This window comes from Marinobacter flavimaris, assembly GCF_045057155.1.
GTDB lineage: Bacteria > Pseudomonadota > Gammaproteobacteria > Pseudomonadales > Oleiphilaceae > Marinobacter > Marinobacter manganoxydans.
The window spans coordinates 624804-740146 of record NZ_CP171359.1 but is presented as its reverse complement, the minus strand read 5'-3'; the positions used below and the strand labels follow the sequence as shown (position 1 = coordinate 740146).

Below are 115343 nucleotides of genomic sequence, written 5' to 3'. Positions count from 1 at the left end.
TCAAGATCACCCAGTCCAAGTTCTATCGGGTATCCGGCGGCTCCACGCAACACAAAGGGGTTATCCCGGACATCGAGATTCCTTCTCGTATCGACAAGACCCGCATCGGTGAGGACGCCCTGGATCATGCCCTGCCCTGGGACCAGATCGAGGCCGTGCCGCATACACGCTACTTCGATTTCAGCGGCATTATCGATGAGCTTCGCAAGCGGCACGAAGAGCGGTTCTCAACCAACCCTGAGTTCAGCCTGCTGAAGCAGGAGATCGACTTCCTGACCAAACAGCGCGCCACCGACAGCGTCAGCCTCAACCTGGAAGAACGCCGCGCTGAGCACGAACAGATTGAACGCACACGGCTCACGATCGCAAATGCCCGTCGTGAACTGAAAGGCCAGACACCGTTCGAGTCGCTGGAAGACCTTGAAGACTGGCAAGACCAGCAGGCGGCGGACCTGAATTCCACCGATGAGGAGCTGGATTTCGTGATACGGGAAGGTGGACATATCATGGCCGACATGCTGGACCTTGATAACCGCATGGCATCGATCCTGGATCCCCAGCAATTTGCGGCACAGTCTCCGGCCGCCGCAGTGACACGTTGAACAGGCAGCTCCAAGTCTCATGACTGAGCAGGACGCAGGCGGACAGGATAGCCACCAGAAAGCACGGATGTTGCAAGACATGCTACTGGACGCGCTACATGCCATGCGCTCCCTGGAGGAAGTGGAAGGGTTGGAGAAACCGGCGGCTCAGGAACGAACGCCGGAAGGCCTGATCGACCGCCTGGCAAGCCTTACCGGGTCTGCGCTCCGCTTCGGGGTCAAGGCGACGGATACGTCTCTTCGGGTGGGCCGGGCACTGATCAATTCCCAGGATCAGCTGCGGGCAATGCTCACAGCAGGCCAGTCTCTCAAAGACATCCGCGAAGTGGCCGGCCTCACCGTATCTGAAATGAGCGAGGCCCTTAACCTGCGGGACAAGTCCGTCCTGGAGGCTATAGAGAACGGCACCACCACCCTGTCCTTCGAACTGATACTACGTCTGGCAGCCCTCATTGCCAGAAACGATCCCATCCCGTTCATCATGCGCACCACGCGCAACTACAATCCCGAAGTCTGGCAGATTCTGAATGACTGGGGCGTGGCGAGACTGCCCCTGCAATTTGAGCGGGAGCGGGAGTTTATCAACATCTTCCGCCGGCATGATGACGCTCGCACGCTCTCGGATGAAGGTTTCCAGAAAGTGCTGGAGTTCACCCGTCAAAGCTTTGAAATGTCCCTGCACTTTATTGAGGAGCAGGAACGGCAGGTGGCCGAACTCAGGGCCACCTACGAGGAAAAGCACCCCGACGTGAAAAGGTCACCTGACAAGCCTGCCGCCAAAAAGAAGCAGCCGGAGCGCACCCCACCGTCAACCAAATAACGCCTGCATACCGGTTATATTCGGGTTATGCACCACGCCCTTTTCAGTAACGATCGCGTCGATCAGGCTTGCCGGTGTCACGTCAAAGACCGGATTGAATGCGTTGATGCCTTCCGGCGCCAACCCGATACCGCGTATCTCCCGGATCTCAATGCCGTCGCGCTCCTCAATGGCCACATCTGCCCCTGACGCCGTGGCCATGTCCACCGTGCTTGAAGGCGCGACCACCATGAAGCCCACTTTGTGATGGCGGGCCAGAACCGCCAGGCTGTAGGTGCCGATCTTGTTGACCACATCACCATTGGCAGTTATTCGATCCGCGCCGACGATCACCCAGCGTACGTCTTTCCGGGCCATGATGGCGGCAGCGGCACCATCGGCATTCAACGTGACGGGAATGCCGTCGCGTGAAAGTTCCCAGGCCGTCAACCGGCCACCCTGAAGCCAGGGGCGAGTCTCGTCGGCATAGACGTCTGCCAGCAGCTTTTCCTCATGGAGACGACGAACAACGCCCAGTGCCGTACCGTAGCCCCCGGTGGCCAATGCACCGGTATTGCAATGGGTCAGCACCGAAAACGGTGCCTCTGCTCCGATAAACTCAAGGGCATGGTCCGCCATGGCAAAGTTGGCGGCCAGGTCTTCCTCATGTATGGCCCGGGCCTCCGAGGCCAGGCGTTTTACCGCTTCGTCCAGCGAATGGCACGCGTGGAAAATCCTTTCCATGCGCTGCAGCGCCCAGAACAGGTTTACTGCGGTCGGACGTGAAGCTGCAAGCTCGCGAATGGCCTGTTTGATTTCGGCCTTCCAGTCCCCGCCACCGGCATGTCTGGCCGCAAGGGCCACCCCGTAGGCTGCACTGATGCCGATTGCAGGAGCGCCCCGAACCACCATATCCCGGATACTCTGCGCTACACCGGCAGCGCCTTCCAGCGTTATCCAGTGCTCCTCTCCCGGCAGCAGGCGTTGATCCAGCAGCTCAAGACTGCTGCCGTGCCAGCGAATCGCAACGGTGCCAATGGCCCGTTCTTGGGAGGGTTTCGGGGTTGTTGTCATAGAAGACTGCTCCGGTTTTTCAGCGCTGAAAACTGCCAGTATAACGGTTATACTTCCGGGCTACATTTTCAAGGTGTGGAAGCTCCGCGCCATGCGCTGTAAGGCAGGATAAATGACGGCAGACACTATCACCGCAGCCGATATTCGCATCAACGCGCGCTGGCTGATCCCGATTGAGCCGGCAGGCACGGTACTTGAGCATTATGCAGTGATTATCCAGGGTGACCGCCTTGCCGCAGTCATTCCCCAGGAACAGGCGGACAGATCGTTCAGAACCCGGGAAACCGTTGATCTTCCGAACCACGTCGTCATGCCCGGCCTGATCAACATGCACGGCCACGCGGCCATGAGCCTGTTCAGGGGCATGGCAGACGATCTTCCGCTGATGACCTGGCTGAATGACCATATCTGGCCGGCCGAAGGTCGCTTTATCAGCGAGCAGTTCATTGCCGATGGCACCCAACTGGCCATGGCCGAGATGCTGCGTACGGGAACCACCACGTTTTCTGACATGTATTTCTTCCCGGAAATTGCGGCTCAGATGGCGCACGATACGGGCATTCGTGCGCAAGTCTGTTTTCCGCTGCTCGACTTCCCGACGCCGTGGGGTGCCGGACCCGAGGAATACCTGAGCAAGGGCGCCGACTTTATCGACAGCTGGAAAAACGATTGCTACATCATGCCGGCCATTGGCCCCCATGCACCCTACACTGTGTCCGACGGCCCGATGATTGAAGCCGTCCGGCTCTCCGAAAAGACCGGCGCAGCCATCCAGATCCACCTGCACGAAACGGCATTCGAAGTGGCCGAGGCTACTGAAAAGCTGGGTCAACGGCCGACAGCCCGGCTGGCGGATCTCGGCCTGCTCCGCCCAGAGACCCAGTGCGTCCATATGACCCAGATCGATGCCAGCGATATCAGCTTGCTTAAACAAACGGGCGCCCATGTTATCCACTGCCCGGAATCGAATCTGAAGCTGGCCAGCGGCCTTTGTCCGGTGCAGGAACTCCTCGATAGCGGGATCAACGTTGCCATAGGCACCGACGGCGCCGCCAGCAACAACGACCTCGATCTGTTCGGGGAACTTCGGACTGCCGCCATGATGGCCAAAGTAGTGGCCAATGATGCCTCGGCGCTGTCGGCGCACAAGGCCCTACAGATGGCCACCATCAACGGGGCAAGGGCTCTGGGGCGGGACCATGAACTGGGTTCTCTGGCCGAGGGCAAGCTGGCGGACATCATTGCCATTGACCTGAGCGACCCGTTTTTGCAGCCGGTCTACGACCCGGCTTCGCACCTCGTATACAGCAACCATGGTCGATCAGTAAGCCACAGCTGGATTAACGGCGTACCACAAGTACAGGATGGCCGGCTTACCCGCATTGACGTTGCCGATCTCATGCTTCGAGTTGAGGACTGGGCCGGGCGAATCCGCACAAAGGCTGACTAACTGATTTCCTATTGATTCACCAGGCAGAACCAACCATGACAAACCAGAACGTAGACCGGAACGAGATCGCCAAATTCGAGGCCCTTGCCAGCCGCTGGTGGGATCCCTCGAGCGAATTCAAGCCACTGCATGATATTAATCCCCTGCGGCTGAACTACATCGACGAGCGGGTTTCCCTGGCCGGAAAGCGCGCTCTGGATGTCGGCTGCGGTGGTGGCTTGCTGTCGGAGGGCATGGCCCAGCGAGGCGCCCACGTTACCGGTATCGACATGGGCGAGGCTCCGCTGGCCGTCGCGCGGCTGCATGGCATGGAGAGCGGCGTGAATGTGGATTATCGCCAGATCACCATCGAGGAACTGGCCGAGGACAGCGAACACGCGGGCCAGTACGACGTGGTCACCTGCCTGGAAATGCTTGAGCATGTACCGGACCCCGCATCGGTGGTGAGGTCCTGTGCCGCCATGCTGAAACCGGGCGGCCATCTGTTTGTATCAACCATCAACCGGAACCCGAAATCGTTTCTTTTTGCGATTGTGGGGGCGGAGTACGTGCTCAGGTTGCTACCCAAAGGCACCCACGAATGGAAGAAATTTATCCGGCCATCGGAAATGTCCGACCATCTTCGCCACGCAGGGCTGGAAGTCCGTGAGCTTACGGGGATGACCTATAACCCCGTCACCAAGGTATACAAGCTAGGACGGGACGTGGACGTCAACTATCTGATGCATGCCAGAGATATTCGTGAAGCCTGAAACCACGCATCGAGCCTCCACGGTCCTGTTTGATCTGGATGGAACGCTGATTGACACCGCACCGGACTTTATCCGGTGCCTTAATCAGTTACGGGAACAGCACGGGCTCGCCGCCCTTCCACACGAGCATATCCGACGCTCGGTCTCGAACGGCGCGCGCGCCATGATCCGGGTCGGCTTCGGCCTGGAACCGGAACATCCGGAATACCTGGAAAAACACACCGCGTTCCTCGACCTCTACGAGGCGGGCGTGGCAGTGGAGACCAGCCTGTTCGAGGGCATGGACGAGCTTCTCAAAGCCCTCGAGGAGCAAGGTATTCCCTGGGGCATTGTGACCAATAAGCCTGCCAGGTTCGCGGTTCCACTGATCGAGGCCCTTAACCTGGCTGACCGTTGCGCGGCTCTGGTTTGCCCCGATCACGTTGCCCAGCGCAAACCTCATCCGGAGGCCCTCTTTCTGGCCTGCCAGCAGATCGGCGCCGATCCCGCCACCGGCATTTATGTGGGCGACCACGAACGGGACATCGAAGCCGGGCGTAACGCAGGCATGAAAACCATCGCCGTCCGCTACGGTTACATTGAGGAGCCGGAAGCCATTGACCTGTGGCAAGCGGACCTCATCGCCGACACCGTCACGGATCTGGCAAAGCTGTTACAATAGCGCATCAAATTTAGGATCCGGTGTTCAGCCGGTAACAGCCTGACACGGAGACAGGTTATGCATGATTACCAAGCACCCGCCGATCTTCTGAAAGACCGCATCGTAATGGTGACGGGTGCCGGCAGCGGCATTGGCCGGGCTGCAGCGAAGGCCTACGCCGCCCACGGCGCCACCGTGGTACTGGTAGGTCGCACGGTCAGCAAACTCGAAACGGTTTACGATGAAATTGAGGCAGCGGGCCACCCCAAGCCTGCCATCGTGCCCATGAACTTCGAGGGCGCCGCGGTGAAAGACTACGAAGAATTGGCTATGACCCTGGAAGATAACTTCGGGCAGCTGGATGGTTTGCTGCACAACGCGGCAATTCTGGGCGACCGCAGTCCTGTGGAGCTTTATGACCCGGAAACCTGGAACAAGGTCATGCACGTGAACGCAACGGCGCCTTTCCTGCTAAGCCGGGCAATGATTCCCCTGCTTCGCAAATCCGACGACGCCTCGGTGATCTTCACCTCCTCTGGTGTCGGCCGCAAGGCAAAAGCCTACTGGGGCGCCTATGCCGTCTCCAAGTTTGCCGTAGAGGGCCTGAGCCAGTTGCTGTCCGAAGAGCTGGACGACGAGCGTCACAATGTCCGGGTAAACAGTCTGAACCCCGGCGCGACCCGTACCAACATGAGAGCCCACGCCTATCCGGCGGAGAATCCACAGCAAAATCCGGCACCAGAGGACCTGATGCCGATTTACCTGTACCTCATGGGCAAGGACAGCCAGGGCGTCAACGGCCAGAAACTGGACGCACAACCGAAATAATGGAACTGCTTTTTTACACAACCTCTCAGTGCCACCTGTGTGAACTGGCCGAAGCCCTGCTTGTAAGCACGCCCATGCCGGAGCCGATCCCGGTAGACGTGGTGGACATTGCCCAGTCCGAAGAACTGGTAGAACGCTACGGTACCCGGATACCGGTGCTCCGACGCAACGATACCGGTGTGGAACTGGACTGGCCTTTTACCAGGGATGACTTACTTACATTCCTGCAATGAGGATTGCCTGACATGTTGATGGTTATTTCCCCTGCCAAAACGCTGGATTACGAGAGTCCGCTGGCGACCAGTACCTATACTCAGCCGGAATTCCTTGAGGATGCCTGCGAGCTGGTCGACCAGCTTAAAACGCTGGAGCCGCACCAGATCAGCAATCTGATGAGCATCAGCGACAAGCTTGGGCAGCTGAACGCCGAGCGCTTCCAGAACTGGCACACACCGTTTACCCCCGAGAATGCCCGGCAGGCTGTGCTGGCTTTCAAAGGTGACGTGTACACCGGCCTGGACGCCGAGAGCTTCAGTGAACAGGACTTCGACTTTGCCCAACAGCATCTGCGCATGCTTTCCGGTCTGTATGGCGTCCTGAAACCGCTGGACCTGATGCAGCCCTACCGCCTGGAAATGGGTACCCGGTTCGAGAATAACCGTGGCAAGGATCTGTATGCCTTCTGGGGCAGCAAGATCACAGAGGAGATCAACCGGCTGCTTGCGGATGACGACGGCGTGCTGGTCAACCTCGCCTCCAACGAGTATTTCAAAAGCGTAAAGAAGAAAGACCTTGAAGGCCGGCTGATTACCCCCCAATTCAAGGACTGGAAGAATGGTCAGTACAAGATGATCAGCTTTTATGCCAAGAAAGCCCGGGGGCTGATGTGTCGGTTTGCCATTCAGAACCGCATTACCCAGGCCGACGACCTCAAGGGATTCAACCTCGAAGGCTATTACTTCAGCGAAGACCAATCCGATAAGAACAACTGGGTTTTCCTGCGGGATGAACAGTAATCCACGTTGAAATCGGAGTCAGCAATGAACGAAGCAATGTTTTCCCAGATCGCCATGCTGGTGTTTCTGACCGGCCTGATTGTCTGGATGGGTGTCATCGTCTGGGATCTGGCCAAGAAATCCCAGGCCGGCAAGTTCGGCACCATCGCACTGTTTACGGTGCTGGGCGCCGGCGTTGTGGGCTTTATCGTTAAAACCGTACTCGTAGAGATCATGCAAATATGAAAGACAAGGACCAGCCCTGATGTGGTTTCGCAACGCCCGCGTATTCCGATTTACCAAACCCTTTGATATCTCTGCCGAAGAGCTGGAAGACAAGCTCCAGGCCGATGCCTTCAAGCCCTGCGGACCTCAGGAAACCAGCCGCCAGGGCTGGGTTCCGCCCCTGGGCAAGCATGGCGAACAGCTGGTTCACAGTGCCAACGGCTATCACCTGATTGCCCTGCGCAAGGAGGAAAAGATTCTTCCCGGCCCGGTGGTGAAAGAAGCGGTTGAGGAGAAGGCCGAAGCCATCGAGTTCGAGCAGGGCCGGAAGGTCCGGCGCAAAGAAAAGGACGAAATCAAGGAACAGGTAATGCTGGAGATGCTGCCCCAGGCCTTCTCCAAGAACCGCCGCTCCTTTGCCTACCTCGCCCCCCAGGACGGTGTTCTGGTGGTGGACGCGGGTTCCGCCAAGCAGGCGGAAGATCTGGCCTCGACTCTGCGCAAGAGCCTCGGATCGCTGCCGGTTCGTCCACCCGCGGTGGAACAGGCACCTGCTTTCACCTTTACCGGTTGGCTGAACGAATCCATCGACCTGCCTGGCAAGGTGGTTCTGGGCACTGAATGCGAACTCAAGGATCCGTCTGAAGATGGCGGCGTGGTTCGCTGCAAAGGCCTGGACCTGAAAGCCGATGAAATCCGCAACCATCTGGATGCGGGCATGCAGGTGACCAAGCTGTCCCTGACCTGGGACGACAACGTCTCCTTTGTGCTGGATGAAGAACTGGGCATCCGTCGCCTCAAGTTCGGCGAAACACTTCAGGATCAACTGGACGATGTCGACGTGGACGACCACGCTGCCAAGTTTGATGCGGCTTTCACGCTCATGACCCTTGAGCTGTCCCGGCTGATTCCAGGGCTCCTGGAAGCGCTCGGCGGCGAAGATCGCTCTGCGATTGTCGAAGAGTAGTGCCGTAAATCCGGGTCAGATACCCGCTTTATCTGACCCGGCCTCCCTTGCGCTCTTCAGTGGGCGCTCTTTCCCAGCCGCTCTCTCTGCCAGTCTTTTTCCGGTTCGTTCAGGACCAGCCGCAGATCCATCACTTCCTCTTCGGTATTGAACTTGATTTCAAAGCCCAGATGTTCCGCCAGCTGCAACATGGGACGATTATCCGGCAGCACATTGCCCACCATTTCCACGGTACCCCTGGCCCGACAGTAATCGATCATCTTTTGCATCAGGGCAACGCCGAGGCCTTCGCCCTTCATTTTATCGTGCACCATGACCGCGAACTCGCATTGCAGGTTATCGGCATCGGTCCAGGTGCGCACGGTTCCGAGGGTTTCCTCGCCTTCCCCGTCTTCCCTGGGCGCGTTGGCAATAAAAACCATCTCCCGGTCGTAATCGATTTGCACCATCTGGGCTACGTCTTCGCGAGAGAAATGCTTGCGATACTGGAAGAACCGGTAACGAATGGATTCCGGCGACTGCAACTCATGGAACGCCCGGTGGGCAGGCTCATCTTCCGCCAGTACCGGTCGAATGATGACCCGGCGCCCGGATTTGGGCAAAACAATCCATTCCTCCAGTTCCCGCGGGTAAGGCTGAATAATCGGCCGCCCCGGCTTGTCGGCCAGATTGATGGCAATATTGACAGCCACGGCCCCCTGCTCGTTGAACAGCAAGGGCGAGATCTCAAGCCCCTTGATTTCCGGAATGTCGATAACGATCTGTGAGAGGGTGACCAGGGTCTCGGACACCGCGCGGATATCCTCCTCCGGCTTCAGGCTGTGTTCTTTCAGCAGCTTGTACATGTAGGTACGGCGCAGAAGCTCACGGGCCAACACCATGTTCAATGGCGGCAGTGCGATCTGACGATCGGTCATCACGTTGATCTGGGCGCCAGCTGCACCACAAACCACCAGGGGCCCAAACAATGCGTCCCGGGTAATGCCGACACTGAACTCGATCCCACCCACGTGCTGGTAGGAACGCTGAACCGCAAACCCTAGAAATCCACTTTCCGGGAAATGGCTCTTGTACTCCTCCATCAGGTAGCGGCACGAATCCATGATGGCCGCCTCGCTGTTCAGTTTCTGGACCGTACCCTTGTACCGACGCTGGGTCGGACTCAGGTCCAGAAAAGGATGGCACGCCTGCTCGTGAATGATGGTAATGTCGATGGGGCGCCGCTCAACCGCAAACACCTCCAGCACCTCTTCCATATCGTCGCAGTACATGGTTTCGATGGTGCTGATCCCGTAGTCCCGCACCAGGTCCCGCGCTTCCCGGTTCGACAGGTGATACCGACCTGCTCGAAGGGCCCTGTTGACCACATGACGGGTGTGGGTGCGGTCTGCAAAGTGGTCGGTAAAGGATTCCGGCGTTTCCGTAAGCAGCCGCTGAACCCGCTGGTGACGAACATGCTGCATGAATGCCATCACGGCTTTTTCGGGATTGAAGAACGACGGCAGCCCGGCCCGGTAAAACTCTTCCCGAGCATCCATGACCGTACTCTGGCCGAGCCAGCAGGTGAACACATTCAGACGTGTGCCCTTGGACGCCTGCACAACCGCGTCCGCAATCTGGAGGCTGTCCTCCGTCAGACTCGGGGCATACATCACCAGAACGTTTGCCACTTCCGGATCCTTTGCCAGGATCTTGATGGCCTGGCCGTAAAGTTCCGGCGAGGCATCGTAGTTAAGGTCAATGGGGTTTTTGCGGGTCCAGTAAGGTGGCAGCAGCTCGGCCAGGTTCTCAATGCTGGAATTCGACAGCTCTGCCAGTTCACCACCAAGATCCGCCAACCGGTCCACGGCCAACACCCCGGGGCCGACCCCATTGGCCATGATCGCCAGGGTTTCGCGGCGCAAGGGACGCATCCGCGTCAATGTCTCGAGCGCATCAAACATCTGGCCAAGGCCATCCACCCGGAGCACACCTGCCCTCTGAAGCATGGCGTCGTAAATCGGATCGCTGCGTTTCAGGCCATCAGGGAGGTCGTGGGGAAACCACTCCGACTCCGGCACCCGACCGGACTTCACCGCAATCACCGGCTTGGTGCGGGACGCCACCCGCACCGCCGACATGAAGCGGCGGGCATTGGGAATGTTTTCGATGTGCAGGAGAATCGCACGGGTCTGTGTATCCTGCGCCAGGTAGTCGATCAGGTCGTCGTGATCGATATCCATGCCATCGCCCAGGGTCAGGAAGTAGGAAAACCCCACACCACGGGCGAATGCCCAGTCGATGACCGAACTGGCGATGGTGCCGGACTGGCCAACGAAGGCAACCCGGCCAGGGATGGCGCCCATATGGGCGTAGGTAGCGTTCAGGCTGCGTGCCGGGACCATCAGGCCAATGGTGTTGGGGCCCAGAACCCGGATTCCGGTCTCCCGGGCCGCTTCACGAACGGAATACATCAGGGGCTGGCCGGTTTTACTGTGAGTACGTGACATGCCACCGGTCATAACGATCGCGGTGCGCACCCCGGCCTCCCCCAGCCGCTTGATGGTCTTGGCCACGGTATCCGGCGGCGTACAGATGATTGCCAGGTCCGGGGAAAATTCCATTTTCGAGACTTTCTTGACGCAGGGCACCCCGTGCACGTTGTCGTAATCGTTCTGGTTAACCACCAGTAACCGGCCGGGATAACCGCCCCCCATCAGGTTCCGCAACACCATACCGCCAAGGTTGTCTGCCCGCTCCGACGCACCGATCACCGCAATGGACGCGGGATTAAACAGGCTCTCCAGATACCGGGTGCTCAAGCTGACTCTCCTTTGTATGCGGCCGGCAGACCGTTGGGAAATAAATGTAATAAAACAGGTTACTTATGAGTGTAACTCTTATCTTAGGCCTTGATACCCCGATGTGAAATGACTATCGCCGTTATAAGACCAAAGAAACACGGCATCGTGCAGTTTTCCCTGATAAGCTTGAAGAAAATATAAGCATATCGAAGGCAGTCCGAGACGTATGACCACGGCATTCTTTTCCCACGATGACTTCATGAAACACAACATGGGGCCGGAACATCCGGAAAGCCCTGAGCGGCTGGCGGCCATCATCAGCTACCTTGCTGATACTGGCCTGGACCAGAAGCTGGACTGGGTGCGGCCGGAAGAAATCACCCGTGATCAGCTTCTGATGGTGCATCCGGAAAAATATCTCCATCAACTGGACCTGATGCAACCGACCCGCGGCCGCGTGTTTACCGACCCGGACACGGCCATGATGCCCGACACCCTTCGAGCCGCTCGTCTGGCAGCTGGTGCCAATATCCAGGCCGTGGATATGGTCATGAGCAGCCAGGTTACTAACGCGTTTGTGTGTGCCCGGCCGCCCGGGCACCATGCCGAGCGGGCGAAATCCATGGGGTTCTGTTTTTACAACAACGTTGCCCTGGCCGCCATGCGCGCCCTCACCTTTCATCATTTGGAGCGGGTCGCGATCATCGATTTCGACGTGCACCAGGGCAATGGCACCGTAGACATTGTCAGTGGCGACGAGCGTATCCTGATGTGCTCAAGCTTCCAGCATCCCTTCTATCCGCACTCCCACGTGCACCGGCAGGCCGACAACATCGTGAATATTCCGATTGAGGCAAACTGTTCGTCTGAAGAGTACCGGAAGCAGGTGGAGGCGGGATGGCTGAAGCGCCTGAATGAATTCAAACCGCAGTTGATCCTGATTTCGGCGGGTTTTGATGCCCACCGGCTGGATCCGATGGCAGAACTGAATCTGGATACGGAAGATTATCGCTGGCTAACAGAAATGATTGTGAGTGTCGCCAGTGAGCACAGCAATGACCGGATCATTTCAACCCTGGAAGGCGGTTACCACCTGCGGGCCCTGGCGGAAAGCGTCAATGCCCACCTGGAAGTTCTGGATTCGGTTTACTGACGCCAATCAGCCCCTGGGTTCGCCGCCATAGCCGTTGGCCTGTTGCAGTTCCGGGCGGTCACCGGCCCGTTGCAGGCGGATATTGGTGCGGCGGTTATCGGCGGGCCGGTTGGATACCGGGTACTGGTCGCCGTGAGCCCGAACGGTAATCATGTTTTCATCAATACCGCTCGCCTTGAGGTAGTCGGCTACTACATTGGCGCGATCTTCGGAAAGCGCACGGTTGTCGATCCGGCTTCCAATACTGTCACTATGGCCATCCACGAAAATCCGCTCGACCGTGGAATCTGCATTCACATAGGCCACGATGTTATCCAGTAGTTGCCTGTCGGCATCGGACAATTGCGTGCTGCCGCTGGCAAAGGGCACCCTCGAGCGCTGGATCTGATCAAAGTTTACCGGCAGAAGATTGGACGTACAGCGCTGATAACGCTGGTACTCGCCGGCGAAGTTGATGTTGGAGACCTGAACCCGCACCGGGCGGCCATCAAACCACGATTCCCTGGTTACCGTCGGGCGCATCCCGTCCAGAAGTCCATGGGCGACCACGAACGCCTGACGGGTATCCAGCGAGACCTGACGGCGATCATCCGAGACATTGACCGTTCCCAGGGGCTTCGGCGCCACACCCGGACGCCAGGCCGGTGCCTCGACCACAAGGCTGCCGCGCCCTGGTCGCATCAATGCGGAATCAGACTCCAGGAAAAAGCTGAGACTTTCACCGGCGCGATGATTGAACACCGCCCGACCGTAGCCGGGAACTTCGTGCACCAGCCGGCATTCAAATACCGACTCGGCGAGATACCACTGGCTGTTCTCGATTCCGGCGCCATAGCTGGCAGCCTGCGCGGTTGCCGGCAGAAGCACCACGGGCAACGTGGCAACCAGCAGAGTATTCAGGAGTTGTCCGGGGCGAAATCCCATAGAGCTAGCCATCAGTGTCCGGAGTTAGCAGAGTCAGACTGTTTAACGGCCTGAGCCGGAAGTTCTTTAGCCACCAACCGGAAAACAATCACCCGCGCCTTCTGGTATAATTCGCCAAATTTTTTCGGCTCCCAGAGAACCGGGCACAAGCTCGCCCCGCCAAAGGTATTTCGGACAAACGCCATGACAGACAAGCTCACGCTCACACGCCCCGACGACTGGCACCTTCACGTACGGGACGGCGACATTCTCAACGACGTGGTACCGGCTACGGCCGCCTGCTTCGCTCGCGCCATCATCATGCCTAACCTGGTACCGCCAGTTACCACCGCAGCCGATGCCACAGCCTACCGGGAACGCATTCTGGCGGCTGCCAATGGCACCGAGTTCGAGCCGTTGATGACGCTGTATCTGACCGAGAGCATGACGGCGCAGACCATCCGGGATGCCAGGGCTGCCGGCGTTGTGGCTGCCAAGCTTTACCCCGCCGGAGCAACGACCAATTCCGACTCCGGCGTGAAGGATATCCGCAACATCTACCCGGTTCTGGAAGCCATGGCCAATTGTGGCATGCTGCTGCTGGTACACGGCGAGGTAACCGATGCCGATATCGACATTTTTGACCGGGAAAAGGTATTTCTGGAGCGTGTCCTGGCACCCACTCTCGAGGCTTTCCCGAACCTGAAGGTTGTACTGGAACATATCACCACGGCCGATTCCGCAGAATTTGTCCGGCAGCACGCCGGTGACAACCTCGGTGCGACTCTGACGCCCCAGCACCTGATGTACAACCGCAACCACATGCTGGTAGGCGGCATTCGACCGCATCTCTATTGCCTGCCAATCCTGAAGCGTAACCGCCATCAACAGGCGCTCAGGGACGCGGTGGCCAGCGGCGACAAACGCTTTTTCCTGGGCACGGATTCCGCCCCCCATTCAAAGGATCGCAAAGAGGCAGCCTGCGGTTGCGCTGGCTGTTACTCGGCCTACGGCGCAATCGGTCTGTATGCGGACATTTTCGAAGAGCTTGGCATCCTGGATAAACTTGAAGCATTCGCCAGTTTCAACGGGCCGGATTTCTATGGCCTACCGCGGAATACCGATACCATCACCCTGATTCGTGACCCCTGGACCATGCCGGCAGAGCTGCCGCTGGCTGACGGAACCATCGTGCCCCTCAAGGCTGGTGAAACCGTTCACTGGAAACTGGCGTAAACCTGACTCATTCCTTCTCACACACGGCCAAGACCGGAGCTTGAGTGACTGACGAAAACAAACCACCGCATCCCATGTCCCGCCGCTTTCGCGGGTTTCTGCCTGTTGTAGTCGACGTGGAAACCGCTGGCTTCAATCCCGAGCGGGACGCCCTGCTGGAAGTGGCGGCAGTGATACTGACCATGGACGACGATGGCTGGGTGCGGCGCGCTGAAACCCACGTTCAGCAGATCGATCCTTTCGAAGGCGCGAATCTGGAGCAGTCCGCGCTTGATTTCACGGGTATTGATCCGTGGAATCCGGAGCGAGAAGCGGTACCCGAGCGGGAAGGACTCAGCGAGATCTTCAGCCCCATTCGCAAGGCGGTGAAGAACCACGATTGCAAGCGAGCCGTCCTGGTGGGCCACAATGCCACCTTTGACCATAACTTCATCTTTGCAGCCGCGCTGCGGGCCGACATCCGTCGTAACCCGTTCCATCCTTTCTCAACCTTCGATACCGCCACGCTGGCCGGCCTGGCCTATGGCCACACGGTTCTGGCCCAGGCCTGCAAACTCGCGGGCATTCCGTTCAGCAACAAGGAAGCCCATTCCGCCGCCTATGACGCGGAAAAAACCGCAGACCTGTTCTGTGGCATTGTGAATCGCTGGAAAGAACTGGGCGGCTTTCCGCCTCCGGTGATCCCCGAAGAGACCGAATAACCGCCATAAAAAAACCCGCCGCAGCGGGTTTTTTTCTGTGTGCCAGGCCTAAGTGTTGAAGGCACGCCTCATACTCAGCTGACTTTAAAGCGGGACAGAGAATCCCTGAGCTGATGAGACAACTCCGCCAAGTCACCACTGGCTTCGGAGATCTGGACCATGGCCTGTTTGGTCTCCAAGGACTTTTCAGCAATTGTGGATACGTTGCGCGTTACTTCTTCGGCCGTGGCTGATTGCTCTTCGGAAGCCGTAGCAATCTGCTCCGCCATACCGGACATCCGGGCAACCTCTTCCACTGCCTCGCGAAGCCGCAATACAACGGCTCCTGCCCGCTCGGAAATACCACTGGCCTGGCGCTGGGACGCTTCTTCAACCTTGAAGATCACTTCTTTCAGGTCTGACACCATCTTGAGCATGGAGCCGTATACGCCCGTGGCATTGTCACTGTCGGACGAATCAATGACCAGGTTACCTGCAGCTACCTGTTCCGCCAGTGCCTGCAATTCGGACGGGTCTTTGCCGAGGGGTTTCATGATCCGCACTGCGGTCCAGACCGCCACGGCCGCCACAGCCAGGAGCACAATAGCAATGGCTATCGCCGCCAGCGTCCACATTTCACGCACCGGCGCCAAGGCCTCGTCTTCGCTAATCTCCGCCACCAGCGCCCAGTTCAGCCCGCCTACGGTAACTGGCCTGTGGGCGGAAAACACTGGCTCGCCACGGTAGGACGTAACCACGCCTTCACCGGAATTTCCGGCCAGGGCCTCATCCACCGATGTCGAACTAATGCGTCCATTCTCCGGGTCGGCAAAGGAAGCGACAACACTGCGGTTTTCCGGATCCAGGTAGGAGTCTGACCGCATCAGGTTATCCGGCCCCACCAGATAGGCATCCCCGGTTTCGCCCATGCCATCTCGTTCCATCATGATGTTGTTCAGGCTGTCGATGGGGAACTGGAAGGCCAGCACGGCCAGCCGCTCATCTTTTTCGGAATATATGGGGGTTGCCACAAATCCGGCGGGCGCACCGTAGGACGGTACATACCGAGTAAAATCAACAAAAGTCGGAGCAGTATCCTGTCCGTCAGACATCGCCTGACGATAAGCTGCCGCCAGGCCAGAATCCGCGTAAGGACCGTCTTTCAGGGAGGTAGCAAAATCCACCTCTTTGGCTACGGAATAGATAACATGGCCTGTATCGGCATCAATCAGATAAATATCGTAGTAGCCGAACGCCTCCTGAAACTCCTTGAACGAGGTGTGCCACTGTTTGTGAAGCGTGTTATAAAACTGCGCGATATGGACGTCAGCCGATACCAATTCGTCTTTCTGCCCCACAGGATTCGGGTTGTCCACGATGTAACCCATCTGCAGAGCCAGGCTGTTTTTGCTGAGGGATGCAACGAAGTCCGAGGCTGAACGTCCGTTAGCACCACCATTTTGCTGCAAGGGTGGCAAAAAATTCTGCTGATAATAAGCCTCGACGTTTTCTCGTAAGGTCGACTGCTCCTCTTGTACCAGTTTTTCATAATTCTGGAATGCCAAACCAAACCCCTGGGCCGCCGTTCGGGTCCCGCGATTATTGGCCATGGCTTTCAGCTGCCGGGCAATAGTGCTGAGATAATCTTCAACACTATGCTGCTTATTGGTAGCCGCAATAGAGAGTTGTTGCAACGCCTGTTCCGTCAGGCTCTGTCGGGCAATTTCGGCGTTAAAAAACGAGATGGCAATGACGGGAAGCAGGCCAACCAGCAGCAAAGTCAGCAAAAGACGTTTCTTGAGAGTCATCAATAGCCCTTCTTTTATATTGTTCTTATGTTAACCATCGGCTATCGGCTGGTTTTCTTTAGCCCAGAACACTTTATAAAAGAGGCGAATCTCGTTTAACCCATTAATATGGGAGGGGAAATAACTCCCCCTCCCACTCGATTCGGGGGCAACTGCGTTACCAGTAGATGCCCCGCATGATGGCGGCGAAAGCCACCTGCTCGCTGGACACCTTCGGCTTCTCCCCGGAACGGCTACCAGCGGCGGCCGGTGAATCCGGGAACATCCGGTAACCGGTGTTCATGACGATCTCGGCCATCTTGGGCGCCAGGGCATGAAGCACTTGGGCAGAGATACCCAAACGGGTAGCGATTCGCTTCGGCCGGTAGACGATGGCATCAGCAACCATGGTTGCAGCCTCGTCCGGCGTTAGCGTGGGGACAGAATCGTAGATCTTTGTTGGCGCAATCATCGGCGTTTTCACCAGAGGCATGTTAATGGTGGTGAACGTGACATTGCGATCCGACCATTCCGAAGCGGCGCAGCGGCTGAAGGCATCCAGCGCGGATTTGGAAGCCACGTAAGCCGAGAACCTGGGAGCGTTGGTCAACACACCGATGGACGAGATGTTGACCACGTGACCGCGGCGATTCTCAAGCATCTTGGGCGCAAAGCCCATGATCAGACGAACGGAACCAAAGTAGTTCAGTTGCATGGTGCGCTCGAAATCGTGGAAGCGGTCGAACGACAGATCCAGTGAACGGCGAATCGAGCGCCCGGCGTTGTTGACCAGCACGTCGACCTGGCCATGGTTATCCAACACGGTCTTCACGAACTCGTCGCAGGCATCCATATCGGAAAAATCGCAGGGATAGGCGTGTACGCTTGCGCCCCGGGACTCCAACTCTGCGGCCACCTCTTTCAGGCGCTCGAGTTTGCGGGCACCGATCACGAGGATCGCGCCGGCGTCTGCCAGTTTCTGGGCAGTTGCAAGGCCAATACCGGACGTAGCACCGGTCACCACGCAGACGCGACCTTCAACCGTGCCCTTGAGCGTGCGGTCCTTGAACAGGTCCGGATCCAGATTGCGCTCCCAGTAATCCCAGATCACCGGCGCGTAGTCCGGCAGGCGGGGCACTTCAATGCCGGTGCCTTTCAGAACGCGCTCGGTTTCGCGGGCGTCAAAACGGGTCGGGTAATTGATGAACGACATCACGGATGGCGGAATGCCCATGTCATCAAGAATGGCCGACGTCAGACGCTTCACCGGTGGCAGGTTCTTCAAGCTCTGGCGAATGAATGGCGGAATAAAGCCGAACATGCGGGAATCGATCCGCATCCCCATCCGGGGTGCGTGACCAGCCTCGCTGAAGATGTTGAGAATTTCGCCAACCTTGTACGGATCGGTATCCACCAGGTGGAAGCACTTGCCGTCTTCACCCTCAAGGTGAGCAATGTGATCCATGGCGTTAACCACGAAATCCACCGGCACAATGTTCAGACGCCCACCCTCGACACCAATGGTCGGGACCCACTGGGGCAACGCGTGGCGGATTTTCTGAATCATCTTGAAGAAATAGTAGGGGCCATCCACCTTGTCCATTTCACCGGTAGCGGTATGCCCAATCACCATGCCCGGGCGGTAGATGCGGAAGGGAACCTTGCATTCCTCACGAACGACCTTTTCAGATTCGTGCTTGGTCCGCAGGTACGGATGATCCAGCTTCTCGGCTTCCTCGAACATGTCTTCGCGGAAGATTCCCTTGAACAGACCGGCAGCCGCAATGGAAGAAACGTGATGGAAGTGTTTGGCGCCCATCGCTTCTGCAGCATTCACCGCAGCGCGGGTGCCCTCGATATTGGTCGCCTGCTGGGCTTCTTCATCTGCGCCCATATCGTACACGGCGGCGAGGTGAAAAAAGTGGTCGATTTTCCCTTTCAGGGCTTTCATCGTCTTGGCGTCGATGCCCAAATTCTTGCTGGTCAGGTCGCCTATGACGGCCTTCACCTGGGTTTCATCCGCGCCCCAGCGCTCACGCAATTTGTCCAGCTTGTCCTGGGATTGTTCACGCACCAGTACGTGGACAGTGCCACCACGTGCCAGAAGCTTCTCCACCAGGAAACGGCCAATAAATCCGGTGCCACCCGTCAGGAAATAATTCATCAATCTTCCACCCTGCCTGTTGCTCTGTTGTTGTCTATCCATGCCGGCACCCATACGACTAAAGTCTTAGAGTTTTCAGGAAACGCCGGCATTGTACTTAATTGCAACCTTCATGTATCGAACTTTTTTAGAGCTTTTACTCTGTAAGCCTTTGTTTTGTATAGAGCTATTACTCTAAATTTCTGACCCGACAAGCGGGACATGCCTGTCCGGTTCGTCGACACAATGTTTTTGAGACTAGCACAGAAATTGCCCCGTGCATGCTCAATTTCCGGATTACCACAATGCAATGAAAGCGCCCGCCAGCAATGACATAATCGGGAACTTATCGCGCCTTTTGGCATCTCTTGTTTTCACAGGAACACCGACCTTCGGAACCCCTACTATGCAGAAAGACAATCCCAACGCGGAACGCTACATTTCGATTGCCCGGGCCTGCCTGAAGGCCATCAACGACACAGCCGATAACGCTGGTTCACGGGAAGAGAAAATTCAGGCGGTCTACGAGGCCATCGACAAGGCCTTCCAGGCCGAGTTCGCCGATTATCGCCAGTCCGTCGCCATCATGGCCACGGTTCTTGAGCGTATTGCCTCGGGCCAGCTGGACAGTGAGAAAGCCGCAGACCTGGCACGTAAAACACTTGACCAGCAGCCTGAAAGCACCCGCAACGCGCTGATGCACTGATTCGCAAACCTCTTCTCCGGATCCCAGAGGGCCTATGAACACACGTACCGTCAGGAAGAACTCCATGCAGAACCCGATCTCACGCCTGTTTTCCCTGCTCATACTTTTGCTGTTCAGTACCCTTGCTCTTTCTGCGCAGATTCCGGAGAAGAGCCCCAATGACGACAACCAATACCGGTTTATCGAACTGGACAACGGCCTGAAGGTCATTCTGGTGTCTGATGAGGATGCAGACAAAGCAGCGGCCTCAATGAACGTTGCTGTTGGTAGCGGAGATGATCCGGCGGAGCGCGAAGGCCTCTCCCACTTCCTCGAGCACATGCTGTTCCTTGGGACCGAGAAATACCCCGATCCTGGCGAGTACCAGCAGTTCATCAAGAGCCACGGTGGCCAGCACAACGCCTTCACCGCGTTCCAGGACACGAACTACTTCTTCGATGTTCAGGCCGAATTTCTGGAACCGGCACTGGATCGGTTCGCCCAGCAATTTTCCGCGCCCTTATTTACCGCCGAACTGGTGGATCGTGAGCGCAACGCTGTGCACTCGGAGTTCAGCGCCAAACAGAAAGACGATGGTCGACGCTTCTATTCCGTCAAGAAGGCCGTTAGCAATCCGGATCACGCCTTCAGTCACTTTGCCGTCGGAAACCTGAGCACCCTTGAGAATACGGAAGCAAATCCCCTTCGGCCGGACCTGATCGAGTTCTGGAAGCAGCATTACTCCTCGAACATCATGAGCCTGGCGGTTTACGGGCCCCAAACCCTGGACGAGCTGGAATCCATGGTGCGAGGGCGGTTCGATGCCATTGAAAACCGCAACCTTGAGACCAAGCGTCACGTCGCCAGCCTGTACCGCTCAGATGAGCTGCCAGCCAAGGTCACAGCAGAAGCACTGAAGGACGTTCGAAGCCTGTCGCTCACGTTCCCTATTCCGTCCCAGGAAGCGAACTACCGCACCAAACCCGCCAGCTACGTGGCCAACCTGCTCGGCCACGAGGGCCCAGGCAGCCTGTTCGACGTTCTGAAACGGGCCGGTCTGGCGGAAAGCCTTTCCGCAGGTCTGGGCATGGATACCGGCGAGAACGCCACCCTCGAAATCAGCATTTCCCTGACACCGGAAGGACTGGCTCGCCATGAGGACATCCTGCCGCTGGTATTCGATTACATCGAGAAGATTCGCCAGAAAGGTATCAGCGAGCAGCGTTTCCTGGAAATGCAGAACCTGGCTCGCATCGATTTTCGATTCCGCGAACAGGGTAACCCCCTGCACGAAGCCATGCGCCTTTCTCGTTACCTCCAGGACTATCCCGCCGAAGACGTTTTGCGGGCGCCCTGGCTGGTTGAGCGCTTCGCGCCGGAACAGTACCGCGACATTCTGGACAGGCTGACGCCGGACAACCTCCTTACTTTTGTTCTGGCACCGGAGCCTGAACTTGAAAATCCGAACCGAACCGACTGGTACGAAGCGGCGTGGGCCCGAAAACCACTCGACCCGGCAACACTGAGGACCCAGTTCCTGCCAGAACTCGCTGCCCAGCTGCGCCTGCCGCCGGAGAATCCATTTGTGCCGGAAGATCTGGCGATGGTGCCCGGAAAAACCATGGCGCAGCCGACACAACTGGCAACCATCGAGGGAATGGATGTCTGGTTTGCCCGGGATACCCGGTTTGATACCCCGAAAGCCAACGTGTTTGTGGGCCTTCGTACGCCTGCCACCCGAGCGTCGGCACGCAGCTACGTGCTCACTCAGCTGCTGGTGGACGCTATCAATGCCAATCTGAACGCCTGGGCTTACTCCGCCAGTCTTGCGGGCCTGGATTACAGCGTCTATCCGCATCTCAGGGGTATCACGGTCCGGGTCGGCGGTTACGACGACAAACTCCATACCCTGATGAACCGGATTCTGCTCCAGGTGGCTGCACCGGAACTGACCGAACAACGTTTCGAGATCGCGCGGCAGCAGCTGATTGACGGCCTGCAGAACAAGGCCAAGGATCGCCCCGTCGAACAGACCTCTGAGTTTATCCAGACGTCCCTCATCGAAGGCGCCTGGCCCACCGACGCCAAGCTGAGAGCCGCCCGGGAAGTTAGCTTCGAGGAACTGCAGTCCTTCTCTGAAGCCCTGGTGTCACAGGTTGACCCGGTTATGATGGCGCACGGAAACCTCACCGAGGCCTCGACTCTTAACCTCGCGCGGCAAATTGACGCCATTGTTCTGGGCAACAGCGAGCTGGTCCGGGTAGCACGAAGCCAGGTGCGCCAGCTGCCAGATAATGAAACCCTCGTCTCCATCGACGTGGACCATCCAGACACGGGCTATACCCTATACATGCAGGGAGACAACACCAGCTTTGAGGAACGGGCCCGATTCCGGCTGCTGGCCCAGATTATCAGCAGCCCGTTCTACGAAGAGATCCGAACCACCCGCCAGATGGGCTACATCGTTTACGCAACGCCTTTTGAAATGCTTGAAACACCGGCCTTGGGGTTTGTTGTGCAGTCACCTTCCGCTTCCCCGGCAGAGATTGACCAGGCGGTTCAGAAATTCTCCAACAGCTTTGAGGAAACCCTCTCCGCTTTGACAGCGGAACGCCTTGATCGGGAGAAACAGGCCGTTATCAGCAAGCTACTCGAGCGGGACCGGCAACTCGGCGAGATTTCCAGCCGCTACTGGCGTGAGATTGATCGGGGCATGGACACGTTTGATTCCCGCCAGCAGTTGGCCAACGCGATCAAGCAGGTCGGGAAACCACAATTGCTGGAAACCTTCAGAAAGGCCGTGCTGGAGCGCAAGCAGGCATTAGAAGTGGTTACAGGTGGGAATGGCCTGGAGGCAAACCGGGCGCTTGGCAGGCTCACCGAGCTGCCGCCGGTGCCCGCCAGCTAGAGTCCTCAAAGAGTGCGCAGAAAGCGCGCCCAGTCTTCGGGCTCGTCGACATCCCAACGGGGCTCCAGCAAACAATAGCTGAGCCCCGATGCTTTCAGGCGCTTACAGGTCTGGGCCAGAACCTCCGGCGTGCCCCAGGCAATGTCATCCAACATTCCCTCAGCCACTCGGGAGGCTCCAATCAAGACATAGCCGCCATCGTCTGAGGGCCCAAGCACAACGTCGTAGTCTTTCAGGAGCGCGACGGCGTTACGGGCGTAATCCGGATCGACCGAGGGGCAATCACTGCCCACCACCAATGCCCGGTCATAATCCTGAAGAGACAGGCTCAACGCTCGATACATCCGTTGGCCCAGCGTGCTGCCCTCCTGAACGCCTTGCATCAGGCCGGCGGCATCAAGCTCTTCAATGATAGAGGCCGCCTCGCCGGGCCGGTCATCCACCGGTCTATCCCACCAGAATTCCACCGGATAGCCGGTCGCACACAGGTTATCCAGCACAGCCAGCGTGAGCCGAACATGGGCTTCGAGAGCCCCGACCGCACCCAATTCGGGCATCAACCGGGTTTTAACCCGTCCGGCTTCCGGCCATTTGGCAAACTGGAGAAAAACCGCCGCAGGCGGATTACTTTGAGGCATTGCGCACATCCGATCGGTAAATTTGGGCCAGGGACTCCGGCGATTCACCACGCCAATACCGCCAGCGCAGCTGCCACATCAGAAAAATCGTTCGCCAGGCACCGTATTTCTGCCAACGGCGGCTATCGGTAACGACTGGCTCTTTTATACAGAAAGGATGGGACACCAGGCAAAGACGGCGTGAGAATTCGACATCTTCCATGAGCGGCATCGGGTGAAAACCACCCAGGGCGTCGAAAACATCCCGCCGTACGAACATGGCCTGATCACCGGTGCAGATGCCTGACAGGCGCGAGCGCTGGTTAATGAACCAGGCAATAACCCGGAAAAGCAGCCGCTCACCACTCAGCCGCACATCGAACCGCCCCCAGGCGCGACGGGAATGGACGAAACTTGCGAGATGCTCCAGAGCTTCTTCCGGCAGGCGCGTATCTGCGTGCAGAAACAACAGTAGATCGCCCTTTGCAACTGCCGCGCCGGCGTTCATCTGAAGCGCCCGGCCCTTCTCTGACACAACCACCCTGTCGCAAAGTGGCCGGGCCAGCTCAACGGTTCGATCGGTACTGCCACCATCAACGACAACCACCTCATGCCCCCGGTTACGGATCGGTTGCAGGGCGCGCAGGGTGTCGGTTACACCTGCCGCTTCCATCCACACGGGAACAATCACGCTTAGCGAGAAAGGATCTGGCAAAACACACTCCGTGACATTCTCTGAAACCGGACCGAACCTTGAGCCTCAGGTCTTAGCCCGCTATCATACCGCCCTTCTCGCGATAATGCCCCCGTAGCTCATCTGGATAGAGCGTCCCCCTCCTAAGGGGAAGGTAGCAGGTTCGAGTCCTGCCGGGGGTACCACCTCTCTTAACCCCGATTCTCGGTCCGTGATATTCAACCTGGCTCCAGGCGAGCTAAACTGCCCCTCCTTACCGACATCAGGACTTCTCAATGGCCCGCTTTACCGAAATCGGAACCGCAATGATCCCCGGCAAGGGAACCCGATTACGTCTTTTGCAACGCAATGATGAATTTTCCATCAAAATTGCCGGCACCACCGGAGAATTGATGAACAGCCGGATCCACGGCTCGGAGGATGCTCTTGCCACCCTGGCGTGCGAACGGATTGCCGATCAGCCTGCTCCCCGGGTTCTTATCGGCGGCCTGGGCATGGGGTTCACGCTGGCAGCAGCGCTGGCCGCTCTGGGCGACGATGCGCAGGTGACGGTAGCCGAGCTGGTTCCCGAAGTAGAAGCCTGGAATCGCGGGCCGCTGGGCTCTGCGGCGGGCAACCCGCTGAACGACCCGAGAGCGCAGGTTCACATTGGTGATGTGGCCGAATTACTCAGAAACAGCGACGGCGAATGGGATGCCATCCTTCTCGATGTCGACAACGGCCCGGAAGGCCTCACCCGCAAAGAAAACAACTGGATCTACTCACCGGATGGCATTGCGGCCGCCCAGAACGCCCTGCGACCTGATGGCATCCTTGCCTACTGGTCTGCCGGCCAGGAGCATTCCTTCACAGAGAGGCTGCGACGGGCAGGATTTTCTGTTGAGCCCGTTACTGTGAGGGCCTTGCGACCCGGCAAGGGTGCCCGCCACGTTATCTGGCTGGCGTGGTAATCATTCATCGGCTCTACCGGAATCTGTCCTGGCTCAATTTGAGATTATTCTTTTGTTATATACTTATTCCAAAGCCAAGAAGCCCGGGAGAGATTCAATGACCAAACCGACCATCACAACAGCCTTGCTATGCTCCTTGCTTTCCATGCCACTTCTCGCGCAACCCCAAGCAGATAGCCCGAAAGCAATGGTTGCCGAAGCACGTTCCCTGGTGAAAAGCTTCGGCGGCTCACTGAAGCAGGCGCTCCAGGCGGCCATCAAAGAAGGCGGCCTCACAAACGGTATTGGTGTTTGCAAGACTGTGGCACCGGAAATCGCCAGCAACAACAGCAGCGGCGGCTGGGTCATCAGTCGGACCAGTCTGAAAGTCCGGAACCCGGAAAACACCCCGACCGACTGGCAGGAGATCCAGCTGCTGGCCATGGACAGACAGCCGGTAAAGAACGGAAAACCGGTGGAGGTCTGGCAGGTCTCCGAAGCGTCCGGACAGCCGGCGTTCCAATATATGAGCGCCATCCCGACACAGAAACTTTGCCTTGGCTGTCACGGTAAGTCCATCGCCCCGGAGGTGAAGGCAAAACTGGCTGAACTCTATCCTGAAGACAAGGCGACCGGCTTCTCCGAGGGCGATTTGCGGGGCGCGTTCGTTGTTACGCGGGATGTTCCAGTAAACTGATGGCACTAGCCATTTCTTCAGCGATTGAGAACAGGTATGTCACTGAACTACAGAATCATTCCGGTCACGCCTTTCCAGCAGAACTGCTCACTGATCTGGTGCGAAAAGACGCGCCGGGCAGCCGTAGTCGATCCGGGCGGGGATCTGGAGAAGATTCGCGCCGCTGTGGCTGAGGAAGGCGTGACGGTCGAGAAAATTCTGCTTACCCATGCCCACATTGACCATGCCGGCGGAACTGCGGAGCTGTCCAAAGAGCTGGGTATTCCCATTGAGGGGCCGCAGAAGGAAGACAATTTCTGGATTGTTGGCCTGCCCCAGCAGGCGCAGATGTTCGGGTTTCCGGCCCCGGAAGTTTTCACCCCGGATCGCTGGCTGGAAGATGGGCAGCAGGTCACGGTGGGCAACCAGACTCTGGAGGTCCTTCACTGCCCCGGCCACACACCGGGGCATGTGGTTTTTTATCATAAGGAATCCGGTCTGGCGCTTGTGGGTGACGTGCTGTTCCATGGCTCCATCGGACGCACGGATTTTCCAAAGGGCGACCACGCAACACTGATTCGCTCTATCAGGGAACAGCTGTTCCCGCTCGGCGACGAGGTTGCGTTCATTCCCGGACACGGTCCGATGTCCACCTTTGGCCGGGAGCGAGCCACCAACCCCTTTGTTTCCGACCATCGGGGCTGAGCCTGTCGCCAGACCCACGCCGCCGTTCTAAAGGCGGCTTTCCTGATTCAGCCGGAACTGTTCGATGGTTTTCCTGAGATTCTCGGCCATGGCCAGAAGGTCTCCGGCAATTCTCGCTGTCTCCTTGGCATCCCCGGAGGTCTGCTCTGCCGAGCGACTGATTTCAATCACGTTGTGATTAATGGATTCGGAGACATCGCTCTGCTCGTTGGCAGCGCTCTCCATTTCCTGATTGAGGTTGGTGATCTCCCGCACAGCAGAGGCAATGGTTTGCAGTTCAGACTCTACGGTCAGAATGGCTGAAACCTGATGCTCTGCCATCTCAGAGGCATGGCGCATGGTGGCCACACAATCGACAACCTCTCCCTTCAGTCCGTTGATGGTGTTCCGGATTTCCTCCGTTGAATCCTGGGTTCTCGACGCCAGCGCACGCACCTCATCGGCCACCACAGAAAAACCGCGCCCCTGCTCTCCGGCACGGGCCGCCTCGATGGCGGCATTGAGCGCCAGCAGGTTGGTCTGGTCAGCGATATTGGAGATTACCTCCAGCATATCCGACATCTGGCTGGTACGTTGATCCAGCTGCTCAATGCGTTTTGCGCCACTCTGGACCTCGGTGTTCAATGCCTCGATGCTTTTTACTGCATTCCGGGCAAGGCTCTCACCCTTGCTCGCTGATTCCGCAGTATCTGCGGATTTTCGGGTGGTATGAATGGCATTTTCCCGGACCTGAACCGCAGATGCGGCCATCTCGGTAGTGGCGCTGGCCACCTGATCTGTGTTGTCACGCTGGGCAAGCACTTCCCTCTCTGTCGTGTCAGCCTTCCCCGCAATGCTTCTGGCCGCCTGTTCAACCTGTTCGGCGTTGTCCATGACGGTATTCATGCTCTCCCGTATCTTCGCCATCATCCGGTTGAACGCCCGGGACACGGAACCGATCTCGTCGTTGCGGGTAACCTCAAGCTCAATGGTCAGGTCAGAATTTCTGGAGATCTCGTCCATGCGGTCGTGGAGTCGCCGCAAACGGGAAAACACCAGTCGACTCAAAGCGGCGGCGGTCAGGAAAAACACCGCAGCAAAGATGGCTACCTGAATACCGCCACTGGTCAGCAGTTGCTGCTGCAAACGGGCATCGCTGTCAGCCATGGAATAGTCCACCCGAATGGCTCCAAGAACGTCTCCCTCACTGGCCTGATGACAGCCAAGACAGTTGACGCCCTGATAGTTCTCCATCGCGATCACGGGCTCGATCAGTGTGTAGACTCGCCCGTCCTCATTGCTGGAATAGGACTCCACCCGCTCACCGGCAAGCGCTTTCTTGTCCAAAGGTTCCCGCTTCTGTTCCGACGCGTTGCCGTTGCCGAAGATCCGGTTCAAATGGTCACTGCGAATCACCCGCACGTCCAGCACGTCTTCAGACGCCATCACCTTTTTCCGAAGCACATCCCGGTTACCGATGGTGCCGGTGACCATCATGGTATTCAGCCCATCGAAATAGGATTTTGCCAGTCCATCCACGTATTTGTGGCTGAACTCTTCAAGATGATCACGCTGTGAGTCTGCACTGTAGATTACGGTAAACACGAGCACCAGGGAGAAGGCAGCCGCCAAAGCGGCAAGTAAGAGAAAGCGGATGGAATACTGTTTTTTCATGGTAACCCGACACAGAGACCGCGCGGCATGCGGCCAGGACGTTGTTTTGACGTTTCGTGATGACAACTAACTGTCGCCAAACTTTATAGATATGCGTCAATTATTTCCTGACCCAGATCAGATCCGGGAAAAGTCGTTTACACATGAAGGAAGGAGGGAGCCCTCAGCCCGGGACTTCATCGAGTTGGCCTGAAAGCTGCAGAGCATGATGACAAGCATTCGTGATTCCCAACGCTGACTGTTCGGAAACCGCACTCCGGTTGACCGAAGGAGGAAACCCATCCATGTCCCTACTGACATCTTTGATCCGGGCGAGCACCCAGTTCCAGCAGGCCATGGAAAGGCGCCAGACGCCTTCAACAGGGCCGGAAGCCGCGCCCGGCAAAGCACAGGCAAAGGCCATGGAAACCGAGCCGACACCTGGCGATGACCGTTTTACACCCTCGGAGAACAACCAGTCTGACCTCTCACGGCTGAAAGCCCGCCGACTGGCCATGACCGACTACAAACAAACTGTGGGGCAGGATCTTGCCTTCGTTCGAGAAACACTGCGGCACAAACTTGCCGAATACAACCTGCACCCGGCAACCGCATTGAACGTGAGCAAAACGGAGAATGGCAGCGTTGCGGTGGAAGGGAAAATCGCAGACAACACACGCATCCAGATTGAAAAAGACCTGAACGTAAACAAAAACTTCAAGGAAGCGTTCAATCGCCTCAGCGTTAACGAGCCAACGCTGCATTTCATGGACAATGCGCTCAAACTGAATCAGGCGTACGGGGTGAATAACCCGCTATTGGACACACTGATCAGCGAGAACCAGCAATTTAACGGCCTGCAGGACCTCGTGCACCGTTACGACACCATGCGCCGCTCAGTGAGTGCCGAGCAAATCGAAGCTGCAGGGAATAGCCGGGCGTACGCCTTTAATCTGAACGCCCGGGCATAAAGGAAAGACGGATCAGGAGAATCAGACCTCGAAAGGCGCCGGATCCCCCTTACCAACACGGGTAACCACCGGAGCCTCGCCGGTAAAGTCCACGACCGTGGTCGCTTCCATACCGCAGAATCCCCCGTCGATAATCAGATCCAGCTCATGCTCCAGGGTTTCCCGGATTTCATAAGGGTCTGTCATCGGATCGGTTTCGCCCGGCAGAATCAGAGTGCTACTCATGATGGGCTCACCAAGCTCGCCCAACAGCTCCTGAACAATGGCATTGTCCGGCACACGGACGCCTACTGACCGGCGTTTGGGATGAAGCAGCCGCCGGGGCACTTCACTGGTGGCATCCAGAATGAAAGTGTAGGGCCCGGGCGTGAAATTCTTCAGCAACCGGTACTGGGTGTTGTCCACCTTGGCATAGACCCCGATGTCCGAAAGATCCCGGCACACCAAGGTGAAGTTGTGCTTGTCATCCAGACGGCGAATCCGCTTGATCCGATCCGCCGCCTGCTTGTCACCCAGGTGACAGCCAATGGCATAGGCTGAATCCGTGGGATACACGATCACCCCGCCACGACGCAGAATATCCACCGCCTGATTGATCAGACGCTTCTGCGGCGTCTCCGGATGAATCTGGAAAAACTGACTCATGAACCCTCTCCCTGTGCGGTCCGCGTCGCCATCGCCGGATCTTTCTTCGACCCGCCCATACAATTCGGAGATTCCGGCGCCGACTGCCCCGTCGCCTCCCATTCTTCCGGTGAGTATAGATGCAACGCCAGCGCATGAACCGGCCCCGCCAGTTCCTCGGCAAGCACCTTGTAAATCGCCTGATGCCGCCGCACCCTCATCTGCCCCTCAAATTCCGGCGACACCAGGGTCACCTTGAAATGAGTTTCAGAATTAGGAGGCACACTGTGCTTGTGGCTCTCGTTCTCCACCTGAAGCACACGCGCATCGAAGGCGTCGTTCAGCTTGGTTTCAATTGCATTCTGGATCTTCATGTTTCGAGACTCCTACAGCTCAACCCTGATGGAAGAGGGCGAATGGCGAACGGTCAGAAGCGGGTGTGGAGATGGCTTTCCCAAAAGTGTGTGTTGCCAAGGATGGCAGCACCAAGCCCCCATGGATGGGTTCACGGCGTCTTTTGGGAAAGCCATCTTCACAGCCGCCTCCACCAACACCCTCAGTCTACTACACATACAGGACACACCCGAGAGCCTTGACACCATAAAGCCAAAGCGCCACATTCCCATCCCGATTCCAAAACACCCAAACCCCATGCACCTGTACATCGCCGAAAAACCAAGTCTCGCCCGCGCCATCGCCGCTGCCCTCCCTGGCCCTCACCAGAAAGGCCAGGGCTGGATACGCTGTGGCACTGGCGAAAATGCTGCCACCGTTAGCTGGTGCATCGGCCACCTGCTGGAACCGGCAGAACCTGCACGCTATAACCCCGCTTGGAAGAAATGGCGCCAGGAAGACCTGCCGATGTTTCCCGACAAATGGGAGGTCATGCCCAAGGACAGTGTTCAGCAACAATTAAAGGTGCTGGAATCGCTGATTCGCCAGGCCAAGACCATTATTCATGCTGGCGACCCGGATCGGGAAGGCCAGCTGCTGGTGGACGAAGTTATCCGCTATTTCGGTGCCAGCGCCCCGGTTCAACGGATACTGATCAACGATTTGACGCCAGCGGCCGTGGCCCGGGCGATCCAGAGCCCCAGGGACAACCGGGAATTCCGTCGGTTATCCCATTCCGCCCTGGCCAGACAACGCGCCGACTGGCTCTATGGCATCAACCTGACCCGATTTTATACCCTCAGTTATCAGCGGCAGGGTGAACAGGGGGTCTATTCCGTTGGCCGGGTACAGACTCCGGTACTTGGCCTTGTGGTTGAACGTGACAATACCATCGAACACTTCCAGCCCAAGCCCTATTACCGCATTGAAGCAAGGTTCAGGGCTCAGGAGGAAGAAGCCGACCAGCAAACCTTCACCGCCCGCTGGCAGCCCAACGAGCAGTTCCAGGATTACCTGGATGAAGAGAACCGCCTGCTCAACCGGGAAGTCGCTGAACAGATTGCCGACAGCGTTCGAAACCGACCCGGCACCATCACCGAGTCCCGCTTTCGGGATCGGTCGGAAGCGCCACCGCTGCCGTTTTCCCTGTCGGCCCTGCAAATTGAAGCAGGCCGGCTATTCCGCATGGGTGCCAAAGACGTCCTGGATACCGCCCAGAATCTTTACGAGCGCCACCAGCTCATCACCTACCCGCGATCAGATTGCCGGTTTTTACCGGAAGGCCACTACAGCCAGCGGGAGCAGGTGATAAGAGCCATTGCCCGAGTGGCACCGGATCTGGAGCAAGCCTGCAACGGCGCAGACCTTGGCCGCAGGACTTCCGCGTGGAACGACAAACAGGTCGACGCCCACCACGCTATTATCCCAACCAGCCGCCCGACGCCGAACGGCAAACTCAGTGACGCGGAAGAAAAAATCTACGGACTGATCAGCCGGTACTATCTGATGCAGTTCGCGCCCGATGCCGTGCACAGGGAGGGTAAGCTAACGGTACGAGTGTCAGAGCACGAATTCCGCGCGACGGAAACGGCCATCCTGGTGCCCGGCTGGAAAACGCTGGAACTGAAACTGCGAGAAGCTCGCAAGGAACCGGAGAAGGCACCGCTTCCCAGACTGGAAAAAGGCGAACCGGTATTCTGCGACGATAGCAACCTCAGCGAGCGCAAAACCCAGCCGCCCCAGCATTTCACCGACGCGACCCTGCTCTCGGCAATGACCAACATTGCCCGATTTGTAACCGATACCGAACTTCGCAAAACCCTACGCGAGACCGATGGCCTGGGCACCGAAGCAACCCGGGCTGCGATCATCGATACCTTATTCAAGCGCGATTACCTGTACCGCGACAGTCGGCATATCCGCGCCACCGACAAAGCCAAGGCGTTGATCAGTGCTTTGCCCGAATCGGTCAGCAAGCCGGATCGCACGGCCGTCTGGGAAGCCAACCTGGAGAGCATTCGCCGTGGCGAGGGCGACCCCAGAAAGTTTCTGGATACCCTCAAAGAGGAGATCCGCGGCTTTCTGGCCAGGCCCCAGGGCCGCCCGACCGTCGACTCGGAGAGCATCGGCACAACCTCGCCAGAGGCACAGCCCCACTGCCCCAAATGTCGCGCCCCGATGCTGGAGCGAGAGGGCAAATTCGGCCGCTTTTTTGCCTGCACCCGCTACCCGGATTGCCGGGGCACCCGACCGCTGGAAGAAGCCACGCCTCAGGATGGCACTGGCCAGAAACCCATTCCATGCCCCCACTGTTTCTCGCCCCTGGTGCGACGAAAAGGGAAAAAAGGCTGGTTCTGGGGCTGCAGTAATTTCCCCGGCTGCCGACAAACACTGGACGACGACAACGGAAAGCCTTCAGTCCGTTTACGCAAGTCTACATAACGATACTGAACGCAGATCCACATTTTGTGATAATTGATTGATATAGCAGAGTAGTCCATTGAAAGCTCTGCTCGATACCAGGCAAGAGAGCGACACTCCGGGAGAGGCTTAATGCGTATTGCTTTGCTTGAAGATGAAACCGAACAGGCACAGCACATCCAGTCAATTCTGTCTGAAAGCGGGCACCACTGCGACAGCTTCCCGACCGGCCAAAATTTCCTGAGCGCGGTTCTGCACCGCAGCTATGACCTCCTGATTCTGGATTGGCAGATTCCGGACATGACCGGCATTGATGTTCTCGAGAGCGTTCGCGCCCAGCTGAACTGGCCGATTCCAGTCGTGTTTCTCACCCAGCGGGACAGCGAGGCAGATATTGTTCGGGCTCTGGATGCCGGCGCCGACGATTACCTGGCCAAGCCGGCCCGTGCGGCGGAATTGGGCGCGCGCATCAATGCTCTGGCGAGACGCTCCAATCCTGACAGCGAAAAGGAAGTGCTTCGCTATGGTCCGTTCGAAATCAACACGCAGCAAAGGGTCATTGCACTCCATGGTGAAGAACTGACGCTGACCGACAAGGATTTCGATCTGACCCTGTTCCTGTTCCAGAACCAGGGCCGGCTGCTGACTCGGGAAATGCTGCTTGAGCGCGTCTGGGGTCTGGCGCGGGATATCAATACCCGTACCGTGGACACGCATATGAGCCGACTGCGCCGTCGTCTCGGCCTGAACCCGGAAAACGGCTTCCGCATCAAGACCATTTACCAGCGGGGCTACCGACTGGAGGCCATGAAGGCGCAGGACCAGGCCTTTGACGTCGACGAACCCGCCAGGGCAGCCAATGACTGACAGCCCGGCTCCGCGATTACCGGCACTGCTGCTGATCCTTTCACTGCTTGCCTGGGCTGCCCCCGCGGCTGCCGAGCTTTCGGTAACGCGCGGTTCAGCCGGGCATTCTGACGTTTCGTCGGCCAACCCGGTGCCCGAGTGGATCTACACCTTGCGGCCGGGAGAAAGCTTTTCGGAAGTGGCCAACGACCTGCTCGCACCCAATTATCCCGCGAGTCGCCTTCTGCAATACAACAAGATTGGCAACGGTGCCATTCTGGGTGCCGGCGACAGTGTGCGAATTCCCCTTGCCTGGCTAAAGCGCCAACCTCAGCCGGCGCGGGCGACATCGGTCACCGGAACCGTACAGCTGATTTCCGGAAATACCGGTCGGAAAACACCCCTGAGTGAAGACGCCCTCATCCGCGTTGGTGATGAAATTCTGTCCGCGTCCGGGACCGCCACCATTGAACTGGCGGACGGCTCGGAAGTAAGGATTTCTCCGAATTCTCGACTCATCTTCAATCGCCTGACCCAATACGGCAAAGCCGGCATGGTCGATACCAGACTCCGACTCGACAGGGGCGAGATCCACACCCGAGTGAAGCCGGTCATGGAGGGAGGCGCACGATTCGAGATTGAAACGCCTTCGGCCGTCGCCGCCGTGAGAGGTACCGCATTTTCACTCCAGACATCGGCAGAGGGCACTCGCCTGCAGGTAACCGAGGGCGACGTTGACTTCGGGGCCCCCGGCAAGACCCGCCGGATCCCTGCGGGTTTCGGAGCCAGCCTGTCCACCACTAACAATGACGGCCTGAGCATTCGCCGCCTACCGCCAGCGCCGGCGCTCGATCCACTGCCACCGAGACTGACCCAACTGCCCACCACCATGACCTGGCAGGAAAGTCGCGCCCCCATGCACCGGGTGGACATCTTCGAAAGCGACACAGGCCGCTGGGTAGAAAGCCGAAAACTGACAGGCAACAGCTTTGATATCGGGCAACTGGATAATGGCAGCTATGAGGTACACCTGGCGGCACTCGATACTCGCGGCACGGCGGGGATGCCACGCGTCGTCCCGCTGGAAGTCGATCTTCAGGCCAGGACTGCCAGCCTGGTTGCTCCGGAAGATGGGGGCACCGTCAACGACGATATGCCCGAGTTTCGCTGGCAGCTTAACGGCGACAATGAAGTGGCTCGGGTAGAGATAGCCGAAGATCAGGATTTCCGGAACCTGATCGCCACCAGCGAGTGGGCACCCGAAACGGCTGCCCTGCCCTCACGCCCGCTTGGGCCCGGCAAGTATTACTGGCGCGTGGTGACCGAAGCAGGCGGCAATTCAGTTGCTACAACGCAGCCGCGGGAGCTGGTGGTCAATGGCAGCCTGCCTCCGGTTCGGATCATCAGCGTGAACTACATCGACAGCCAGGTAAGGGTGTTCTGGGAGAAGGTAGACACGGCGGCAGAATACCGACTGCAACTCTCGGAGGAGCCGGGCTTCAACAATATCATCAAGGAGGCAACACTGCCTGATACCACGGCAGCCTTGCGTCTTATTCCCGGAAGGCGGTATTTTGTGCGCCTGAAAGCTCTTTCTGATGGTCCACTGCAAAGCCGTTGGGGACCAGGGAGGGAATTGTACCTGGAATAATCCGTTGATCGACCGAACCACACAGCAGGGCTCATGAACCGGGATTGGCTGCCAATTAAAACGACCCCCTGGACTCTGGGCCTGATACTGCTGGCACTGCTCCTGCTTATCCAGACAACCGAACTACCTCAACGCCTGGATTACTGGCTGTACGACCAAGCCATCACCTCGAATCCACTGGAAGCCTCGGACGAGGTGGTTCTGGTGACGATCGACGAGCTGAGCCTGAATCGCCTGGGCCGCTGGCCCTGGCCCCGTAATCTGCACGCTGAGCTCATTGCCAAGCTCAACGAGGCAGGCGCAAAAACCATTGTGTTCGATATTCTGTTCGCCGAACCGTCGCCAGACGACCAGCAACTGGCAGAACAGATGCGAAGTCACGGCAACGTTATTCTGCCAGTCTATCTGTCGCCTCCCACCTCCCAGTACCTGTTAAGCGAACAATTGCCGGTTGGAGTGCTGGCTTCAGCGGCCGCCGGTCTGGGCCATGCTCATGTGGAACTGGACAGCGACGGCGTTGCCCGGGGTCTTTATCTGTTTAATGGCCTCGGGAACCAGCTCTGGCCAAGCCTTGCGCTGGCCGCAAGCGGTGTTGGACCACAAAATCCGGAGACCGAGGATACGCCTTCCTATGTCAATATTCGGGATCAATACCGTGCTGTGCCCCTGATCGGTGGTGCCGGCTCTCTCCAGTCGTATTCTTTCTCACAGGTACTCACTCAGCCGGCCGCACCCGAACACTTCAGTGGCAAAACAGTCTTTGTCGGTGCCACAGCCGCCGGTTTTGGCGACATACTGCCCACGCCCTTCTCGGGGCTGAGCCGTCCGATGTCCGGCGTTGAATTCCACGCCAACGTGTTGTCGGCATACATGCAGGGATTGTTGATTAAACCCGCACCGGCGTGGGCGTCTGCCCTGCTGGCCATGACAACCATCCTGATACTCGCCCTCGCCCTGCCACCCATGCGCCCTGCGCGAACCCTTCTCGCCTGCGCGACGGCACTGGCGGGACTGGTCGGAATCTATCTGTTCGTGCTGCTGACGATGCGATGGTGGGTTCCCCTTGCAAACGCACTGCTGGTTCCACTCTTGGCCTTTCCTGTATCCAGCGGCCTTCGACTGGCCATGACCAACCGATTTTTGAACCGGCAACTGGACGAGCTGGCCAGAAGCCCCCAGGTCGCCCTGCCCGCACCCTCGGGAAGGAACCCGACACAACTTCTGGAGCACTTCCAGGCCCTGTTTCGCCCCACAGGGTGGCTTTTGATGGAGGAGAACGACATCCTCTCCGCACGTGGACTGTCACAGAGCGATATTCCGGATGACCTGACTCCGGGGCACTGGTTTCACGACAGCAATCGCAGCTGGATTCAGCTATTGCGAGCCGGCACCCGCTATCACCTGGGCCTGCTGTTACCCAATGATCTCGGGCGCGAGGCCATCCAGCGCTATCTGCGCAGGCTGCACCTTGAGCAAGCCGTACCGGCGGATTCTGCAGCCAGACCCAGTGAAAACATTTCTGCACGAATCGAGCGGGTCCGCATCGCCACGGATCGGTTGAACCACATGCAGCAGTTCATCCGGAGAAGTTTTGAGCGCATGCCCGACGGTATCATCGTGACCGACGAACTGGGGGTCATCCGTTTTGCCAACAGCCACATAGAGGAATGGTTCCGCGAGCCCATGCCGAGCCTGGCCGGCCTTCCCCTGGTAAAACTGCTGGAGGGACACGATCCGCGGGAAACGCCACCCTGGCATGAAACCGTTTCCGACACCCTGACCCTATTACAGAGCCGCACCGTAGACCTCAGGATTCGCGACAAAGATTTCCTGATTCATTTTGCACCGTTTTCGCTACCAGACAGCGACCAGCAAGGCATCATTGCCAATATTTCGGATATTTCGGAATTGCGGGAGCAGCAGCGCCAGCACCGCGAGGCAATCGACTTTATTTCCCATGACGTGCGCTCGCCTCTGGTTTCACAGCTTGCCCTGATCGAACAGTTGAAACGGGATCCCAGCCACATTGAACAGGAACAGCTGGAACAACTGGGGCGGCTGGCCCGGAGAAGCTATCACCTGGCCGAGGAATTCGTGCAGTTGGCCCGGGCGGAACAATTAACGGAAACCCGGTTCTACGAATGCGAATTTCTGGCGATCGTAGAGAACGCCCGTGACAGCGTCAGCGAGCAGGCTGTAGAGAAGCAGATACAACTCCAGTTACAGGGTACCGAGGATTTGTGGCTGAAAGGCAATGCAGAGCTTCTGGAGCGCGCCGTTATCAACCTGCTGACCAATGCCGTTCAATACAGCCCGCGTGGATCAGACGTCAGCATTCAGGTCTTCCGCGCTGGCCATCAGGCCTGTTTGACAATTGCCGATGAAGGTACCGGTATCGATCCGGAGGAACTGCCGCACCTGTTCGACCGTTACCGGCGTCAAAAAAGCACTGAGCTGGCCGGAGTCCACGGAACGGGGCTCGGACTATCCTTCGTCAAGACCGTTGTTGAAAAGCATAGAGGGGAAATTTCGGTGTCGTCGCAACCAGGCGAAGGCTCTGCGTTCACCCTCAAACTCCCGATTGCAGACCCGATGGCCTGAGACTTCATACTCCAGGCCCGGGGTTCTAGTCTCAGGAACGGATGGACTTGCTCACAACATCGGAGGGCTCACTGATCAGCCCGTTGGTATCCTGAACCTGGATGGTGAAATACCAGGTCCCTGCGTCCAGACCACTCACCTCGTAGGACATTTCCGCTTCGGCCTGAGCATTGGTGACAACCACCTCTTCGCTCAGCTCGTCAGCATCCTGACCGTACCGGATCACATATTTGTCGAGCTCACCCATCGGAATGCTCTCGCCGTTAACGCGAGTCAGGGGAGCGCTCCAGCTCAATACTGCGGAGCGCTCGGGAGATGGCTCTTGTCCTCCGGTGCCCCCGGAATCAACTTGACCGCCTGAACCAGCGGAATCTCCAGAATCGCCCGGCGAACCGACGCTAGCACTACCCGATGATCCACCCCCACAGCCTGTGAGAAGTGCTCCAAAAATAAACGCGGCGATCCATGCCTGTGACACTTTGATGACGCGTTTCATATGCATTAAGCACCAATAAATCGTCGACTTTGTTAAATTGTATAAAACGTGGACGATTATCGGTGTGACGGTGGTCATTTTCCTAATTACGAAAATGTCAATTTCCCGTCAGGGATTTGTAATAAAGCGGGGAAGTAATTGATCAGGCGGGAAGTCGCAAGGCGGTGACTGACATAAATGCACAAGTTGCCAGTGCCGCAGAAGAGCAAAGTTCGGTGACGGAACAGGTCAACCAACTTAAAAGCGCGATCGAGTTTTTCAAGCTGAACAAAACCCGTTCCAACAGCAATTATTAATTGGTTATTCTCTTGAAGGGATAAATCTGAAGAAGATATAGGCGTTCGCTGGTGCAAAGTGAAGCAACTCGCTCTAAAGGGGTAGTCCCAAACAAAAGACACCCACGGCAGACCCCCTACCTTGAAATGAGAGGAGACCATATTCAAGTGACAGAGCGTGTCTCTTTGCAAATCAGGTGTTCCCTACAACAACGCCAGCACCAACCCCTCTTCCCAACTGATCAGCACCAGCGTCAGAATGGTTGCCAGAAGGAACGGAAGCAAAGCCCGGAAAATAGCCATCGGGGATGCGCCGGTCATGGCGGAAGAAATATAAAGGCCCGCACCAACCGGTGGTGTAAGCAGGCCAAGAACCAGCGTCAGGCACACCACCACGCCGAACTGGTAGGCGCTAATGCCAAACTGGGCTTCCGCTATGGGCATGAGGATCGGCACGACCAATATCAGTGCGGCAATGCCATCGATCACCATGCCCACCAGCAGCAGGATACCCACGACCAGCATCAGAAACATGAATGGGTCTGTGGTTTGTGCGGCGATCCAGCTGGCCGCACTTTGGGGAATTTTTTCGAAGATGATCACCCAGCCGAATACACCCGCGGCAGCAATCAGCATGATGACCATGCCGGAATTGAAGGCGGTCCTTTTCAGAACGCCAAAAAGGTTTTTGTACTTGAGGTCTCGGTAGACGTATTTTCCAATCACCAGAGCACCCAGTGAGGCCAGCGCGGCTGACTCTGTGGGAGTGGCCAGCCCGGTGAGGATACCGCCGATGATGATCAGCGGAATAAGCGCCGCCGGAATGCCCATCAGGAAATAATGCTTGGCCTGCTGTCGCGTTGGCCAGCTGCCTTTCGGGTACTCATATCTGAGGCCGAGCAGGCTGATCGCGATAAAGAACAGAAAAGACATGACCAGCCCCGGAATGATGCCGGCGATGAACATATCCGCAATCGGAACCTGGGCCAGTACGCCAAACAGCACGAACAGCATGGACGGCGGGATAATGGGCGAGAGCAATCCCCCGGCAGCGGTTATGGCGGCGGCATAAGGCTTTTCGTAACCGTCCTTCTCCATGGCAGGCACCATGGCGCGGGACATCATGGCGATCTGTGAGGCAGCAGAGCCCATAATGGCCGCCATCATCATGTTGGCCACCAGGTTGATGTAAGCCATGCCTCCGCGAAACCCGCCCACCAGGATGCGCGCCAGGTTCACCAGCCGGCTGGTAAGGCCACCTTCATTCATCAATTCGCCGGCAAGCATGAACAGGGGTATCGCCAACAGTCCATAGCTCTGGATGGCGCCGAATAGCTGTTGCAGGTAGGAATCTAGCAGCACGGTATTACCCGAATCGTAGATATACCAGAGCGCCGTCAGCGCCAGGACCAGTGAGATCGGCACCGCAAGAAACAACAAAACGGCGAAGACAACCGCAGTCATGTCATACCCACGCTCTGTTCGGGAGCAGTCTCGGAACTGAGAAGATTGGCTAAACCATGAAGGGTCAAAGTGATCGACAGAATGGGCAGAATCATCCACACCCAGAACTTTTTGATGCCAAGGGTGCTGGTGTTTTCCGCGTACATGAAGTTGAAGGTTTCCGCCTGAAAGTTTTGCAGGTCGAACCCCACCTGATACAACGTGAACGGGTCGTACCAGCGCCAGCTGAGCCAGGCCAGAATACCGCCAAACAGAAGCACCATCAGGTCACTGAATTTCGCCAGTACCGTTCGGGTGCTACCTGTTACATACTCGGTCAGCAGATTGACAGCAACGCTTTCCCGACGTTTTAGCAGCACGGATGTCGCAAAGAAGGTCATCCAGATCATGCAGTAAATCGCCAGTTCATCCACCCAATAGATGGCGTAACCGGCAGACCGGGTAATAATATTCAATAGGATCAGCAGGGTCACCGCACCGGCAAGCGATGCGGCGATGACAGCTTCAATGCGTGCGACAAAATCCGAAACAGCTTTAAGCATGGTGCGTCGCCCGGATTATTGGGCCTTGATGTCCTCGGCGACGTTGCGCAGGATGCCAAGAGACGGGGCTTTCTCAGCCCAGATGTCTTCCCAGGCGGAAATGGCGTCAGCGAATTCACTGCGGTTTGCTTTTTTCACGGTGATATCCAGCTCTCTGAGCTGCTGTTCCTGATCCTTCTCCTGGGCCACAAACTTGTCCATTACGGCATTCAGGTGAGCTTTCATGGTTTCCTGGATGAGCTGTCTGTCTTCGTTGCCCAGGTCACGCCAGACCTTGCCAGATACCACGCCCACCATGGGGAACATCATGTGGTTGGAAATCAGCAGGTGGTCGGCGCGCTCGTAAAACTTGAGCACCAGGATGGAGTCGAAATCCATGTCGATGGCGTCGACCTGGCCATTCGCCAGCGCGTCATACACCGCAGGCAGTGGCAACGGCGTGGGTGCCGCGCCGATGGCGTTGTAGAAATCCCGGATGGGCTCGAACGGGGTAATGCGTAGCTTCTTGCCCTCAAGATCGACAGGACCAGAAACCTCATCCCGGCTGAGCACCTGGCGCATTCCAGCCATGGCATAGCCTACACCTACCAGGCCAACGTTGGCCGGCAGTTGGTCCAGAAGTTTGTTCGCTTCCTCGGAGCGCAACAATTCCGCGGCCTGGTCAATGTTGTCGACCAGATAAGGCGCATATAGCGCGCCGAAATCCGGCACCCGGTTGGAAACTTCAGCAATGGTCAGGAACGCCATATCCAGTGCGCCCGTTTGCAGCTGCTGAACCATCTGCGCCTCGTTACCCAGCTGCCTGGCCGGGAAAACCGTTACCGAATGCTCTCCCCCGGACTGTTCATTCAGATCCTGCCCAAACTCGTTGGCCGCCTTGGTCCAGATGTGGGGCGGTGGCGTTATCAAGCCGAGGCGAAAATCGCGGGCCTCAACGGCGGCACTAGACATAACTGCAAAGGATGCAAACGCGGCAAGCAGGCGTTTCATTGAACTCATCGGAGGCTCCATTTCTGTTGTTTTAGTCATCAAACGATGGTTTCGGAAACTCAGTCCCGAAGCATACCCTAGAACGACGGAGTTTTGGACGGGCGATATGGCTAAACAAGTTCTCAATATCGCAACAAAAAAGGCAGACCAGTACGAAACTGATCTGCCTTTCTAGACTATGGTAGCGGGGGCTGGATGGTTATGAGACCGATGAATTTAACCCACCTTTTTTGTGCCAAAAATGCTTTATGCCTCCTAAATTAGTGTATAAATTGGGTATTAGCCTATCTGAGCCTCTGGAGACTAAATCCATTAATGACAAAAAATCAGAGCCAGAGTTGGCACAAAGACGCGACTACGGATAGCTCCGATTTGACCTTAAGGTTGCCAGGCCCCCATTTCCAGACAATCAAAACTTGGGCGGAACAACATCAAGTTGCCGAAATTTTCGAAGCCATCGCTCTGACCTTTGGCTTCACAGAAAACTTCACCGTCATCGGCAATCTTGCCCGCGAACTTTCCAACAAAGATTCGGTCTCGTTACTTGCTCAGTGGGATGCCAATCCCTATGCGTTTCAGTTGAGAGAACTGTCCTCCGCCTATAACGCTGATATTGATATATCCTCTGCGTTCTCGGGCATGCCTCATGACACATCCCGAGAAAGGACGAAAACCACACTAAGGAGAGCAGGAGCGGACATCAAGAACGAGCATTTCCTCTTAGAGATGATCGTTAATCCGTTGGCGCAATCACGGACCGATGAATTAAATCGACTCCGTCGAGCCCTCCGCCTTTGGCTCATCATGCAGGCAATTGAGAGGACAGTTAAAGACGCCTGCTTCCACGATAGCCAAATACAGCAGGTTGCAAGTGCACTAAGTCTGCCTGGCCAGAACGACAAGTGGGGAGTCATCGACGCCTTACTAACGAGGGCAAAGAGAGCCCTCACTTCTAAGCACTACTCGTATCAACAATTTAATTTGGCGCTGAGATACGCATCCACCCAGTTACTTACGCAGTATTCCGCACCCGACGACCGCAAGAGCCTTCTATTACTCAGATCTGTTCAAAAAGTAAGCGAAGGTCAGCGAAACCCAATAGTAGGTCGCCGAGTAGCTCCGGCCATCAACGCATCCTTTACTGAACTTAAGCGCTCGAATCTCGCTCTCGTACTCGACAGGACAACTGAGACACAACAGGTTTTAGCCTATTCAGAAAGCGATAGCAGCACGGCTGATCCAGACGATCTTGAGCAGCTGATTCTTTTCGATGTTAACCCCCAAGAGACTCCGGAAGAGCAGCAATTATCAGGCCGCAGCGTTGTCATGCAGACGGCAGAGCTCTCTCACTACCTGCCTTGGTCATGGGACAAGCCATTACCTCCTGAAAATCAACTGCTCGAAGACTGGCTAACGCGCAATCGGGAGAATGGCGAGTTCTCAGAGAGGCTTGGCACCGCATTGGTGTGGTTAGCAATCAATTTTGGCCGTTCCTTGGAGTTCGTACTGGAGTTTCAAATCACTGACAGTATGCAAGCGGAGTGGAGCATCTGTCGGGATGCCAGCGCGGCGCATCGAATACTTCCAAAGCGTCACAATTCCTGGTTTCCCCGCCCGCAAGACGAACAACTCATCGAGCCATTTGAGGAATGTCTACGCGTTACCTTGCCAAGCTGGGTACAGGAAATACTTCAGCACGCGACCCAGGGCAATCAGGACGCCCCCTCGTTGCGACGACTGTGGACGCTATTCGGCTCTCAAGATATAAACACCTGGTTCAACCAACATGCTCGTCAAAACTTCCCGAGACTATCCAGCGCGAAACTCGCCAATGCCCAATCGCAAAAAGTATTTGATGCAAAAGGCGATCACTCTCTCGCCCGTTTGATCTCGGCTCACCCACGCTCTGCGCTTCCTGCTGCGTGCGGTTACACCAATTGGGATATCGACGAAGTAAGGAGTGGCTTTTTATCCCATAGAACAGAAGCAGCAGCTCGTACTGAACGAATTAACTTACTTGGGAGTGTGCTGGCCCCACTGGAGTCGTTCCTCATTGAGGTCATACAGCGAGGCACCGAAAAGCTCTTCGCGACGAGGGCCTGCGATGCAATCACCTTTCACAACCACCTCGTAACCTATACGGTTACCGCCCTCTATGCAGCTACCGGATGCCGCCACTTATCGGAACCATTCGAGTCACTGAGTCATTTCTGCTTTGATCCGCCGGCAGTTTTCATCAACGACAAAAACGACGATGGACTCCACTGCGGTCGAATGGTGCCACTTGCACACGGTGCTGTTTCGATAATCAATAGCTATCTTGAGCACCTTCGCAAGCTTTCTGATGCTGTGCGAACTCAACACAAAAGATTGGCTGAACGCATCGAAAACGTGCTGCAAGGAAGGTCTGATCATTTACCCCTTTTCTTCTTACTCGATCATTTCGGGTTTTGGCATCCACTCAACGATCCGATGGTCTCGGAATCAGACTTTTTAGAGTTTGGCCTGCCTAAAAACCTTTTCCGACATCGATTCTCACAGCAACTAGCACGGTACGGCGTTAATCCTGAAGTAATTGACGGTTGGCTGGGACACGCAGAACGCGGCGTGACAACGTATAGCGACCATTCGCCACAATGCTGGAAGCATGATGCTGACGAATATCGGCAAGTTGTCGATGACTGCTTTGACCGACTCGGCTTTTCGGTGTCGTTGCCCACGGCTTCTTATGAACGCATTCAGCTTCATCACCGCCCGGACACAATCAATTACGAGGAACCAAAATATTTTGGTCAGGAAAAACGCCATCGGGAGCGATTGCGTGCGCGCAATGAGGCTCGATCCACAGCCCGGAAGGATCTGGACTTTTTTCTCGCAACCAATCCCCTTCCTGATGGCGAAAAGCTAAACCAGCCTTATGTTGATGATGCCGTCAAACACATGTTGCTGAGAGAAAATGGCCTGCCCCACCCGCGAGCAGCCATTCGAATGGAGGTATTGATCCAGTGGCTAGAAAACGCGGATTCGCAGGCTCGCCGATTCATCCGGCATAGGCTGTCGCGTTTTGGGAATGAACGATCCCTATTTCGCAGCAGCTGTGCGCAGGCGCTGCGCGTTATGCCTGAACTAAAGCTCTGGGCAAGCCAGATTAAACAAGACATTCGACAGAAGCGTTATTCGAAATCCGACGAACTTGCACTCGCGATGGCGTTGCTTGCTATCGAAAAGCGCATTTCTTATCTACAGCTACTGGAGGACCTGGTCAGGGGCAGGAACTATCGGATCATCCAGCACAAACAGCATGTTTACCTTGAGTACAACGAAGCGCTGGAATACGACAACTTTGACCAACCCGTCCAAAGGCATGAAATCGACCATGCCACTGGGCGAATGTTAGCAAGGGGTCTGGGTCTCAAGAGCATGAAAGACCTGAACCAGACACGCTGCCCCAAGCCCCTGATTTCACTATATGCAATCCTAAGAAAAACCAAGCCGCAACATGAAGCCGACCATACACGTGTCACCTTTGCGCATGTGCTTAATCTTTTAAATCACGCAGTCGAGCAAGCGAACCTGGTGGAATTACCAGGCATAGTCGCCGGGGCCCTAAGTGAGAGGAATCCCCCCACAAGCGTCTGCCTATATGACCACCTCAGAATTGTCGAAGGCCTCCGCTACAAAAGCCCTGCAAGTCATTCAACCGAGAACTTTCCAGAACCGGAAACTCCAAACATCATTCCCGCTATGGCCCCCCTGGGCAACTCCAGAGCGTTTTACTCTGAGTCAGCGGTATTTTTGCGCGCATTGCACGACATTTTGAATCAATACACCAAAAGCAAATCTGAGACGATAGCCAGGCAAATCGAAAGACACTGTCGTTCAAATGCCCGCAAGGTCAGCAGCGCGATCTTGATGATTGGCTACTGGGTCGCCTTCCGCATTCTACGAGGAAAAGGAGCACCCAATCGAAAACACAAACCTTATGCTGCAAGCTCTATCAAGCGCTACTTGACAGCGCTGTCGCCTGCGTTTCGAGGCTTAGCCTCAAACACTGACCTTATTAGCATGACCGAGGAAGAGGTCACCGAACTGTGCGCAAGGATGCTGGAGCACCAAGGGCACAAGCAGAAAGATCTCCATTACTTCTCAGCTCGACTCATCGACTTTTTTGACTGGGCTACCGAACACGGCGTGTCAGCTCCGGACTGGGATGAACTGGATATAAGGCGTTCAGGCCGTTCGGTTCGCCCACGGCTGTTTTCCGAAGAAGAATATCATCGGGCTCTGAAAATACTTCTGCACCAGGACCCTGCGGATGCGGATCGTGGCAGGCAAGCAGCGTTTGTCCTTCTGCTCGCATTTCGATTTGGACTCAGGGCACAAGAGGCTTTAGGTCTACTCCGTTCCGATTGGTGCCAATCCGGCCAACTGACTTGGGTGCTGGTACAGAACAATCCGATTCGAGCCTTAAAAAATGCTCAGAACAGCCGACGAGCCGTACCGCTGATGTTTGAGCTGGCTGAGACTGAGCGGATGCTGGTCGAGACAATTCTTACTCAATATACAACTCGCTCTGGGGATATCACCAACAAGCCGATTTTAGGCGCAAACGATAGCACTCTCACCCCTTTTGCCAAATCGATTCCTTCAGATATTGCCAAAGCACTTAAACTCGTCACCGGCAATTCAAGGATGAGCCTGCATCAGGCAAGACACGTGTTTTGCAATGTGTTGACCAGCGCCGTGTTCGGGATTCACACGCCTCTGGCATCACATCTGTCCCCATCTTCTGACGATGAAGTCATCAAAACGATCATGTTGGGAACCAATTCCGGTCTCACAAGACGCGGCGCGATGGCAATTGGGAGGGTGCTAGGACACCAGACGCCACACACGCAGATGCGCTCATATAACCACCTGCTCACCGAGTGGGCGGACGCCCTCACGCCGCTCACCTCCCGCTACAAAGGCACCATCAGAAAAGCGATTCAGATCGTAAGCGCCAATAAATCCGCACCTGTGGCTGGCAACTGAATTTCGCCACACTGATTCCTGCTTTCAAATGAAGGAGGAATCCGATGACCACCCCTGATTTACATCAGTTCTGGCAACAGACGCTATCGGACTGGCAGGCCTCGGGCCTGTCCGGTGCCGCCTACTGCAAACAAGAGTCCCTTGTTTACCACCGGTTTGTCTACTGGCGGCAGAAGCTGACTGGCCGCGAGGAGCCCAGCAAGCCGGTTCAAACTCGATCCGGATTCGCCCGCGTGGCACCGGTTGCGAATGCCGGAGCCGGTCTGACCGTGTCACTGCCCGGCGGCGTATCAATCACCGGCCTGCACGCTGGCAACATTGAGTTGCTGGGCGCGGTGCTGAGGCAGATGTGATGCGTCACCGCTATCTGCGTCCCTCCTGGGATCTGCCGGAGATCTATCTGTACCGAAAGCCGATCGACTTCCGCAAGCAGGCCAACGGCCTAGCCCTGCTGGTGGAACAGGAACTGGGGCACAGCCCGTTCTCTGGAGCGCTTTATGCCTTCACCAACCGGCAGCGGAACAAGATCAAATGCCTGATGTGGGAAGACAACGGCTTTGTGCTCTATTACAAAGCTCTGGCTGAAGAAAAGTTCAAATGGCCAGGACCCGCGGATGACTTGATGTCGCTGACCGGTGAGCAGATCAACTGGCTGCTGGACGGCTACGACATCACGCTGTTGAGAGGCCATAAAACCCTGCATTATGAGAGCGTTGGATAGTGCTTTTAGTAGCACTTTTTTGGTGTGCCAGGACGTTGTTTTTGCTATAATTTCGCCATGAAATCAACGCCTGATAACGCCTCTTCAACTCCCGATTTCAGCGGTCTCTCCACCGCTGAAATGATGTCTGTTATCAGCAATCTGCAAGCACAGCTGGCCGCTAAAGAAGACGCCCTCCAGAACCAACAAGTTCAACTGAAACAGCACGACGAGACCCTCCAGCGTCGCGACAACTATATCGCCATCCTCGAAGAACTGCTGCGTCACAAGAAGATCCAGCAGTTCGCGGCCAGCAGTGAAAAGCAGCCCAACCAGATCCTGCTGTTCGATGAAGCGGAGCTGGAAATCGAGATTGATGAACTGCGCGAGGAGCTGCCCGAGGATGTCGAAGAGGCCGACGCTCCTCGTCGTTCCCGCAAGCGTCGTCAGCGTGGCTTCTCTGATACGCTACTGCGCGAGCGCATTGAACTGACCCTCAGCGACGAAGAGAAAGCCGGTGCCACCAAGACCTTCTTCACCAAGGTGAAAGAAGAGCTTGAATATATCCCGGCCCAACTGAAAGTGCTGGAGTACTGGCAGGAAAAGGCGGTGTTCGAGCAGGACGGCGAAGAACGGATTGTTGCGGCTGCTCGGCCAGCACACCCGCTGGGTAAGTGCATCGCCACCCCATCACTGCTGGCCTGCCTCATTACCTCCAAGTATGCCGACGGCCTGCCGTTGTACCGGCAGGAACAGATGTTCCAGCGCCTGGGGCATGAAGTGAGTCGCACCAGCATGGCTCACTGGATCATCCGGTTGAATGACGTCTTCCAACCGCTGATCAACCTGATGCGGGAAACCCAGAACGGCAGTGATTACCTGCAAGCCGATGAAACCCGGATCCAGGTGCTCAAGGAAGACGGCAAATCGGTCCACTCCGACAAATGGATGTGGGTCACCCGGGGTGGCCCACCGGGACAACCCTCGGTTCTGTTCGAGTACGACCCATCGCGAGGTGGCAAAGTGCCGGTGCGCCTGCTGGATGACTTCCAGGGCATTCTGCAAGCCGATGGCTATTCCGGCTACGGTCAGGTCTGTGCCGCGAACAAGCTGACCCGAATCGGATGTTGGGACCACGCGAGACGTAAGTTCGTGGAAGCGTCCCGGGCTGCGCCGGCCAAAGGCAAAAAGGGCCAGCCCTCAAAAGCGGATGTGGCCCTGAGCCACATCCGCAAACTGTACGCCATTGAAAAGGCCGCCCGAGATCTGAGCGATGAAGAGCGCTATCAGTTACGTCAGGAAAAGAGTCTGCCATTGCTCAACACCTTCAAAGCCTGGCTGGAGAAAAATGCCGCCAAGGTGATGAAAGGCCTGCTCACCCGTAAGGCCATGGATTACACCCTGAACCAGTGGGACTATCTGGTTGGTTACTGCGAACGCGGTGACCTGAACATCAGCAATGCCGGTGCCGAGAACGCTATTCGCCCGTTTGCCCTCGGCAGAAAGGCCTGGCTCTTCGCCGATACCTCACAAGGGGCGAAAGCCAGCGCCACCTGCTATTCGCTCATCGAAACCGCCAAGGCCAATGGCCTGGAGCCTTCCGCTTATATCCACCATGTGCTGGAACGAATTGCTAAGGCCGACACGCTGGAGAAGCTTGAAGCCTTGCTGCCCTGGAATGCCGAGTTGTTGGCTTTGAAAAAAGTGGCTCAATACGATTAGGGCAAGTGGGTCGATTTAACGGCGCTTACTATGGAAGCAGGTTGAAGGGGTGGCGTATCCTGTTGGTTGATCACCGCGACGATCACAACCAACAGAGGAATGATACGCCATGTCCAAGTCTAACCTGCATGCTCTTTCACAACCAGAGGTAGCCGGCAACGATCCCTTGCACGAGTTAATCCGTCAGGGTGCCCGTGATCTGATTGCACAGGCTGTCGAGACGGAGCTGGAGAGCCTGTTGAAGCAGTGCGCAGACGTCAAGACACCGGATGGCCGCCGTGCTGTGGTGCGCAATGGGCACCTTCCCAAACGCACTGTTCAGACCGGCGTCGGCGACGTAGAAGTCCAGGTTCCCAAAGTCCGGGACCGCAGTGGCTCTGGCATTCGCTTCAACAGCCACCTGCTGCCACCCTACCTGAAGCGTGCCCGGAGTCTGGAGGAACTGATTCCCTGGCTCTACCTGCGGGGCGTCTCCTCCGGTGACTTCCAGGAGGCCCTGAGCGCGCTGGTCGGCGAGCAGGCCAACGGGTTGTCGGCGAACACGGTCTCCCGGCTCAAGGCGAAGTGGCTGGATGAGCACAAGGACTGGCAGCGCCGGGACTTGAGCCAGAAACGCTATGTGTACTGGTGGGCCGACGGCGTGTACAGCAACGTCCGGCTGGACGATCGACTCTGTCTGCTGGTAATCATCGGCGTGACTGAGCATGGCCACAAGGAATTGGTGGCTGTCGAGGATGGCCACCGGGAGTCCGAGGCCAGTTGGCGAGAGCTGCTCACGGACTTGCGGGAACGTGGTCTGGAGCCGTCGCCCAGGCTGGCTGTGGGTGACGGCGCACTGGGCTTCTGGAAGGCTCTGAGCAAAGTGTTTCCGGACACCCGGCACCAGCGGTGCTGGGTGCACAAGACGGCCAATGTGCTGGACAAGCTGCCCAAGTCGGTGCAACCGAAGGTGAAGTCAGCCTTGCATGAGATCTACCTGGCAGAGACTCGTGACAGCGCCCACAAGGCGTTTGACAGCGCTTTGCGGCGGTTCCGGGACAAGTACCCGAAGGCCATGGAAAACCTGGAGAAGGACCGGGATGAGCTGCTGGCCTTCTACGATTTCCCGGCGATTCACTGGATTCACTTACGGACCACCAATCCGATTGAATCCACCTTCGCCACAGTACGGCTGAGAACCAAGCGGAGCCGGTCTTGTGGCAATCGCGACACCACGTTATCGATGGTGTTCAAGTTGCTCCAATCCGCCCAGAAACGCTGGAAGCGGATCAAGGGGTTCAACCAACTGAAGCTGGTCGTGGACAACGTGCAGTTTCAGGATGGAATACCGGTGGAGGATCAATCTGACAGGAGCGCTGCCTGATGGTCATACACCAGATTTGACAATAACTCTAATTTGAATCGAAATATGCTTTCAAATATTCGGGGATGAGTCTGTTCTCATCTACCCGGTAGTATGTTGTTTGAGGGCTGAGAATATAATTCTCAAACTCGGTATCTAGTACAGCAGTGAAACCCAAAGACCCTTTATGCGAGATCAGTACATCTCTAGGTTTTGCAAAGCCGATTCTCAGCTTATCCAGCCACTCATCTCCGAGATAATAGCAACGATCGAACAATATCTTGCCTCGTCGAATTACATTGGCCGTTAGGAATGGGATTCCTTCTTTGATAAATTCGCTCACTTTTGGGTGGTCGTTGCCATGGTTCCCATCTTGAACATGTTGGATGATTTCCTGAGCTAGGCAGTCCGAGACGGTCTTTACCTCCCACCCCTTCGGATTGGTAGCCGGATCACCGAACATATCCAGAAACACAGCCCGGAGGAATTCGTCGGCGAGCTGGATGGCTTGCTGGCGTTTGCGGCGGATGGCGTCGGCTTTGTCGAGGATGGTGGCGATGCGTTTTTGTTCAGCTAGCGCTGGCAGTGGGATTTCCAGCCTCGCAACATCTTTCGGGTAAAGGTGTATGCCTTTAACAAGATTTTTAATCTGAAACCTAGCTTGGGGAGAGCTCAACCAATAATTTAAGAATCGCGGGTGTAATTGCTCCTCGTCAGCACGAGCAACCAGCCACTCTCCTGTTGGCAAAGAGTCCACAACACTAGCTTCAGCACGATACTGTTTACTCCCAACATAATCGGAGTTGTGCGCGGCATTTAATACCAAGGTGTCATCAACGCTGATCTTTTTGCTTGAAAATTTCTCTGCAAATTCAGAATCAACAAACGAGCCAAAATCTCCCTTAAAGGCACCATTAACGTCGACGTCCTTTATTTTAAGGACCGGATGCCCGTTATCTCTTTGTTCGGCTTTGGCGGGCGTTTTCCCATTAAACACTGTAGCGACATTAGCCAATTCAACTCTCTGCCAACTCACAGCATCGCCTCCAGCGCATCCAGATCGGCCAGAATTTCACTCTCCAATCCTTTGAGGCGTTGCAGAATCACCTTTGGGTCTTCGTACTCTTCCTCCTCGTAAACCACTTCCTTATAACGGTTGATAGAGAGATCGAACTTGTTCCCAACAATGTCGGAAGCATCTACCACGAACGCTTTTTGGGTCTTGTCACCAAAGGCTTGCTCAATGTCTTCAGCACTGGCGTTGGCTTCCACTAGCCCACGGTATTGCTTCCACTTAGCGATGGCATCCGGAAGATCATTGGAGCCCTCGCCTGTCAGCGGAGTGCGCTTGTCATCCAGGCTGAGGCCATCCGCTTGCAGGTCATAGAACCAAACGCGGTCAGTAGAACCGCCCCTGGTAAAAATCAGGATCGCGGTGCTTACGCCCGCATAGGGTTTGAACACACCACTGGGTAGGCTGACGATGCCTTCGAGCTGGTTGTTTTCGATTAACTCCTTACGCAGCTGCTGGTGGGCTTTGGAAGAGCCAAATAAAACACCGTCGGGCACGATCACCGCCGCTCGGCCGCCAAGTTTGAGAGAACGCAGGATATGCGCCACGAAAAGCAGCTCGGTCTTCTTGGTTTTAACTACCCCCAATACGTCGGGATTGGTATTGGTTTCATCCAGGCTACCCTTGAACGGCGGATTGGCCAGGACGATATCGAAGAACTCTTCCTCCTGTTCCGGATAATGCTCTTTGATGGATTTGTTGAGGCTGTCCTGATAGAGAACGTTGGCGCCGTTCACCCCATGCAGCATCATGTTCATGCTGCTCACCCTGAGCATGGTGGTGTCGAAGTCGAAGCCCCAGAACATCTGTTTGTTGATGTGTCCCCGGTAGGGCTCAAGCAGGTCGCCGGTAAAATGGAGATTACCGTCTTCGTCGGTAAAGGTGCCTGCGTCACTGGAATACTTCTTGTTAAGGTATTCCATAGTCCGCGCCAGGAAACCTGCCGTGCCGCAAGACGGATCGCAGATAACGTCTGTGGGCTGCGGATCAATCAGCTCGATCATCGCATCGATGATATGTCGCGGCGTGCGGAACTGGCCGTTAATACCTGCGGTGGTAAGTTTACTGAGCAGGTGTTCATAGATATCGCCTTTTACGTCGCTCTGGGTGAGCGGCAGGTTGTTGACCATTTCCACGGCGGAGACAAGCACGGACTCATTCTTGATCTCCAGATCCGCATCCTGCATGTACACCCCGATATGCCCCAACGCCTGGATGGCGGTGCCTTCTGTGCCTAACCCCTCTTCTTCTGAGTGCTGACCCAAGCTGGCGAAGTACGGATAGACATTATTCTTGAGGTGCTTATGCAGCTCCTTGCCACTCATGTGGTGGAAGTTTTTCCAGCGAAGGAGCTGGCCATCTGATGTGTCCGGGAATAGGCGGTCGAAGGGTTTGCCCGTGCGGGCCGCCTTGCGTTCAGCTACCTCTTCTTGCATGTCCAGCATGCGGGCGAACATGATGTAGCTGATCTGCTCTATTACGGTCAGGGGGTTGGTGATGCCCCCGGTCCAGAACTTTTCCCAGAGCTTGTCGATGTCGTTACGAAGTTGGCCTGTAAGCATTAAATCGGTTTCTCGTTGGTGACTAGAGGTCTATTGATTGGATGCGACGTCGTCGGTCGCTTCTTCTGGGTTGTCCAGAGCTCGAGAGTCTTCCTCTTCGGGCTCTTCAATGGCTTCAACAATCATTGAGAGCCGTTCTGTCTCGAAATCCCTGTGTGCCGGCTCGATGGCAGGCATGGACTTTGTGACCTTTGCGGAAAGCTTGGTGAAACGCTCAACCTTGCCATAAAGGCCCTGCTTGCCAGCCAGGGCGGTGACGGTATCGTTGTAGTGATTGCTAACGGTGTTGAGTGTGCCGCCGAGCTTATTCAAGCGTTCGGCCACGGTACACACTTGGTTGTAGATATCGCCGGCCTTTTCACTGATTTCACGGGCTTCGGCGTTGCTACGCTCAATCATCCAGAGGTTGGACACGGTTCGCAGAATTGGAATCAGTGTGGTGTGGGACACTAGCACGATGTTCTTCTTGTAGCCGTACTCGAAGAGGTCCTTGTTGCTTTTCAGAGCTTCTATGTACGCCGGTTCAATTGGCATGAACATGAGCACGAAACTGGGGCTGCGCATACCGACAAGATTGGTGTAATCCTTACCGGCCAGATCATCAATGTGGCGACGCACCGCTTTTACGTGTTCCGCCATTGCCAGGTTGTACTCTTCTTCGGTGTCTGCAGATACCGCACGGTCGTATGCCACCAGGGAGACTTTACTGTCGATGATGATGTGCTTTTCATCCGGCAGTTTGATCAGGTAATCGGTCTGCTTCTGCTTGCCCTCATCATCCTTGAAGCTGCTCTGCACTGCGAAGTGAGCATCTTCAATCAAGCCGCTCATTTCCAGGGTTCTGCGCAACTGGGCTTCGCCCCAGGCACCGCGCTGTTGGGAATCCCCTTTCAGAGCAGAAGTCAGGCTCGTCGCTTCCTTGCTCATCTGCAGACCAATATCCAGTACTTTCCGGATTTCGGCATTCAGGTTGCTGTTACCCCGAAGAGACGCATCGTGAACTTCGTTGATGCGCTTCTGGAAGCCTTCAATTTGCTCACGAAAGGGCTTGAGCATGCTGTCGATGCTGCTCTGGCTGGTTTGAGTGAAGGTCTTGCCTTTCTCCTCAAAGATTTTGTTCGCTATGTTCTCGAACTCTTTGGTAAGCGCCTGCTTGGTTTCGCCTAGCTGCTGCATCTGCTCCTGGAAGTGCTCTTCCTTGCGTTCCAGCGTGGTTTTTAGCTCCGTGTGTTCGCTGCTGAGGCTTTGGTAGCGTTCCTGAAGCTCCGAATACCTTTCCTGCTGAGCCGACAGGTTTACCTTGGTTTCTTTCAGCTGTTCTCTCGCGTCTGTGTCTGACGATTCCAGGGCCTTCGCTTTCTTTCCTTCTTCTGCCAGCCTGTCCTTGAGCTGGCTCATCTGCTCTCGCTCCTCTTGGAGGTCCAGCTCTGCACGCCCCAGCCGTTCACGCAGGTCATCTACACGCTCCTGGAGGGCGCGATTGTCTGCCTGGAATGTTTCCAGCTGCCTCTCGGTCGCATGATGGCGTTGGCGAGACTCCTCCAGTTTAGCGTTCACAGAGGTAAACTCTTCTTTCTGGCTTCGCAGCTCGTCAGTTAGACGTTGCTCGTTAGATTGGGCACCGGTCAGCTGCGCTTGCAGTCGGCTTTCTGCCAGATCCTTCTCATGCAGTGATGATTCCAGATCTTTTATCGAATCCTGCAAGCTTTGATTCAAGCCGTCTGCTTGCTCCAGATTTCCTTGCAGCTGTTCCAGCTGGGCAGTGAGCCTGGCAACCTTTCGACTTAGCACCACGGTGGCCATTAAAAAGCCCAGCCCAGCGAGCGCGATGCCTATCAGGCTGGCAATTACGATCAGTTCGTTCGTCCATTGAATAGTCTGCATAGTTATCCCTGTAGTTCCGCGGGCTGAGAATCTGGTTTTAGAAACGGCCTCAGCACATCAATCAGCTCACCCACATCGTCCGGTTTGAAAACGCCGTCGATTCCCTCATGGGATACCGAGGTAAATGGCGCATCGTAGAGAGTTTCGACCACGATGGAGCCGTGCTGTGCAATGTAGTTCTTCAGCAGGTTCATGAATCGTACTTGCTGGGCTGTCAGCGTCGGATGGGCGTGAAGGAACTGTTTGAAATGCTCTTCTACCGCCTGAGGGTCAAGGCCAATGATCTCTCGCACCGTGAGATCTAACTGGTCTGCTGTCCGACCATAGAACTCGTTCAATACATCCAGGCTGACCCCCGGATGCGTCGTAAGAATCGTTGATGTCAGAGTTTGGAGATCCGACTTACCGATTGCCTCGCCGTTGTGGATTTTCTGGAGGATCGGGTTTTCCGAAAGCATCTTGTCCAGAATGCCCTTGAGACGGCGGCGATAGATCATGGCTTCGTTTGCACCGGCTATGTAAACCTCGCGCTCTTGGATCCAAACCTCGCCATCTTTCGTTCTGGTTGTTTGCGTTCCAGCACCCGGATAAACCTTAGGCTTTCGGTACTTCATAATGCCGCGCAGCTCCAGCCGGGCATGCTCCAACTTTTCAATGCTTGGATCTGCCCAGAACGAAGCACTCTTGACGTCTTCGATCACTTTGTCTTTCTGGCGAACGGCCTGGATGTTTACCGCCAGCCTTTCGACTTCCGCAATGAGTGCCGTCTTGCCATCTTCAAAGCAGCTCGCCTTTTCTACCAGACAACGCTCGATGCTTGCCATGAGTTTGTCCAGCGCCGTTGCATGCTTGTCCCGAAGTACGCGACTGGACATAAGAGGCGCGATGGTTTCTGCCAGCAGGTGCTGTGTTCGCGCATCCAGTTTATCCAACAGATCCGTTTGCTGAAGCTGGTGAACCACCCGCAGGTTGCGCCGGACAGCAATGCTCTCATCAGGCAGGTCATTGATGTCTTCCTTGAGAAGGCGCACACCCACGTCGTAACCTGCCGCATGGTTCTGCTTCAGGGCCGCCTGTGCCAGAGTCAGCCGCTCCTCAAAAGTGGTTTGAAGAAGTGACTTGCTGCCGGTGTCTTCGGGCTCTTTGTACTCTTCTTCAAAGAAATCAAAGTTGCCGTAGTGGTCAAAAATTAGAAACTCAGTTTTGTCCTGCCCTGGGCCGAACAGATTCGGCCGAAGGCGGGTACCCCGGCCGATCATCTGCCAGAACTTCACCCAGGATTTAACGCGCTTGGCAAAGACGAGGTTGACGATTTCCGGCACGTCGATACCGGTATCCAGCATGTCTACTGAGATGGTGATACGGAAATCATTATCCGGTTTTTTGAATTCCTTGATCAGGCTATCCACGTGAGGAATGGCGTTGTGGATGACTTTGCACACTTTGGTCCCGTACTGCGGATACATCTTGCAGAACAGCTTCTCGAGGTGTTCTGCATGGTCCTGGCGCTGGGCAAAAATGATCGTTTTTCCAACCAGTGAGCCGGTTTCATCCTTGATGCCATTATCAACCAGGTTTTCCAGGATGACGCGATCAGTCGCCTCACTGAAAATCTTCCGGCCTATGTCTGAGCCAGCGATGGTGGTAGTCCGGGCTTCTTCTTCACCTAGATCTTCTTCGAGCTGCTGTTGTTGGTCCGGATTCAGATCGCCGTAGTGAATGCCCTCACGAAGAAATTCGGTCGTCAGGTCTTTTACCCTGAACGGCACCAGGTAAGGCGGCTCATTGTTGATCGCTGCATCCAGACCGAATTCGAACGTCGGGTCGGTCGTCTCACAATCGAAGATATCAAAGGTGTTACGGCTGATGAACTTGACCGGTGTTGCGGTTAGGCCAACCTGCAGCGCATCGTAGTAATCGAACAAATCCCGATATTTGTTATAGATACTACGGTGGCTCTCGTCGGCAATGATCAGGTCGAAGAACCCCACATCCAGCTGGGCAAACCGATTCATCATGCCGGGATAGGTGGCGATGTATATGCGCGCGGAGTCATCAATCTTGCTAGTCTCACCGATAACACAGCGGGGCTCACTGGGAAGGTTCTGCTTGAACGCATCATCCGCCTGAATTCGAAGCTCTTTTCGGTCACACAGGAACAGCACCCGCTTGGCCCACCCGGTCCGTGTAAGCAGCTCTGCCAGAGCGATCGCAACTCGGGTTTTACCTGTGCCCGTTGCCTGAATGATCAGCGCCTTGCGCCTTTGATTCTGGAAATGGGCGGCAACGGTTTTGATGGCCTCAATCTGATAAGGGCGGTCAGCGATCTTAAGCTCAGGGTTGAAACGCTCAAGTTCTGCGGCGCGGTAGTGGCGCTGGTAAATCAGATATTCCAGACTTTCCTGGCTATAGAATCCATAGACCGGACGGTAGGTATTGTACTGGTGGTCATCCCAGATGAAGGTTTCATAGCCATTGCTGTAGAAGATGACAGGCCGCTGGAACCCCATGTACTCAAAAGAGTTGGCGTATAAACGGGCTTGCTCCCGCCCAGCCTGGAGGTTCACCGTGCCGGATTTCTTCGCCTCGATCAGCGCAAGCGGCTGGCCATTCTCACCCCAAAGTACATAGTCGACATAGCCCTTGCCCGAGGGATTATCGGGGAATTTCACCTCAACTTCCTGGCCAACCTGGGCCGGATTGCCAATATCCCAGCCTGCTTTAACCAACATCGCGTCGATCAGCTGGGAGCGGGTTTTGGCTTCGTTCCATTGAAGAGAGTCAGCCGCCTGCTGGCTTCGTTGTTTACGCGCTTGCTGCTCAGACTCGGCCGGCTGCTTGAACGACTCGGCTTGCTTGGCGCGCTCGCGGTCCAGCTCGACCATCACCCGCTCGAGCTCTTCCTGCTGCCTCTCCATATCTTTCTTATAACTAGAGACGGACTTTTTCAATTGAGCGATGGCGTTGGCTGGATCCGGAATCTCCTTGAGAGGTGGCAGGTTTTCCTTTGGCTCCCCGCCATAGGTAAGCGCCATGTAACCTGCCAGCTGGTGAGCCGTTGAAAGCGACATCTTTGCACTCTGCAAGTCGCCTTCCGCACCGTGGGCTGGATCATTGCCTTGAATCCGCAGAAAATTGAGCTGGTGGATAAGCGATTTATCGACACAGTCGGCGAAGACCGGGTTTTTGGTCAGTTCATAGAACGTGGCCTGCGGAATTCTGGGCAGAGACTCTTCTTTGTAGATTGTCTTGATCATCTCCTCGCCGAAGCTTCGCAGACGCGTCAAGGCGCTTCCGGGGTCGACATGAAGAACGGCCTCAGCCAAACCGCCGAGGTTTGCCAGGACATCGTACTTGGGCCGAAGAAACTCGAAATTGACCGATTTCATAAAGGATACTCTGCTCATGTCAGTCCTTTTGCGAGGACCATGCCATTTTTATTCGATGTCGTATTTTTCGATCCAATTGCTCAACGTCTGCTGGCTTTTCAAGCCGAGAAGTTTTGCAGCCTTCGTTTTATTCTGTGCCGTGTGAGCCATGGCATTCTGAATATAATGCGCAGCCAATTCGCCCATTATTCGATTCAGATCAACGCCTTGACTAACATCCTGATTCAGAAGATCCGGCTCACGCTCTGGCATAGTGAATAGTGCCTGGTGTAATTCCGCACCTGTTATGTTTTCGCCTGAACTCCAGAGCGTTGCCCTTACGAGAGTGGAGCGAAGCTCCCGAACATTGCCTCGCCAGGGGTGTTGAAGAATAACTTTTTTTGCGTCAGCGGAAAGTTTCTTACCGGAGAACGCCGGATCCTGGTCACCCTGAGCTTTGAGCATCATATCTGCAAGTAACGAAAGGTCACCTTCTCGGGCACGAAGAGGCGGCAGGTGCAGAACTCCCACGGCCACACGGTAGAAAAGATCCTCCCGGAAATGACCATCTGCAACCGCTTCCATGAGATTGCGATGTGTGGCAGTGATGATGCGCACATCTACAGGCAGCTCTTTGTCACTACCTACCGAGACTAATCGGCCTTCCTGCAACACACGAAGCAGCCGAACCTGCGATTGTGGCGACAGCTCACCAAACTCATCGAGGAATAAAGTGCCGCCATCAGCCTGTTGGAATACTCCAGAACGATCTGCGACCGCCCCTGTAAAGGCTCCCTTCTTGTGGCCAAAGAGAGTCGAATCAATCAGCTCTTCAGGAATGGCCCCGCAATTCAATGCAATGAACGGTTTCTCGCGACGCGGGCTGGCATTGTGGATGGCACGGGCGAACAATTCCTTCCCCGTGCCTGTCTCGCCATAAATCAGGACTGGCACGTTCCGCTCAGCAAGGATCTGCGCCTGCTGCTTGAGCAGAATCATGCTCGGGTTTTGAGTAACGATGTTGTCGAATGCCGCATTGATCGGGACTCGAGCATCTGTGAGGGCATTCAGCTTGACATCTGAAATTTCGGAAACAGAAGGGACAAATTCAGCGGCAAGCTCGAAGGGTATCTCTACCCTCTCTACTCCACTCTCTCGTGAGGACTGATAGAAAACAGCTGGATATCTGGTTTTGCCAAGCAGTATCCAGACCGCTTGCATAGCAGGTGTGCCAGGGCTCAACAGAATCGATAGCTCGGTTTCAGTGGTCGACAGTTCTTTCAGGAGGGGCTCTACACACAGATATATTTCACCGAAACTGACCGGTGAGCTGAGCTTGGCTTCAGTGGCTTTGATAGGTATGTCGACTTGTTGCTGCAACCATGAGAGGTATGGCTCGACCTCAGTTTGAGGATAGGAATACAACAGATGAGCCGAATCAAATTCAGCGGTTTTTAGCGTCGACAAGATCGGACCCGATGACTCGCCGGCTATCGCTTTTAGGTCGTTGCCTCCGATCCAACTTACCAGTTTTTTTTGCACTCGACGCCCCGTCCATGGTTACAACAATTACTCTTCAACAGCCTGAGAGTCTAGCTTTCAGTGGGCAGTCTGTCTGTTGCAACTCCTAACTAACCCACCAATTTCTCAGTATTTTATATCTGCCTTTTCGAGCCATTAAAATACATCCAAAGCAAGTTACTGCTCACAGCTATTCCAAATCCATCAACGCTTTGGTCAGATACGTCTGAAGAGCGTTGGACAAGGTGCTAATATCAACATCTTCACGGTTCCTCTGCCGCTTCCATACCTCATTCCGAAGCCATAGTGCGACGGCATCGAAGTTGTCTCGCGCCCTTTGCTGTTTTAGCAGCCAGACCAGGTCTCGCCCTTGCGAAATATTGTTCAAACGAATTAAAACTTCCGCCACTTCGGCGATATCTCTCTGAGTCTCGAAGCTAAGAGATGATTTAGGCATTTTCAGATTCCTCCAAGTCTTCTGAACGCGAGCCAATCAGGCGCTCGAAGGCGCTGCCGTCCATACGGGTCACATTCGGAATAAAACGCGAGTAAACCTTGAACAACATTTCAGTAGAGGAATGGCCCAACACTCGAGCCACCCATTCAGGATTCTCTCCGGATGCCAACAACAACGTGGCTGCGGTATGCCGTGTCTGATAAGGCCGACGCTTTTTCAAGTTCAGAGCGTGAAGTAAGGGGTACCATACGCGCTTGGTGACATTATTGTGATCAAGTGGCTCACCAAGGCGATTACAGAATACGAACTTGCTCAGCTTGCCAGTTGCCGCATGCTGAGCCTTGAGTGCCTCGTAAACCGGACCAAACATCGGGATTTCCCGCTGGGAGCCATCGGTTTTGGTGTACTCGGTCTTACCATTGATCAGCGTCTCGCGAACCAGAATCTCGCGCTTCTCAAAGTCCACGTGCTCCCACTTCAAGCCATCGATCTCGCCAGTGCGCATGCCGGTGGAGTTATGGTGATTTCTGGTGTATGGAAGCAGGTTGAAGGGGTGGCGTATCCTGTTGGTTGATCACCGCGACGATCACAACCAACAGAGGAATGATACGCCATGTCCAAGTCTAACCTGCATGCTCTTTCACAACCAGAGGTAGCCGGCAACGATCCCTTGCACGAGTTAATCCGTCAGGGTGCCCGTGATCTGATTGCACAGGCTGTCGAGACGGAGCTGGAGAGCCTGTTGAAGCAGTGCGCAGACGTCAAGACACCGGATGGCCGCCGTGCTGTGGTGCGCAATGGGCACCTTCCCAAACGCACTGTTCAGACCGGCGTCGGCGACGTAGAAGTCCAGGTTCCCAAAGTCCGGGACCGCAGTGGCTCTGGCATTCGCTTCAACAGCCACCTGCTGCCACCCTACCTGAAGCGTGCCCGGAGTCTGGAGGAACTGATTCCCTGGCTCTACCTGCGGGGCGTCTCCTCCGGTGACTTCCAGGAGGCCCTGAGCGCGCTGGTCGGCGAGCAGGCCAACGGGTTGTCGGCGAACACGGTCTCCCGGCTCAAGGCGAAGTGGCTGGATGAGCACAAGGACTGGCAGCGCCGGGACTTGAGCCAGAAACGCTATGTGTACTGGTGGGCCGACGGCGTGTACAGCAACGTCCGGCTGGACGATCGACTCTGTCTGCTGGTAATCATCGGCGTGACTGAGCATGGCCACAAGGAATTGGTGGCTGTCGAGGATGGCCACCGGGAGTCCGAGGCCAGTTGGCGAGAGCTGCTCACGGACTTGCGGGAACGTGGTCTGGAGCCGTCGCCCAGGCTGGCTGTGGGTGACGGCGCACTGGGCTTCTGGAAGGCTCTGAGCAAAGTGTTTCCGGACACCCGGCACCAGCGGTGCTGGGTGCACAAGACGGCCAATGTGCTGGACAAGCTGCCCAAGTCGGTGCAACCGAAGGTGAAGTCAGCCTTGCATGAGATCTACCTGGCAGAGACTCGTGACAGCGCCCACAAGGCGTTTGACAGCGCTTTGCGGCGGTTCCGGGACAAGTACCCGAAGGCCATGGAAAACCTGGAGAAGGACCGGGATGAGCTGCTGGCCTTCTACGATTTCCCGGCGATTCACTGGATTCACTTACGGACCACCAATCCGATTGAATCCACCTTCGCCACAGTACGGCTGAGAACCAAGCGGAGCCGGTCTTGTGGCAATCGCGACACCACGTTATCGATGGTGTTCAAGTTGCTCCAATCCGCCCAGAAACGCTGGAAGCGGATCAAGGGGTTCAACCAACTGAAGCTGGTCGTGGACAACGTGCAGTTTCAGGATGGAATACCGGTGGAGGATCAATCTGACAGGAGCGCTGCCTGATGGTCATACACCAGATTTGACAATAACTCATGCCGGTGTAGAAGCGAACCAGGTAGTAATTCTGATAGTCCTTCCGCACATATTTGGTAATCCGCTCTACCTCATGCAGAGAAAAAGGTTCGATGTTTACCTTCTTCAGCTTCAGCGGTTTGATGTTGCGATACGGGTTCGCAAAGTCGAAGCGCTCGGCGCCTTCGGTCAGAATCATCCGCAGAATCGCCATGTGGCTATTGATGGTCTTGGGAGCCATCTGGATATTGCCCGCCCTACCCTTGCGGCTCGCCAGCTTGTTGCGGGCTGCCAGGATGTTCGCTTTGGTGATTTCTGTCAGACGTTTGTTATTAAATGCCGGCTTGAGAGAGCTCTCAAGAATAGACTCAACATTGCGTAGATGAGAGGCGCGCCATTGAATCTTGTTCTCCTCAAGCCACAGGTCGGCGAAATCCGGGAACAGCGGCGACTGATCGGTTTCCTGCTCCGGATCAGCCATTGCATTGGAAGCCCGACCCGTGCCGGATAGCGCGCCTGCCTTGGCCAGCTTTTTCAAGTTCCTGCTGCCCGGAAAGAATTCAGCGTAATCGAATTCACCTAAAAGGATTTTGGCCTCAACCTTCTGAAGAAGAGCTTCGCATTTTTTACGATTGGCCGGCGTATCTGGCAGCGCGGTCTGTTCCCTGCACCGTAGCCCCTCAAACATAAAATCTAGATAAAGCTTGCCGGTCTCCTTTCGCTCTCTCACCTTACCCATGACATACCGCTCCGCTTGCCATAGGAATTGACAGGTGTTCGTGCTCACGAGCACCGACCAGCATCTCTTTTTCGACTTCTTCCCAGAGGAAAAGAATTTTCCGCCGGCCGAAAGGCTTAATGTAATGCTTGCCCTCCAACAGCACAGTGTCTTTAAGACATTGACGAATTGTCCGGCAGTCGTATTTGATGCGGCCAGCAAGCTCTTCAGTGGTCAGGTAGGTGTAGGAATTTTCCATCGAAATCTTCCTTCTGTTGCGCTACGCTAAATCAACAAAAGACATTCTCCATATCAGAATGCCATCCTAAATGACATTTTAAGCAACAAAAGTACATTTGCAAGCATTTTTTGCCATTCTGGATGACATTTTTTAATTAAGGATGGTCAGAAATGGTTCGATGCCATCTCGCTCGGCTGATGGGCGAGCGAAAAATGAAGATCGTGGACGTAGCCAGAGAGACGGGGCTTAACAGGAATACTGTAACCCTGCTCTACAAAGAAACAGCGCAAAGGATAGACCTGGAAGCTATTGAGAAACTCTGCCGATTATTTGAATGTGAGGTGGGAGACCTGCTCGAGTTGCAAGAAGATCATTGAGCAAATGAGATGGTTAAAGGGCCACTCTCATCGATTCAATGATGTGTTGCCGCAGCTGCTCTCCATCGCTTGACCCGTCGCGGACCAACTACTTCGTTTGCTGTGACCACAAAGCAGACCCTGTCAGATAGGGGCCTGCCCAATCCGCTATTCGAGAACAAAGGCACGCTGAGGTCGCAAAGCGAACATTCAGGTTGGCAATAAAGCTTATGTAACGGGCCGGTTTGGAGAACCAAAGGAGAACCGGCCCCGTTGATTAGAAGCTTCTACGTCCATCTACGCAGACCCTCCGCAACCCCCGGACTTTTCTGACGATGAGCGGTACTGAAACCGGGCCAGGGTAACGACTTCGCACAAACTTGATGCATCCGGCCTAATTTTGGGGCACTTAAAGAATCAATTGCGGTTGGCGAGTAATAGGGAAATCACCCATAAACCACAAAAATGCCCTATAAACAGAAAGTTAAATAATCTCCTTGATTGTTGGCACAAAATTTCCTTAACTAGTTAGCAAGTTACAGAAGCTGGCGAAAACCGTAAGTCTTCAAAAAAATAGCAGCGCTGGAATGGGCGCTAGGGGTATCGAAGCCTGAACATTCGCAATTCGCGAATGCTCAGGCTTTTTTTATGGAATAGAAAGATGTCTGAAACTGTAAAGGTTGGATTACTTGTCTCGTCCAATGGCACATATCAGGACATGGGGCGCAGCACATTAGCTGGTCTTCGAAATGCAATCACGGAAATCAACGAAGATCCCGCTTTCGAGTTCACCATCGTGCCAGAAGAACAGGATCCGCGTGGTGAACTAAATGCGTACGCGGGTTGCTTAGATCGCCTGATCGAAAGCGGTGCTAAACACATTTTCGGAACAACAACATCTGCAAGTCGCAAAGAGATTATTCCAGACTTGGAACGTGCCAATAGGATGCTCTGGTACTCCTGTCCATATGAAGGCTACGAATGCAGCGAAAATGTTCTCTACCTCGGCGGCTGCCCCAACCAGAATCTTCTACCGCTTATGCAACATGCGATTGCCAACTTTGGCGCTAGAGCATGTCTGGTGGGCTCGAATTACGTTTGGGGTTGGGAAAGTAACCGGATCGCCCGCGAGATAGTAGAGACAGCTGCAGGCGAAGTTATTACAGAAAAATACTACCGCTTCGGTGATACGGGGTTCGATACCCTCATTGAAACCATTATTAGAGACCGTCCTGGCTTTGTTTTAAACAACTTGGTCGGTCAGTCCTCATACCACTTCCTCCGCCAGTTAAGCGCAGCTTGCTTAAAGAAAGGCATTCGCATCCCTGTCCTGAGTTGCAATTTTACAGAATCTGAATTGCCACGCATCCAAGGTGCAGACTCCATTCGACTACTGTCTTGCGGTGCTTTTTTTGAAAGCGTCGCTCCCTCTTTCGTTGCGAAACAAAGCGCATTACATGGGAGACAGCCCTTCTCGCACTATTACACCGCTGCCTATATCTCAATGCATCTATTTGCAACGGCACGGCAGAGAGTCGGCCATGACGATCCTGAAGCCATTGCTGACGCTCTGTATCGAATGGAATACCAATCTTTGTTGGGCGATATAAAGATTGCGGAGCACAACAACCACCTTAGCCTGCCCAGCTTTATCGCTGAAGCTAAAGGAAATCGTTTCGAACTCGTTCTTGTTGAAAGCGGCTCGATAGCCGCAGATCCATACCTGGTGCAAAGCAACTTCGACGTGTTCAGGACCCTTGCAGCGCGGAGTAACCAAGGCAACTTTCTGAGGTTAGTCAAATGACACAAGAAAAGCCGTCTTTTCGTATTCGCCGAAAGCTTTTGCTAGTTGATTGTGACGACCGGACGGAGCAAATGCTTACCAAGAGCATCCGGCGTCTTGGAATGGAAGCCATCTCATCAGATTCAGCTGTTCAGACTCTCGAAGAGAACATCCTCGCGGTGATTGTTGAGATTGATGAATTACAGAGCCGAGAAATCCTGAATCAAGCCAGTAAACAGGGGTTACCCGTAATCGCACTTTCGCGCCACGAAACACTGTCACAAATTCAGAGCGCAATTCGGGTGGGCGCAACCGCCATGCTAAATCGGCCGCTAACTCAGAGCTCCGTGTACACCACGCTGATGATGGCCAGTAATTTAAGAGAACAGATAAACGCTTTGAAGGCTGAAAACTCGCGCCAATCCCTCCAAATACAGGCTCGCCCTCAAATCGCCAAAGCGGTCGCAAGGTTAATGACAGACCTGAAAATTGATGAGCATGATGCCTTCGACCGTATTCGCACTTTATCAATGGAACTCAATATCAGTATCGAAACGATCTGCACTGATATCGAGCAGATAGAACCTACCATTGGGATCAGGAACTAATTATGTCTGCTCTCCAATTAATCAAAAAACTCTGTCGGCATAAATCGGTTGCCTTCTCGCTTTTTGTCATTGTCTCCGTCGTCTTTGCATCACTCTTTGCTTCCTGGATTGCACCTTACGATCCGAACAAACAGTTTTTCGAGGGGCTAACAATGGAGGGGGCTCCCCTTCCCCCAAATAGTACCTTTTTATTGGGCACAGACCTTCTGGGGCGAGACCTCTTATCCCGGTTGATTTATGGAGCACAGACCTCGCTTATCATCGGCATTGTCGCCAATGGCATCGCAATTTTGATTGGCACCTTAGTCGGGGTTACCGCCGGTTTTCTCAGGGGGTGGGCTGGGAACGTTTTAATGCGTATGACCGACCTTATGATGGCATTTCCCGCCCTTCTTCTGGCAATTGCTCTTGCAGCCATACTTGAACCTAGCCTTTGGATAGTAGCTCTGGTGATCGCGATGGTTAACTGGGTCCAGGTGGCCAGGGTTATTTACTCAGAAACCATTGCTATTTCTTCCCGAGAATTTATAGCAGTGGAAAGAACGTTGGGCGCCAGCACTCGTCGCATCCTCTTCTCACACCTACTTCCTCACTTACTCCCAACAATCATGGTTTGGGCCACTTTAGGAATATCCACCACGGTATTGCTAGAAGCCACGCTCTCGTTTCTTGGTGTTGGCGTTCAGCCGCCTACTCCAAGCTGGGGCAATATCATCTTCGAGAGTCAGACCTATTTCACCTCTGCCGTTTGGCTGGTGCTCTTCCCAGGAACACTGATTGTCCTGCTTTCGCTAAGTTTCAACCTCGTCGGTGATGCCTTGCGTGATGAGCTGGATCCATCTCTGAAAGGGAGAGACTAATGACTATCTATATTCTCCGACGTCTGGCCTACGCCATTCTGATATTACTTGGCGTATCGTTCATTACTTATCTTCTTCTTTACCTGATCCCGGCGGATCCGGCGCGACAGTTAGCCGGACGAAGTGCCACACCAGAAACGATAGCCAATATCCGAGCGCAATTAGGTTTGGATTTACCCTTCTATCAACAGTATTTCCAATACCTGATGAATCTGCTTCAGGGGGACCTTGGCAGGTCTTACACTCAACGGACAGAAGTCTCGGCATTGATCGGGTCACGACTGTCTGCCAGTTCGCAACTCTTGGTCTGGGGTATTGGGTTTGAACTGCTGATTGGTATCAGCCTGGGTGTTTTGGCTGCATTGAAACGGAATACGGCTCTGGATAGAGGCTTAATGGCGTTCTCGTTCGTGGGAGTATCGTCACCACATTTCATCGCATCGATGCTGTTCCTTTACCTGTTTGCAGTCCACCTGGAGTGGTTCCCACTCGGCGGTTATGGCACAACGCACCACATTCTTTTGCCCGCAATCACACTCGGCATCCTTGGCAGTGGCTGGTACTCACGGATGGTGCGCTCGTCGATGATTGAGGTCTTACAACAAGACTTCATCAGAACGGCCCACTCCAAGGGTCTGACGAGGGTGCGCGTCATTTTCCGCCATGTCCTTCCCAACGCAATTATTCCAGTGATTCCGATGGTCGGTATCGACATTGGCATCTTCATCGGTGGCTTGGTGGTCGTCGAGTCTGTATTCGGCTGGCCCGGACTTGGTCAGCTCGCTTGGCAAGCCATTCAACGTGTCGATATTCCCGTCATTGTTGGAGTCACCATGGTGTCTGCAGTCGTCATCGTCCTTGCAAACCTTATTGCCGATCTGCTGGTTCCCTTAGTCGATCCTCGGATCAACCTTGAGAAGTCGTAAGAGCACTAACCATAAAGAAGCAAAATGATAATCAACGGAGCACGTACTATGACCTTGAAAACTCGTAAAAGCCTCTTCACGAGTGCTATCGCGTCACTCATGTTTGCCGCCTATGTTCAGGCAGCTGAACCCAAGAACGGCGGCGATATCATTGTGACCTATCAAAATGACGTCGCCACACTTGACCCGGCAATTGGTTACGATTGGCAAAACTGGTCCATGATAAAAAGCTTGTTTGACGGCCTGATGGACTACGATCCCGGAACCACCGAACTCAGGTTAGATCTCGCCGAGAGCTACAAGCTGTCCGAAGATGGGAAGACCTATACCTTCAAATTACGCCCAGGGGTTAAATTCCATAATGGCCGCGAAATGAAGGCGGCCGATGTTAAGTATTCTTTGGAACGAACCTCCAACCCAAATACAAAAAGTCCTGGCGCCGGTTTCTTTTCTCCAATCGTCGGCTATGACGCGGTTTCCCAGGGGGAGACCACTGAATTGGAAGGTGTCAAAGTCGTTGACGACTACACCGTATCGATTGAACTGACTGCTCCAAATGCGACCTTCCTGCACGTAATGGGACTGAATTTTGCGTCTATCGTGCCCAAGGAAGAGGTCGAAAAATACGGCGAAGACTTTGGTAAGAATCCGGTAGGCACGGGAGCTTACGAGCTCACAGACTGGACTCTTGGACAAAAGCTCGTATTCGAGAAGAATCCAGAGTATTTCCGCTCGGGCGTTCCTTACATCGACACCATCACCTTCGAAGTCGGCCAAGAACCGTTGGTGGCGTTGCAGCGCCTGGAGCGGGACGAAGTGGACATCGCGGGCGACGGGATTCCCCCAGCGAAATACCTTCAGTTTAAAAATGATCCGCGGTTCCAGGATCTCATGGTCACAGGCGACCAGCTACATACAGGATACCTGACGCTAAATGTCACGATGCCTCCGCTGGACAACCTAAAAGTGCGTAAAGCAATCAATATGGCGATCAACAAAGACCGCATCGTGCGCATCATCAACGGCCGGGCAACACCTGCCAATCAGCCCCTACCGCCAGCGATGCCTGGCTACGACTCGGATTACGAAGGGTATAAATTTGACCCAGAAGGCGCGAAGGCCTTGCTGGCAGAGGCAGGCTTCGCGGACGGTTTCGAAACAGAATTGTTCGTTATGAACACCGATCCTCAGCCACGAATTGCCCAGGCGATGCAGCAGGATCTGGCGAATATCGGCATTACTGCGAACATCAAATCGCTGGCACAAGCCAATGTGATCGCAGCTGGTGGCGTTCAGGATCAGGCTCCAATGGTTTGGTCCGGTGGCATGGCATGGATTGCTGACTTCCCGGATCCTTCAAACTTCTGGGGACCGATCCTTGGCTGTGACGGCGCAGTTCCTGGAGGCTGGAATTGGGCTTGGTATTGCAACGAAGAACTCGATGCTAAAGGTGCAAAAGCAGATGCCATGGCCGCTGCCGATCAACAAGAGGCAAGATCTGAGCTATGGGGTGAAGTATTTACTCAAGCAATGGCGGATGCTCCCTGGGTCCCTATTTTTAACGAGCAGCGGGTCACCGTGCACTCCAAGCGAATGGGCGGTGAAGATGCACTCTACGTCGACCCTGTTCACGTCCCTGTCAACTACGACTATATCTGGGTGAAGTGATGTGTGAGAACAGCCTCGTAAAAACCATTCATGGTCATCACCACCACCATGGATGGGATAACAGCATTGCGCCAGTTGCACGAGTAGCGCCTGGAACCACGCTGGAACTTGAGTGCAAAGACTCCGGCAATGGGTACTTCACTTCTGATTCGACTGTGGAATCGGTTCGTGACATGCCCTTCGACAAAATCAATCCTGTCACCGGGCCTGTCTATGTCGAAGGCGCGGAACCTGGTGACATCCTGAAAATTACGATCGACAGCTTTCGGCCCTCGGGATTTGGCTGGACAGCCAATATTCCCGGGTTCGGCTTGCTGACTGACCAGTTCAAAGACCCAGCACTGGCTCTCTGGAATTACGATACATCAAGCATGGCGCCGGCAATGTTCGGCAAATACGCCAGGGTCCCGCTGAAACCATTTGCCGGAACGATTGGCTTGGCGTTGGCAGAACCTGGCTTACATTCCGTCGTCCCACCCCGTCGGGTCGGAGGTAACCTGGATATCCGCGATCTGAACGCCGGTTCTACGCTGTACCTGCCAGTGGAGGTTGCGGGTGCTCTACTGTCTATCGGAGATACTCACGCGGCCCAAGGGGACGGAGAGATCTGTGGCACTGCAATTGAGAGTGCCATGGACATTACCGTCACTTTGGATCTGATCAAAGATACGCCGCTTGCGATGCCACGATTTACTACGGCAGGCCCAGTAACTCGGCACCTCGACCAAGCGGGCTACGAAGTCTTCACGGGCGTGGGCCCAGACCTTATGCAAGCAGCGCGCGATGCGGTAAGCGGAGCCGTTGAGTGGGTCGCTCGCGAGCACGGCATGCCAGTCGAGCAAGCCTACATGCTGTGTTCCGTGTGTGGAGACCTACGCATAAGTGAAATTGTCGACATGCCTAACTGTGTAGTGTCTTTCTATGTTCCCAAAGTCGTTTTTAACTAGGAGATGACGTGAGTATGACTGTCCCTGATTCGGCACAAGCCGGGAAAACGCTTTTATCGGTTGAAAACCTGAGCATTGAGTTTGGTCAGGGTCAGTCATGTAAGCGAGTCGTTGACGACCTCAGTTTCAATCTGAACAGGTCAGAAACACTTTGTATTGCAGGAGAGTCTGGTAGCGGTAAATCGTTATCAGCACTCGCGATCATGGGGCTTTTGCCCAAAATGGCCCGCACTCCGAGTGGTGCAATTCTTTTTCATAATGAAGAGTTACTCAGCAAGTCTGAGCCGGAAATGCAAAACATCCGGGCCAAACAAATTGGGATGATTTTTCAAGAGCCAATGACATCTTTGAATCCAATCATGCGCATTGGAGATCAGATGATGGAGACCCTCAAGCGGCATCGAATCGCATCCGGTGATGCAGCATGGCAGCACATCCGGTCTATGCTCGACGCCGTTCGGATACCAAAAGTCTCCGAGCGTCTGCGCCAATACCCGCATGAACTTTCCGGCGGGTTACGTCAAAGAGTTATGATAGCGATGGCGATGCTCTGCAGCCCACAGATTCTAATCGCCGATGAACCGACCACAGCCCTCGATGTCACCATCCAGGCCCAGATACTGGAATTGATTCGAGAGCTGCAGAAAGAGTATCAAACAGGCGTACTGATGATTACCCATGACATGGGCGTTGTTGCTGAAATGGCGGACAACGTCGTCGTGATGAATCGCGGTGTTATGGAAGAAACAGCTCCAATCCGAACCCTCTTTTCCAATCCAGCTGCAGCCTATACCAGGCAGCTTCTAGCCGCCGTACCTAGACTGGGGACAGCGCCGCCACTATCGGAGAGGCCGGAACGCCCACCGGTACTTGAAGTGGAAAACCTGAGTGTCCGCTATCCAATGCGGAAGAATTCCTTGTTCGAGCCCCCCAGGGAAGTACACGCTGTCGATCACGTTAACTTTGTACTTCACGAGGGTGAAACCCTTGGTCTGGTTGGGGAAAGCGGTTGCGGAAAATCTACAACCGGGCGAGCGCTCATGAGCATGCTCAACTTTGAAGGCTCGATTAAGGTTCTAGGAAAAGATATCAGGGGCCTAAAAGGAAGCGCCCTGAAGGCGATTCGACAAGACATTCAGATGGTCTTTCAAGACCCCTTCGCCGCTCTCAATCCAAGAAAGACCATTGCCGAGCTTGTGGGAGAACCTTTTCTCATTCACGGTCGTGGCAATTCTGAAGAACGTAAGGAACGCGTAGCCCAATTGCTATCGCAGGTTGGATTACCGGAAGCAGATGTTATGACACGCTACCCACACCAGTTTTCAGGTGGCCAGCGCCAACGAATTTGCATAGCCAGGGCTTTGGCACTGAACCCGAAAATCATCGTTGCGGACGAGCCGGTCTCGGCATTGGATGTGTCTGTGCAGGCACAGGTCCTTGACCTCATGGAAGATCTGCAGAGCCAGTACAATCTGAGCTACTTGTTCATTTCTCACGATATGGCCGTGATTGAGCGCTTATGCCATCGAGTCGCAGTTATGTTTGGTGGAAGAATCGTTGAAATTGGTTCGAGGGATCAAGTCCTGCACAATCCACAGCACCCTTACACACAGCGCTTACTTTCTGCAGTCCCGATTCCTGCCCTGGACAGCAAGAGAGACTTTCGGGCTCTACTGGAAGACAGTAAAGCCCCAGATCCGATTAAACCCAAAGGTTACCAATCTAAACCAAGCCAGTATGGCGAAATTAACCAAGGCCACTGGGTGGCTCTAGAGGCTTAGGATTCCGAAGCGTCACTTTCGCGGATATCGGCAAGAGCGAGGAAATTGCCAATGTCCGCGATGCCTGAATCTACTGCTACAAGTTCTGAATCGTCTTTGAGTTGGACCCCGGATAGCCTCCGCTCGTTCGCACCCCGAAGCAGACCAGCCAACTTATGGCTGGCTAAAGCATGACTAAGACCTTCTGGACGAATATTTGAAATGCAGTTTCGAGAGTCATCCCGCAAACCAGGCTTAGGTTCGAAGGTAAAGTAGACGCCAAGGCTATCAGGAGAACTCAACCCCGGCCTTTCTCCGATCATTAAGACGACCATACGGGCCGCCAACTGGCTTCCTATCTCGTCTCCAATTGCGACCCTCCCTTGGCGAATGATGACAACCGGCGATAGACTCCAGCTCTCCTTTTCAGCCAACGTTATTAAGTTAGCAAGCATCGGCAAGCTGTGGTCACGCACTGCTCTAGCAGATAGTCCATCAGCAATAACAATTGAAAGATCAAACTCAGGAGCCCCCTCTTCCTGGTGCCAATCGCTTAAAGACTTTTTAGTTGCCTCATCCAACTTCCTCCCGAGATCAGGACGCTGAAGGTATTCCTCACGACCGACAGCAGCACTGTTGCCGACAAAGCATCTCAGGCCCTTGTCACGTATCTGATCGGCCAAGCGATCGGCGTCTAGGCCAGAGTGCACGGCATCCCGGGCTCCGGCATGGGCCAACTGGAATTCCAGATGAGCTGATGTTGGCAGACTTGTTCCCGCCCGGCCTAACGCCACACGCGCTGCCGTCAACCGTTTCAAATTATCCCACGGATCAGCTGTCACAACTCCAGATAGAAAACGATTATCTCTATTCATTGGCCCGCCTCCGACGTCGCGGCCAAAACTGCTCTTGAAAAGGGAGCCGGGAGACTCTGACTAGTAGTCAAAGCTCCACCGTCCATTTTCATAATTCCCATGTCATTTAGCCAGCGCTCAAACTCAGGCGCCGGACGCAATCCAAGTACTTTCCTGACATAGAGTGCATCGTGAAAGGAGGTGCTTTGGTAATTCAACATGATATCGTCGGCGCCGGGGATACCCATTATAAAATTGACCCCAGAGGTCCCAAGGAGTGTTAACAAGTTGTCCATATCGTCTTGGTCCGCTTCGGCATGGTTGGTGTAGCAGATGTCGCAACCCATTGGCACACCTAACAGTTTCCCGCAGAAATGATCCTCCAGGCCGGCCCGAATAATTTGCTTACCGTTATAGAGATACTCAGGCCCTATAAATCCAACAACGGTATTAACCAAGAATGGATCATAGTGCCTGGCTACCGCGTATGCTCTTGCTTCACAGGTTTGCTGATCTAAACCATGGTGAGCTCCAGCCGAAAGAGCACTTCCCTGCCCGGTCTCGAAGTACATAACATTGTTGCCGACCGTTCCGCGCTTGAGGCCCATCGCGGCCTCACGCCCTTCCTCCAACAATGACAGCGAAACACCGAAACTACGATTGGCCGCTTCGGTCCCGGCGATAGACTGGAAGACAAGGTCTACAGGTTTGCCCCGGTTAATCAATTCAATAGTGGAAGTGATATGCGTCAGGACACACGTCTGAGTAGGAATACTGTAATTACCAACCACAGAATCCAACATTTCTAACAGTTCGCCGATGGCCGATAGGCTATCCGTCGCTGGATTAATTCCTATCATTGCATCCCCGTTACCGTACATTAGTCCATCCAGAACGCTTGCGGCGATGGCTGATACGCTATCCGTTGGACTATTCGGTTGCAGCCTTGTCGACATTCTGCCCTTCAGTCCCATGGTATTTCGGAACGCCGTTTTGACTCGGATCTTCTGCGTCACAAGCACCAGATCCTGAAGACGCATAATTTTCGACACTGCCGCGGCCATTTCGGGCGTGAGTCCCGCCGATATCGTCTTTAGGTTTTCCTCAGTGCACTCGTCACTCAACAGCCAGTTTCTGAAGTCACCTACTGTCAGATGGCTGACCAAGGCGAAAGCCGAGGCATCGTGGTTGTCGAGAATTAACCTTGAGACCTCATCGGACTCATAGGGTATTACCGCTTCATTCAGGAACGCCTTTAAGGGCAGATCGGCAAGAGCCATCTGCGCCGCAACCCGCTCCGTATCAGAGCATGCAGCAACACCCGCCAGTACATCTCCAGATCGGAGCGGAGTTGCCGCTGCAAGAAGGCATTTCAGGTCTTGAAAATGCCAACGCTCACCACCAGCCAACTGTGCATACCCACCCATTCTTCCTCCGAGGGATTTGCTCCCTGCTCTATTCCATGGCCTCCAGGGATTCAGGCAGAACCTGACCACCGTCAACAACAATTGTCTGCCCTGTCACATAGCCCGCTTCGCGTGAAGCGAGAAACATAGCGGCATTAGCAATATCCTCGGTACTACCCAGCTTTTTGAGTGGGATTGAGGCTGCCATCTGATCCAGATATTCCTGCCCCATATCTTCGAGGCCTTCAGTAATGATGTTTCCCGGCATTACTGCATTTATCGTGATCTGATATTTACCCAGTTCGATGGCCGCTGTGCGAATGAATCCTAGTTGGGCGGACTTGCTGGCGCCGTAATGGGACCAACCGGGAAATCCTGTGATAGGCCCAGTGATGGAGGATGTAACCACAATCCGCCCTGCCTGACTCTTCTTTAATTCAGGCAGACACGTCTGCACGCTGACGAACGTGCCTTTCAGATTGGTGTTCATGACCTCGTCCCATTGGTCGTCCGACATGGACTCAAGACCAGCAGACGGGAAAATGCCCGCATTCGCACACAACACATCTAGTCCACCGTACAACTCAACACAACGGGCAACTGCGGCCTTCATGTCTGTACGACTGCTAACATCCGCACAATAATGGTTCGCTGCCCCCCCGGCCGACACGATCTCTTCAACCGCGGCTGCAGCTGACGCCTCACTTCTAGCAACCACGAGAACCTTTGCACCTGCTGATGCAAAGCCCGAGGCTATACCTTTTCCAATACCCTTACTTGCTCCGGTCACCATGACCGAGAGTCCTTTAAGCGATGTAATCATTTTTCGTCCCTCTTATTTCAATTGCCTGTTCATGAGAAGGCATACCGTATGTTTGTTTGTGCTCAAGTCTTTCTTTTTACTAGCGATTGAGGATCAGAAAGGTAGGCTCGGGCGAGTTCGGCTGTGCCATTCGCGAATTCCACGCCCTGTTCTACTGCCATGTCTGCGGTAGGATGCGACCCGATCCATGCCAGAAGCGTCATCCGCCGCAGCATGATAAATGTCGGTATTTCAGATCTCTCCGCCTGGGAGAGATCAGTGATCTCTGAGTACCCAGAGAGCCATGAAGCGACTAATTCGGGTACATCGGGCCGTGTCTCAATAAAGCTGATGGCTGACGCTAGGTCGTACAAAAACCAACCTGAACCACAGTCATCGAAGTCAATGACTCGGATATCCGTACCGTTTTCCAATAGATTCGCCAAACGCAGATCAGAATGAATCAAACCGTAGCGATCGGAGCCTTTCCCGAATTCCTCAAGCCTCGTCCTGATCGTTTCAGAGGTTTCCTCCAACAACTCCAGAGACTGCTCATCCAAGCCGGGAGCCTCACGCCAATCACCCCAGTTAGGTCTATTGCCCAGACATCCATCGAAGTCCCAGACCAGACGTTCAAAGTAGGCTGGTCGTTGCCAACTCTTAGCGTGTTTATGTAGCCGCGCTGTCAGTCTGCCCAGGTTTCGAAATGCTTCCTCAAGCCGGTCCTCGTCTGGCTCCGTACCCTCAATAAACCCGAACAGGTCTACAAAACGAGTTTCCATCAGATGGTCATCCCCTTCGATCTCTACCACGTACTCGCCACTGGAAGTTGGTATTGCTTGGGGGGTTAGAATTCCGGCCTCCCTTTGGAGCGCAGCCATCCAGTCCAGCTCTGTCCTGACTGCATTTCGAGTGTGATAGCCGGGACGGTGTACGCGCATAACCACTGCCCTGTCGGAGCTGCCCGAATCTACTCGGTACGTGGCGTTCTCTGAGAGGCTAAGCAACTTCAGCCCTGCGCCCTCAGATAGCCCCCATTCTCCAAGAGCTTGCCTGGCAACTTGCTCTAGCAATATCAGCTGGGTTTCTCTGTTGAGCTGATCGAAATGTATTGCCGAATCCATAAATTCACCTTCTTCGAAGCAGAGATCCTGATTACTTTTTGGCTTTTCGGCGACCCAACCAATAGCCACCAAAAAGAACCAAGCCGGCCATCAATGTGGTCAGTGAACCCAGTGCGGGGACCTGCGGCGAGTATCCAGCCACCATTTTTGCGTAAAGCCACACCGGCACGGTTTGCTCTGCACCCGTTGTGAAAGTCGACAGTGGAAAATTGCCCCACGAGAGAAGGAAGGCAAACAACGCTCCTGAAAAAATGCCTGGCCAAAGGATTGGCAATGTCACCTCCGTGAATACCTGCCAGCGGGACGCTCCAAGATCGTATGCAGCTTCTTCCACAGAGGGATCGAAACCGTATACCTGAATGCTAATGACCAACGTGACAATCGGAATGATCCAGACCAAATGAGCAAATACCGCCAGCTGCCAACCAGGGCTGATATCCAGTGCCGAAGACCACAACAGAATGGCCAAGCCGAGCACCGCTTGAGGAAAGAAGATCGGTAGCAAAATCAGTTTTTGATAAAGGCTGCGACCTTTCCATTCATATCGCGCAAATGCCAATGCCCCCGCTATTGCCAGAACAACAGAAACGATCGTGACGACGCCTGCAATCAAGAGTGAGGTCCCCAGGTAGTCTCGAATCTCGATCGAACTGAACACCGACGCGTACCAGTCAAGGGACCAGGCCTTTACGGGGAACATGAAAAAGCGCAATTTGGAAAACGATGCAATAAAAACTGCAACCATCGGAAGATAGATGAATAGCAAAATGACAATCGTCCAGATCCGAATCGCTTTTTCGCTTTTACGATTTCTGAATGCAGTCTCAGTAGCTGACATAACTTAGCTCCTATTTTCGCGACAACAGGTTGTCCAGATTCAGCCGGGACAAGAGGCCAATCACGAGGACCGCAGTGAGTAGGATCAATAGTGTTGAGAGAGCCGAACCCAGAGGCCAGTTCTGTGCGTAGGTAAACGCGGTCTCAATATCATGAGAGATCATGATGATCGACTGGCCTCCGAGTATCTTCGCTTCCGATATGGAGCCAAGCACAAGGACAAACGACAACAAACATCCAATCATGATGCCTGGCATTGCCAGCGGCAGCTCTACCTCTTTAAAAACCTGCCAACGCGTCGCTCCCATATCGAAAGCCGCTTCACGGCATGAATCGGGCACCATTGATATGCCTAATGACATTGGGAATAACATGAAGGGCAAATAAACATACACCATCCCTAGTACCGTCACGGGGGCGTTGTAGAGCATGTCAGGGAGCTCCCACCCAAAGAGCGTTCTGGTTGTGCCGTCCAGAATGCCATGGTTCAGAAGCGTTAATACCCAGCCAAAAAGACGAACGTTTTCTGAAACAAATAGGGGCAGAACCAGCAGTAGCGTGAGGATCATCGAGCGCCTGAAGATTCGCGATAGACCGTAGGCGACAGGCCAACAGATCACGATCAATATCAGTGTCGATAGCAGAGCGAGCCAGACAGACCAGGCGTATGAAATGTAATAACCTTCCTGGAAAATAGTGACAAAGTTCTCTAGGGTCGGTAACTGGTTAAAGGCAAAGGAACGTTCGGGCATAAAGCTGTAAATGACCACCAGCCCAAGCGGACCTATGAATCCCGCCACAAAAATAAATAACGCCGGAAGGCTTAGAAGTGCGCCAGGCTGTTTAAACCAAAGTAAAGTTTTTCGAGCCCTGAGCTTCAAAGCAGGATCCTTGGTTTCCGGCAAACGTTCTGCAGAAGAGTCGGTTACAGGGTATGATTTAGATGGCATGTTCATGTTCAGGATCCTCCTATCTCGCAAGCAGAAAAGCCTGATCGGAATTCCATCCTAAGCGGACGCTTTCTCCAACATTCCATTCATCGCCAATCATCGTCTCAACAAGCAGTGAGCGTTTCTTCACTTTCACTTCATACTGAACTCTCGAACCCAGCACGTACTGGTTTTGCACAGTGCCAGCTATCTCAGTGTCAGCCGCTTCGCCCTCGGCTAAAATTTGAATGCGCTCAGGTCGCACGATGAGAATGCCAGATTCAAGATCAGCGCCTGGAGGTCCGACGTAACTGTCTTGAGTATCTGTATCCAGAAAGCGAGCGTCCTCCTGCCGGGTAACATTGAATTGATTTACTTCACCCATAAACTGGGCGACAAAGCTATTCGCGGGCTTATTGTAGATTTCATCGGGAGTTCCAATCTGTACGATGCGGCCATCACGCATTATTGAAATGCGATCGCTCATGACCATTGCTTCTTCTAGTGAATGGGTGATGTACACAAAAGTCTTTCCGGTTCGCCGCTGAATATCTTTGAGTTCTTTTTCCAGCGTTTTCCGCAATCGATAGTCCAGGGCAGAAAGCGGCTCGTCGAAGAAGAGGATCTCAGGATCGAAAGCTAGTGCTCTTGCCAGAGCAACCCGCTGCTTCTCACCGCCAGAACACTCACTTACCTTTTTTGCGTAATAGGCTTCTGAGAGGTGGAGCTGTTCAAGCAATTCGATTGCTCGGGTTTTCCGGTTGTTCTTCGTTTCTCCGCGGAGCTTCAGGGGAAACTCTATGTTCTCCCCAACAGTTTTATGTGGAAACAACGCCAAGGATTGAAAAACCATGCAGGTTGGGCGGCGATTGGCAGGCACATCGTTAACCCGCTCTCCCGACATCAAAATATCGCCGCGAGATGGCTTATCCATACCAACCAACATCCGGATCATGGTCGTCTTACCACTGCCGGATGGGCCTACGATCGTGAAAAACTCACCTTTTTTTACTTCGAGGTTAATGCGCTCGACCGCTACAAAGTCGCCGAAGTATTTCTCTACATTCCGCAATTCAAGAATGCTTTCAGTCATACCTGCCTCCAATGGATATAGGTATGCTCGGTCCGGCAGCACGCCGGACCGAGCATATCGGGATTACGCCTCGCGACGGGCACGCGTATAGATTTCGAGCATTCGGTCGTAGTCAGGATTCACGTCGTAATCCGCACAGTGCTCTAACTCCCACTCAAGGCTGTCATACTGAATGGCATCCAGCTCCTGCTTAGTGAACGCATCACGTACTTCTTTCATTCCCAACTGAGTTACGGGGTTGTGAGAGCCCTCGGCGAACGCCACTTGTCTAGAAACATCGGGGCGTTGCACATACTCAAGGAAATCTTCGGCCCTCGGCGACAGCTCAGGATTATTAACAACGGAGGTGACTTCGATCCAAACAATGCCACCCTTCCCGTCGATCGGTCCGGATTTCGGCGTAATACCCCTGACGTTTGAAAAGCCATCCATTCGTGCGATTGAGCAGGAGTAAGTGCCGCCCGTGAAGTAGGCATCAATACCACCAGTAATCAGCGCCTGGTTCATCATCAGATGGTCGTCTGAGAGAACCTTCGCGTTTTTGAACAGATACCTTGCAACTCGCTCGAACTCTGTAAATTCGGCTTCGGTGTGCTCTTTGAACGGCGTGAAGCCGGCCGTTATACACATGTGATAAATATTCCAGTTTGCCCAGGTGAGCATTCCGTAACGGCCCTTCATGGAGGGGTCCATGAAGAGGTTGAAGCCCTGATCTTCAGCCATCGAACGTGAAATTTTATCGGTGTTTACTACGAACGACAGCGGTCCGAATCGCTGAGTCATGCCCAACAGTTCTTTCTGATCCAGACTCATCGCCCACTTATAAGGCCAACGAAATTCCTCAAGCATCTGGTCGAAGTAGGGCCGAAAACGCTCTTGGTCCAGCGGTTTGATCAAGCCTTCCGGGTAGAGGATTTCTCTCGCCCAAGGGTTGTTGAGATTTACGAGGTCCCATACTTTATTTTCTCCGGCTCGGAGCTTATTCACTGCATCCGGATCCGAGATAACATTCTGGGCAGAGACCCGTGTATCAAAAGATCGGCGGAAAGGATCCAGAACGTTCGGCGAGTTATACCCCTCCCAAACCAGGATATTAAGCTCACGAGCTCTATCTTTTGACGCAGCCCAACCCATATTTGGCCAGAGCGCCGCTGGAGCTGCGGCCGCGCCCGCCGCCATCCCCATTCCCTTTAGAAAATTACGACGATTGGTCTTTAGCTTCGACATGTGCGATCTCCCAATATTTTTACTTGGCATTTACCATATATTAAACCACTTAAGCTCAAGCATATTTCAGGCCACCACTTAAAAATTTAGATTTAAAAACCTTTATATTATTGTTTTTTATTGATTTTTCGGAAATTCATTAGAACCTAGAAGGGCCCAAATGCACCAGTTTTCTCCGCACCATGACTTGGCATCTACCAACTTTTGCCCCATACTGCGCACAACAAAGCATCAGACTTAATAAATCAGAGCGCTTGAATGCTGTGACGAAAAGAAAGTGGACAAAAAAAGCGCGTTGGCGCGAGATTCGTGAGCAACTGGACCGGCAGCCCGTCGTTCAGATTTCAGAGATGGCTGACTATTTTGATGTTTCGGTTGAAACAGTTCGGCGAGATATTGATTCGATGGCAACAGAAGGGTTGGTTATTCGCACATATGGCGGAGCAGCCAACTCCAGAATCGCGTCCGAACCAACCCTTGAAGAGCGCACTGAGGTCCTTATTGATGAACGCAAGAGGATCAGCCTCGCAGCCCTGCCCCGCATCAGTAATGGTGATGTCTTAATGATGGATGCCAGTGCTACGTGCGTACATTTTGGAAAGCTGTTAGCTAGAGAGCGCACTGATCTGACTGTCATTACAAACAGCTTCTCTGTGGCCCAAGCACTCGCATCCAATTCCACGTTTACAGTGCTGATTCTACCTGGCGTTTTCAATGCCCACGAGAATGCTAATTATGGCGGTTTAACCGTTGAATATTTGCAGAGGTATCAGGCGGACCATTGCTTTTCTAGTTGTGGAGCTCTAACACCCCGCGGACCTACCGAAGTCAACGCGGAAGTGGCCTGCCTCAAACGCGCGATGATTCAGTTGTCGAAACAAACAACTCTACTAATTGATCACTCCAAACTTGGCTCTGGGAAGCTAGAAACAGTCTGCCCCTTGGACCAGATAAGTGAAATTGTATGCGATGCCAACCCAACTGAGGAAGTTCAGCTAGCGTTGCAACGCGCTTCTGTAAAGCTGTGTTTGATTTAGCAAATCGACTTTTTGTTACCTGCATTTAGGAGTCTGAACGTGAAAGGTGTCCGCTCTATTCTTGACCAAAATGCTTTCCGCTTCGACACACAAGAAAGCACGCCAACTAATTTGAGCCGCATGGTTGAGAAGAGGCTGAAAACCGTGGGCCCCACATCGGTGCTCTTTTACCAAGAACCACTGCACATTGTTAGGGGTGAAGGCGTCTGGCTCTACGACGATTCTGGGAACCGGTATCTCGACGTCTACAATAATGTACCTTCCGTTGGGCATTGCCACCAGAAAGTTGTTGACGCGGTATGCCGGCAAATGGCGGAACTGAATATTCATACCCGATACCTTCATGGGGCCATACATGAATACATCGAACGAATACTGGATACAATGCCCTCTAAGCTTAACCGCATGGTAATGACGTGCACTGGCAGCGAAAGCAATGATATGGCACTTCGGCTGGCCAGACACTGGACCAAGAACCATGGAGTGATCGTTACTGAAGCTGCTTACCACGGCAACACCTCTGCTGTAACTGAGATTTCTCCCTCTTCACTTAAAACCAGCGAACCCGCCGATCACGTTTTCGTAATCCCTATCTCAGAAATGCCACAGGCTCCGGACGAGGCAAAGACGTGGTTTCTCAATAAAGTGAGAGAGGGCATTCAAACCCTGAATGATCGCCGCTATGGCTGTGCAGCCCTCATAGTAGATACCATTTTTTCAAGCGACGGAGTAATCGCCGATCCCGCTGGATTTCTCAAACCCTCTGTTGAGTTAATACAGAGCAAAGAAAGCTTGTTCATTGCAGACGAAGTTCAACCCGGCTTCGGCAGGACAGGCGATAACATGTGGGGCTTCGCAAGACATGATGTTGCGCCTGATATCGTCACAATGGGAAAACCAATGGGCAACGGTTATCCAGCAGCGGGCATTGTTGCTAACGACCATTTATTCGCCTCTTTTAATGAAGAGGTGGGCTACTTCAATACATTTGGAGGCTCAACAGCCGCTGTAGCGGCGGGCTCAGCTGTCTTGGACGTCATCGAAGAGGAAAATCTGATAGCCAATTCAAAAGAAGTAGGCCTCTATCTCAAAACCCGTTTAACAGATCTGGCCAATGAATATGAAGAAGTCGGAGCGGTCCGAGGGGCCGGCCTGTTCGTGGGACTAGATTTTATCGACCCAACTTTATCGGGAGCACCAGACCCAGCAAAAGCCTCGAAAGTCATAAATTCACTACGTCAGAATGGCGTCCTCATTGGTGCTGCAGGAAAATATGGGAACACTCTCAAAATTCGGCCTCCATTATGCTTTGAGAACAGCCATGCTGATTTCTTTCTTAATCAAATGCAGCGTGCAATTGAGGAGACTAGGTGATCAAGTTGGTCACGGGGAAGCCTACTTGACAGAGCTCACTAATAAATTTGGAGAGCAAACCACCGCTGCACAATAACCAGCTTCTTACAACTTGCCCCAACCCGCACTAAGTCTTGTTGATAGTGCCGGCCTCAGGCTGCTCCGACACACCTAACATGGCCTTCATGGCAATCAGAGCTGGCTTGGTAGCTGAGACGTGACATTCAGCGTGGTCGCAAAGCGAACGTTCAGATTTCGGAATAACGCCTGGGCTAAGCCGCCGGTACGGAGCGCAGCGTAGTACCGGTCGGCTTGAGCCCCTGGTTAACTGTTGATTCGTTGAAGTTCATAGGTATCGGCCTTGCCCCTATGTGTCAGCGTAGTTGTCGCCTGAATATTTCAGAGGACAACCATGCCCCATTATTCACCGGAACGTAAAGAAGCCATTCTCCAGAAGATGGCCCCACCTCACAGTCTGACTGTTGCCGAGTTGGCCAGCCAGGAAGGCATCAGTACCGCAACCTTGTACAATTGGCGTAAAGCCGCCAGAGGACGAGGTGCCGTTTTGCCATCGAATTCAGCTCATCCAGACAAGTGGAGTAGCGAAGAGAAGTTCCGCATTGTTCTGGAAACCGCCCCGATGACGGAGGCGGAAGTTAGTGAATATTGCCGTAGGAACGGCCTTTACCCGGAACAAATCGAAACCTGGAAAGCCGCCTGCATGGGAGCCAATGCCCTGTCGGATGAACAGGCCAAGCAGAATCGGCAAGCGGCCAGGGCTGAGAAAAAACGAGTCAAAAAACTCGAAGCCGAGTTGCGACGCAAGGAAAAAGCTCTGGCAGAAACGGCTGCACTGCTGACGCTGTCAAAAAAAGCCGAGGCGATCTGGGGCCCCAAAGACGAGGACGAATGACCAGCCTCCCGGATCGCCAGCAGGCGGTTACCCTGATCCAAGAGGCTCAGGGTAACGGAGCCCGGCTGGTCAAGGCCTGCGCCTTGCTGAACCTGAGTATACGCACTTATCAGCGCTGGACGGCAGATAAGGCCGTCAGCGCCGATCAACGACCGGTGGTGCCCAGACCAGCACCCACCAATAAACTCTCGGAGGCGGAGCGTCAGGCCGTGGTCTCACTGTGCAACCAGAAGGAATATCGAAGCTGTCCGCCGGCCTTCATCGTTGCGGATCAACTGGATCAGGGTCGCTACCTGGCCTCGGAATCCACCTTCTATCGGGTTCTGCGGGAGAAGGATCAAGTACACCCCAGAGGTCGGCAAAAAGCGCCCCAGAGCAAGCGCAGGGCAACTACACACAAGGCCACAGAACCGAACCAGCTGTGGTCGTGGGATATCTCATGGCTGCCGGGGCCAGCAAAAGGCACCTGGTTCTACCTGTATCTGATGCTGGACGTATACAGCCGCAAGATCGTCGGTCACGAGGTCTATCACAGTGAGACCGGCGAGCTTGCCAGCGAGTTCATCGAGAAGGCCTACTGGCGTGAACACCTGGCGACGAAGGACAAGCCTCTAGTGCTGCACTCCGACAATGGCAGCCCCATGAAGGCCTCGACCTTCTTGGAGAAACTGTACGATCTGGGTATTACGCCCTCGAACAGTCGCCCCCGGGTCAGTAACGACAATGCCTACTCGGAGTCGTTGTTCAAAACCCTGAAGTTCCGCCCGGGGTTCCCGGTAAACGGCTTCAGAACGATCGAGGAGGCCCGCAAATGGGTACTGGCGTTCGTGCGCTGGTACAACACCGAGCACCGACACAGCGCCTTGAACTACGTAACACCTCAGCAACGCCATACGGGCGAAGCTGATCAGATCCTGGCCCAGCGAAAACAGATTATCGAAGCGGCGAAAGCCGAGAACCCGCGTCGCTGGTCTGGTGATATCCGAAACTTCAGCTTGCCGGAATCAGTCACTCTGAACCCGGAAAAGGCGGCCAATTGTTAAAGAGCTGATGACTTAAACGCGACATCTACGTTGACAGACTCCGTTGCACTCAAATGTGCAATCGCGAAGATAGAAAAGGTAATGATTGCCCCCAGTTCCCTTTTCGATAGGCACCCAATCGGTTGCCTCCAAAACTTCGTCTGCTTCTCCCCGGAGTGAGTAGAACTCTCCCCAATCAGGCGCGAGCTGACCAAACCTACATTGCCCCGCGTACCAGCCTTCGTCGTTTGTTGGACCCAATCGATATTGCGAACATGACCGAAAGACAAGCCGTACACGCTCATTTTCCTCAAAGCCATCATGTGCCCATGGATTTACGGTGAACTCCAACGTCAAATCAGCATCTTCGATACTGATTTTCTCATCCGGAGAATTTGGCTCCGCATTCCATCCTTTATTCAGCTTGACGAATTCAATGGCCATATACAGTTAACGAATGATATGGACTCCCCCTGCTCCCACGGCATCTATGTGCCACATTGAAGGTGTAGTTGCATATTCCGGCCCATCGTGACCGCCCATTCCGTTTGAACGTGACCGCCCGTTCCGGGTGATCGTGACCGCTCATTCCGTTTGAACGTGACCGATTTTGGACGTTTTTCCGGAATCGCTGGTCACGATGCCGGAATCCCCGGTCACGTTCCTCCGGAATCATTGCCAACACGCTGGAATTCTTCAACTTTATCCGGCATACCCCTTCCTTTTTCATCACGAGGAAGGGCGGATGCCGGCAGCGAGGATTTCCATGCGACAGATCATCGAGGTCTTGCGCCTCAAGTACGAAGCGGGCCTGAGCCATGAGCGCATTGCCCGTGCCTGCGGACTCTCCAAGGGCGTGGTCGGCAAGTATGTCAGCCTGGCCACCGCGCAGGGCATCACCTGGCCGTTGCCGGAAGGCACGGACGAGGCACGACTGGAAGCCCAGCTCTTCCCGGCCAAGACACCCCCATCTCGATTTGCTGAGCCCGACTACTTCCAGGTCCACCAGGAACTCAAGACCAAGGGCGTCACCCTGCAATTGCTCTGGGCTGAGTACGTCGAACGCCACGGCGACAAGGCCCGCCGGTACAGTCAGTTCTGCCATCACTACCGGCTCTGGCGCGGCCGGCAGCGGCGCAGCATGCGCCAGGTCCACCGGGCCGGCGAGAAGATCTTTATCGACTACTGCGGTCCCACCGTGCCGGTGGTGGACCGCAGCACCGGCGAGATGCGTAAGGCCCAGGTCTTTGTGGCTGTGCTGGGCGCGTCCAGTTATACCTTCGCCGAGGCCACCTGGAGCCAGAGCCTGCCGGACTGGATCGCCTCCCACCAGCGGATGCTGGCGTTCTACGGTGGTGTGCCGGAACTGCTGGTTCCGGACAATCTCAAGGCAGCGGTCACCAAGGCAGACCGATACACGCCCCAGCTCAACGAGACCTACGCGGAACTGGCAACCCATTACCAGACGGCGGTCTTACCGGCCCGCCCCTACAAGCCCAAGGATAAGGCGAAGGCCGAAGCCGCTGTGCTGCTGGTTGAACGCTGGATCCTGGCCCGGTTGCGTCACCGAACGTTCTTCTCACTGGCCGAACTGAACTCGGCGATTGCAGACCTGCTACCGGCACTGAACCAGCGCCCGTTCCAGGGGCGCTCCGAGAGCCGCCAGAGCCTGTTCGAAGCGCTGGACCGACCTGCACTCAGGCCACTGCCGGCAACGTCCTACGTCTACGCCGAGTGGCGCAAGGCACGACCGGGCATCGACTACCACATCGAGATCGACAAACGCCTGTACAGCGTGCCTCACGCCCTGGTGGGTGTGAAGCTGGATGTTCGGGTGACCGATACGTCCGTTGAGGTCATGCACAAAGGACAACGGGTAGCCCTGCATCCTCGCCACGGCAAGAGCCGCTTCGTGACCCTGACCGAGCACATGCCCAAGTCCCATCAGGCCCATCAGAACTGGTCACCGGGACGGTTCCTGAACTGGGCCAGTGACATCGGTCCCGCCACGCTCGACGTGGTACAGCGACAGCTTAAGGATCGCCCTCATCCGGAGCATGGCTACCGATCATGCCTGGGGCTGTTGAACCTGAGTCGACGTTACAGCCGTGACCGGTTGGAGCAGGCCTGTAGTCGAGCACTAGCTATCAACTCGGCCAGCTACCAGAGCATCAGCTCGATCCTGAAACAGGGGCTGGATCAGCTCCCGTTGCCCCTGGCCGAGGAGGAGTCGGAACTGACAGAGCTGCCAGCACACACCAACGTTCGCGGCCCCCGCTACTACCACTGATCCCGGAGAAACTGATGTTGACTCAAAACACCCTCGACGCCCTGCGCCAACTCAAACTGACCGGCATGTGCGATGCCCTGGAACAGCAGCGGGCACAGCCCGACACCCACGACCTGGCGTTCGAGGAACGCCTGGCCTTACTGATCGACCGGGAGGTGCTGCACCGGGAAAACCGCCGCCTGGAACGGCTGCTGAAGGCGGCCCGGTTGCGGGTCTCGGCCTGCGTGGAAGACATCGATTACCGCCACCCGAGAGGGCTGGAGCGCTCCCGTATGGCGGGGCTGGCCAGCTGTGACTGGATCCGCCAGTCCCTGAACCTGTGCATCACCGGGCCTACCGGTTGCGGCAAGACCTGGCTGGCGTGCGCCCTGGGCAACCAGGCCTGCCGGCAGGGGCTCTCAGTCCGTTATTTGCGGGTACCGCGCCTGTTCGAACAGCTGCGCATCGCCCACGGCGATGGCAGTTACGCCCGCCTGATGAACCAACTGTTGAAAACCGACCTGCTGATCCTGGATGACTGGGGGATGCAGAAGGTCACCGTGCAACAACGACAGGATCTGATGGAAGTGATTGAGGATCGGCACGGAAGAGGCTCAACCCTGATCGCTAGTCAGTTACCAACCGAACACTGGCACGACTACATCGGCTCCGCCACACTCGCAGACGCCATTCTGGACCGGCTTCTGCACGGCGCTCACCGACTCAATCTAAAAGGAGAATCACTAAGAAAAGCCAAGGCACAAAACACGGAATCGGTTGACCCATCGTGACCGCTCAGAGTACAAAACTGACTCCAGCGTGATGGCCGTGTGCAAACCGGTCACGATCCCCGGAATGACCGGTCACGTTCGCCGGAATACGCAGTAGTCAGACTTCAATCAGAAGAGGGGGAGTCCTCATGAATGTTACAACTATTGGCATCGATTTGGCGAAAACTGTGTTCAGTATTCATGGCACCAATCAATACGGCAAGGTCGTGGTCCGCAAACGACTTAATCGTCCTAAACTGCTGGCGTTTTTTGCTCAACTATCGCCGTGTCTGATCGGTATGGAAGCCTGCTCGGGTGCCCACTACTGGGCTCGTGAGTTAACCAGGTTTGGCCACGATGCCCGGATCATCGCACCCCGGTTCGTAGCGCCCTACCGCAAGAGCAGCAAGAACGACGACAACGATGCCGAAGCCATTTGCGAAGCTGTCGGTCGGCCCAACATGCGATTCGTACCGACCAAAACTGTCGATCAGCAAGCGGTGCTTTGCCTGCACCGTATTCGTCGAGGATTGACCAAAGAGCGTACCGCTCAGATCAATCAGATTCGCGGGCTGTTGGCCGAGTTTGGACTGACCGTTCCTCAAGGTCGTTATCAGGCTCGCCATAGAATTCCGGACATCCTGGAAGATGCCGAAAACGGTTTGCCCATGCTGGCCCGTCGTTTACTTAATAACATCAATCAGCGCATCCTCCAGCTCGATGAAGAAATCCTGGCCTATGACCGGGAGATCGAAGCAATGGCACGGCGTGACGAGCGGGCCAAACGGTTAATGGCCATTCCGGGTATTGGGCCACAAACGGCGACGGCTATACTGGCCAGCGCCCCCGATCCCAGGCAGTTCAAAAGTGGAAGGCACTTTGCCGCCTGGCTGGGTCTGGTACCCCGGCAATATTCAACCGGTGGTAAGCCCCGATTGGGCAGAATTACCAAGCGCTGTCAACAACAGTGAGTTTTGACCGATTTTTATCAGTTTAGATTGTCCGGTTTTCATCAGTTTTCAGTGACCGCTTTTTGAGTGTCCGGGTCGTCAGATTCCTCCTGTTGTTGAGTAGTACCGGGAACGAGTCCGGCCTTCCGTTTGTCCTTCAGTCGGTAGCTCTCGCCCTTGATGTTCAGTGTCGTTGAGTGGTGCAGCAGCCGGTCCAGTATTGCGGTGGCGATGACCTGATCTCCGAACACCTCGCCCCAGTCCATAAAGCTCTTGTTGGACGTCAGGATGGTGCAGGCGCGCTCATAACGACGGTTGATCAGCCGGAAGAACAGGCTGGCTTCCTCCCGGGTCATGGGCAGGTAACCGATCTCGTCCAGGATCAGGACCTTCGGGTAAGTCAGTTGTTGTAGCTGACGGTCCAGCCGGTTTTCCTGCCGCGCTTTCATCAGGGTGCTGACCAGGCGGTCCAGAGTCATGAACAGAACGCGATGCCCGGCTTCGGCAGCCTTCACGCCAAGTGCGACAGCCAGGTGGGTTTTACCCACCCCGGGCGGGCCCAGTAACACAACGTTCTCATTGCGCTCCACGAACCCCAGTCCGGACAGGTCCCGGATCAGCTTGCGGTCGATGCTCGGCTGGAAGCTGAAGTCGAATTGCTCCAGGGTTTTGATCCAGGGCAGGCGAGCCTGTTTCAGGCGGGTATCCAGGCCTTTCTGGTGGCGGCCACCCCATTCCTGGGCCAGGGCCTGTTCCAGGAACTCCCGGTAGTTCAGGTCTTTCTTGCTGGCGTGTTCACAGAGACTGTCCAGCGTGGCTTGCAGGTGGTCCATCTTGAGCCGGTCGAGGAGTTGGTCAAGGTTCATTGCAGCACCTCCTCATACACCGCCAGGCTTCGGTGCTGCACCGGCATCACGTCCTGCCACAAGGGACTATGATGGTCCTCAATAGCCTGCCAGCCGTCCTTGCGATCCGTGAGTCGGTGGCGAGCCACTTCCTGGCCACGGATGTCGTAGACGGTCAGTTCATCGTCCAGGCTGATGCGGATCGTGACCTGTTGCCCACAGCACTGGGCGGGCACACTGTACCGATTTCCCCGCACATCGATGTAGGCATCCCAACTAACATGGCGGACATCGTAGTATCGGGTGTCGAAGTCCGTTGCTGGCCTTGCCAGCAGGTGTGGCTTCTCGGCGTCGAACCGCTCCAGCGGTGTTTGCTGGAACTGCCGCAGCAGACGTTGATGGGCACAGGTTGTTAACCAGTGCTCCAGCAACTGATTCAGGTGCGCGTAGCTGTCGAAGCTGCGGTACCGCTGGAAGAAGTGGTGCTTTACGTAGCCCACCATCCGCTCGGTCTTGCCTTTGGTTCTGGGGCGCTGAGGGCGACAGGCTTTGGCAACGAACCCATAATGATTGGCCAGCTCCAGGAAGCCGGTATTGAAGGTGACCTTGCCATCACGGTCATGACGAACCACCGCCGCCTTCTGGTTATCCACCAGAACACTGGCGGGGACGCCATCAAAGTACCGGAAGGCTTGCACCAGGGACTCGTAGGTGTGTTCCGCATCCTGGCGTGGGCCGGCCCAGACGTGAAGGTATCGGGAGTAGCCCAGCACGTTCACCGCGATGTTGGGGTCGTTTGCGGGAGAGGGCGAAATGACACCCGAAGGGTAGCGTCTATTGCAGAAATTCAATTAAAAAGGATGCCCTCAGTAGTTATCTTTTTTAGACATCCAAATGGAATCGGCCATAGGACATAAATGTAAGCCAAATTGATATTCAGCCCCCTCTCTCAATGGTCAACACAGCTCACAAGTATTGTCTGTGAGAAAGGACTCGCCCTCTTAGGTGACTAACAGGTTCCGCATATCAGTGAACGCGGACAATAAAGTCCAACCATTTAGACTCATGCCCCAACCAAAACAGTCTAAAGTCCCGACGGCAACGAAACACCGACGCCGAATTCATAGACGAGTTGACCACCAAAATAAGCAGTTGTGACGATCAGTCCTGCAATCGCCAGCTCGAATACCACTGCACCCCAGCAGAGGCGCCTCGATAGAACGGTGCCTCGCCACCAAATAACTGCGCGTAGCAGCCCCCAAGCCACTAAGACACCTGCTGTAATACTTCCCAACTCCTCATGCCTTTCTAATATTGCAAGGGACGTACCGTTGGCCAGCGCGACATCGAGCGCAAGGTCACCAAAAACAAAAGCGACTGCGGCGGCCAGCCCCGCGCCTAGCCCGAGTCCAGCCGAGATATTAGCAATAGCACCGCGACCATCGAGGGACACACCCCGAGAAACAACGACGAAATCGAACGCCGCCAGCGATAACGCAAAGACGATTGGGAAATGCACAATCAATGGGTGGATTTGTTCAATCGGTAACATTGGGTATAGCTCCTATGAAATAAATGGAATATTTGGTGTGCACGAGTTAGAACCACACTCTAAAGCCGGCAACCAATGCCAGATTGTCAACGTCTCCGCCGTCGGCACGGGTCAGATCAGCCGTGTTGCCATATTGGCGCTTCCAGCTGACGCCGATATAAGGCGCGAATTCTCGACGAACTTCGTAACGTAATCGCAGACCTAGTTGCACATCATTCAACCCGCTACCGACGCCAAATCTAGGTACTGAACTGGCTGCAATATTGGTTTCAAATCGAGGTTGCAGTATGAGGCGTTGCGAGAACAACAGGTCGTAAGTGCCTACTAATCTAGCCGAGACGTCGCCATCCTCGCTGATAAAGAGGGCGGGCTCGACTTCGAATCGATAAGGCGCTAAACCTTGGACGCCCAGCACCGCAAAACTGCGATCCTGATCGGGGCCAGAGCCATACTGTCGGTCATAGCGCAGGCCGACCTGCAAATCCCAAAACGGCGCGATCATTCGGCTATAGAGCGCTTGAAGTTCCAACTCGCCGCCGTTTGCTGATGTTTGGTCGTCACCTTCAAATTTCATCCACAGTTTGTTGGTGTCGGTGCCATACCAGCCCTGCATATCCCAGCGCAACGTATCGGCGCCGTCGTTATCGCGATACTCGAACTGGTCTGCGATGATCATACCCAGCGGTAAGTTGTCTTCAACGGGTTCCGGCCAACCGGATTCCTCCGCAAAAGCAAACGTATGGAGAACAATCAAAAAGCTGCCTAGCACAATTCGAATCGAGGGGGATGTGGTGAGCAATTGATTATCCATTGCGGTTCTCCGATGACACTGCATCATTGGTCACCGACACCACTCGAAACATACCCATGTCCAAGTGATACAACAGGTGGCAGTGGAAGGCCCAGTTGCCGGGGGCATCTGCACTGATCAGCGCGGTCAGCCGCTCACCAGGCTTCACGTTGAGCGTGTGTTTGCGTGGCCGGTATTCACCGGCGCCATTCTCGAGTTCCATCCACATACCGTGCAGGTGAATCGGATGTTCCATCATGGTGTCGTTGACCAGCACCAAGCGCAGGCGTTCGCCATACTTAAAGTGGACAGGACCATCCACTTCAGAAAACTTTTTACCATCGAACGACCACATGTACCGATCCATCACGCCGGTCAGGTGCAATTCTACTTCGCGTTCCGGAGTCCGTTGATCGGGATACGGCGACAGGCTGCGTAAATCGGTGTACACCAACACGCGACGGCCATTGTTCTCCAGTCCGTCACCCGGTTCGCTCAGGCGATTACTCGGAAATTCAGCAACCATTGTGTTGCCTTTACCGTGACGGTCCGGGCCATGCTTTACTGGCGATGATGCTGTTGACATGCCAGTGCCTCTATTGCGTGACATGTCCATACTGTCCATCGTCTGCTTCTTAGCAGGCATTTCACCCGGCATCGCCATAGTCCCATCTTTCATGTTCATCGCAGGCACGCCATCTTTGGGTGCCGACGTCATACCCGGCATGGCCATCGCACCCATGCCCATATCCTTCATTGTGCGCACCGGAGGATTGCCTAGCGGCGGTATTGCTGCCTCGAGCCCTGCTTTGGATGCCAGGGTTCCGCGCGCATAACCGCTGCGGTCCATGGAGGCTGCGAAAATCGTGTATGCCGCCTCGTCGACAGGCTCGACAATGACGTCATAGGTTTCCGCCACGCCAATTCGAAATTCATCAACAGCGACCGGCTGAACATTCTGCCCATCTGCTTGTACCACGGTCATTTTCAGTCCCGGGATGCGGACATCGAAGTAGCTCATCGCAGCGCCATTGATAAACCGCAGGCGTATGCGCTCTCCCGGCCGAAACAAGCCTGTCCAATTGGAATCTGGTGCCATTCCGTTAATTAAATAGGTATAGGTCGCAGCGCTTACGTCGGCGATATCCGTAGGCGCCATCCGCGATCGCGCCCAGACCATGCGTTCTCGAACCGTTTTACCCCAACCGTTTTCTTCAGCATCGTTAAACAACTCGGGAACTGTTCGGCGTTGATAGTTGTAGTAATCGCTTTGCTTCTTCAGTTTCTTCAGAACGCTCATTGGGTTCTCAAACGTCCAGTCAGAAAGCATGACCACATATTCGCGGTCGTATGCAAACGGTTCGGGGGCAATCGGATCAATAATTAACGGCCCATAGTGACCTTGCTGTTCCTGCAATCCAGAATGACTGTGATACCAGTACGTGCCACTTTGCTTTACCGGAAAGGCGTAACGAAACGTCTCACCTGGCTTGATACCCGCATAGCTGACACCGGGGACGCCATCCATTTCATAGGGGAGCAGTAAGCCATGCCAGTGAATGGAAGTGTCTTCATCCAGTTGATTTGTGACCCTAATAACTGCGTCCTGCCCTTCTTTTAGGCGAACAAGCGGACCGGGAATGGAACCACTGATCGTCACCGTATCGCCCATTCGCCCGCCAATATCAAGGGGCTGACGGGTAATATTGAGATCAATCGGGCCGGTTGCTTGTTCGGGGCGTAAGCCTAAGCCTAAGGTTTCTCCGGCAAAAGCCGGGACCAAAGAATTGAGCCCAAGGATTGCACCTGTAGCACCCGCTTGCGTTATAAAGCGGCGTCTTGATTTCGAATACATCGTTTGGTTGTTCATTGTTCGCTCCAACAAATAATCTTGGTTGCTTGCGCGCTATCCCGGCGTAAAAAGCACGCCCTGGCGGAATAACTTAGTTTTGGAAATTGGCACTATCCAGTCAATGACGACGATAGGCCACTGACATCAAAAAGTTGGCAGGCTAATTCAGCAGGCGATCATAACGATGAACTGGCGAATCGACTGTTCTCTGAGGCGGAACATGCTCGCGTGCCGAGTTCGAAGTGACCTGCGCTTGAGGCCATATGGATTCACTGAATTTGAATACAGCGACAAGATTGTCGTCGAGGTCATCGATGCGCGTCGTCGGTTGGAGGGCATCCTGTTGGAGATGCTCTGTGGCATTAACCGCACAATGGGTAAAGCAATGGTCATAAGAACACTCACCATCGCACGGTCCACCATCGACTGAATGATGCGCATGTTCGTCTATCCCTGTGCTTGCATTTGCATAGCACACCCCGACACCCGCGCCTAAGACCAAGGGGAGGACCAGAAACGAAGATATATAAAGGCGGAGGATCGACATGCTTGCCACAATATACTCCCCCGGCGTATTTAACAAGGCCAAGCGACCAGGATTAGAATCATTCAATCTTGGCTGCGCATCAACGGTCACGTGAGAACTCGAGACTGATATCAAGCTGATGGTCGTTGTATACTCCTAAGGAGTATGTCGACCGAGTGATAACACCATGTCCAACCTTGAAAAATCAGATTTGCCCGCCTCTCGAAAAGCGATTTCGAGGCGCCTTAAGCGAATCGAAGGTCAAGTCCGCGGCGTAGATCGAATGCTGGAACAAGGTCGCTACTGTGTCGACATCTTGCAACAAATTCAGGCCACGAAAGCCGCGTTGAAAAAAGTTGAAACCGAACTTCTACGTGATCATGCAAATTCCTGTATTGAAGGTGCACTTAGAGAAGGCTCTTTGGATGAGCAAAGAGATAAGATCGTTGAACTCGTCGATCTGTTTGAACGAGGTCGCTGAGGGTCTGGTACCGAGAAAAAGTGCCTGCGTCTAGGCCGCCTCGCGTGAGCGTTTTACAATCTCAGAGACCGTGTTCTTGCTAATACCGAGATCCCGTGCAATCCATCGATAGCTCTTACCTTGTTCAATGAGGTGAAGCACTTTAGGTGAAAGTTTGTCGGATTTTGGGCGGAAGCCCTTCTTTCGGCCCAGCTTTTTGCCGCGAGCTTTTGCTGCAGCAAGACCGGATTTTACGCGTTCACTAATTAAATCACGTTCAAATTCTGCGATGCCGGATAGAAAGGTTGCCATCATCCGACCATGGGATGTCGATAGATCAAAGGTCATGCCGCTTATGGCGACCACCGAGACTTTCCAGTTTTCCAGGTCGCGGAGCGTGTTGAGCAGGTCGATGGTTGATCGACCCCATCGAGACAATTCTGTCACGACTACCGCATCGATTTCCCGGCGTTGCGCCAAGGCCATAATTTTCTTTCGTTCTGTGCGATCCAATTTCGCACCTGACCCCGTTTCCTTGAAAACTCCAATGACGTCGTAGTTCGCTCGCTTAGCGAATGCTCGAAGATCGCGTGCCTGCCGCGCACACGATTGATCAGCTGTCGACACTCGACAATAAATGGCTACCCGGTGTCCCAATTAAACCTACCTCTCTTCAAGGCTTGCAAAGCCGCATGTTTACTGGCTGGATTGGTGTCCTGTTTAGCCTTTAGTTTAACTGGGACAGTATCGCATGCCAAGACGCACCATTCTGACCGAACGACAACGGGAAGCACTGTTCGGATTGCCAGCGGATGAAGACTCGATGCTCCGCCACTACGTGTTGAGTGACGAGGACATGCAGCATGTCAAAACAAGGCGACGCCCCGGCAACCGATTGGGTTTCGCATTGCAGCTATGTGCCTTGCGGTATCCCGGTCGACTACTCCAACCAGGCGAATTCATCCCAGACCCAATTATCAAATTTATTGGGGCGCAACTGGGTTTGTCGAAAAGCGACCTTGCCGACTATGCGGAGAGACGGCAGACACGCTATCAGCATTCGGTGTCGCTCCAGAATCTATACGGCTATCGAACTTATCAGGCTTCTGACCTAGATTTCGCCCAGTGGCTGGCATCAGCCGCTGAACAGGCCCACTCTAACGAAGGGTTGGCACGCGAAGTGGTCGCCCAAATGCGCCTTCGGCGCATTGTTGTACCGGCACCTTCAACGGTTGAACGATTGTGTGCAGATGCTCTGGTCGCCGCCGACAATCGTATCTCTAGGCGCATCGCGGATCGTCTCGACAACACCACAGTGGACAGACTCACCGCATTGCTCAGCGAAACAACGGTGACAGGCGTCACCCGATTCGTCTGGTTGCGCCAACACGAACCGGGCAGCAACTCACGGGTGGTCAATGGGTTGCTCGATCGGCTGGAACGGATCGTTGATTTGGAACTCAGCCCTTCTTTGCTTCAGGGTGTGCCCTCGCACAGAGTAGCCCGCCTTCGTCGCCAGGGTGAACGCTACTATGCCGATGGCATGCGTGATCTACCTACGCATAGAAAACTGGCGATACTAGTCGTCTGTGGTGTTGAATGGCATGGCGCAATCGGTGACGCCATCGTCGAAACCCATGATCGAATTGTGGGTCGGCTGTACCGTGCTTCTGAGCGTTTTAGAGATGATCAAATTAACGATCAACGTGCGCTCATCCAACAAACACTCAAAACTTTTTCCGAAGTAGGCGCATCGATCATCGCGGCGCGAGAAGCCGGCGAGCCCGTCGACACAGCCATTGAACAGGATTGCGGCTGGGAGGTATTCAATCGCCTGGTCGAAGATGCCACCGCTGTGAATGCCAAAGTTGGAGCCGATCCTCTGGATTTTGTGAACAGTGGCTACGCTAGATTTCGTCGCTATGCACCACGGTTTCTGAACACACTCGCGATCGAAGGTGCGCAGTCAGCAGGACCGATACTCAAAGCAATTAACGCACTCCAACAACTGAACCGATCGAATAATCGGGGGTTACCAAACAATCTACCGATAGCCTTCGCTAGACCCAAATGGCGAAAGAGGTTGCAGCGCACAGACCGTCGAACTTGGGAAACTGCGATTCTTTTCGCTATTCGCGATGCATTTAGGGCAGGCGACATCTGGTTAAAAAATAGCCGTCGATATGCAGAGCCATCGAAAGAGTTGATACCGGTTAACGCCGTTGCAACGTCATCAGCACTGGCAGTACCGTTGGACCCTCTCGACTGGTTAACGCAACGGAAACAGGTGCTGGCTCAAGCATTTGAAGCCACAGGCGAAGCCGCACGCCGTGACCGGCTACCAAACGGGCTAATTCAAGACGGCGTACTCAAACTCTCCAAATTGGAGAAACAGGCGCCCGACAATGCCCATCAGCTAGTCATGGATTTGTACCGGCGTGTACCGCAAACACCGGTCACTGACATTCTGTTGTCGGTAGACCGTGAAATCGGGTTTACAGAAGCTTTCACAGATTTGCGAACAGGAGCGCCGTGTCGTGACCAAATCGGGCTCCTAACCGTACTACTCAGTGACGGCGTCAATTTGGGCCTTCGCAAGATGGGTGCCGTATCTACCACGCATTCTTTCTGGGAGTTGCTTAGGATTTCTCGGTGGCACGTACAAGACGATGGCTATCGGCAAGCACTTGCGATGATCGTAGACGCGCAAAGTCGACTGCCTATGTCCAAAGTCTGGGGGCCCGGAGAGTCCGCGTCGGCCGATGGTCAATTCTTCCGAGCCTCAGGGCCTGGCGAAGCCATGAATGTGGTGAACAGACGCTATGGCATAGACCCAGGGATAAAGGGGTATACCCATGTCTCCGATCAGTATGCTCCGTTCTCGACGCAAGCGATTCCGGCAACAGCACACGAAGCGCCTTATATTCTCGACGGACTGTTGTCGAATGACGCCGGACGGCGAGTGAAGGAACAATATGCAGATACCGGTGGGTTTACCGATCATGTGTTCGCCATGTGCTCACTGCTGGGCTACCGTTTTGCACCTCGTATTCGCGATCTACCGGCGAAACGCCTGTATGCATTTAATCCAAGCGAGGTACACAAGACACTGAGGCCGTTGGTTGCGGCCAAGATCAACGAAGACCTTATCGTACGCAATTGGCCCGACATCCTCCGGTTATCAGCAAGTGCAGCGGCAAACACAGTGAAACCCAGTCAGCTCTTAAAACGACTATCTGCTTACCCGCGACAGAATGAACTGGCTGTCGCCCTACGTGAGATCGGTCGAGTTGAACGATCGTTGTTTATGATGCAGTGGATGTTGGACGCTGAGTTGCAACAGCGCGTACAGATGGGGCTCAACAAAGGTGAGTCACACCACGCCCTAAAGCGCGCAATCAGTTTTCATCGTCGAGGTGAGATTCGTGATCGATCCTCTGAGGGACAACACTATCGAATTGCTGGGATGAATCTCATTGCGGCAATCATTATCTATTGGAACACCAAAAAGCTGGGGGAAATTGTCGAGACACTCACCAATGCCGGTGAGGCACCAAATCCCGATCTACTGCCCCATGTATCCCCTCTGGGGTGGGAGCATATCAATCTAACTGGTGAATACCATTGGCCCGATGCTTAGGGTGTCATTTCGCCCCCTCCCGCAAACAACCCCATGTTGACGGTACAGATCCGGCCACCGATTTCGGTCCGGAGCTGGCCCCAGTCATGCTGAAGCTGCTTGCCCGGCTGCGTCTCGTATCGAACCGTTTGCTTACTGGCTCGAAGGGGGCGCTTGGGTTGTATGTACTCGCGGACCAGCGTTGAGGAGCCGCTGTACCCTTGTTCCCGCAACTGCTGGAAAATGACCTCGGCGTTCCAGACCTCATTCGCCAACTGCTGATCGATAAAAGGCTTGAAGGGATCCAGCTTGCTGGGCCGGCGTGTTTTGGGCTTGCCCGTCGGTGGTGCTGGCAGGGCCAGATAACGTCGCACCGTGCGTTCTGAACAGCCAATCCGGTGGGCAATGTCCACGATGTGTGCCCCTTGTACCCGTAGTTGCTTTATCATGAGAAAGTCCTCTCGGCTTTGCATGAGTCTTTTCCTTTCAGGTTTCGTCACCTTCAAGAAAAGGCCATGCGGGTCGGGAGGACAATCTATCCTGACAATTTACGGACTTTTAGCACTGTTGCTGACAGCGCGGAGACAAATACCTGCGAACGTTGTTAATCCATGGCACGCGGGCGGTGATTGCCAAGCTGGCCAATAAAGATGACCGGCTCAGCCGCTGGGCAAAAGAGTTGGTGGAACGTCGCGGGTATAAGAGAGCCGCTGTCGCATTAGCGGCCAAGAATGCCCGGATTATCTGGGCGCTACTGATGAACCAAAGTGAGTTTAAAACACAGCCTGTAGAGGGCTGATAACCGAGCACCAACGACAGGCAGAACACGCCTGCCAGCCGAGTCCTGCAACGGCAAGCGATGACGGAACGGTCAGACCGAGAGTGATTGAACCTGATAAGCTTTGCGGCTGATACAAGCCGACTAACGAATGAGGTCACCACTCACACGCATCATCATCCTGGCCCGGGCAACAATGCCCACAAAGAGGCCGAATGTAGAGCTGCAGTCTCAAACCGCTTCGAATTCAAATGGCGTTGCTTGACCGCAGGGGGAGTCCATGTAGCTGAGCTTAGCGGCGCCCTTGTAATGGAGGCGAAGCCGCAATGAAAAGGGCGTCCGGCGGCCATCGGCCGCGTACTACAGCGACTTGTTGGGCGGGTCACAGTGGAAACTGAAGGATAGAGACTTTTATACCCCTTCCGGTATACCGGAGTTCCCGTCAAGTTTGGTGATCCGCCATTTTTCAGGGTCTTCCCTCTCAAAAGCGATGTCATAGTCGAACGTGTTCTCGACGCGGAGAAGGCACACACAAAATTCCTTCTTACGTGCTGACTCTAGTTCCCAAAGTCGACGGCCCAATGAGTTCAAAGCCTCGAACAAAGCCTTTTCCCGGAACGGATCAACTAAGAGAACCTCATCATGAGTAACTACTGAGGCGTTCGATCCGAAACGGCATTCCTGTGATTCAAAGCGCCAGTAAGCCTGCTTCCACGTAGGCGAGATCCGCTGTATGCCGGAAATAAATTCTTGCGCCAGTTCAACAATTACTTTCGCCGCTTTATCGGTTTTCACAACTTCTCCCTATGCGCCCAACGCCGCGCTCTGCGGCAAATTTGAAGCGCAGCGGAGAATTTGTCCGACAGCAGCGCCTTGTTAGGCGAGAGAATGCACCGCCAGAAAATCATACGGCCACACCGAAGAGCGCACCGACCCCAGCCGTCAAAGCCATTGCCAGAGCCCCCCAAAACGTGACCCGAGAGGCGGCCTTAAGAACAGGAGCGCCGCCGACTTTCGCTGCTAATGAGCCTAGTAAGGCAAGGAACACCAATGAACTGCCAGGGACGACCCACATAAGTAACCACTCCGGAAACGATAGGACGACACATAAGGGAAGGGCCGCACCTACCGAGAATGTGCCTGCCGACGCCAATGCAGCCTGAATTGGACGGGCCGTAGAGACCTCTGAGATGCCAAGTTCATCGCGTGCATGTGCCCCAAGTGCATCCTGCTTCATCAGTTGACTTGCTACGCTGTCTGCGAGCGCCCGGTCTAACCCGCGCCTGACGTAAATCTCGGCAAGCTCCGCATGCTCTTGTTCAGGCGCATCAGCCAGCTCGGCTTTCTCTCTGGCAAGGTCGGCCCCCTCCGTATCGGCTTGAGAGCTGACTGACACGTACTCACCTGCTGCCATCGACATAGCACCTGCAACGAGACCAGCTACGCCTGCGACTAACAAAGCCTTGGAGTCCGCCCCTGCTGCTGCCACCCCCAAGACCAGGCTCGCAGTAGATACAATCCCGTCGTTTGCACCAAGAACCGCAGCACGAAGCCAACCGATTCGATCTGTTTTGTGTCTTTCAGAGTGTCTCATGCGAAGTCCAAATATAAGGTGAGCAGTAGCGCCTAACGCCGTTGTTCAGCGGCAGCCTTGGCAGAGCGAAGCGGCGACAAGGCTGTCCGGTGGAGGGCCGCCAGGCCCGGAACGAACTGGAACACTTGGTTAGGCATTTTTCAGTTCCTCGCACCGCATGGAGCTGCTGGTAATTTGTCGGCCAGAGCTCGCTGCCATGCCGTTGCAACTTCCTGGGAACTGAATGTCCCCTTTAAGCTTCCACCAGAAATTGGCGCCCACATTGTCGCCCTCAAAAACTCGCGACCATCGACAACAATGCGACTCATTCTACCGCTGTTTGCTGCCGTGAACGTCTCAAAACTCGCGGCACCAATTTCTGTCAACTTGACGAAAACAGGCCAGCCACCAAGATCTGTCTGTTCCCCTACTGCTGATTTCTGCACATAGGGTGAGCACAGGTGAAACTCCAGCTCAGTCTCTGCTACTGCAATGGCAGGAGTAGAGAGCAAAAGAACAGGGATCCATTTCATCATGACGATTGCCTAACGCCTATGTCAGTTGCGTTTTGGTTGAAGTGGAGTTTTGGGGTAAAGTGGCGTAGCCACCCCAAAACGGAGCGTAGGCCAAAACGTCAACTGGACATATTTGTTAGGCATTTTTTATGGGCACCTTAATCATTCTGCGGAGTCAATCTACCGTACACATGGCGTGTAAATTGGTTAACATCCTCTAGTTTAAGAATTTGAAAATCGGGGTAAAAAATCTTCTTTGACTCATCAAATCTTACTGCCACCCAAGATTCCCCGTATTTCCTTGCAAGAATATAATTCGGCTTGGTTTTTGCCGAAAGAAACTCTGTTTCGCTACTGGCGCCATACCCACCTGCCAAGTACGACAAAATCGATACCACATAAAGCGCGCCACCCACAAAAAATGCTTCGATTCCTAGTTTATTTGCAATTTTATCTGTTGCTGAATCATATTCGAAATCACGCTCTTTAGCTGCCGCGACCTTATTTCCAAACCCTTTAATATGACGTTGAGACCAAAGTGGCCAGATAAAATCCTTAATGATCAGCGGCAAGGCGAATATGGTGAGAAATATTTTCAGCTCAGTTTGGCTTCTACCAAATGAAAAATAAAACCCGTAGCCGATGAAATATATAAAAATTAGCTTATATAATGAACCTTTAACTGCGCTAGAAACACCAACCATCATCTTGCCGACAAAATCAACAGCGAAAACTATCAGAATTGCGACTCCTAGTACTGCGAGAGAGTTTAATAAAATCGAATTTATCGAGATCTCTATTAACTGCGGTGGTATTTCGAAGAAGTTGCAATACCCAAGCTCATATAGATATGCAGTCCAATATCCTGCTGCTGGTATAGCAGCGAGAATTACTCCCTCCGTAAAATAAGTGAGACCTTTGTTCATTGGCATAACCTTGGATTAATTGCCTAACGCTGAGCTTAGCGGCGACCTTGTAATGGAGGCGCAGCCGCAATGAAAAGGGCGTCCGGCGGCCATCGGCCGCGTACTACAGCGACTTGTTAAATTTATCTCTTGCCATAGTAGGCATTAAGAAATTTCGCATCATCCTCACAGAGGTGTTGCCGCTTACGAACAATGAAACTCTCATAGTCATGATCTTCTGCTTTTACCAAAAGATAGCAGGACCAACCGCCACTCCGGCCTATCGATATGGACCAGAAACGTTCTATTTTTTCTGGATCTAATGAGACACGCTGCCCATTTTTCTGCTCCAGAGTTACACCGCTCTCGTCGTATGCGAGTCTCCCAAATTTATTGCTTAGCGCGTCATATTCCCAGTAAAAAAGCAACGATGCCGTACACAAGGCCCAAAAAAGCTTCAGTAGAGACCCTCTACGCTTGTGGTAGCTATAGATGAGTGCGAAGGGAATGAGCCAAAAGTAAAAGCGCAACATCCCCAAGCCCGCGTAAAAGACATTTTCCGAAAAGCTATATGCGTACTCGATTTCCATATCAATTTAACAGCTTATTAGTTTGCTTTCTTATTAAACCGCAACACCATCACCCAGTCCAATACTGCTTCACAACCTGAATAACCTCGATTTTTCAGATCATTACCCCTCCATCTCAGGGGGCTTTTGAGCTTTTGGTTCTGTGAAAAGTGTGCACGCGGGATATTTATGCACGTTTTTGCACGTTAAATCCAGTGGGTCGAATTTTTCCCATGCTGAAACAGATACCTACAGAGATGCATTGTGAAAAGCGAGCAGGGCCGTGCAAATTAAGCCGCAAGAATTTTGGCGGTTTTGGGTGTTTTTTATTATAACTGTGCGTACATACAGCATTCAGCCACGGAGGGCGAGCGTGTCGAAATCACCGTTTCTACAATCGGTCCGCACAGAAATTAGGACAAAGCAGTACAGCTACCGAACCGAGAAGTCCTATCTTTACTGGGTTCGTCAGTTCATCCTTTTCAATGACAAGAAGCACCCAAAAGTCATGGGTAATCACGAAATTGAGCGTTTCCTGAATCACCTCGCCGTCAATCGGGGAGTCAGTCCGGGCACTCAAAATCAGGCGCTATGCGCGATTATTTTTGTCTCCAAGCATGTGCTGAAGCGGGAGATTGAAAACCTACAGTACAAGATGACGAAAACGCCTCGACGCATGCCAACCGTTCTGAGTCCCGATGAAGTTGCTTCTATTCTTCAAAACATGGATGCAGAGTATTGGCTCATCACTGCGCTTCTTTATGGATGCGGTTTGAGAATCAACGAAGCTCTTTCGCTTCGCGTGAAAGACATCGACCTAAAAAGCCGCAGTTTGCTCGTATTCAACGGTAAGGGACGAAAAGATCGATACACACTGATTCCAGGCAATCTAAGAGAAAACATGGAGCGACAATTCGCCCATGTCAGGGCTGTACATGAGTCCGATCTGGCCGATGGATTCGGGCTTACGTCAGTGCCGGCCTCACTTCACAAGAAGTATGGACCGGCCATGAAGGACTTTGGTTGGCAGTACCTGTTCCCATCCGTAACAAGATGCGTTCATCCCATCGCTGGTTATGTGTGCCGCCACCATCTTCATCATTCATCGTACTCGCGGCGATTGAGGCAGGCCGTTCTGGCCACGGGAATCACCAAGCGTGTGACGGCTCATACCTTTCGGCATGCCTTTGCGACAGAGTTATTGAGATCGGGGAGCGATATCAGGACGGTTCAGGAAATTCTTGGGCATAGCGACATTCGAACGACAGAAATCTACACGCATGTCATTGGCGATCGACGTGCTGGAACCGTCAGCCCTTTTGATCGTTTGCCAAGTTCTTGATGGGGCATTGCTTACCCGTTTAAGGGGCGTAAAGCCTGGAATTGGGGGTGCGGCGAATGTTCGCTTTTGTTTAGAAGCTTGGATTTATGCTGATGCCCTTGCCACTCCCAGCGTATGAGTGAACTTACCTCGGTTCAGATTCCCCTCACTGGCTCATCTCGTCGCCGCATAAAGTGCGCTTTCCCAATGAAAGCGTGGCCAGAACCCCGACGAATGTCGCCATAATAATGTGGCAGATTGGGCTAGACTGGAACTTCAAGAACACACTCAGGCTTGCCGCGTAGAAGACCACTCTCACAGGAAGAACAAAAACTGACTGACGGTCATTTTCCAGCTGGCCGCAGATCGAACCGTCACAAGCCTTGGCACATATTTGTCACATATACGTCACATGGAATTTCTGCTGGCCCAAACGCAAAAAAGGCAGACCAGTAACTAACTGATCTGCCTTTCTCTTTTATGGTAGCGGGGGCTGGATTCGAACCAACGACGGTTATGAGACTGATGTTTTAGGCACACTTTTTTTGTGCCAAATTGATGATATTTGATATAAATTGATGTGTGAATTAGAATTTTGGATAGAAGGGAGAGTGGAGACTAAGTACAACAATGCCAAGTAACGACAAGCAGAAATGGCACGGGGCTGATCAATCAGACAACGAGGACTTGACCTTAAGGCATCCAGGCCCTCACTTTCAAGCCATCCGTTCTTGGGCTGAACAAAACAACGTCTCCGACATCTTCGACGCCATAGCGCTCGCCTTTGGCTTCACTGAAAACTTCACGATCGTCGGCAACCTGTATCGCGAACTCTCTAACCCGGACTCAAAGGCCATTCTGCATCAGTGGGCTGACAATCCCTACATCAGCCACCTAAGCAGGCTTCTTTTCTCGTTCAGCCAAGATAAAGACTTTGCCAATAACTATTCCGGTCTTCACCAGGGCGTATCAAGAGGCAACACGAAAACCATTCTGCGGTCGGCAGGAGCAGATCTGAAAAACGAGCATTTTCTGCTCGAACTGGTTATCCAACCACAGCCCCCTTCCGACAATAAACTACTCGACCGATTACGAAGAACTCTAAAAATATGGCTGATCGTACAGGCACTGGAAAGAACCGCAGAGCATAACTGCCCACACGATAACCAGATTCAGCAGGTCGCCAGCACACTCTGCCTCCCCGGAGAGAACAGCAAATGGACACTTATTGACAACATTCTTGAAATGTCATTGAAAGCCTGCCCGTCAGACCACTACTCGTACTCCCAATTCAACCTGGCAATACGACACGCCGCATCTCAGCTAATCGCCAGATACTCAGGGCCAGAAACCCGTAAAGAGCTGCTGCTTCTTAGGGCCATCCAACGGGTTGCAGAGGGCCAACTCAACCCCACCAGAGCTCAAAAAACAGAGACCGCTTTTCAGACTTCCTTTACGAACCTACTCCAAGCAACAGAGGGCGCATTGGATCTGAGCAGCTCGGCAGGCGGGCCTCAACTTCTTGCCTATTCAGACAGCGAAACAGACTCTGCCGATGAAGAAGCCCTGCATCAACTGCTGCTGTTCGGCGTCGACCCGGAAGAAACACCAGAACAGCAGAAACTCTCGGGTCAAAGCATACTGATGCAGACGGCAGAACTGTCAAACTATCTTCCTTGGTCATGGGAAAAACCACTTCCCCCAGAAGCCCATCAACTCGATCAGTGGATTAACTGCACTCTGGCTGAGGACCGCCCTGAAGAAAAACTGGGGGGCGCGTTAGTCTGGCTGGCCGTTCATCTTGAACGCTCCCTGGAGTTCATACAGGAAATTGAAATAACGGATGACTTACGCGATGAATGGAGCATTTCCCAAGACCTAGTGACTGCCCACCGGGAACGACCGAGGCGACACAGCTCTTGGCATCCGGATGCCGAAGCTCAACCTCTGATCGAACCGTTCCAGGACAATCTCCGCGTCACGCTGCCAGAGCAAATACAGAGCGCTCTCCGAGAGGCTACCCAGGTTTTCCCGGACATCGCCACTCTTCGGCAACTATGGGCACGGGCCAGCCCTCATGCCCTAACAACATGGTTCAGGCAACACGCGAAACGGCATTTCCCGAGACTCACCAGCGCCAAACTCGCTAACGCACAGTCCCAAAGTGTTTTCGAAGAGACATGCGATCATTCATTGGCTCGCTTACTTTCGGCCCACCCTCGAGCTACGTTACCAGCAGCTTGTGGATACGCCAACTGGAGCATCGCTCAGGTTCAAAACGGATTTGGGCTTCCATTACAAAACCCCGCATTAGGCGATGAGAGGACCAATCTTCTCGGGAGCCTCCTTGCGCCACTCGAGTCCATTTTGGTCGAGGGCATTCGGGAAGCCACCCAAACCCTGCTGGAAAGCTCGCAAGGCGACCCCATCACTTTCCACAACCATCTGGTCCAATACACTGTCACGGCCCTGAATGCCGCAACCGGTTGCCGTAACCTGTCAGAGCCTTTCGAGTCGATCGCCCACTTCTGTGATCACCCCCCGGCCGTCTTTATCAATGATAAATCCGACGACGGCCTTCACTGCGGACGAATGGTTCCACTTGCAGATGGCGCAAAAGGGCTATTGGAGGACTATCTCGAGCACCTTCGTCGGTTCAAGGCGAGCCTTTCAGGTCAACACAAAGACCTTGCGCATCGCATCCAACAGGTTCTGGAAGGAAACTCCGACACCCTGCCCCTGTTCTTCCTGCTCGATAGCAATGGTGCGTGGCATCCATTAACCGATTTAGCCGTCCCAGGATCGGAACTCTTCTCGTGGCCTCTTCCGAAGAACCTGTTCCGGCACAGGTTTGCCCAGCAGCTAGCTCGAATGAACGTTCACCCCGAAGTCATAGACGGCTGGATGGGCCATGGGGAGCGGGGAACAACCTCCTACAGTGATCACTCGGCGAGGTGTTGGCGAGAGGACCGTGAACGGTATAAGGAAGCCCTGGACGACTGCTTTGAACGGCTAGGCTTTATAGTGCGACTGCCCAAGACCAACTTCGACATCACTGCCTTCGAAGCCAAACAACCCGCTGATACTTACCGGGAGCCTGAATGCTTTGGTCAGGCACGGCGACACTCGGAACGGCTCAAAGCCCGTGATCTGGCGCGTTCTGCAGCCCGGAAGGAGCTGGACTTGGCACTAGATGCCAGCCCAGTCAGCGATGAGAGCGAACTCAATCAAAGCTACATTGATCGTCTGGCAAAAAGAATGATCTCCCGCGAAAACGGGATGCCCCACCCTCAGGCGGCTGTTCGGATGGAAGTGTTGGTCCAATGGCTGGAGGAACACCGCCCCCATACAAGACAATTCATACGACACAGAACATTAAGGGTAGGCACCGAACGCTCACTGGTCAGAGACACTTGCCCCAGAGCGCTTCAAACCATGCCGAACCTTGCACAATGGGCGCGGGACACGAAGCAGGCCATCCGGCAAGCTCGACTTTCGAAGTCCGATAGTCTGGCGCTGGCCACTGCATTCGTTGCGATTGAAAAGCGCATATCCTATCTCAGACTACTGGAAGATCTGGTTCAAGGGCAAAACTTCCGGGTAATACAACACAAGCAACGCGTGTACCTGGAGTACTCCGAATTCCTGGAGCCCAATGATTACAATCAACCGGTTCAACGGCATCAGATCGACCACACCACCGGACGACTGTTAGCGAAAGGGCTCGGAATCAAAGACAGCAAGGATCTCGACACAGCGCCCTGTCCGAAGTCGTTACAATCACTGGCCACAATACTGGCGGAAACCAGACACCTTGATGATGTAAAAAGAAACGAGCGGTCGGTAGGCGCGCTGTTAAAAGAGCTGAGCCGGTTAATTGAACAGGCTAACCTGATTGACCTTCCAGGTATGGTGGCAGGCGCTCTCAGTAATAGAAACCCTCCTACCAGCCTGTGCTTGTACGATTATTTTCGCCTGACAGAAGGTCAGCGATATCAACCACCGGAGTCCACTCCAGAGCAGGACCTTCCAGAAACTGAAAATTTACCCCCGATTCCAGCATCAGCCTCTGGTACTTATCCCGAACCTTTTTACGACTCGGCGAAAGCTTTTCTTGGAGGACTGCAGGACATTCTGAATCAATACACAAAAGCCAAGTCACGAGAGATTGCCAAACAGGTCGAACAGCACTGCCGGGCCCATACTCACTCTGTCAGCAGTGCCGTTTTACTACTTGGCTACTGGGTCGCACACCGAATCCGAAAAGGTAAAGGCCGAGCTAACTATGCCCACAAAGCCTACGCGACTGGGTCTATCAAACGGTACTTAAGTGAACTGTCTGGCCCATTTCGTGGTTTCGCCTACAAGGCGGATTTGCTGTTGATGGCCGAGGAGGACGTCACTGAGCTTTGCGCCAAAATGCTGTCTCACTGCGCTCACAAACTGAAAGACCTGGCGTATTTTTCGGCACGCCTTATTGAGTTCTTCGACTGGGCGAGTGAGCGCGGAGTATCCACTCCCGACTGGGACGAACTTGATCTCGGCAGTGCCCGACGCTCGGTTCGCCCCAGGCTCTTTTCAGAAAGCGAGTACCTCCAGGCCCTCCAACTGCTCCTGCATCCTGACACCGAGGAGATCGAACGGGGTATGCAAGCCGCCTTTGTACTTCTGTTAGGTTTCCGCTTCGGGCTCAGGGCCCAGGAGGCTATTGGCTTACTCCGCTCGGACTGGTGCGAAGCCGCTGGGTTGACCTGGGTACTGGTTCAAAGCAATTCCATACGTGGCCTGAAAAGCAGCGTCCACAGCCGGCGAGCTGTACCGCTGGTATTTCAACTGAGTGCTGTCGAGCGGTCACTGGTTACATCAATACTGACACGATATACGACCAGGCTGGGTAACGCCGACAATAAGCCGATCCTTGCCGACAAAGAGGGTAACCTCACGCCGTTTGCGGGATCCATTCCATCGGATATTGCACGGACGCTTAAATTGGTGACCGGAAACACCCGCATGAGCCTGCACCAGGCCCGCCACGGATTCTGTAATGTGCTGAACAGCGCCTTGTTTGAGATAGACACACCGCTTGCCCAAAAACTCACTGAATCGGTCGATAGGGAGAGCCTCCGAAAGGTACTGCTCGGCAACCACGGGCTGCCGTCAAGACGCGGCTCTATGGCGATCGCCCGGGCGCTCGGGCACCACTCGCCTCGAACGCAATTTCGCTCCTATAACCGCATGATGACAGAGTGGGCAGACAGGCTCACTCCGGTAACCACCCACTACGCCGGCACGATTTCAAAGGCCGTCCAGATTGATCGTTGGCCTGTAAAATCCGCCAGTGAAGTCGAGAGTGCGGCTCCCACCATTTTTGCACAGCGAACCAGACTCACGCCCCTTATTGTGATGGAAGCTCTGAGACTGATGGCGCTTGGGTACGCGGCTCACGGAATCGAACCGATGCTTCGCCTGCCACCGGGAGAACTCGCCGATGTAGAAATTCTGGTTGACCGGATAAATGCGGGGTTGCGGTTCAAGGTCTATGACCCGGAACAAATGAAGAAGGCATTCGTGTACGGCACCAAACTGCCGAAGTATTTACTGAAATCTCGCTCGACTGCCGTATGGCCCCGACTGCTGCAGATGTGCGACGAGCTGCACAACTGTGAGGAACTGGACACCGACCGACCGCTACCTTCTCTCGCCCAGGCCTCGAATCTCGTTGGTAGAAATGGCCACTTGCTGATGAACGAGGTCGAAGATGCTCACCTGATGCGGCTTCTGGTGGACGCATTCAAAATCCCCGAGAATTCGTACAAAGTCGTCATAAAGAGCAAACCGGATTATGCTCCCCGAGCTCAAAGAGTGGTTCTGGCAGGTGAATTTGTACCGGCAGCCGCCTCGCTGCAACTCGACACCTTCAACGAGGATTACGATAAAAACTACACCAGGGCGCGCTCTTACGCGGGATTAGTCCTCACCAGCCCTATGATTACCCAAATCCATGATCGCCTGGAGTTGGTACTACTCTTCATCGCAATTGCATCGGCCTACTGCCCGAAACCCGCACCACTGACGCCGTTACCCCCCCTATCCTAACTGAAGGTCGAAGCTCTCCGCAGGGTCCACCGCCACTTCTTCTAGTTCAAGAAGAGTCAATACCGTTTTTTGCTTTCTGGCTTCTTGTTGGCTCACCACTTGAAACTTAACCAAACTGCGATTCGCATAGGCTCTGGCGAAGACACGAAGGAAATCCAGATCGTGGCACAAAATCTCAGTTCTTCCCTCGATTTCCGAGGCGTCCTCATCGTTAGCGCCGGGTGTCACCCACAGCGTCACCGTACTTTTTTGCTCGTCGAACCCTAACGGCCTGCCTGCCGCCCACATGGTGCCAAGAGCTTTTTGCTCGACCGTTAAAGACGGCATGACACCCTGTACCGTTGCCCCACCGAGATCTTCAAAGCCAAACCTCACCATGACGCCCTGCTTGATCGAGCGGCTCGCAAATTTTGCCGCTATCCCTCGGCTAAGGGTTCCAAGAAACTCTTGCTCCTTTTCGGAAAGAATTGGCTCATCTTCCGGTTCGCCCAATATCCTCTGTGGGATCAAATCCCTAAATACCAATCGAGCGGCAGCCCTGAATACTTCCACCTCCGAAGCCGTAGCCCCAGGCCCTACGAGCCTCACAACGTAAGTTGCCGGGAATTCGACATTGTGCGTAGGTTCAATCCTGAGACGCCACTCTACGGAAGTCGCCGCCAATTTCCTCATATCTCGAAAATCGTTAAGAGCTGAAACCACGGCGTCCTTTAGCTGTTTTTGGGCAGGCAGGACAATTGAGGAATCTTCCTCAAACTCAAGCACCCCGCCGGAATTAACGACGTGTGGTGCACTTGCTGGATGTAAGACGACGATTGTACCGTCGAACGAAACGGAGTCTTCATGAATACCCATAAGATTTTGTTTCCCCGAGCTTTCCCATATGTGTTTTTTTCGCTATTGACACAAACGATATAGCCGCCATTGACCCGGAGTTATTGTCAAATCTGGTGTATGACCATCAGGCAGCGTTCCTGTCAGATTGGTCTTCCACCTCTATTCCATCCTGAAACTGTACGTTGTCCACGACCAGCTTCAGTTGGTCGAACCCCTTGATCCGCTTCCAGCGTTTCTGGGCGGACTGGAGCAGCTTGAACACCATTGATAGTGTCGTGTCACGGTTGCCGCAGGAGCGGCTCCGCTTGGTTCTCAGCCTTACTGTAGCGAAGGTGGATTCAATCGGATTGGTGGTCCGCAAGTGAATCCAGTGAATCGCCGGGAAATCATAGAAGGCCAACAATTCATCCCGATCCTTCTCCAGGTTTTCCATGGCCTTGGGGTACTTGTCCCGGAACCGCCGCAGGGTGCTGTCGAACGCCTTGTGGGCGCTGTCCCGTGTCTCGGCCAGATAGATCTCGTGCAGTGCCGACTTGACCTTCGGTTGCACCGACTTGGGCAGCTTATCCAGCACGTTGGCCGTCTTGTGTACCCAGCATCGTTGGTGCCGGGTGTCCGGAAACACCTTGCTCAGGGCCTTCCAGAAGCCCAGTGCGCCGTCGCCAACAGCCAGCTTGGGCGAAGGTTCCAGGCCTCTTTCCCGTAAGTCCGTAAGCAGCTCTCGCCAGCTGGCTTCGGACTCCCGGTGGCCGTCCTCGACAGCAACCAGCTCCTTGTGACCATGTTCAGTCACGCCGATGACCACCAGCAGGCAGAGCCGGTCATCCAGGCGGACATTGCTGTACACGCCGTCAGCCCACCAGTAGACGTAACGCTTCTGGCTCAGGTCTCGCCGCCGCCAGTCCTTATGCTCATCAAGCCAATTCGCCTTGAGCCGGGATACCGTGTTAGCCGACAGGCCATTGGCCTGCTCGCCGACCAGCGCGCTCAGGGCCTCCTGGAAGTCACCTGATGAGACGCCGCGCAGGTAGAGCCAGGGGATCAGTTCATCCAGACTCTGGGCACGCTTCAGGTACGGCGGCAGCAACTGACTGTTAAAGCGAATCCCGGAGCTATTGCGGTCCCTGACCTTGGGTACCTGAACCTCAACATCCCCAACGCCTGTCTGGATCGTGCGCTTGGGCAGGTGTCCATTTCGCACCACAGCACGGCGGCCATCCGGCGTCTTGACGTCCGCGTACTGCTTCAACAGGCTCTCCAACTCTGTCTCGACGGCATGTGCGATCAGGTCCCGGGCACCCTGTCGGATCAGCTCGTGCAACGGGTCGTTGCTGACTACCTCTGGTTGTGAAAGAGCGTGCAGGTTAGACTTGGACATGGCGTATCATTCCTCTGTTGGTTGTGATCTTGGCGGAGATCAACCAACAGGATACGCCACCCCTTCAACCTGCTTCCATACACCAGAAATCACCATAACTCGAAACCCAAGCCTAACTCTTCAAAATCGCCGAAAGACTCGACTCAAAAAGATACCTATCGGAAGTGGGTCTGCATCACTTGCGGCCATATCTACGATGAAGCTCTCGGAGATGAAGCCGAAGGCTTCCCTGCCGGCACTCGTTTTGAAGATATTCCAGACGATTGGTGCTGTCCGGACTGTGGTGCCACAAAAGAGGACTATGTCCTCTATGAAGACTAGTAATCCGATTGAAAATAACAACAGTCTCGTTCGGCAAGAGGTGATTTTATAATGCAGATTGCTAGTCTGGCGGAGGTTGGGGTGACCAATGTGTCAACCAGCGATACGATTGATTCAACGTTCGCGGCCCTACAGCGGGCACAACTTGCGCGTCGCGGAAGCTTTACCTTGGAGGCTCGAATAGCGCAGCTCGACCAGCTGCGGGATTCAATTAAACGCCACGAATCAAACATCATTGCGGCTTGCGCGGCGGACTTTCGAAAACCCGCTCCAGAAGTCAAATTAACTGAACTCCTGCCGGTGCTTCAGGAAATTCGACACACTAAAAAACACTTGCGTAAATGGATGCGTCCGAAGCGAGTGGCTGCATCCGTTGGTGTTCTGGGCACGAAATCTTATGTTCGGCCAGAACCAAAGGGAGTGTGCCTGATTATTGCACCGTGGAATTATCCGCTCAATCTTGCGCTCGGGCCTCTCGTCTCAGCGTTGGCTGCAGGGAACGGAGCCATCATTAAACCCTCGGAAATGACACCACATACCTCAAAGGTGATTGCCAACATTGTCGCCGAAACCTTCCCTCCCGATCTGGTTTCCGTGATTGAGGGTGATGCCGCGGTAGCGCAGAAACTGTTGGCCTTACCCTTCGACCACATATTCTTCACGGGCAGTCCTGCGGTAGGCAAGGTGGTCATGGAGGCTGCCGCCACGAACCTTTCCTCAGTGACGCTGGAATTGGGGGGTAAGTCCCCGACCATTGTTGGCCCAGATGCCAACATAAAGAGGGCTGCAAGAAACATTGTCTGGGGTAAGTTTGCCAATAATGGACAGACCTGTATCGCCCCAGATCATGTTTTTGTGCACGTTAATATCGCAGATCAATTCAATGAAGCACTTAAAACGGAAATTGGGCGAGTCTATGGAAAAACACCAGAAGCCCAGAAATCGACCGCCGACTATTGCCGGATTGTAAATCGACGTCATTTCCAGCGAGTTTCAAACCTGATAGATGATGCCAAAAACAAAGGTGCAAGAGTCTTTGAGGGCGGTGTTACAGATGCTGAAGAGAATTTTATTGCTCCGACGTTGATTTCAAATGTATCCAGCGACATGGATATTTCACGTGAGGAGTTATTCGGCCCGATCTTACCCGTTATTGAATTCGACGATATTGATCTGGTTATCAAGAAAATCAACGATAACCCTAAACCGCTTGCGCTTTACATATTCGACAAAAACGAGTCTTTTGCCACGGATATTATCGAGCGAACGAGCTCCGGCGCTGTAGGAGTCAACCTTACAGTTGTGCATTTTCTACATCCGGGTCTGCCGTTTGGTGGAGTTAATAATTCCGGGATAGGGGCGGCACACGGTGAATACGGTTTCCGCGCTTTTTCGCATGAAAAGGCGTTGATGGAGGATAAACATTCTCTTATGCATCTTCTTTTTCCACCCTATACAGCCTGGGTCCGGCGTCTTATAGAGGCTGCTGTTCGTATTCTGGGCTGAGCATAATCAAATAATAAGAGAGTTATTATGTACGATTACATTATTGTCGGTGCGGGATCGGCGGGCTGTGTATTGGCCAATCGGCTTACGGCGGACTCTTCAAAGCGAGTAGCGTTGCTAGAAGCGGGCCCAAAGGATAAAAATCCACTCATACATATGCCTATAGGTATAGCACTCCTTTCCAATAGTAAAAAGCTGAATTGGGCTCTTGAAACCGAACCTCAAGAACATCTAAAGGAGCGCCGCCTGTTTTGGCCTCGTGGGAAAACACTTGGCGGGTCCTCTTCTATCAACGCCATGGTCTATATCAGAGGTCACAAAGCCGATTATGACCACTGGGGTCAAGTTGCCGGGACAGACCTCTGGGGATGGGATCGCGCTTTAAAATTGTTTCGTCGACTGGAAGATAATAAACGTTTTGGCGCAGATTCTTACCATGGGGAGGGCGGTGAGCTCACCGTAAGTGAACTCAAATCAGTCAATCCGTTGAGTCGAGATTTTGTTCGAGCGGCACCTCATGTAGAGCTCCCGATAAACACGGACTTTAATGGAGAGACGCAAGAGGGATTGGGACTCTACCAGGTGACACAAAAAAATGGTCGCCGTTGGAGTTCAGCGCAGGCATTTCTGCGTGTCGCGGAGAACCGGCCTAATCTTGATGTGCTAACGGACGCGCGGGTAACCCGGGTGGTAATGGACGGTAAGCGGGCAGTCGGCGTGACACTGAACCAGGGGGGCGAATATCGCCAGCTTAGACTCAATAACGGCGGTGAAGTCATATTGTCTGGTGGTGCGGTTAATTCACCACAACTACTTATGCTTTCGGGAATCGGTGATAGCGAAGAGCTTGGAAAACACGGGATCCCCCTTGTGCATCATCTTCCTGAGGTCGGCCAGAATCTGGTTGATCATTTGGATATTACGATCATGCACGCGGCGAACTCACGTTTGCCCATTGGCGTTGCTCCCAGTTTCCTGTTTCGGGGCGTGAGCGCATTATTCTCATATATCTTTGCGCGACGTGGATTTCTTACCAGTAATGTTGCCGAGTCCGGAGGCTTTGTTAAATCCGAGCGCTCGTGCGAACGGCCAAATGTGCAATTCCACTTTTTGCCAACTTACCTGAAGGATCATGGACGAAAAGTGATGGCCGGGTATGGGTACACCTTGCATATTTGCGATCTAATGCCCAGAAGCCGCGGTTTTATAGGTCTCAAAAGCCCTGACCCATTGGCCGACCCGTTGATTCAACCCAATTATCTCAGTAACCCCGAAGACATCAAAACAATGATCTCGGCCGTTAAATTTGGACGACGGATACTCGGGGCACCAACAATGGCTTTACATAGTAAACGAGAAATTAAGCCCGGAAACTCGGTGTCTTCGGACGGTCAGATTGCGGACTTTATCCGGGAAAATGCAGAGACTATTTACCACCCCGTTGGCACTTGTCGTATGGGCGCGGATCCGGATTCAGTCGTTGATCCGGAATTAAAAGTCAGAGGGATTGAAGGGCTAAGAGTTGTCGATGCCTCGATAATGCCCAGTTTGGTTGCCGGTAACACCAACGCACCCACCATGATGATTGCCGAAAATGCAGCCGACATCCTCTTGGGAAATGTTTAGGTTCAAACCCGGATTATGCCTTCTACATTGGACCTTAATGACGCCAGATACTCGCGTCAACCAACTACAAAAACGACAGGAGATAAACGTGCTTGGCCAAATGATGAACATGGAGCTCACCGTGAATTCCTTGATCGACCATGCTG

Annotated in this window: 93 protein-coding genes, 1 tRNA gene and 4 pseudogenes (2 of these 98 cut by a window edge); 54 read left to right on the top strand and 44 right to left on the bottom strand. The window is 54.4% G+C overall.

Annotated elements, in window-relative coordinates; genetic code table 11:
- A protein-coding gene (locus tag ACGK9W_RS03550) for a carboxy terminal-processing peptidase (protein ID WP_104272204.1) crosses the window boundary here: on the top strand, window positions 1–602 show its final stretch. It extends 1582 nt beyond the left edge of the window; 602 of the gene's 2184 nt are visible here — the last part of the coding sequence; the start codon falls outside the window, past its left edge; its stop codon occupies window positions 600–602.
- A 19-nt stretch (window positions 603–621) separates the two neighbouring features.
- Window positions 622–1422 carry a helix-turn-helix transcriptional regulator gene (locus ACGK9W_RS03545; RefSeq protein ID WP_039881881.1) on the top strand — a complete coding sequence of 267 codons (801 nt, stop codon included), beginning with the start codon at window positions 622–624 and terminating at the stop codon, window positions 1420–1422.
- On the opposite strand, the gene mtnA is transcribed toward ACGK9W_RS03545, so the two are convergent.
- On the bottom strand, window positions 1411–2475 hold the full coding sequence (gene mtnA, locus ACGK9W_RS03540; RefSeq protein WP_405419078.1) for an S-methyl-5-thioribose-1-phosphate isomerase: 1065 nt from the start codon (window positions 2473–2475) through the stop codon (window positions 1411–1413). The genes ACGK9W_RS03545 and mtnA overlap by 12 nt on opposite strands.
- A 112-nt stretch (window positions 2476–2587) precedes the next feature.
- Between mtnA and ACGK9W_RS03535 the strand changes: the two genes are divergently transcribed.
- From ACGK9W_RS03535 to rdgC, 8 genes are read left to right on the top strand one after another with little or no spacing between them, the layout of a single operon-like run.
- Window positions 2588–3925 (top strand): TRZ/ATZ family hydrolase, encoded by a 1338-nt coding sequence (locus ACGK9W_RS03535; RefSeq protein ID WP_008171456.1) that lies wholly within the window; start codon window positions 2588–2590, stop codon window positions 3923–3925.
- Window positions 3926–3960: 35 nt separating this feature from the next.
- Entirely contained in the window at window positions 3961–4677 is a 717-nt protein-coding gene (gene ubiG / locus ACGK9W_RS03530) for a bifunctional 2-polyprenyl-6-hydroxyphenol methylase/3-demethylubiquinol 3-O-methyltransferase UbiG (protein ID WP_008171454.1), read from the top strand.
- Window positions 4667–5338: a phosphoglycolate phosphatase gene (gene gph, locus ACGK9W_RS03525; protein WP_104272208.1), complete on the top strand. Its 672-nt coding sequence runs from the start codon at window positions 4667–4669 to the stop codon at window positions 5336–5338. The genes ubiG and gph overlap by 11 nt, the downstream gene beginning before the upstream one ends.
- 57 nt (window positions 5339–5395) lie before the next feature.
- On the top strand, window positions 5396–6145 hold the full coding sequence (locus tag ACGK9W_RS03520) for a YciK family oxidoreductase (protein ID WP_008171450.1): 750 nt from the start codon (window positions 5396–5398) through the stop codon (window positions 6143–6145).
- Window positions 6145–6378: a glutaredoxin family protein gene (locus ACGK9W_RS03515; RefSeq protein WP_008171448.1), complete on the top strand. Its 234-nt coding sequence runs from the start codon at window positions 6145–6147 to the stop codon at window positions 6376–6378. Before ACGK9W_RS03520 ends, ACGK9W_RS03515 begins: the two co-directional genes overlap by 1 nt.
- Before the next feature lie 12 nt (window positions 6379–6390).
- Window positions 6391–7161, top strand: coding sequence for a peroxide stress protein YaaA (yaaA, locus tag ACGK9W_RS03510; protein WP_008171447.1), 771 nt, complete (start codon window positions 6391–6393; stop codon window positions 7159–7161).
- A gap of 24 nt (window positions 7162–7185) precedes the next feature.
- Window positions 7186–7386 (top strand): DUF2788 domain-containing protein, encoded by a 201-nt coding sequence (locus ACGK9W_RS03505; RefSeq protein WP_008171445.1) that lies wholly within the window; start codon window positions 7186–7188, stop codon window positions 7384–7386.
- 19 nt (window positions 7387–7405) lie between these two features.
- Window positions 7406–8332 carry a recombination-associated protein RdgC gene (rdgC, locus tag ACGK9W_RS03500; RefSeq protein WP_008171444.1) on the top strand — a complete coding sequence of 309 codons (927 nt, stop codon included), beginning with the start codon at window positions 7406–7408 and terminating at the stop codon, window positions 8330–8332.
- A 56-nt stretch (window positions 8333–8388) separates the two neighbouring features.
- Here the strand turns inward: rdgC and ACGK9W_RS03495 are convergent, their stop codons facing one another.
- On the bottom strand, window positions 8389–11133 hold the full coding sequence (locus ACGK9W_RS03495; protein WP_092034051.1) for a GNAT family N-acetyltransferase: 2745 nt from the start codon (window positions 11131–11133) through the stop codon (window positions 8389–8391).
- A 208-nt stretch (window positions 11134–11341) separates the two neighbouring features.
- Here ACGK9W_RS03495 and ACGK9W_RS03490 point away from each other — a divergent pair, with 208 nt between their 5' ends.
- Window positions 11342–12268, top strand: a complete 927-nt coding sequence (locus tag ACGK9W_RS03490; protein ID WP_053114886.1) for a histone deacetylase family protein — start codon at window positions 11342–11344, stop codon at window positions 12266–12268.
- 6 nt (window positions 12269–12274) lie between these two features.
- Here the strand turns inward: ACGK9W_RS03490 and ACGK9W_RS03485 are convergent, their stop codons facing one another.
- The gene (locus tag ACGK9W_RS03485) at window positions 12275–13192 is read right to left on the bottom strand and encodes an OmpA family protein (protein ID WP_053114885.1); all 918 of its coding nucleotides are present in this window, start codon (window positions 13190–13192) and stop codon (window positions 12275–12277) included.
- A gap of 183 nt (window positions 13193–13375) precedes the next feature.
- Between ACGK9W_RS03485 and pyrC the strand changes: the two genes are divergently transcribed.
- Together pyrC and rnt are read left to right on the top strand one after the other, a co-directional pair.
- The gene (gene pyrC / locus ACGK9W_RS03480; protein ID WP_053114884.1) at window positions 13376–14407 is read left to right on the top strand and encodes a dihydroorotase; all 1032 of its coding nucleotides are present in this window, start codon (window positions 13376–13378) and stop codon (window positions 14405–14407) included.
- A gap of 44 nt (window positions 14408–14451) precedes the next feature.
- Window positions 14452–15108, top strand: coding sequence for a ribonuclease T (gene rnt, locus ACGK9W_RS03475; protein ID WP_075267700.1), 657 nt, complete (start codon window positions 14452–14454; stop codon window positions 15106–15108).
- Window positions 15109–15182: 74 nt separating this feature from the next.
- Here the strand turns inward: rnt and ACGK9W_RS03470 are convergent, their stop codons facing one another.
- Window positions 15183–16895 carry a cache domain-containing protein gene (locus ACGK9W_RS03470; RefSeq protein WP_405419072.1) on the bottom strand — a complete coding sequence of 571 codons (1713 nt, stop codon included), beginning with the start codon at window positions 16893–16895 and terminating at the stop codon, window positions 15183–15185.
- Window positions 16896–17052: 157 nt separating this feature from the next.
- The gene (locus tag ACGK9W_RS03465; RefSeq protein ID WP_273084767.1) at window positions 17053–19038 is read right to left on the bottom strand and encodes an SDR family oxidoreductase; all 1986 of its coding nucleotides are present in this window, start codon (window positions 19036–19038) and stop codon (window positions 17053–17055) included.
- Window positions 19039–19423: 385 nt separating this feature from the next.
- Here ACGK9W_RS03465 and ACGK9W_RS03460 point away from each other — a divergent pair, with 385 nt between their 5' ends.
- Entirely contained in the window at window positions 19424–19723 is a 300-nt protein-coding gene (locus ACGK9W_RS03460) for a hypothetical protein (protein WP_008171428.1), read from the top strand.
- 64 nt (window positions 19724–19787) lie between these two features.
- Window positions 19788–22610, top strand: a complete 2823-nt coding sequence (locus tag ACGK9W_RS03455) for an insulinase family protein (RefSeq protein WP_405421163.1) — start codon at window positions 19788–19790, stop codon at window positions 22608–22610.
- Window positions 22611–22615: 5 nt separating this feature from the next.
- On the opposite strand, the gene ACGK9W_RS03450 is transcribed toward ACGK9W_RS03455, so the two are convergent.
- A complete protein-coding gene (locus ACGK9W_RS03450) occupies window positions 22616–23248 on the bottom strand; it encodes a TIGR04282 family arsenosugar biosynthesis glycosyltransferase (protein ID WP_405419069.1) in 633 nt (210 codons plus the stop codon).
- Window positions 23235–23942 carry a TIGR04283 family arsenosugar biosynthesis glycosyltransferase gene (locus ACGK9W_RS03445; RefSeq protein ID WP_273155965.1) on the bottom strand — a complete coding sequence of 236 codons (708 nt, stop codon included), beginning with the start codon at window positions 23940–23942 and terminating at the stop codon, window positions 23235–23237. The genes ACGK9W_RS03450 and ACGK9W_RS03445 overlap by 14 nt, the downstream gene beginning before the upstream one ends.
- Before the next feature lie 87 nt (window positions 23943–24029).
- Between ACGK9W_RS03445 and ACGK9W_RS03440 the strand changes: the two genes are divergently transcribed.
- From ACGK9W_RS03440 to ACGK9W_RS03425, 4 genes are all read left to right on the top strand, one after another.
- Window positions 24030–24106: transfer RNA gene (locus ACGK9W_RS03440), tRNA-Arg, on the top strand.
- A 90-nt stretch (window positions 24107–24196) separates the two neighbouring features.
- A complete protein-coding gene (locus ACGK9W_RS03435) occupies window positions 24197–24871 on the top strand; it encodes a spermidine synthase (RefSeq protein ID WP_053114849.1) in 675 nt (224 codons plus the stop codon).
- A 97-nt stretch (window positions 24872–24968) separates the two neighbouring features.
- Window positions 24969–25547 carry a DUF3365 domain-containing protein gene (locus tag ACGK9W_RS03430; protein ID WP_405419067.1) on the top strand — a complete coding sequence of 193 codons (579 nt, stop codon included), beginning with the start codon at window positions 24969–24971 and terminating at the stop codon, window positions 25545–25547.
- 36 nt (window positions 25548–25583) lie between these two features.
- Window positions 25584–26231 (top strand): MBL fold metallo-hydrolase, encoded by a 648-nt coding sequence (locus ACGK9W_RS03425; RefSeq protein ID WP_008171415.1) that lies wholly within the window; start codon window positions 25584–25586, stop codon window positions 26229–26231.
- A gap of 27 nt (window positions 26232–26258) precedes the next feature.
- Here the strand turns inward: ACGK9W_RS03425 and ACGK9W_RS03420 are convergent, their stop codons facing one another.
- Window positions 26259–27884 carry a methyl-accepting chemotaxis protein gene (locus ACGK9W_RS03420; RefSeq protein WP_092033993.1) on the bottom strand — a complete coding sequence of 542 codons (1626 nt, stop codon included), beginning with the start codon at window positions 27882–27884 and terminating at the stop codon, window positions 26259–26261.
- 284 nt (window positions 27885–28168) lie between these two features.
- On the opposite strand from ACGK9W_RS03420, the gene ACGK9W_RS03415 reads away from it, so the two are divergent.
- Window positions 28169–28834 carry a hypothetical protein gene (locus ACGK9W_RS03415; RefSeq protein ID WP_008171411.1) on the top strand — a complete coding sequence of 222 codons (666 nt, stop codon included), beginning with the start codon at window positions 28169–28171 and terminating at the stop codon, window positions 28832–28834.
- A 21-nt stretch (window positions 28835–28855) separates the two neighbouring features.
- On the opposite strand, the gene ACGK9W_RS03410 is transcribed toward ACGK9W_RS03415, so the two are convergent.
- Both ACGK9W_RS03410 and ACGK9W_RS03405 read right to left on the bottom strand, forming a co-directional pair.
- The gene (locus ACGK9W_RS03410) at window positions 28856–29479 is read right to left on the bottom strand and encodes an L-threonylcarbamoyladenylate synthase (protein WP_008171409.1); all 624 of its coding nucleotides are present in this window, start codon (window positions 29477–29479) and stop codon (window positions 28856–28858) included.
- Window positions 29476–29832 (bottom strand): BolA family transcriptional regulator, encoded by a 357-nt coding sequence (locus ACGK9W_RS03405; protein ID WP_008171407.1) that lies wholly within the window; start codon window positions 29830–29832, stop codon window positions 29476–29478. Before ACGK9W_RS03405 ends, ACGK9W_RS03410 begins: the two co-directional genes overlap by 4 nt.
- A 277-nt stretch (window positions 29833–30109) precedes the next feature.
- Between ACGK9W_RS03405 and ACGK9W_RS03400 the strand changes: the two genes are divergently transcribed.
- The 4 genes from ACGK9W_RS03400 (at window position 30110) to ACGK9W_RS03385 (ending at window position 37370) form a co-directional block, all read left to right on the top strand.
- Window positions 30110–32293 carry a DNA topoisomerase 3 gene (locus tag ACGK9W_RS03400; RefSeq protein WP_405419063.1) on the top strand — a complete coding sequence of 728 codons (2184 nt, stop codon included), beginning with the start codon at window positions 30110–30112 and terminating at the stop codon, window positions 32291–32293.
- 111 nt (window positions 32294–32404) lie between these two features.
- Window positions 32405–33139 (top strand): response regulator transcription factor, encoded by a 735-nt coding sequence (locus ACGK9W_RS03395; protein ID WP_008171403.1) that lies wholly within the window; start codon window positions 32405–32407, stop codon window positions 33137–33139.
- The gene (locus ACGK9W_RS03390) at window positions 33132–34769 is read left to right on the top strand and encodes a FecR domain-containing protein (protein WP_008171400.1); all 1638 of its coding nucleotides are present in this window, start codon (window positions 33132–33134) and stop codon (window positions 34767–34769) included. Before ACGK9W_RS03395 ends, ACGK9W_RS03390 begins: the two co-directional genes overlap by 8 nt.
- Window positions 34770–34802: 33 nt before the next feature.
- On the top strand, window positions 34803–37370 hold the full coding sequence (locus ACGK9W_RS03385; protein ID WP_405419060.1) for a CHASE2 domain-containing protein: 2568 nt from the start codon (window positions 34803–34805) through the stop codon (window positions 37368–37370).
- 31 nt (window positions 37371–37401) lie between these two features.
- Here ACGK9W_RS03385 and ACGK9W_RS03380 read toward each other — a convergent pair whose 3' ends face one another.
- The 4 genes from ACGK9W_RS03380 to ACGK9W_RS03365 form a co-directional block, all read right to left on the bottom strand.
- Window positions 37402–37665: a fibronectin type III domain-containing protein gene (locus tag ACGK9W_RS03380; protein WP_075267683.1), complete on the bottom strand. Its 264-nt coding sequence runs from the start codon at window positions 37663–37665 to the stop codon at window positions 37402–37404.
- Between the two features lie 680 nt (window positions 37666–38345).
- A complete protein-coding gene (locus ACGK9W_RS03375; RefSeq protein ID WP_104270330.1) occupies window positions 38346–39605 on the bottom strand; it encodes a TRAP transporter large permease in 1260 nt (419 codons plus the stop codon).
- On the bottom strand, window positions 39602–40147 hold the full coding sequence (locus ACGK9W_RS03370; RefSeq protein WP_104270329.1) for a TRAP transporter small permease: 546 nt from the start codon (window positions 40145–40147) through the stop codon (window positions 39602–39604). The genes ACGK9W_RS03375 and ACGK9W_RS03370 overlap by 4 nt, the downstream gene beginning before the upstream one ends.
- 15 nt (window positions 40148–40162) lie before the next feature.
- A complete protein-coding gene (locus tag ACGK9W_RS03365; protein WP_104270328.1) occupies window positions 40163–41146 on the bottom strand; it encodes a TRAP transporter substrate-binding protein in 984 nt (327 codons plus the stop codon).
- 306 nt (window positions 41147–41452) lie between these two features.
- Between ACGK9W_RS03365 and ACGK9W_RS03360 the strand changes: the two genes are divergently transcribed.
- The 5 genes from ACGK9W_RS03360 (at window position 41453) to ACGK9W_RS03340 (ending at window position 49956) form a co-directional block, all read left to right on the top strand.
- Entirely contained in the window at window positions 41453–46171 is a 4719-nt protein-coding gene (locus ACGK9W_RS03360; RefSeq protein WP_405419057.1) for a hypothetical protein, read from the top strand.
- Between the two features lie 44 nt (window positions 46172–46215).
- Window positions 46216–46524 carry an IS66 family insertion sequence element accessory protein TnpA gene (gene tnpA / locus ACGK9W_RS03355; protein ID WP_008169631.1) on the top strand — a complete coding sequence of 103 codons (309 nt, stop codon included), beginning with the start codon at window positions 46216–46218 and terminating at the stop codon, window positions 46522–46524.
- Window positions 46524–46892, top strand: coding sequence for an IS66 family insertion sequence element accessory protein TnpB (tnpB, locus tag ACGK9W_RS03350; protein ID WP_008169629.1), 369 nt, complete (start codon window positions 46524–46526; stop codon window positions 46890–46892). The genes tnpA and tnpB overlap by 1 nt, the downstream gene beginning before the upstream one ends.
- 57 nt (window positions 46893–46949) lie before the next feature.
- Entirely contained in the window at window positions 46950–48593 is a 1644-nt protein-coding gene (gene tnpC, locus ACGK9W_RS03345; protein ID WP_008169627.1) for an IS66 family transposase, read from the top strand.
- Window positions 48594–48702: 109 nt separating this feature from the next.
- Complete coding sequence (locus tag ACGK9W_RS03340; RefSeq protein WP_008172221.1) at window positions 48703–49956, top strand: IS256 family transposase; 1254 nt, start codon at window positions 48703–48705, stop codon at window positions 49954–49956.
- A 28-nt stretch (window positions 49957–49984) separates the two neighbouring features.
- Here ACGK9W_RS03340 and ACGK9W_RS03335 read toward each other — a convergent pair whose 3' ends face one another.
- From ACGK9W_RS03335 to ACGK9W_RS03305, 7 genes and pseudogenes are all read right to left on the bottom strand, one after another.
- Window positions 49985–50971 carry a restriction endonuclease subunit S gene (locus ACGK9W_RS03335; RefSeq protein WP_405419056.1) on the bottom strand — a complete coding sequence of 329 codons (987 nt, stop codon included), beginning with the start codon at window positions 50969–50971 and terminating at the stop codon, window positions 49985–49987.
- Window positions 50968–52569 (bottom strand): class I SAM-dependent DNA methyltransferase, encoded by a 1602-nt coding sequence (locus tag ACGK9W_RS03330; RefSeq protein ID WP_092034136.1) that lies wholly within the window; start codon window positions 52567–52569, stop codon window positions 50968–50970. The genes ACGK9W_RS03335 and ACGK9W_RS03330 overlap by 4 nt, the downstream gene beginning before the upstream one ends.
- Before the next feature lie 30 nt (window positions 52570–52599).
- Window positions 52600–54453 carry a DNA recombination protein RmuC gene (gene rmuC / locus ACGK9W_RS03325; RefSeq protein ID WP_092034138.1) on the bottom strand — a complete coding sequence of 618 codons (1854 nt, stop codon included), beginning with the start codon at window positions 54451–54453 and terminating at the stop codon, window positions 52600–52602.
- 2 nt (window positions 54454–54455) lie between these two features.
- A complete protein-coding gene (locus tag ACGK9W_RS03320; protein WP_254775547.1) occupies window positions 54456–57860 on the bottom strand; it encodes a DEAD/DEAH box helicase family protein in 3405 nt (1134 codons plus the stop codon).
- Window positions 57861–57890: 30 nt separating this feature from the next.
- The gene (locus ACGK9W_RS03315; RefSeq protein WP_217646367.1) at window positions 57891–59363 is read right to left on the bottom strand and encodes a sigma-54-dependent Fis family transcriptional regulator; all 1473 of its coding nucleotides are present in this window, start codon (window positions 59361–59363) and stop codon (window positions 57891–57893) included.
- Window positions 59364–59532: 169 nt separating this feature from the next.
- Window positions 59533–59799: a hypothetical protein gene (locus ACGK9W_RS03310; protein ID WP_092034143.1), complete on the bottom strand. Its 267-nt coding sequence runs from the start codon at window positions 59797–59799 to the stop codon at window positions 59533–59535.
- Window positions 59792–60310, bottom strand: a pseudogene (locus ACGK9W_RS03305) (site-specific integrase); the annotation flags it as partial. The gene ACGK9W_RS03310 and the pseudogene ACGK9W_RS03305, both read right to left, overlap by 8 nt.
- Before the next feature lie 102 nt (window positions 60311–60412).
- On the opposite strand from ACGK9W_RS03305, the gene ACGK9W_RS03300 reads away from it, so the two are divergent.
- Window positions 60413–61666 (top strand): IS256 family transposase, encoded by a 1254-nt coding sequence (locus tag ACGK9W_RS03300; RefSeq protein WP_008172221.1) that lies wholly within the window; start codon window positions 60413–60415, stop codon window positions 61664–61666.
- Here ACGK9W_RS03300 and ACGK9W_RS03295 read toward each other — a convergent pair.
- Window positions 61581–62414: an Arm DNA-binding domain-containing protein gene (locus ACGK9W_RS03295; protein ID WP_405419052.1), complete on the bottom strand. Its 834-nt coding sequence runs from the start codon at window positions 62412–62414 to the stop codon at window positions 61581–61583. The genes ACGK9W_RS03300 and ACGK9W_RS03295 overlap by 86 nt on opposite strands.
- Window positions 62407–62652, bottom strand: coding sequence for a hypothetical protein (locus tag ACGK9W_RS03290; protein WP_062785067.1), 246 nt, complete (start codon window positions 62650–62652; stop codon window positions 62407–62409). Before ACGK9W_RS03290 ends, ACGK9W_RS03295 begins: the two co-directional genes overlap by 8 nt.
- Before the next feature lie 152 nt (window positions 62653–62804).
- Between ACGK9W_RS03290 and ACGK9W_RS03285 the strand changes: the two genes are divergently transcribed.
- The 8 genes from ACGK9W_RS03285 to ACGK9W_RS03250 all read left to right on the top strand — a co-directional run bounded on the left by ACGK9W_RS03285 (window position 62805) and on the right by ACGK9W_RS03250 (window position 71563).
- On the top strand, window positions 62805–63011 hold the full coding sequence (locus ACGK9W_RS03285; protein ID WP_008937849.1) for a helix-turn-helix transcriptional regulator: 207 nt from the start codon (window positions 62805–62807) through the stop codon (window positions 63009–63011).
- Between the two features lie 640 nt (window positions 63012–63651).
- The gene (locus ACGK9W_RS03280) at window positions 63652–64794 is read left to right on the top strand and encodes a transporter substrate-binding protein (protein WP_339779379.1); all 1143 of its coding nucleotides are present in this window, start codon (window positions 63652–63654) and stop codon (window positions 64792–64794) included.
- Complete coding sequence (locus tag ACGK9W_RS03275) at window positions 64791–65381, top strand: ANTAR domain-containing response regulator (RefSeq protein ID WP_405419049.1); 591 nt, start codon at window positions 64791–64793, stop codon at window positions 65379–65381. Before ACGK9W_RS03280 ends, ACGK9W_RS03275 begins: the two co-directional genes overlap by 4 nt.
- 2 nt (window positions 65382–65383) lie before the next feature.
- Window positions 65384–66241 (top strand): ABC transporter permease, encoded by an 858-nt coding sequence (locus ACGK9W_RS03270; RefSeq protein WP_405419048.1) that lies wholly within the window; start codon window positions 65384–65386, stop codon window positions 66239–66241.
- Window positions 66241–67167 carry an ABC transporter permease gene (locus ACGK9W_RS03265; protein WP_405419046.1) on the top strand — a complete coding sequence of 309 codons (927 nt, stop codon included), beginning with the start codon at window positions 66241–66243 and terminating at the stop codon, window positions 67165–67167. Before ACGK9W_RS03270 ends, ACGK9W_RS03265 begins: the two co-directional genes overlap by 1 nt.
- A gap of 48 nt (window positions 67168–67215) precedes the next feature.
- Complete coding sequence (locus ACGK9W_RS03260) at window positions 67216–68835, top strand: ABC transporter substrate-binding protein (protein WP_339779387.1); 1620 nt, start codon at window positions 67216–67218, stop codon at window positions 68833–68835.
- Window positions 68835–69782 carry an acetamidase/formamidase family protein gene (locus ACGK9W_RS03255; RefSeq protein WP_339779389.1) on the top strand — a complete coding sequence of 316 codons (948 nt, stop codon included), beginning with the start codon at window positions 68835–68837 and terminating at the stop codon, window positions 69780–69782. Before ACGK9W_RS03260 ends, ACGK9W_RS03255 begins: the two co-directional genes overlap by 1 nt.
- Before the next feature lie 14 nt (window positions 69783–69796).
- Complete coding sequence (locus ACGK9W_RS03250) at window positions 69797–71563, top strand: dipeptide ABC transporter ATP-binding protein (RefSeq protein ID WP_405421160.1); 1767 nt, start codon at window positions 69797–69799, stop codon at window positions 71561–71563.
- Here ACGK9W_RS03250 and eutC read toward each other — a convergent pair.
- From eutC to ACGK9W_RS03210, 8 genes are all read right to left on the bottom strand, one after another.
- Window positions 71560–72417 (bottom strand): ethanolamine ammonia-lyase subunit EutC, encoded by an 858-nt coding sequence (gene eutC / locus ACGK9W_RS03245; RefSeq protein ID WP_339779391.1) that lies wholly within the window; start codon window positions 72415–72417, stop codon window positions 71560–71562. The genes ACGK9W_RS03250 and eutC overlap by 4 nt on opposite strands.
- Entirely contained in the window at window positions 72414–73823 is a 1410-nt protein-coding gene (locus tag ACGK9W_RS03240; RefSeq protein WP_339779393.1) for an ethanolamine ammonia-lyase subunit EutB, read from the bottom strand. Before ACGK9W_RS03240 ends, eutC begins: the two co-directional genes overlap by 4 nt.
- A 28-nt stretch (window positions 73824–73851) precedes the next feature.
- Complete coding sequence (gene fabG / locus ACGK9W_RS03235) at window positions 73852–74625, bottom strand: 3-oxoacyl-ACP reductase FabG (RefSeq protein WP_405419043.1); 774 nt, start codon at window positions 74623–74625, stop codon at window positions 73852–73854.
- A 62-nt stretch (window positions 74626–74687) separates the two neighbouring features.
- The gene (locus tag ACGK9W_RS03230; RefSeq protein ID WP_405419042.1) at window positions 74688–75797 is read right to left on the bottom strand and encodes a phosphotransferase enzyme family protein; all 1110 of its coding nucleotides are present in this window, start codon (window positions 75795–75797) and stop codon (window positions 74688–74690) included.
- Entirely contained in the window at window positions 75760–76566 is an 807-nt protein-coding gene (locus ACGK9W_RS03225) for an ABC transporter permease (protein WP_289109535.1), read from the bottom strand. Before ACGK9W_RS03225 ends, ACGK9W_RS03230 begins: the two co-directional genes overlap by 38 nt.
- A gap of 10 nt (window positions 76567–76576) precedes the next feature.
- The gene (locus tag ACGK9W_RS03220) at window positions 76577–77521 is read right to left on the bottom strand and encodes an ABC transporter permease (RefSeq protein WP_289109537.1); all 945 of its coding nucleotides are present in this window, start codon (window positions 77519–77521) and stop codon (window positions 76577–76579) included.
- A gap of 13 nt (window positions 77522–77534) precedes the next feature.
- Entirely contained in the window at window positions 77535–78587 is a 1053-nt protein-coding gene (locus ACGK9W_RS03215) for an ABC transporter ATP-binding protein (RefSeq protein WP_339779400.1), read from the bottom strand.
- Window positions 78588–78650: 63 nt separating this feature from the next.
- Window positions 78651–79814: a PotD/PotF family extracellular solute-binding protein gene (locus ACGK9W_RS03210; protein WP_289109540.1), complete on the bottom strand. Its 1164-nt coding sequence runs from the start codon at window positions 79812–79814 to the stop codon at window positions 78651–78653.
- A gap of 263 nt (window positions 79815–80077) precedes the next feature.
- Between ACGK9W_RS03210 and ACGK9W_RS03205 the strand changes: the two genes are divergently transcribed.
- From ACGK9W_RS03205 to ACGK9W_RS03180, 6 genes and pseudogenes are all read left to right on the top strand, one after another.
- Window positions 80078–80851 (top strand): DeoR/GlpR family DNA-binding transcription regulator, encoded by a 774-nt coding sequence (locus ACGK9W_RS03205; protein ID WP_289109543.1) that lies wholly within the window; start codon window positions 80078–80080, stop codon window positions 80849–80851.
- A gap of 39 nt (window positions 80852–80890) precedes the next feature.
- Window positions 80891–82225, top strand: a complete 1335-nt coding sequence (locus ACGK9W_RS03200; protein ID WP_405419040.1) for an aspartate aminotransferase family protein — start codon at window positions 80891–80893, stop codon at window positions 82223–82225.
- A 391-nt stretch (window positions 82226–82616) separates the two neighbouring features.
- A protein-coding gene (locus tag ACGK9W_RS03195; RefSeq protein ID WP_085986444.1) for an IS3 family transposase occupies window positions 82617–84160 on the top strand; the annotation gives its coding sequence in 2 pieces (ribosomal slippage) (window positions 82617–83088 and window positions 83088–84160; 1545 coding nt in all).
- A 724-nt stretch (window positions 84161–84884) separates the two neighbouring features.
- Window positions 84885–86429, top strand: coding sequence for an IS21 family transposase (gene istA / locus ACGK9W_RS03190; RefSeq protein ID WP_169054557.1), 1545 nt, complete (start codon window positions 84885–84887; stop codon window positions 86427–86429).
- Window positions 86430–86443: 14 nt separating this feature from the next.
- Window positions 86444–87199 (top strand): IS21-like element helper ATPase IstB, encoded by a 756-nt coding sequence (gene istB / locus ACGK9W_RS03185; protein ID WP_011786423.1) that lies wholly within the window; start codon window positions 86444–86446, stop codon window positions 87197–87199.
- Window positions 87200–87327: 128 nt separating this feature from the next.
- Window positions 87328–88134, top strand: a pseudogene (locus ACGK9W_RS03180) (IS110 family transposase); the annotation flags it as partial.
- Window positions 88135–88190: 56 nt separating this feature from the next.
- Here the strand turns inward: ACGK9W_RS03180 and istB (ACGK9W_RS03175) are convergent.
- From istB (ACGK9W_RS03175) to ACGK9W_RS03155, 5 genes and pseudogenes are all read right to left on the bottom strand, one after another.
- A complete protein-coding gene (istB, locus tag ACGK9W_RS03175; protein WP_052479629.1) occupies window positions 88191–88994 on the bottom strand; it encodes an IS21-like element helper ATPase IstB in 804 nt (267 codons plus the stop codon).
- Window positions 88991–89761 (bottom strand): annotated as a pseudogene (gene istA, locus ACGK9W_RS03170) (IS21 family transposase); the annotation flags it as partial. The gene istB (ACGK9W_RS03175) and the pseudogene istA (ACGK9W_RS03170), both read right to left, overlap by 4 nt.
- Before the next feature lie 296 nt (window positions 89762–90057).
- Complete coding sequence (locus tag ACGK9W_RS03165) at window positions 90058–90525, bottom strand: DUF2231 domain-containing protein (protein WP_092034156.1); 468 nt, start codon at window positions 90523–90525, stop codon at window positions 90058–90060.
- A 46-nt stretch (window positions 90526–90571) separates the two neighbouring features.
- The gene (locus tag ACGK9W_RS03160) at window positions 90572–91336 is read right to left on the bottom strand and encodes a copper resistance protein B (RefSeq protein WP_092034159.1); all 765 of its coding nucleotides are present in this window, start codon (window positions 91334–91336) and stop codon (window positions 90572–90574) included.
- Complete coding sequence (locus ACGK9W_RS03155; RefSeq protein WP_092034161.1) at window positions 91329–93185, bottom strand: copper resistance system multicopper oxidase; 1857 nt, start codon at window positions 93183–93185, stop codon at window positions 91329–91331. The genes ACGK9W_RS03160 and ACGK9W_RS03155 overlap by 8 nt, the downstream gene beginning before the upstream one ends.
- A 202-nt stretch (window positions 93186–93387) precedes the next feature.
- On the opposite strand from ACGK9W_RS03155, the gene ACGK9W_RS03150 reads away from it, so the two are divergent.
- Window positions 93388–93597, top strand: a complete 210-nt coding sequence (locus tag ACGK9W_RS03150; protein WP_136629442.1) for a hypothetical protein — start codon at window positions 93388–93390, stop codon at window positions 93595–93597.
- 283 nt (window positions 93598–93880) lie between these two features.
- Window positions 93881–94174, top strand: coding sequence for a metal-sensitive transcriptional regulator (locus tag ACGK9W_RS03145; RefSeq protein WP_020932524.1), 294 nt, complete (start codon window positions 93881–93883; stop codon window positions 94172–94174).
- Between the two features lie 30 nt (window positions 94175–94204).
- Here the strand turns inward: ACGK9W_RS03145 and ACGK9W_RS03140 are convergent, their stop codons facing one another.
- Window positions 94205–94780, bottom strand: a complete 576-nt coding sequence (locus ACGK9W_RS03140) for a recombinase family protein (RefSeq protein ID WP_231580323.1) — start codon at window positions 94778–94780, stop codon at window positions 94205–94207.
- A 124-nt stretch (window positions 94781–94904) separates the two neighbouring features.
- On the opposite strand from ACGK9W_RS03140, the gene ACGK9W_RS03135 reads away from it, so the two are divergent.
- Window positions 94905–97793 carry a Tn3 family transposase gene (locus ACGK9W_RS03135; RefSeq protein WP_136629443.1) on the top strand — a complete coding sequence of 963 codons (2889 nt, stop codon included), beginning with the start codon at window positions 94905–94907 and terminating at the stop codon, window positions 97791–97793.
- On the opposite strand, the gene ACGK9W_RS03130 is transcribed toward ACGK9W_RS03135, so the two are convergent.
- On the bottom strand, window positions 97790–98221 hold the full coding sequence (locus ACGK9W_RS03130) for a transposase (protein WP_136629444.1): 432 nt from the start codon (window positions 98219–98221) through the stop codon (window positions 97790–97792). The two genes, ACGK9W_RS03135 and ACGK9W_RS03130, sit on opposite strands and share 4 nt — an antisense overlap.
- 125 nt (window positions 98222–98346) lie before the next feature.
- Between ACGK9W_RS03130 and ACGK9W_RS03125 the strand changes: the two are divergent.
- Window positions 98347–98571, top strand: a pseudogene (locus tag ACGK9W_RS03125) (IS110 family transposase); the annotation flags it as partial.
- Window positions 98572–98961: 390 nt separating this feature from the next.
- On the opposite strand, the gene ACGK9W_RS03120 reads toward ACGK9W_RS03125, so the two are convergent.
- From ACGK9W_RS03120 to ACGK9W_RS03105, 4 genes are all read right to left on the bottom strand, one after another.
- Window positions 98962–99345 carry a hypothetical protein gene (locus ACGK9W_RS03120; protein WP_092034169.1) on the bottom strand — a complete coding sequence of 128 codons (384 nt, stop codon included), beginning with the start codon at window positions 99343–99345 and terminating at the stop codon, window positions 98962–98964.
- A 109-nt stretch (window positions 99346–99454) separates the two neighbouring features.
- Window positions 99455–100144: a VIT family protein gene (locus ACGK9W_RS03115; protein ID WP_020742832.1), complete on the bottom strand. Its 690-nt coding sequence runs from the start codon at window positions 100142–100144 to the stop codon at window positions 99455–99457.
- 140 nt (window positions 100145–100284) lie between these two features.
- Window positions 100285–100659 carry a hypothetical protein gene (locus ACGK9W_RS03110; RefSeq protein ID WP_405419034.1) on the bottom strand — a complete coding sequence of 125 codons (375 nt, stop codon included), beginning with the start codon at window positions 100657–100659 and terminating at the stop codon, window positions 100285–100287.
- A gap of 137 nt (window positions 100660–100796) precedes the next feature.
- Window positions 100797–101564, bottom strand: coding sequence for a hypothetical protein (locus tag ACGK9W_RS03105; protein WP_405419032.1), 768 nt, complete (start codon window positions 101562–101564; stop codon window positions 100797–100799).
- Between the two features lie 921 nt (window positions 101565–102485).
- Here ACGK9W_RS03105 and ACGK9W_RS03100 point away from each other — a divergent pair.
- Together ACGK9W_RS03100 and ACGK9W_RS03095 are read left to right on the top strand one after the other, a co-directional pair.
- Window positions 102486–103454: an integron integrase gene (locus ACGK9W_RS03100; RefSeq protein WP_405419031.1), complete on the top strand. Its 969-nt coding sequence runs from the start codon at window positions 102486–102488 to the stop codon at window positions 103452–103454.
- A 609-nt stretch (window positions 103455–104063) separates the two neighbouring features.
- Window positions 104064–109529, top strand: a complete 5466-nt coding sequence (locus tag ACGK9W_RS03095; RefSeq protein ID WP_008177408.1) for a hypothetical protein — start codon at window positions 104064–104066, stop codon at window positions 109527–109529.
- Here the strand turns inward: ACGK9W_RS03095 and ACGK9W_RS03090 are convergent.
- Together ACGK9W_RS03090 and ACGK9W_RS03085 are read right to left on the bottom strand one after the other, a co-directional pair.
- Window positions 109521–110384: a hypothetical protein gene (locus ACGK9W_RS03090; protein ID WP_008177406.1), complete on the bottom strand. Its 864-nt coding sequence runs from the start codon at window positions 110382–110384 to the stop codon at window positions 109521–109523. The genes ACGK9W_RS03095 and ACGK9W_RS03090 overlap by 9 nt on opposite strands.
- A gap of 106 nt (window positions 110385–110490) precedes the next feature.
- Window positions 110491–111744, bottom strand: coding sequence for an IS256 family transposase (locus ACGK9W_RS03085; RefSeq protein ID WP_008175122.1), 1254 nt, complete (start codon window positions 111742–111744; stop codon window positions 110491–110493).
- Window positions 111745–111795: 51 nt separating this feature from the next.
- Here ACGK9W_RS03085 and ACGK9W_RS03080 point away from each other — a divergent pair, with 51 nt between their 5' ends.
- From ACGK9W_RS03080 to ACGK9W_RS03065, 4 genes are all read left to right on the top strand, one after another.
- Complete coding sequence (locus tag ACGK9W_RS03080) at window positions 111796–112065, top strand: rubredoxin (protein ID WP_339622110.1); 270 nt, start codon at window positions 111796–111798, stop codon at window positions 112063–112065.
- 51 nt (window positions 112066–112116) lie between these two features.
- Window positions 112117–113571, top strand: a complete 1455-nt coding sequence (locus ACGK9W_RS03075; RefSeq protein WP_058091245.1) for an aldehyde dehydrogenase family protein — start codon at window positions 112117–112119, stop codon at window positions 113569–113571.
- 27 nt (window positions 113572–113598) lie between these two features.
- Entirely contained in the window at window positions 113599–115197 is a 1599-nt protein-coding gene (locus ACGK9W_RS03070; protein ID WP_058091244.1) for a GMC family oxidoreductase, read from the top strand.
- Between the two features lie 88 nt (window positions 115198–115285).
- On the top strand, window positions 115286–115343 hold the beginning of the coding sequence (locus tag ACGK9W_RS03065) for an AMP-binding protein (protein ID WP_405419027.1). 1316 nt of this gene lie beyond the right edge of the window; 58 of the gene's 1374 nt are visible here — the first part of the coding sequence; its start codon is at window positions 115286–115288; its stop codon lies beyond the right edge, outside the window.

What these genes read in the sequence shown, in the direction of transcription:
- ACGK9W_RS03545 (WP_039881881.1), top strand. Translation starts at nt 622, where the DNA reads ATGACTGAGCAGGACGCAGGCGGACAGGATAGCCACCAGAAAGCACGG.
- mtnA (WP_405419078.1), bottom strand. Translation starts at nt 2,475, where the DNA reads ATGACAACAACCCCGAAACCCTCCCAAGAACGGGCCATTGGCACCGTT.
- ACGK9W_RS03535 (WP_008171456.1), top strand. Translation starts at nt 2,588, where the DNA reads ATGACGGCAGACACTATCACCGCAGCCGATATTCGCATCAACGCGCGC.
- ubiG (WP_008171454.1), top strand. Translation starts at nt 3,961, where the DNA reads ATGACAAACCAGAACGTAGACCGGAACGAGATCGCCAAATTCGAGGCC.
- ACGK9W_RS03520 (WP_008171450.1), top strand. Translation starts at nt 5,396, where the DNA reads ATGCATGATTACCAAGCACCCGCCGATCTTCTGAAAGACCGCATCGTA.
- ACGK9W_RS03515 (WP_008171448.1), top strand. Translation starts at nt 6,145, where the DNA reads ATGGAACTGCTTTTTTACACAACCTCTCAGTGCCACCTGTGTGAACTG.
- yaaA (WP_008171447.1), top strand. Translation starts at nt 6,391, where the DNA reads ATGTTGATGGTTATTTCCCCTGCCAAAACGCTGGATTACGAGAGTCCG.
- ACGK9W_RS03505 (WP_008171445.1), top strand. Translation starts at nt 7,186, where the DNA reads ATGAACGAAGCAATGTTTTCCCAGATCGCCATGCTGGTGTTTCTGACC.
- rdgC (WP_008171444.1), top strand. Translation starts at nt 7,406, where the DNA reads ATGTGGTTTCGCAACGCCCGCGTATTCCGATTTACCAAACCCTTTGAT.
- ACGK9W_RS03490 (WP_053114886.1), top strand. Translation starts at nt 11,342, where the DNA reads ATGACCACGGCATTCTTTTCCCACGATGACTTCATGAAACACAACATG.
- ACGK9W_RS03485 (WP_053114885.1), bottom strand. Translation starts at nt 13,192, where the DNA reads ATGGGATTTCGCCCCGGACAACTCCTGAATACTCTGCTGGTTGCCACG.
- pyrC (WP_053114884.1), top strand. Translation starts at nt 13,376, where the DNA reads ATGACAGACAAGCTCACGCTCACACGCCCCGACGACTGGCACCTTCAC.
- ACGK9W_RS03470 (WP_405419072.1), bottom strand. Translation starts at nt 16,895, where the DNA reads ATGACTCTCAAGAAACGTCTTTTGCTGACTTTGCTGCTGGTTGGCCTG.
- ACGK9W_RS03465 (WP_273084767.1), bottom strand. Translation starts at nt 19,038, where the DNA reads ATGAATTATTTCCTGACGGGTGGCACCGGATTTATTGGCCGTTTCCTG.
- ACGK9W_RS03460 (WP_008171428.1), top strand. Translation starts at nt 19,424, where the DNA reads ATGCAGAAAGACAATCCCAACGCGGAACGCTACATTTCGATTGCCCGG.
- ACGK9W_RS03455 (WP_405421163.1), top strand. Translation starts at nt 19,788, where the DNA reads ATGCAGAACCCGATCTCACGCCTGTTTTCCCTGCTCATACTTTTGCTG.
- ACGK9W_RS03450 (WP_405419069.1), bottom strand. Translation starts at nt 23,248, where the DNA reads ATGCCTCAAAGTAATCCGCCTGCGGCGGTTTTTCTCCAGTTTGCCAAA.
- ACGK9W_RS03435 (WP_053114849.1), top strand. Translation starts at nt 24,197, where the DNA reads ATGGCCCGCTTTACCGAAATCGGAACCGCAATGATCCCCGGCAAGGGA.
- ACGK9W_RS03430 (WP_405419067.1), top strand. Translation starts at nt 24,969, where the DNA reads ATGACCAAACCGACCATCACAACAGCCTTGCTATGCTCCTTGCTTTCC.
- ACGK9W_RS03425 (WP_008171415.1), top strand. Translation starts at nt 25,584, where the DNA reads ATGTCACTGAACTACAGAATCATTCCGGTCACGCCTTTCCAGCAGAAC.
- ACGK9W_RS03420 (WP_092033993.1), bottom strand. Translation starts at nt 27,884, where the DNA reads ATGAAAAAACAGTATTCCATCCGCTTTCTCTTACTTGCCGCTTTGGCG.
- ACGK9W_RS03415 (WP_008171411.1), top strand. Translation starts at nt 28,169, where the DNA reads ATGTCCCTACTGACATCTTTGATCCGGGCGAGCACCCAGTTCCAGCAG.
- ACGK9W_RS03410 (WP_008171409.1), bottom strand. Translation starts at nt 29,479, where the DNA reads ATGAGTCAGTTTTTCCAGATTCATCCGGAGACGCCGCAGAAGCGTCTG.
- ACGK9W_RS03405 (WP_008171407.1), bottom strand. Translation starts at nt 29,832, where the DNA reads ATGAAGATCCAGAATGCAATTGAAACCAAGCTGAACGACGCCTTCGAT.
- ACGK9W_RS03400 (WP_405419063.1), top strand. Translation starts at nt 30,110, where the DNA reads ATGCACCTGTACATCGCCGAAAAACCAAGTCTCGCCCGCGCCATCGCC.
- ACGK9W_RS03395 (WP_008171403.1), top strand. Translation starts at nt 32,405, where the DNA reads ATGCGTATTGCTTTGCTTGAAGATGAAACCGAACAGGCACAGCACATC.
- ACGK9W_RS03390 (WP_008171400.1), top strand. Translation starts at nt 33,132, where the DNA reads ATGACTGACAGCCCGGCTCCGCGATTACCGGCACTGCTGCTGATCCTT.
- ACGK9W_RS03385 (WP_405419060.1), top strand. Translation starts at nt 34,803, where the DNA reads ATGAACCGGGATTGGCTGCCAATTAAAACGACCCCCTGGACTCTGGGC.
- ACGK9W_RS03375 (WP_104270330.1), bottom strand. Translation starts at nt 39,605, where the DNA reads ATGACTGCGGTTGTCTTCGCCGTTTTGTTGTTTCTTGCGGTGCCGATC.
- ACGK9W_RS03370 (WP_104270329.1), bottom strand. Translation starts at nt 40,147, where the DNA reads ATGCTTAAAGCTGTTTCGGATTTTGTCGCACGCATTGAAGCTGTCATC.
- ACGK9W_RS03365 (WP_104270328.1), bottom strand. Translation starts at nt 41,146, where the DNA reads ATGAGTTCAATGAAACGCCTGCTTGCCGCGTTTGCATCCTTTGCAGTT.
- ACGK9W_RS03360 (WP_405419057.1), top strand. Translation starts at nt 41,453, where the DNA reads ATGACAAAAAATCAGAGCCAGAGTTGGCACAAAGACGCGACTACGGAT.
- tnpA (WP_008169631.1), top strand. Translation starts at nt 46,216, where the DNA reads ATGACCACCCCTGATTTACATCAGTTCTGGCAACAGACGCTATCGGAC.
- tnpB (WP_008169629.1), top strand. Translation starts at nt 46,524, where the DNA reads ATGCGTCACCGCTATCTGCGTCCCTCCTGGGATCTGCCGGAGATCTAT.
- tnpC (WP_008169627.1), top strand. Translation starts at nt 46,950, where the DNA reads ATGAAATCAACGCCTGATAACGCCTCTTCAACTCCCGATTTCAGCGGT.
- ACGK9W_RS03340 (WP_008172221.1), top strand. Translation starts at nt 48,703, where the DNA reads ATGTCCAAGTCTAACCTGCATGCTCTTTCACAACCAGAGGTAGCCGGC.
- ACGK9W_RS03330 (WP_092034136.1), bottom strand. Translation starts at nt 52,569, where the DNA reads ATGCTTACAGGCCAACTTCGTAACGACATCGACAAGCTCTGGGAAAAG.
- rmuC (WP_092034138.1), bottom strand. Translation starts at nt 54,453, where the DNA reads ATGCAGACTATTCAATGGACGAACGAACTGATCGTAATTGCCAGCCTG.
- ACGK9W_RS03320 (WP_254775547.1), bottom strand. Translation starts at nt 57,860, where the DNA reads ATGAGCAGAGTATCCTTTATGAAATCGGTCAATTTCGAGTTTCTTCGG.
- ACGK9W_RS03310 (WP_092034143.1), bottom strand. Translation starts at nt 59,799, where the DNA reads ATGCCTAAATCATCTCTTAGCTTCGAGACTCAGAGAGATATCGCCGAA.
- ACGK9W_RS03300 (WP_008172221.1), top strand. Translation starts at nt 60,413, where the DNA reads ATGTCCAAGTCTAACCTGCATGCTCTTTCACAACCAGAGGTAGCCGGC.
- ACGK9W_RS03295 (WP_405419052.1), bottom strand. Translation starts at nt 62,414, where the DNA reads ATGGGTAAGGTGAGAGAGCGAAAGGAGACCGGCAAGCTTTATCTAGAT.
- ACGK9W_RS03290 (WP_062785067.1), bottom strand. Translation starts at nt 62,652, where the DNA reads ATGGAAAATTCCTACACCTACCTGACCACTGAAGAGCTTGCTGGCCGC.
- ACGK9W_RS03285 (WP_008937849.1), top strand. Translation starts at nt 62,805, where the DNA reads ATGGTTCGATGCCATCTCGCTCGGCTGATGGGCGAGCGAAAAATGAAG.
- ACGK9W_RS03280 (WP_339779379.1), top strand. Translation starts at nt 63,652, where the DNA reads ATGTCTGAAACTGTAAAGGTTGGATTACTTGTCTCGTCCAATGGCACA.
- ACGK9W_RS03275 (WP_405419049.1), top strand. Translation starts at nt 64,791, where the DNA reads ATGACACAAGAAAAGCCGTCTTTTCGTATTCGCCGAAAGCTTTTGCTA.
- ACGK9W_RS03270 (WP_405419048.1), top strand. Translation starts at nt 65,384, where the DNA reads ATGTCTGCTCTCCAATTAATCAAAAAACTCTGTCGGCATAAATCGGTT.
- ACGK9W_RS03265 (WP_405419046.1), top strand. Translation starts at nt 66,241, where the DNA reads ATGACTATCTATATTCTCCGACGTCTGGCCTACGCCATTCTGATATTA.
- ACGK9W_RS03260 (WP_339779387.1), top strand. Translation starts at nt 67,216, where the DNA reads ATGACCTTGAAAACTCGTAAAAGCCTCTTCACGAGTGCTATCGCGTCA.
- ACGK9W_RS03255 (WP_339779389.1), top strand. Translation starts at nt 68,835, where the DNA reads ATGTGTGAGAACAGCCTCGTAAAAACCATTCATGGTCATCACCACCAC.
- ACGK9W_RS03250 (WP_405421160.1), top strand. Translation starts at nt 69,797, where the DNA reads ATGACTGTCCCTGATTCGGCACAAGCCGGGAAAACGCTTTTATCGGTT.
- eutC (WP_339779391.1), bottom strand. Translation starts at nt 72,417, where the DNA reads ATGAATAGAGATAATCGTTTTCTATCTGGAGTTGTGACAGCTGATCCG.
- ACGK9W_RS03240 (WP_339779393.1), bottom strand. Translation starts at nt 73,823, where the DNA reads ATGGGTGGGTATGCACAGTTGGCTGGTGGTGAGCGTTGGCATTTTCAA.
- fabG (WP_405419043.1), bottom strand. Translation starts at nt 74,625, where the DNA reads ATGATTACATCGCTTAAAGGACTCTCGGTCATGGTGACCGGAGCAAGT.
- ACGK9W_RS03225 (WP_289109535.1), bottom strand. Translation starts at nt 76,566, where the DNA reads ATGTCAGCTACTGAGACTGCATTCAGAAATCGTAAAAGCGAAAAAGCG.
- ACGK9W_RS03220 (WP_289109537.1), bottom strand. Translation starts at nt 77,521, where the DNA reads ATGAACATGCCATCTAAATCATACCCTGTAACCGACTCTTCTGCAGAA.
- ACGK9W_RS03215 (WP_339779400.1), bottom strand. Translation starts at nt 78,587, where the DNA reads ATGACTGAAAGCATTCTTGAATTGCGGAATGTAGAGAAATACTTCGGC.
- ACGK9W_RS03210 (WP_289109540.1), bottom strand. Translation starts at nt 79,814, where the DNA reads ATGTCGAAGCTAAAGACCAATCGTCGTAATTTTCTAAAGGGAATGGGG.
- istA (WP_169054557.1), top strand. Translation starts at nt 84,885, where the DNA reads ATGCCGGCAGCGAGGATTTCCATGCGACAGATCATCGAGGTCTTGCGC.
- istB (WP_011786423.1), top strand. Translation starts at nt 86,444, where the DNA reads ATGTTGACTCAAAACACCCTCGACGCCCTGCGCCAACTCAAACTGACC.
- istB (WP_052479629.1), bottom strand. Translation starts at nt 88,994, where the DNA reads ATGAACCTTGACCAACTCCTCGACCGGCTCAAGATGGACCACCTGCAA.
- ACGK9W_RS03165 (WP_092034156.1), bottom strand. Translation starts at nt 90,525, where the DNA reads ATGTTACCGATTGAACAAATCCACCCATTGATTGTGCATTTCCCAATC.
- ACGK9W_RS03160 (WP_092034159.1), bottom strand. Translation starts at nt 91,336, where the DNA reads ATGGATAATCAATTGCTCACCACATCCCCCTCGATTCGAATTGTGCTA.
- ACGK9W_RS03155 (WP_092034161.1), bottom strand. Translation starts at nt 93,185, where the DNA reads ATGAACAACCAAACGATGTATTCGAAATCAAGACGCCGCTTTATAACG.
- ACGK9W_RS03150 (WP_136629442.1), top strand. Translation starts at nt 93,388, where the DNA reads ATGCTCGCGTGCCGAGTTCGAAGTGACCTGCGCTTGAGGCCATATGGA.
- ACGK9W_RS03145 (WP_020932524.1), top strand. Translation starts at nt 93,881, where the DNA reads ATGTCCAACCTTGAAAAATCAGATTTGCCCGCCTCTCGAAAAGCGATT.
- ACGK9W_RS03135 (WP_136629443.1), top strand. Translation starts at nt 94,905, where the DNA reads ATGCCAAGACGCACCATTCTGACCGAACGACAACGGGAAGCACTGTTC.
- ACGK9W_RS03130 (WP_136629444.1), bottom strand. Translation starts at nt 98,221, where the DNA reads ATGATAAAGCAACTACGGGTACAAGGGGCACACATCGTGGACATTGCC.
- ACGK9W_RS03115 (WP_020742832.1), bottom strand. Translation starts at nt 100,144, where the DNA reads ATGAGACACTCTGAAAGACACAAAACAGATCGAATCGGTTGGCTTCGT.
- ACGK9W_RS03110 (WP_405419034.1), bottom strand. Translation starts at nt 100,659, where the DNA reads ATGATGAAATGGATCCCTGTTCTTTTGCTCTCTACTCCTGCCATTGCA.
- ACGK9W_RS03105 (WP_405419032.1), bottom strand. Translation starts at nt 101,564, where the DNA reads ATGAACAAAGGTCTCACTTATTTTACGGAGGGAGTAATTCTCGCTGCT.
- ACGK9W_RS03095 (WP_008177408.1), top strand. Translation starts at nt 104,064, where the DNA reads ATGCCAAGTAACGACAAGCAGAAATGGCACGGGGCTGATCAATCAGAC.
- ACGK9W_RS03090 (WP_008177406.1), bottom strand. Translation starts at nt 110,384, where the DNA reads ATGGGTATTCATGAAGACTCCGTTTCGTTCGACGGTACAATCGTCGTC.
- ACGK9W_RS03085 (WP_008175122.1), bottom strand. Translation starts at nt 111,744, where the DNA reads ATGTCCAAGTCTAACCTGCACGCTCTTTCACAACCAGAGGTAGTCAGC.
- ACGK9W_RS03075 (WP_058091245.1), top strand. Translation starts at nt 112,117, where the DNA reads ATGCAGATTGCTAGTCTGGCGGAGGTTGGGGTGACCAATGTGTCAACC.
- ACGK9W_RS03070 (WP_058091244.1), top strand. Translation starts at nt 113,599, where the DNA reads ATGTACGATTACATTATTGTCGGTGCGGGATCGGCGGGCTGTGTATTG.